We start from the raw sequence: 115343 nt of genomic DNA, 5'->3' as shown, positions 1-115343 counted from the left end.
GGGACACTTGTTTTCTTTCAACGCAAACTGGACCCAAAACCGTTTTGCCATGACCCATCGGCTGTATTCCAATAAATGGGGCCCATTGCCATGCAGCGCGCATATCCCTCCGCTGCTGGATAGCCTCCTGTTCCCCGGCGCCCTGCACCAGGTGGTGGCCACTGCCGGCAGCCATTGCTTTTTTCTTTTCCAGGAGCTGGTGGAAGGGGATATCAGGGTGCGCTTTGGCCATTTTTACTCCCGGGAGCAGGAAACTTTCCTATGGCTGGACGAGCCGGGCATTATCTTCCGCTTTGCGCTGGCCCGTTCCCACCAGTTGTACCTGTCCCAGGCCGGCCGGCTGCTGTTCCACGAAAGGAGTTTTAACCTCCTGCATATCCCGTACTTTTCCGCGGAGCTGCAGATCGGCCAGCAGGAGCTTTATGCCTTTGCGGATATCATGCTCCCGCCCGCTTATCTCCAGCGCTTTGCTGCCGGCTCCCCACTGCTTACATCTTTCCTGCAACGCGTGGAGAGAGGCCTGCCCGCTCGCTTAGGGCTGTACAACGGGATGGCCGACATCACCCTGTTGCGTTGGCTGGACGCCCTCCGCGAGGGGCAGCCCGGCAGCGCGCAGCAACTGGTACGGGCGGGCCTGCAGACCTTACAGGAAAAGCCGGTGCATGCGGCCGTCCGGCTCAACTGGCAGGAGATCGGGGTGCTCTACCAAGTAGCGGACCTGTTGCAGCAAACCGGCAAGGAGTGGGAGCTGCGGGAGCTGGTCCGCCGCTTTGGCATCAGTGCCTATAAGCTCAACAAAGGCTTCCGGCAACTCTACGGGCATTCGGTGGTGCAGCACCGGCAAGAGGAAAAAATGCGCCTGGCTTTGCGGCTGGTGCATGACAAGCAATATCCCGTGAAGCAGGTCGCCGCCATGCTGGGCTATCGCTCGCAGAACTTTATACGGGCATTCCGGCGCCGTTTTGGTTATACGCCGGGCCGCCATGCCCTTCAACTATCTTAACCCTGTCTTATGCTACAAGCGCACAAACGATATCTCTGGATAGCGCTGGCCGGCGGCCTGCTGCAGTTCATCATCTTCAAGATACTGTATCCCTTCCCGGATTTTATTTCCGACTCTTACAGCTACATGGATACCAACCTGTATCATATGACGGTGAACCTGTGGCCCATCGGGTATTCCAGGTTCATTGCCCTGGTGCGCCTGTTCACCCCCTCGCATACTGTACTGGTATTATTGCAATATATGATACTGGAGGCGGCGCTGCTGTATTTTTTCTTTTCCCTGCTGCGGTTGTATGGCTTACCCCGCTGGGGGCAACGGGTGCTGTTCATTTTCCTGTTCTTTAACCCGCTGTTCCTGTACCTGGCCAACTGTGTGCTCAGCGATGCGCTTTTCTGCGCTGTCAGCCTGGTGATACTCACGCTGTACCTGCGGATGTTCCGGCAACCCCGGATATCTCATATCGTGGTCACCACCTTGCTCATCGGCCTGGCTTTTACCATCCGCTACACGGCTATCTATTATCCCCTTACAGGAATCGTGGCGTTGCTGCTGGCGGCTTACCGCTGGCCGCTGAAAATAGCCGGCATTGTGGCGCCCTGGGCGCTGATCGTGCCGTTTATTCTCTATACGCAGCAGCAAACAAAAGCGGCTACCGGTACGGCGGAATTCTCCGTGTTTGGCGGCTGGCAGATCGCCAATAACGCGTTGTATATGTATGAGCATATTGAGGTGGATACCACGCAACTGCCGCCCGGTACCCTGGAACTGGACCGGATGGCCCGGCGCTATTTCCGGGAGGTGCCGCCGGAGCAGCGGGTGCTGGCGGACATCGAGGGTACTTTTTTTATAAAGATGCCCAATGCGATACTCAAACCGTATATGCTGGCACGTTATCATAATTTTGTAGACGCGCCTACCCATTTCAGGGCATGGGGAGCCGTATCGCCTGTCTATAAAGCCTATGGCACGCATTTGATCAAACAGCATCCCTTTGCTTTTGCACGCTACTACCTCTGGCCGAATACCAAAAACTATTTCCTGCCTTACCTGGAAAAGTTCGGCTTTTACAATATCGGCATGCGCCGCATGTTCGGCGCGGCGGTGGTATGGTTCCAACTGGACAGCGATGAAGTGCGGCTGCTGCCATCCATCTACTTCCAGGGCTACGTGTTTGCTTTGTACCCGCTTTTCTTCATGGTGATGAATGTTTACTTTGCCGGCTGCTTCCTTTTTTTCTGCCTCGGGGGGAAATGGAGGAATAACAGCCGGCTATTCAACGCTGCGGTGCTGTTAACAGCGGCTTTCCTGTTCCTGAACTTTTGTTTCAGCGTGTTTGCTACGCCGGTGGTGCTGCGCTACCAGGTGGTGCCGATGGTGTTGCTGGTGGGATTTTCATTGCTGCTTACCGTAAGAATACTGTTGCCGGCAGCGGAGCCGCAAACACATGTTTCCCCGGGCCAGCCTCCTTACCGGTCTGTCCCGGCACATACACCATAGCCCTGGCGCCGGGCGGTATCTCCACCCGCATATGCAGCCGGCCGCGCTGTATCCGCCATTCAGACACGATGTCCCCATACGGGCAGCGGTATCGCGCTTTTGCCCAGGTGAGCCGGCCGCCTGGCTGTGGCCGGATAATGATCCGCTGGTATCCCGGGCTGGCGGCGTCAATACCGGCCACTACCCGGTACAGCCAGTCGCCTATGGCCCCGTAGGCGTAGTGGTTATAGGAGGTGGCTTGCACGCTGCTGTCCGGCCGGATGGCGTCCCATTTTTCCCAGATGGTAGTAGCGCCCATTTTCACGGGGTACAGCCAGGAAGGGTAGGTGTCCTGGTGCAGCAGCGTATAGGCCACATCGGTATAGCCGTGCCGGCTCAGCACGTGCAGCAGGTAGGGGGTGCCCAGGAAACCGGTGCTTAAGTGGTTATCGTTCGCGCGGATCAGCGCCGCCAGCCGGGCGGCGGCTTTGCCCTGCAGGCTGTCCGGCAGCAGGTCAAACTGTAAGGCCAGTACGTAGGAAGTTTGCGTGTTGGGCATGGTTTTGCCCCCTGGCGCCATATAGTGCTGCAGGAAGGCAGCTTTAACCCTTTGCAGCATGGCGCTATAGTATTGCACATCTTCCTGCCGGTCCAGCACGGTAGCCGTACGCACCAGCAATTGCGTGGACCAGGCCCAGTAGCACTGGTCTATAAAGGGCAGGGAAGTGGAGTCGCCCGGCGCCAGCCAGTCGCCATAGCCGTTCACCGTCCACAGGTCGTTTTTGCTCATGCTTTGTATATGATCTACCCAGGCCTTCATGCTGGCATATTGCGCCCGCAGGATGGCCGTATCATTATACACCCAATACTGCGTCCAGGGAATGATCACGGCGGCATCGCCCCAGCCGGCCACGCCGTTTTTCCCGGCTCCCGGCAGGTTGCGGTAAAGGTTGGGAATAATGTTGGGCACAGCGCCGTTGGCGCGCTGGTCTGCCTGCAGGTCCTGCAGCCATTTGGCAAAGAAGCGCTGCACGTTGCGGTTGAAGCTGGCCGTTCGGTAAAAGATGTGCGCATCGCCGGTCCAGCCCAGGCGCTCGCTGCGCTGGGGGCAGTCGGTGGGAATGTCCAGGAAATTGCTGTTCAGGCTCCATTCAATGTTATGCTGTAACTGGTTGATGAGCGGGTCGGAGCAACTGAAGGCGCCGGTCCGTTCCAGTGCGGAATACAAGGCTATCGCCCGCCAATCCGCCGCTTTTGCATCGCAGCCTTCCACTTTTACATAGCGGAAGCCGTGCCAGCTAAAATGCGGCTCAAATATCTCCGGCCCGTTCCCTCTTAGTATATACGTATCCGTAGCCCTGGCCTGCCGGAGGTTGCCGGTATAAAAGTTCCCTGCTTTGTCCAGCACTTCGGCATGGGAGAGCCGGATGGTATCACCGGGTTTGCCTTTCACCCGGATGCGTACCCAGCCGGCCAGGTTCTGCCCGAAGTCGATCACCTGCTCCCCGGCAGGGGTGGTAAATATTTTTACCGGGCGGAAGCTTTCCTGTTTGGTAACGGGCTCGCTCAGGGTAGGCACCAGCGCCGCTGCCGGGGCCTGCGCCGGGATCACTCCCCGCCAGTTGCCGGTAGCGACGCGGGCATCAAGTATTTCCCCGCCGTAGATATCCGAATGTAGTATCGGCCCGGTGCCGCACTGCCAGCCGGTATCCGATACGATCGCTGCGCTGCTGCCGTCGGTATAGGTGACGTCCAGTTCCAACAGCAGGGCCGCCTCCTTCCCGTAGTTATCCCGCTGCATCAGCCCGCCGAATGCGCCGCGGTACCAGCCTTCTCCAATGGTGACCCGCAGCTCGTTGTCACCCGCTTGCAGCAGTTTGGTGACGTCGTATGCCTGGTATTGCAGGCGTTTATCATAGCTGGTCCAGCCGGGGGTAAAGTAAGCATCGCCTGCCCGCTGTCCGTTCACTTCCGCTTCATACAGGCCCAGTGCGGTGATGTAGAGCATAGCGCTGCGAATGTTGCGGGGGGCATGGTATATTTTCCGGAAGATGGGGCAGGGGCGTAGTACGCTGTCCTCTATATAACCGGGGCGGATCCAGGTGGCCTGCGCGCTCCAGGCATGGATTTGTGCGTGCAGCGCGGCAGCCGGCAGCAAGAGTAAAAGGCAAGCCGGGATAAAAATGCTCCGTATCATAAAAATATTTTGTGTTTTTGCGAAAAGCGGATACAACAAAAAGGGGTTATTACAACCCTGCCACCTGCGCCGGGTGTAACTTTAAGTAACAGAACCCTCAAAATCGCCTTATGCTCAACGGTCATAAAATAGTGGTGGTGCTGCCCGCCTATAATGCGGCTAAAACGCTGCAACGCACCTACGAGGAGATCAACCGCGAACTGGTAGATGAGGTGATCCTGGTGGATGACGCCAGCCGGGACAATACCGTAGCGGTGGCCAGGGGGATCGGTATCGCGCATATTGTTTGCCATGAGAAGAACAAGGGGTACGGGGGCAACCAGAAAACCTGCTACCACAAGGCCCTGGAGCTGGGGGCGGACATTATCGTGATGCTGCACCCGGATTACCAGTACACGCCGGCATTGATCGCCCCGATGGTATCGCTGATCGCCAGCGGCGTATACCCGGTAGTGTTAGGCTCACGTATATTGGGCCGGGGAGCCATCAAGGGCGGCATGCCGCGTTATAAATATTGCTTCAACCGGTTGTTGACGGTCATCCAGAATATCCTGATGCGCCAGAAGCTGTCAGAATACCATACCGGTTACCGTGCCTATCATAAAGATGTGCTCCTGTCTGTGCCATTCCAGCATAATTCCGATGATTTCGTGTTCGACAACGAGCTGCTGGCCCAGATTTTCTATAAAGGGTATGAAATAGCGGAGATCACCTGTCCCACCAACTATTTCCAGGAGGCTTCCTCCATCAACTTTACCCGGAGCCTGGTGTACGGAACCGGCGTGCTGCGCGTCAGCCTGCAATACCTGTTGCAAAAGCTGGGCGTACGCCGGTTCCGTATTTTCCGGGAGATCGTTCCCTGCCGCCCGGCCAGGCGCAGGAGCGGTTCCCTGCCTGTCCGGAAGGAGACCCTGGTGTAAGGGATGGGGACTCCGTTATTTCATCATATCGTCATGCACTGCCTTCAGCTTTTCCACCGGTACTTTTATCACTTCCCGGTCATAGGTCATCAGGCCGTTCACTTCCATTTCCACGTCAGTGGTCTGCGTATATACGGCGGCGGACAGTCCTGCTTTGATCAGGTCCTTCATCCGCTCGCAGTAGCGGCTGTACACTTTAAAGAGGTCGTCCGCATTTTTGAAACTCCGGTAGCCCCAGTTATCTTTCTGCTGCCAGGTATGGCCTTCCAGGGGCAGGCCCAATCCGCCAAACTCGCCCAGCACCAGCGCCTGTTGTTTACCAAAGAGGTCGGCTCTCGGCATGGCCGGGTCCGGGTAGCTGTGCAGGTCTATCATATGGCCTACAGGGTAGAAGTTGCCGCCGCTGGCACTGTTCACCAGGCGGGAGGGGTCATAATCCTCCGTCCATTTGGTGATCTCTTCCGTTTTGAACTGTCCCCAGGCTTCATTGAAGGGCACCCACACCACGATCGACGGGAAGGGGTAGAGGGCGTCCATAATGGCCTTCCACTCCGTGCGGTAGATCTGTTCTGACTCCGCGGTGCGGTCCTTATCCGTAGCGCGTCCCAGCACACCGGGACGATTTTCCCAGCCGTTGCCCAGGTCGCCGCTGGGCATATCCTGCCATACCAGCATGCCCAGTTGATCGCAGTAATAGTACCAGCGGGCCGGCTCTACCTTTACGTGCTTGCGGATCATGTTAAAGCCCATGGCTTTGGTCTTTTCTATATCGAATTTCAGCGCTTCGTCGGTAGGGGCGGTGTACAGTCCGTCCGGCCACCAGCCCTGGTCCAGGGGACCGTACTGGAACACGAATTTGTTGTTCAGCAGCATGCGCTGTACGCCTTTTTCATCCGGTTCCATGGAGATCTTGCGCATGGCGAAATAGCTTTTCACTTCATCTATCACCTTGCCTTTACGTACAACGGCCACGCTCAGGTCGTACAGGAAAGGGGAGGAGGGGGACCATAATTTCGGGCTGGGGATATTCAGTGTAGCCGCCGCCGTAGCGTTCTGCAGGGTTTCTTCCGCTACGGTTTGATCGCCATCCCGTGCCTTGATCTTTACCTGGTCGCCCGGCTGCAGGTTTTCTACCCGGGCCTGGAGGGAGAGCGTCTTGTTATCAATATCCGGCGTAGGTTTCAGGGAGGCGATATAAGTCGCCGCCACCGGTTCCAGCCATACGGTTTGCCAGATGCCGGTAACGGGCGTATACCAGATGCCTTGCGGATTGGTCACCTGTTTGCCGCGGGGCTGGGGGCCTTGATCCGTAGGGTCCCATACCTTGATGGTGATCTCCTGCGCGCCGCGCTTTTTCAGCAGGGGGGTAATGTTGAAGGAGAAGGGATCGTAGCCGCCTTTGTGCGTGCCGGCATGCTGGCCGTTGATGTATACATCCGTTTGCCAGTCCACCGCGCCGAAGTGCAGGATCACTTGTTTGTTTTTATAGGATGAAGGGATATTAAATGTTCGCTTGTACCAGAGCACACTATCCTTGCCTACGGTCTTCTGCACGCCGGACAGCGCGGATTCTACGGGATATGGCACCAGTATATCCCCCGCGAAAGCTGCCGGTTGTGCCTGTGCTTTGGGCAGGATGGCGTATTGCCAGGTACCGTTCAGGCTGGTCCAGGCGCTGCGGCTGAGCTGCGGGCGTGGATATTCCGGCAGCACGTTATCCGGTGTTACGTTTTTGGCCCAGCGGGTCTTGATGGTGGCGGGCTGTGATTGTGCCGCCGTGTGCGTGGTAAAACTTGTTTGAATGAGCAGTGAGCAACAAATGATGACGATCAGTTTTCTATTTAACATGTGTTCTGGGTTTTTAGACTCCAATCATGCCATGCTTAAGAGATAATACGGCATAGCGATGCACAATGTACTATCGGGGGATGATTTTTCAAAGTGGAAAATTGAGCGGATTGTCTACCGGAATTGGTCTGAATGGACAATGAGGGTTGGGAGAATAGGCGGAATTTTGCAGGGTAAACCCTTTTTGAGAAATTAAAGTTTAGCTTTTTGAAGGAAAAAAGCGAATCCTATTATGAAAACTTCCAGGACAATGCTTTTGGTTACACTTCTATCCGGTATTGCCGCAGCTATTGCAGCAAAGACAATTGTTAGCGAACGGAATGTAAATGTAAACCTGTTGCCGGTAGAGGGTGGCGCCTGTATTACGGTTACAGCAGTTGTGCCATCCGGCTGCAAAACATCTCATACCGGGGACATATGTACGACAAAGTATAATGATGAATGGTATTATGTATATGAGCTGAATTCTAATTGTTTGACATTTCCATACAGGAAGTCAATTCCTTGATGGATTGTTCTCAGTATTTGTTTTTTGTGCACCTTTGTTGCCGCCGGGTTTAATGAAGTAAGAAAGGCTGAGTAGGAAGAAACGTTGTAATACCCTGGACTGTGTATCCTCAATATAGTTCGCACCTACATGGCGCCGGATACCCATATTCCGGTTTAGCAGGTCAAATCCCTGCAGCGTGATCTTCCCCCTTTGCTTCATTACACTTTTGGACAGGGAGCCGTTTAACAGCAGCCCATCCCGGTTATAGCCGGCCGCGCGGCTGGTGTTAAGCCAGTAATCTAACGTCCCGCCTATCTTGAACCCCTGGGGCAGGTTAACTTCCCCATCAAAAGAAACCGTATAGCTGAAATAATGAATATTATTAGTTGGCTGCAGGGAATAGTGCATCGAATTATATTCCATGCCGCCTTCCACAGCCGCATCAAACAGTTCCTGGTGTGTATAGCTGAAGCTGATGTTCTGGCTGGCAGTAAAATTCCCGGTATATCCTTTTAGCCCATTTACAAATCCTGCCTCCCGGTTATATTGAAAGGCAGTATTGGTATTGATGAAGGTATGTAATTGCTTAATTGGAATGGCGTTGCTCATGTTGACATTCACTTTGTGGGCGCCGTTCATGTTAACAGGCTGGCTTACCTGCCTTCCCAGGGAATCGAACCAACTGGCGTTCACGATCTTGTTGATCGTGAATGCTGCACGCGTCTCTATATTAAAGCTCCGCATGGTACCTGGATTTAGCGCTTTATATCCCAGCCCCAGGCTATGCACATACGCAGGCTGCAGGTCGGGGTTGCCCAGTTGAATATGCAGGGGGTTGCTGTTATCCGGTACCGGCTGCAATTGGGCAACATTGGGAGCCTCCACATTCCCGTAGTAGGAGTACCGGAGTTGTTTATGATCGGTAAACATGTAGTTAAACCGGATGCCGGGCAGCAAATGAATAGATCGTAACCGGAACTGGTACTGTTTATCCAGGTTATAGCTGTTGAGCTGTATGTGTTGAAGGTACCCGCCTACGCTATAGTCATACCTGCGTCCCTGTTTCTCCAGGGAGAGCATGAACAGTTGCCGGGAAACGGTATTCCTGAAAGCGTTACTCAGGCTATCGTTCAGCAGGTCATAGGCGCCTTTGCCGGCATCATAATCATAGGTCTGTTTGTTGGAGTGGTTATTATCCTGTATGTATCCATAGGTGAAATTCAGAAGATGCCCTCGCAGGACAGGTTCAGTATAGTTCAGGTACAGGGTTATCTGCTGATTCCTGTTGCGGGTACTGTTTTGCTGGTCCAGGGTATCCGCATCGGTATCGCCGCCAGGTTGTTTGAATAGGTTAAAGGAATGGTTGGACTGCTGCCCGTTGTGAAGCTGGTGCTCCGTAGCCAGTTCTCCGCCTATTGAACGTCCTGCCTTCCTGAGTTTTTTGCGGAAGGAGATGGCTGTGGATAGTTTAGGTGTACTGTTGGTATTATACAGGCGCGTGCTGCCGCTATTCAATAGCTGTTGCTGCCCGTTCAGCGATGTATACCTTTGCACCTGCAGATCATTACCGGAATTGTGACCCAGCCGGACAGCAGCAATCAGTGTATGGAGGGTATCCGGTTTATAGTCAGCGCGCAGGAACAGTTGTTGTGCAGTGCTATTTCCCTCGGTCTGGTCCTGCCGGTTATAATACCAGGTGGTATCCGGTAGCAGGTATTGGCGGGCGCTGTTGCGTTGATTGACAATGCGGCTGTTGTTTACGGTATAACTGCTCATGATCCGCAAGCCCTGCCCCAGGTTGCTATGGTAATTGCCGCATGCCTGCCAGCTCCGGGTAATACCCTGGCTGTTGCTGGCTATGCTGTTGGCACTGCCCTCATGGGGATAGCCATGTGTATTGTTACCGTTCCCCAGGAGGGAAAGGCCTTGCCCATCGCCAAAACGGTGGAGATGACCATTTACAGCAAAGCGCTGATCCGTGCCATAGCCAACGTTTACCCTGCCGGTAAAAGCCCGCCGGTATTTTTGCTTGATAGTGATATTGATCACTTTTTCTGTTTGCCCATTAGCAGCTCCGGAGAAGCTTACCAGCTCCGGCTTCGCATCAATAAGCTGCACTTTGTCTATCAGCATGGCGGCCAGGTTCCGGGTCACTGTTTTGGGGTCGTCTCCCAAAAAGGGTTCGCCATCTATCAGTATGCGTTGTACAGTTTCCCCCTGTATGGTGATGCTGCCGTCCCTTCCCACCTGCAGGCCCGGCAGCTTTTTTAGCAGCTCTTCCAGGAGTGCATTTTCTCTTGTATGGAAGTAGTCGGCATTAAATTCAAGCGTATCTTTCTTCATAACCATAGCTGGCCTGTTCTCTATGATCTCAACTTCCAGCAGGGTAAGGCCGGTTTTCTGCATTTGTAAGTTGGCGAGATCAGTTATTTTACCGTCAGTGACCGCTACAGTAAGCAACAAAGGCTGGTATCCCAGGTAAGAGGCATACAAAAGGTAACTGCCTTCCTGTATACTGTCTAATCTGAAGTTCCCAAGGCTGTCTGTGAATATCATCGTGACCCGGGAGCTGTCCTTGCTGCGTAATAGCTGCACAGTGGCTGCCGTCATTGGCTGCCGGGTAGCTGCATCTATCAACCGGCCTTTGATGCCGGCTATTGGTGCTTGTCGACACCAGGCGTGGGTGGAGGGAAGGAGGATAACAACCAGTAGCAGTGTAAACACTTGCTTCATTTTTGAGGGATTAAAGTGTTGGCAGTGTAAGATTAAGGTCCAGGTTTCACTTACAATACTACAACAGCCAGGTGGGAATATTTGCTGCGTAAAAAGATTGACCCGATTTTCTACCCGGATTGACCTGTTTGTCTACCATAGTTTTCTGTTATTCATCGCAACTTTACAGCATAACGATCAGCCGGTCCTTTCCAATAGGCCGCTGCCGGAAATTATCCTTATTCATGTAACCCACTCCTAAACTGTCTGATATGTTGCCACAAAAAGAGATGGATACTGCACAAGACAGAAGAACGGCCCTGAAATCTTCCCTGCAAGGCATAACGGATTATGCTGCGTTGCTGGACAGTTATGGGCTTTCCTGGAAAGCATCCGGTCATTACTTGCAGGTGGGAGAGATTACGCAGGTGCAGGGCTGGATATTACATATTTCAGTGGTCCGCATGCAGGCGCCGGATCTTTTTGAAGTACTGATCCCTGTACTACAGGCCGCGGATATACCTTTCAAGATACCTGTAGACAAAAACACTTGTGATGGCTTATTGGGAGGCGCGTGCGGCTATAACAACCTGGCAAAGGTCGTATGCATTTACCCGGATTGTGACAGCAAAGCCCTGCGCATTGCCATGGACCTGATCCTGCTCACAAAGCCCTTTAAAGGGCCTGAGATCCCGACGGACATCCACCTGGGTGGGCAGGTATATACACGGTACGGGGGCTTTAACCCGGTATGGAAACCGGGTGAGGACGGCAATATGCACAAGTTTATTTATGACCAGCAGGGCCGGCTGGTAGAGGATACTTGCCCTGTGCCTTTTATCTTGCCCCCAGGCCTTACCTGGCCCTTTACGGCTATTTGCGGTCCCACTGCGCCGCCGCGTAAAAAGTTCCTGAATGACAGGATTGCCCCCCTGGCTGTGATAAAGGCTGACGTGAAAGGCAATGTGATCAAGGGCCGGTACATGCAAAGCTGGTTCCGTGCAAAGCTTTGCGTGGTAAAAGAGGGAAAGCGCTGCATGTTCATGGATGAATGGGGGCGCGATATGTATGACCGCTTGCACTGGCAGGCACAACTGCATAAGGAGCTGGGAACGGCGTTACCCGTGCCCCGCATATTGGATTGCTTCGAGGAAAACGGGGGCCTGTACCTGGCCACGGAAATGATCGACGGCATTTCACTGGATATTAAAATATACTCCCTGTATGAAGGCCATAGCTGGATAGACCTGCCTGTAGAAAGGCGGCTGCAGTTGCTGGACTACCTGCTTGGGGTGACGCAGATCCTGCAGGGGTTCCATGACAGGGGATATGTGTTCCGGGATATTTCCCCTCATAATTTTTTAATCGACAGGAAGGACCGGATGTACATTATAGACTTGGAACTGGCCTATTCCTTCGCCATGCAGAAGCCCGATCCATTCTTCACCGGGGGATCGGAGGGATATATGTCCCCGGAACAAATACAGAACCACACGCCTGCAGTAAAGCAGGATATCTATGGCCTGGGCGCCCTGATGCTGTTGTTCTTCACCAATTTGTCACCCATGAAGTTTGAGACGGGTGATCAGTCCGCGCTCCAACAGCAGCTATCGTATTTTGTTCCGGAAAGCAGCATCTTGCAACTGGTGACGGATTGTATGCATCCGAACGCAGCACTTAGGCCGGAGCTGCCCATCATACAAAAAGAAATTAGCCAATACCGGGACCACTTGCGGCATGGAACCCAACCAGTCCATTTATCCCAATCTGGCAATAATGAAACGGAATCAACAGATGCGGTATACAGCGCTTTAAAAGGGCTTTGCAGTTCCCGGATGACCTATAATTACCTGTGGTTTTCAAAGACGGTGCAGCAGCCAGATATTACCAATCAGCAACATTCCGTTTCCCTGTATCCTGGTTTGTATGAAGGCATAGGCGGTGTGCTGTGGATGCTGGCTATGTTGGAAAGCAGCGGGTTCCCGGTAGCAGCCCAGGTAAAAGAATACTACAGGCAAAACATGGCCTACTTGCAGCAAACCTTCCTGCCGGGCGTGCAAACGCTGCCGGGTTGTTTATATAACGGTAGCGCCGGTATGGCGGTTACGCTGGCTGCAGGTATACGGGCCGGTTGGCTCGAAGACTCGGAGGCGCAGCGTGCCGCTGTGCTGGATTGCCTGCAACAGGCACCTATTGGCCTGGATGTGGCGAATGGAGCGGCAGGGCAGGGGATGGCCCTATTGCAATGCAGAGCATACCTCCCGGAGCAGTTTGTACAAAGCCGCTTACAGGAGCTGGCTAATCTTCTACTGGTCAGCCAGCAAAAGGATGGCGCCTGGATAGTGGTCCCTGCCGGCTCGCAAAAAGGTGTAAAAATAACCGGCTGGGCAACAGGTGTCAGCGGCATTGCCTGCTTTTTATTGCAACTGGCAACTGCATGCCAGGTTGCACCTGCTAAAGCTGCCGCGGTAAAAGCGCTGCACTGGCTGCAACAGCAGGGTAGTAAGCATGGGCATGCTTATACCTGGCCCGTGCATGCCGGCAGCAGCCAGGTCTCGCCCGGTGTGCACAAAGGCGGTGGTGGTATTGCGCTTGCCTTTATCAAGGCATATGAGTATTTACAGGACCCTGTATATAAGCACATGGCAGAGGGCGCGTTGAACAGCTATCCGCCGCATGTATGTTCCCGTGATCTGAGTCAGGCCCATGGACTGGCCGGGCTGGGAGAGGTATACCTGGAGGCCTGGCGGGTATTAGGCAACGAGGAATGGAAGGATCGCGCCGGCTGGATCGCCAATACCTTGTTGCAGTTACGGAAGCAAACAGTGGATGGAGGTAGCTATTGGCTCCCGGATGCGATCTGTTCCCCGCCCACTGCGGACCTCATGACAGGCAACAGCGGGATTGTTCATTTCCTGGCAAGATATCTAAGCTCACAAATATTACATTACCCCTTGTTATAAAAACCGATCCCTCAAAAATAACCGGTATGAGCAAAAAGGCGATTATCATTGGAGCGGGGCCGGCTGGCCTTACGGCAGCCTACGAGCTGTTGCAACGGACAGATATTATCCCGGTTGTATTGGAAAAATCCGGGGATATTGGCGGTATTTCTAAAACTGTGAACTATAAAGGCAACCGGATAGACATTGGCGGGCACCGTTTCTTTTCCAAATCGGACCGGGTCATGAACTGGTGGCTCAATATATTGCCGGTGCAGGCCGCAGACGACAGCCGTTTCACGATCACTTACCAGCACAAGTCCCGTACTGTGGATGCAGCAGTGCGGGAAGGCAATGGGGAAGCCAAAGACCCGGACCAAGTGATGCTGGTACGCAAGCGCTTGTCCAGGATCTATTTCCTGCGCAAGTTCTTCACGTATCCCATCCAGTTATCACTGGATACCTTGCGCAAGCTGGGACCGCTTACTACCATTGCCATCCTCTTTTCCTATCTATGGTCACAACTGTTTCCCTGCAAGCCGGAAAGGAACCTGGAGGATTTTATGATCAACCGTTTTGGCCGTACCCTGTACCGGCTTTTCTTCAAAGACTACACGGAAAAGGTTTGGGGTATTCCCTGTCATGCTATTTCAGCGGAATGGGGCGCGCAGCGCATCAAGGGCGTGTCTGTCAGTAAGGCCATTCAGCATGCGGTACAAACCGCTATGAAACGCCAGAAGGCCGGTAAGGATATTGCGCAAAAGGATACGGAAACCAGCCTCATAGAGCAGTTTCTGTATCCCAAATACGGGCCGGGGCAGCTATGGGAGGAGGTGGCGCGGCAGGTGGAGGCCAGGGGCGGGAAGATATTGCTGCACCAGGATGTAAAGCGGATCTATACCTCCGCTGGCCGGCCGGGGATCACCGCAGTTGCGGTCAGCCATTCCCTGACTGGAGAAGTCAGTTACCTGGAAGGAGACTATTTCTTTTCTACCATGCCTGTGCAGGAGCTGATAGCAGGTATGGACGGCGTGATACCTGAAGAGGTGAAGACCGTGGCCGCCGGTCTCCAGTACCGGGATTTTATCACCGTGGGCGTACTTCTGAAACGGCTGTCCTTCCTGGATAAGAGGACGGGCGAGTGGAAGCCGCTGGAGCTAAAGGACACCTGGATATACATACAGGAAAGGGATGTAAAGGTGGGCCGCCTGCAACTGTTCAATAACTGGAGCCCTTACATGGTAAAGGACCCGGACACTACATGGGTGGGTATGGAGTTCTTCTGTAACCAGGGGGATGATTTTTGGCAGCTCCCAGATGCGGAGATACGGGAGCGGGCCATCCGGGAACTGGAAAAGATAGGGCTGGCTTCCGCGGCCAATGTGCTGGATGCCACCGTACTGCGCATGGAAAAAACGTATCCCGCTTATTTCGGTACCTACGAGCATTTTGATGTAATTAGGGAATACGTGGATCGTTTCGAAAACCTTTTCCTGGTGGGCCGCAACGGCATGCACAAGTATAATAATTCCGATCATTCCATGCTCACGGCCATGGTAGCGGTGGACAACATCTGTGCCGGTGAGACCGGCAAGGTGAACATATGGGCCATCAATACCGAGCAGGAATATCATGAAGAAAAACAGGCAACAGAAAGCGCTGCTGCAGATAAGCCGGCTGCTACTACACCAGCTTTCTGGCAATACATATTTCGCAACCCGTCCTATAAATGGTTCATCAGGGGCGGCATAGCGGCTATATTGATCCAGTTCATTGCCTTTAAATTCCTGTACCCCTTTGCCAGCTTTATTAACGGGGATTCTTATGTATACCTGGAAACAGCCTATCATAATTTTGACATCAATACCTATCCCATAGGCTATTCCCGTTTCCTGCGCTTGTTCAGTGTGTTTACGCATTCCGATACCGCGCTGGCGGGATTTCAGTATGCTTTACTGCAAGCCAGTGTAGGAGCTTTCCTGTTCACGGTATTTTATTTTTTCCAACCGGGAAAGGTGGTAAAGGTCTTTCTGTTCTGCTTTATGGTAGGCAACCCGGTATTCCTGTACCTGGCCAACTATGTATCCAGCGATGCCCTGTTCCTTTCACTCAGTTTGATATGGTTTACGCTGTTGCTATGGATCATCCACCGGCCAACTCCGCGGCTGTTGATATGGCAGGGCATTGTGCTGTTCCTGGCGTTTACGGTGAGGTATAATGCTCTGTATTACCCCCTTGTAGCCGGTATTGCTTTCCTGCTTTCCCGGCAACCGTTCTGGCGGAAGGCGGCAGGTTGGGCTTTCGGTGTGGTGCTGATAGGGTTGTTTATGGGATATACCAGCCGGCAATATTATGAGCTGTCCGGCAAGCGCCAGTTTTCGCCTTTCTCCGGCTGGCAACTAGCCAATAATGCCATGTATGCCTACCGCTATGTGGATAGTGCGGAGCGAAAGCCAGTACCGCCCCGGTTCCGTCAGTTGGACCAGATGGTGCGTACTTACTTTGATACTACCAGGGATGCTAAAAAATTTCCCTACGAAATGATCAAGGCCAGCACAGTGTATATGTGGGATTCCCGATCTCCCTTGCAGCACTATAAAGAGAAGCAGTTTACCAGGGACTCCACAGCGGGGAAAGTTAAACGCTGGGCTACCGTAGCGCCATTATACGCGGATTATGGGGGCTTCCTGGTTCGCCAATACCCCCTGACGTTTGCACAGCATTACCTGTGGCCGAATTTTTTGAAATATTATGCTCCACCCGTTGAATTTCTGGCAGAATACAGTACCGGGAAGGATAGTGTGCCACGCATAGCGCAACAGTGGTTTGACTATAAGAGCAACAAGCTAAAGACTAGGATGAAGGATTTGAAGGTAAGTACGCTGGATTTTTACCCGGTGCTGACGGGCATGATCAATGTGGTGTTCTTGTTGGGTCTGTGCTGCTTTATATGGTTGAAGGGATACCAGTCGCACAGAATGTTGGGTAGCGCGGTGCTGCTGGTAAGCGGGCTTTGGGTTGTAAATCTGGGTTTTAGTGTGTTTGCCTCGCCCATTGCCTTGCGCTTCCAGTTGTTTCCCATCCTGGTATTGCTATCATTCGCCTGTTTGCTGATGGAATGCCTGGTAAAGGAAGCTGGTGGAAAGGAACAGGTGGACGCACCTGTAAGCGTAGCGCACGATCAACCGCTGCAGCGAACAGCATCCCCTGCAGCGCGTCATAATGAACAAGTATGAATGTAATCAGCTTAATTGATGAGCCATGAAAAATATCACGATCCTCTTATTACTGGCAGCCTTGTGCGGCTGTTACGCCAGGGATCCCTTAAAGACCGGTAGGGAAGGAAAGCTGCTACCTGATTTTGACATGTTGCTCTCCGACAGCACCACCTACCTGCACAGCAAAAACATACCTGGCGGCCGGCCTATTGTCTTTTTTTATTTCGGGCCGCATTGCCCTTATTCCAGGGAACAGATGAAGGAGATCATTGAAGATATGGAAAAACTGCAGCACATACGTTTTTACCTGCTGACCGATGCATCTTATGCGGAGATGAAAGCCTTTTGCAAAGTTTATACCCTGGATAAATACCCGAATATAACGGTAGGCAGGGACTATACCGGCTTCTTCAAGGATTATTTTGAGGTGGCCGGGGTGCCTTATGTGGCGGTTTACGGCAAGGACCGGCATTTACGGGAAGCGTTTATGGGTAAGGTGTATGGTGGGCAGCTTAAACGGAGCACAGATGAGTAACAACTCCTGATTAGTTCTCATAATAAATCATATAGTTATGAAAAAAGCAAAGATCATGTTAATGGTAGTCGGTTTATAGACTGTTGTAGGTGGTGTGCTGGCATTTGGGATAGATAGGGCGAGTGGAACGCTTTTCTGTTCTGCAACTACTACTTATACTTGTCCAATAATAGCTACGACAAATTCAGCCCAGCCTTAACTATGGCGCTATGTAATACATTCAGCTCCCTATGGATGTTACACTCGCCGTTAGGGTAAGGGACTAGCAGAATAGGTTTTACCAGCGATATTGCTGGTCGGTATGTTTCTAATTATGCCGACTCAGGTATATTTTATCCGGATACTTCACAAGGGGTAGATGCTTGCCACCTTCTTGCTAGAAGTTATGAGTAAGTGCGGGCATATTTCACAATTAAAGTTTAGCTTTTTGAATAAAAAAGCACAATGACTATGAAAAAAGCAAAAATCATGTTAACGGCTGTAGGTTTACTGGCAGTTGTGGGTGGCGCACTGGCATTTAAGGCACATAGGGCAAGTGGAACATATTTCTGTTCTACAACTACTAGCAATGCTTGCCCAATAATAGCAACGACAAATACAGTGGGAGGACCTTTAACTACAACATTGTATTGTACTCAGGTTCCTAGCCAACCCTGTACAACTACTGTTTTCGTAAGAACAACTGAGTGATCAACAGAATACTGGTTGCCAGTATAAATGAATCTTGAATTTAGCAAAGAAACCTTCTTTCATATTTCAAAAGAAGGTAATTTTAGGCTGGCAGTTTTCTGCCAGCCTTTATTTGCTCTACAAAAAGGCCTCCTCTTGGCCGCCAAAGTATTTGAGGATATCATTAGTTTTTGTTAATTTTTTTAGTTGGATCCCTGAGCAGCCCATTGATCGGCGGCAGAGATAGGCTGTCCAGCGCTAGCCCGGTGTCAATGCCTTTTAAGCGGGCCGGTATGCCCTTGGTCATCCATACAGGAGCAGCCGTTCCTTTCAGGTAATGATCAAAGAATTGGGTCATGCGCAGCACATAGTCTATATACGCCTGGCCACGCAACCCATGATAAGCGTTGTCATATTGCAGCATCCATACCTGTTTGCCCAGGCGTCGTAAAGCGGTAAATAGCTCCACGCTTTGCATGAATGGTACATTATGGTCCAGTTTATTGGCTACCAATAATAGGGGCGTTGTTACCTTATCTGCGCGGAGAATAGGAGAGTTCTCTCTATACAATTCCGGTTTTTCCCATAAAGTACCGCCCATCCGATACTGAGACCTTTCTATATAAGACTGGTGGATATTGCCGCCGAGTAGGCAAGCGCCATATGAGCTAATAAGATCGGAAGTACCTGAAGAGGACACGGCCGCTGCAAAAAAACCGGTATGAGCAATGATAAAATTGGTTTCAAAACCGCCAAAACTGTGTCCCTGTATGCCCATCCTTTTTGTGTCCACCCAAGAGAAGGTTGACAGGTACCGAGCTGCGCCGGCGACAGCATTTAGCGCGCTTTGTCCGGGGCGTCCAATCGTATAGTGGATGTCTGGTGTAAAAACCAGGTACCCATGACTTACAAACCAGGCAATGTCCAGATTGCCGTTAGGGCCGGCTGGAACATGGTATTGATGCAGCTCCTGCGATTTTTCCTCATAGTAATGGATTAGCAAAGGGTATCGACGGGCTGGATTAAAATTCTGAGGCTTGTAAAGGATGCCTTGCTCATGCTTGCCATCTAGGGTGGTAAAGGTTTTGAGTTCGGCAGTCATCCAGTTGTATGTTTTTTCAGGAAATACGTCGCTGATGGGAGTAAAGTGTTTAAAATCCTTTGTCCAGAAATAATTGGGTGACTGGGCAGTGCAGCCGCGCTTAACTAGATAGATATTTGTGCCCTTCGCCTTTATGGTAGAAGTCCCCCCATCCTCGTACACGTAAGGCCCCATAGTTAATAATTGAGGCGCTGTTTGGCCGCTTAACTCCCCCCAGTAGAATCCACTGTTCTTATTGGTTTTGTTGAAGGCTGTGAGAAGTATTTTTCCCTCGTCAGCAGCTATTTCACCATTATATATCTCTGAAAGCTGGAATCTGATATTGTTCCGTCTGCCATAAGCATGGGTGATATTGACGGGCTGCTTTTTAGCTTCAGGGTCCAGTAACCATATATCAAAATCGTCATATGCCAGGATACCTTTTTCATTTGTCAACCAAGCCGCAAATTGAAGACCTCTATATTTACCATAGAGGAGGGGAAGTCCCCTCATTGGAGGGATTGGAAGAGTGTCAGTAAGGTTATAGCAGAGGCCTGTTGCGATTTCATAGCTATATAAATTCTCCCAACTGTATTCCAGACCCGTAACATACTTATTCAAAGGGGACAGATCGGGGAATCTGATATCAGTTCCCAGGAGTCTTCGTTTTCCGTTTGCTGTAGATACTATGTAGGGGGTCCGCTGGGCCGTAGTATTCCAGTGATCTTCAGATGCTTCACCTTGCTGATGAACCACACATAGTGCTTGGTTGGTTTTCCATCGTACAATTTCGTTTTCCTGCTGTAAACGAATAATACGGTGGTCTTTGATGTGCAGGACGGCCGCATAGCTTTTGGGAGTGAGACTTGCTAATTGTTGAGATTGTAATACAGGATCAGTATAACTCCAGATATCTACCATAACAGCATTCGGTGGTGAGTCTTGAGGGGCTTTTTCCTTCAAGGAAATAAATAGATACATACCATCATTGCTAAACTCGGAAATTTCCGCTAGTTGCAGTGTATTGTCAATGCCCTGGGAGTTGTTGTCAGCCAATAATACCGCTTTATTCATGCCTGCTTTATAATACCAGAAGGACTTTTCTTTTGAAGCCACTGTAGTGTCCGTTACAACAAAAGATAGTTGCTCTCCTGCCTTATCCAGTGTCAGTTTGCCTGTACAAGGATGGATGTCAATACAAGAAGGCGCTCCGTCGGGTAGTTTTACCCAATATAAAGACGAAGGGGCAGCTTTCCCCTTACCGTTTAAGGATTTGTATATCAGCGTATTCCCGTTTTGGCTAACCAGATATGCACTGATATTGGGAAATATTCGCTGTTTGTTAGTCTGCAGATTGTGCAATACTAGATGTTGATCGGGAAGATTCGTCAGGTATGTCAAATATTCATAAGGCCCATGTTTATAAAGTTGAAAGTTACTGACATGAGGTATATATTCGACAACATTGGTACCCAGCGACAATATTGCCAGGCTATCCTGACCTTTCACAAATATTGCTCTGCGGCTATCCTGGGTAAAGACAGGAGAACGGACATCAGGGATTGCCTGCTTCCAGCCGCCGCTTATTGAATGGATCATCAATGTCTTCGGTGGATTGTGGTAGATGTTTTTTGAAATGGTATATAAAACATAACTTCCATCGTTCGTGATGACGCCTTCATTTACCTGAGGCCAATTGTTCAATGTGCCAATATCAAGCGGAGGCTTCTGGGCAAAAGGACATGTAGCATATAGTTGCAGGAGCGTTAACAATATAATTAGTTTCATTGCGAGTGTGGGTTTTTTAAAGTGGTTAAACATTTGGCAGCCTGAAAAACAATGTTGTTTGGGGTGGTGTTGAGAAGGCTTCTAATGCGTAAATAAGATACAAAAAAAAGAGGAATAACAGTTGTTGGTTTTAGCGAATTTATTGTATAAACGCTAACCAATAGTCTGTTATTCCAATGCGGTTATTTAGTAGGCCAGGTAGGTACTCCTTTTTTCATCTTGTCTATAGTAGTAACAAACTCATCCCAGAAGGGCCCCTTTGTTCTTCCTTCTTTTTCTGCAATCTTCTCGGAAAGCCGTATTGCTTTTTGTTCTTGTGCAATGGCCTCTTTTACTCGTCCTAGTTTGTATAAAAGATTAGCACGAGTGTCCAATTCTTGTAGTATTTCATCCGGCTGTTTTAACTGGATGGAAAGATCGCTCCATTCCAGGGCTTTTGTCAATACAGAGCTGTCGTTGCAGTGCAGGAAAGCATTCCAGGCCGGAATATTTAATTGGAAAAAGCTTTGCATACCCCCCTCCGGTGGGTTAGCGTTTATTTTTTGGTCCATGTATAAAGCCCATTGCGTCCAGTCTTTTAATTCGTAATAATATTCTACCTGGTAGTCCTGCACCAGTTTATCGATGTCTATCCGTTCATATTTGCTGCCGATAGCCGTTCTTATTTCGTTCCAATCTGGATGGGAGATAATTGGCTTGCCTTTTTGCCGTAATTTACTATCGATTTCTTCCCTCGTAATGGTTTGGTTAACAAGGGCATTGGCCCAGCCGTTGCGCTGTTTTATTTGATTGGCTTTTTCCGGTGTATAATAACAGAGACGAAAGAACGGGTCCCCGGAACAAACAAGGTCCGGAAATATTCCTATGAAATCAAGGAGCGTCTTTTTACTGATACTGTCAACAGGTTGCTTGTCCAGATAGGTTTTATAATCTCTGGCAATCGTATAACCGGTTGTTGTATCGTTCATCATGGTCTTTACAAAAACCGCTAGTTCTCCCATAGTAGTATAATCTTTAAGGTCTTTTTTATAAGCCTCCAGTTGGGCGTAAAACAGAGGCTTCTGTGGGTCGAGGGCTAGTTCTGTAAGTTTTATAAAATCCCGGACATTTCGATATCCAACATCCTTGTGTAGAAGGCGCCCATCCGGCGCAAAGAAAAGAAAGCAGGGTAGTCCGGTAATATGATAAGTCTCCTTTATTTTACGGGCATCTGCATACCATTGACGTACAGTTTCGTTATCTTGCGACGTTTCATCGGTCTGCATTCTTACAGCAATGAATTTTTCGTTAATGGCCCTGCCGGCAGCCGGATGAGGATATACCTCCCTGTCCATCATTTTACAGGGGATGCACCAGGTAGCATAAGCATCTAGAAAAATATACTTGTTCTCGGACCTGGCCTTTTCCTGGACCTGCGCCCAACTTAAACCAGCTATAAATTGAATGCCTTTTTCGCTTTGTGCTTTCAACATTAAAGGCATCCAGACTATTAATATCAGGAATTTCTTCATATTTTAAGGTCTATTTTTAAGCGCCTTTATCCGACTTTAGTAACCAGCATTTTGGGTAAGGTTAAGATCTTTTTGCAGCTCTGTTTGTGGAATAGGATACAATTGAGCGGTATTTCGCCAAGCGCCTCCTTTTTGGGGGGCCACAATATCCATCACAGCATTCACCATCTGACTTCTTTTTAGGTCGAGCCAGCGATGTCCCCATTCTGTAAAGAGTTCTGCTTTCCTTTCTTGCAGGATAGCCTTCAGAAGGTCGGGTGCAGTAATGGCAGGAGTATTGGGCAGTCCGGCTCTGTGGCGGATGCTATTTAAATCCGCAACTGCGCCCGTAAGATTGCCTGAATGTGCCCTTGCTTCTGCTCGGATAAGATATTGTTCACCCAATCTGAGTACTACTACATATTCAGCGGTTGGAACATCTTCCCAGCCGATCTTGTATTTAGAAGCGTAATGGTAAGTGTTGCCGTTAGCCATTACACTGTCTATCCATTGGACGCGCCGTTGGTCCCCGGCCTCAAAGCTATCAACCAGGTGATCGCTTAGGTAAACTGGATAATTGCGATTGTCTGGTCCTGTATCTGGTAACACGAACAGTTTGCCTTCTCCGGTGTTGCGGTCCTTTTGGATACCCACAGGTTGTAACTGCCAGATAGCTTCTGTGCTGTTTTTTAGAAATGCTGCATCCAGGTTAGGCAGGCTGTAAAGGGAACCGTGGTTGATAACGTCAGATGCCTGCTTCTCTGCATTGAGATAGTCACCTCTATACAGGTACGCCCGTGCCAATAAGGCGGCAGCAGCCCAACTGGTGGGCCTTACACGCTCATTCGTTGGAGATAGGGCGTCTGCCGCAACATATTCATCCCGCAATAACTGTCTGGCTTCCAGGAGGTCTAATATGATCTGATCATACGCTTTGGTTTTCTCTGCGCGAGGTAGGCCGGCATTTATTTGATAATTAGTACTAAGGGGCAACGGTATGTCACCATATAAATTCACCAGATAAAAAAAGCAGAAGGCGCGCATAAACCTGGCCTCTCCCATTAATTGTCGCCTGACTGCAGGAGTCAGGGCATCCGTGTTGCTCAATCCTTCAATCGCAGCATTAGTCACAAAAATAACCGGGTAAGCAGCTTCCCAAAGATTCGGTATGGTGAAGCTCGTTAGATCATTGATGTAATACGACAGTAATGCGTTATTATTTAGATTGTAAAGCGTAAGCTCATCAGCAGATAACGAGGCAAGTAAAGATAAGCCAGGAAGCCCCGTACCTAGATATAAACTGGAATTTTGCGCACTTAAGTTTGCATAAATATCCGTTAAAACGGCAGTAGCAGTACCATCATTGGTGTAGACATTCTCAGAACTAATGCTGGTGGAAGGGGCGTCTACTGTAATCAGTTTTTTGCAGGAAGCAAGACCAAAGGTTAACAGGACAATTAGCAGTATAGACCTGTAACACATTAGGGTATGGTGATATGTTATATGTTCAGATTTCATAATAGTATTTTTTCATTTGATAATTTCAAGGGCGGGTTTTATATCTTGCATTTTGTTTCTTCCCTCATAACGTTATTTGTGCCCCCAAGGTTAAAACACGCAAAGGGGGTAATGTAGTAGCGCTTTTTGTCTCCGGATCCAGGCCCTGATAATTAGTGATGGTCAGTAAATTCTGCCCTTGCAGGTATACACGGGCATTTTGCAGTCCGATTGAGCGTCTCCAGTGAGCCGGCAATTGCCAAGATAAGGCAAGGTTTTTCAGTCGTATATAGGACGCATTTGTATAACTAAGGGCAGAAGAACTGGCGCTGAAGTAAGATATCAAAGCTTGCAAAGGATATATAGTGCCATATTTTTGTACTGTACTTATATCTCCCTGTTGTTGCCAGCGGTTCTGTACATAAACAGGCTGGTTGGCCCAGCGAGTGCCGTTAGCATCACTCAGGAAACGGCCGGGCTGATCTCCAAGGAAGTAGTTATAGGCTGATTGACGAACAAATTGGAATAATACATCTAGGTTGAACCCTTTGTAACTAAAGCTGTTTTGGAAACCGCCGTAGAAAACAGGTGCGGTGTTAATGAATTCTGTTCTGTCTGTGCTGAAATCCGGAGAAGAAGTTATTTTACCATCTTTATCAAAATATTGATACAGACCGGTAGCCGGATTTACTCCGGCAAACTGGTAGAGTTTCACAATGGTGACCGGTTGACCTATAATATAGTTATTCGAAACGGTGGAAGTAGCTAAGTCCCTGTAATCCACTAGCTTGTTTTTGGGAACAGTAAAATTTATAGCGGCAGTCCAGGATACACGGTTACTTTGCAGGTTAATGGTGTTTAGTGTGAACTCCCAACCAGAATTCTGTACGGTAGCTGGGAAATTTTGGGCAATACCGTCAAAACCGGTGATAAGTGGTAGTGCGTAGTTCTGCAATTGATTAGAAGAGCGGTTACGGTAATAGTTGGCGTATAATAGTACTCGGTCTGTTAAAAAGCCCAAGTCCAGTCCCACCTGGAGTTTTCGGGTCTCCTCCCACTGCAGGTAGGGATTAGGCAGCCGGGTTGGAGCCAGGCCAGTGGCGCCCTGATATGGTGTATTGCGGGTCCGGGTATTGTACAGGGTCATAAACGCGTAGTCTCCGATCTGATCATTTCCCGTAGTGCCATAGCTGACCCGCAATTTCCCGAAACTGAGAAAAGAAAGATGTTTTTTTATAAATCCTTCATTGGAAAATAGCCATGCTCCTGCTACGGACCAGAAATTATGAAAGAGGTTTTCAGAGCCAAAACGAGAACTGCCGTCCCGCCGGGCGGTCAAATTGAGTATATATTTTTGTTGCCTGTTATAATTGATACGTCCGAAAAGGCCATTGTAGCGATATGTAGATGCAGGACTGCTTCTTGCAGTCAAATTACTGGCAGCGCTGATGTCTTCCACTATGAGGTCGCTATTGAACCCGTAAGCACTAAACCTTTGTTGATGAACGTTGTTTTGCTGTATGCTGGTTCCCACTAAAGTCTCCAATATGCCTTCTCCCGTACTGTGTTTAAATGTTATCTGCGGTTCTATAATCCAGGAACGTATATGGCCATTTGAAAACTGGGAAAATCTGGACGCAAGAGGTCTGAACTCAGGAGCTACGGATGCCGCAGCACCAGCATTTGCTTCATCAATCTGTAGGTTTGTATAGCCGAAGCTGCTCTTCAGGTCCAACCCTGGGAGAATTTGATAGCTCATCACGGCATTGCCTACCAGGTTATTGGCAGTATTCTTGTACTTGCCAAAAGTGGTAGCGAGTGGATTATACCAGGTAGAGTTCCCGTTAGTGTTCGGTGCCCAGTTAAGTGTGCCATCTGCATTGTACAATGCTGGTGCGTTAGGTGCAAGCGTGATAGCCTGCCGGGTAAAGTCAGTACCTATTAATCGGTTGTTGTCGGCCATATAGCTGCCGGTAAGTTGTATGCGAAACCGCCCATTGGGAGAGGTATTACTGATATTGAAATGTACAGAAGCCTTTTGATCTGCATTGTCACCCGGGAATACCGTGGTTTCCCGGTGAAAGCCGGCGCCTATTAAAAATTGCGTATTCGTATTGCCTCCTGATACGGAGCCTTGTAGATCCGTATAATGTGCGGTGCCGCCAATTAGTATCTTCTGCCAGTCCGTATAGCGGGTAGTGTCCCAGGTGCCGTTGATATCATAATCGGCGGCGTTAATCGGCGCATTATCATTCCTTTTAGCTTCATGTCGCATCTCCAGGTATTGCTGGGTATTAAGCAAAGGCAGCTTCCGCGTTACCTTGCCCCAGCCTTGTTGCAAGTTGATGTTGATGCTGGTTTTACCGGCCTTGCCTTTCTTGGTAGTAATAAGAACGGCCCCGTTGGCAGCTCGGGACCCGTAAATGGCCGTAGCATCTGCATCCTTTAGTATATCAATGCTTTCAATATCTGCCGGGTTGATGAAGCTGAAAGGGTTGCCATTCCCGCCCCCTCCGGAGCGGCCCAGTATCTCGCTAACACCCGGTAGTAATTGTGAAGTATAAGGTACGCCGTCAATCACGAACAAAGGTTCGTTTCCCTGGCTGATACTATTCTGCCCCTGTATCCTTACCGTCACCCCCGTACCCGGCAAACCATTCGCCTGCTCAATAAATATCCCCGGCGCTCTCCCTTGCAACGCGAGCAAAGGATTATTCACCGGGCTCTTCTCTATATCCTTCGCCTTTACACTCGCTATATTCCCCGTACTCAATCGTTGCGTCGTCGTCCCATACGCTATCACCACCGTCTCATCCAGTTTATTCACATCTATATTCAACTGCGCCAGCACACTCCTCCCGTTCACCACCAACTCCCTTTTCTCATATCCCACAGAGCTGATCAATAACGTTTCCCCGTTCCCCACCTTCGCCAGCGAAAACTTTCCATCCTCATCCGTAGTGGTCCCCTGGCTACCCCCTTTTACCTGTACCGTGGCGCCAATCAGCGGCTGCCCCGCGGCATCCGTTACCTTGCCGGTGAGTAAAGCCGGCGTCACCGTGCTATCCATGATTTTTTTTACCGGCGGCGTTTCCTTTTTCCGGATCAGCAGCACATCATCATTATAGCTCCACTCCAGGTTCTTGCCCCGGAAAATAAAAGCCAGCACCTCGTCCAGCGGGGTGGCCGTAAAATGTACCGATACTTTCTCTTCCTGGTTGATCATGGTTAAATTGGTATTGTACATCACCGCAAAACCCGTTTGCTTTTTAATAGCTTTGAATACCGCCTTCAACGGAATACCGTTGCCGCTCAGGGTCACCCGGTGCTCATTCGCCTGGGCCTTCGATGAAAAAAAGGTAAGGAATAGGAATAGCGCTGTCAGCAAGCTGTACCGGGTACAGCTACGATGTAGCATTGTTGGTCGCATATGGGGCGGATTTGATTGAAAAAATGGCAGCCAGGGGCCGTGCCGGGATTTTGGACGTTAAGCTATCGGAATACTTTTTTGGGGTGTCTGCAACGGACAAAAGAAGTCACGAACTTTGTACAAAGGAATATGTTTAAGGACTATACTTTTATCTTTTCTATATGGCTGCTACTTTGCCCGGAATGGCTACCGGAGAGGGATTGGCATTGCATCCTGTCTGCTGGATCATCATCTGCCTGTAACCATAATACCGTGATCTTTCCTGACTTGTACTAATCTTTTCCTCCCATTAACTTCACATTAACTAAAATTCCCCAAAACCTTGATCTATGTCAAGACGAGCATATGCATATCCTCCCTAATTTGCGCACGCAAACTTCCTCTCACTTTAGTAATCTCAAGATCATTTATTTAAAAACCTTATCAGAACATTGCATGTGTCATGAATTACATCACCCATCTCAATGCTTTCTTTGCAAAGCTCCAAACGGAAACCCGCCTTCGCCCGCACCACATCAGCCTCTACATGGCCCTCTTCGCCTGCTGGAACCAGTACCGCTTCTGCACCGCATTCTTCCTGTCCCGGCAGCGGCTCATGCGCACCAGCGGCATCGGCAGCAAAACCACTTATTTCAAATGCCTGAAAGAGCTGCACCATTACGGCTACATCATCTACCGCCCTGCATTGCACAGGCACCACGGCGCTAAAGTGAGCATGATCACCTGGGGCCCCGGCGCAGCACCGGTACCCGTGCCGCCAGCGCCCGGTCCGGAACCGGACCAGCCACAGGCAGGTATTGTACCGCCCGCAGTCCCGGGAATGGGACAACTACAGCTCAGGATCGGGATGCTGCCCGGTCCGGAACCGGGACAGCATAATAAACAGGATATAAACAAGGGAAACAGGGAGTGTAAAACACCCGCGCATCATCCTCCTGTTTCATCCAGGCAGGAAGCAATGCCCGTATGTACCCCGCCGGACCTGCAGGCCGTACAGGATTTCTTCTGCGCGGCCGGTTTCCCACCGGAAGAAGCGCCGCTCTTCTTCCACCACTACCAGGCCAACGGCTGGAAACAGGCGGGCAAAACGCCCATCACCAACTGGCAGGCCGCGGCCCATAAATGGATCGCTTATACAAAGCACACTAATACAAACCCATATGGACACCACCCAACCAACACGGATATCAACGTACGCCCCGGCAAGAACTATGGAGACCCCTTATGACTACCCCCGCCTGCTCAAAATGGTCGTCCGCCGCGGCCGGCAATTGTATGGCCCGGCCTTTCACATCGCGGAAGAAGACAGCCCCGTGCTGCGCCGGCTGCTCTGCTGGTTCCTGCAGGACGAAGCCGTGGCGAAAGGAGAGGGGATCTGCCTCCATAAAGGCATCCTGCTGGCTGGCCCCGTCGGCTGCGGCAAAAGCGCTATCATGCGCGTGTTTCAAAGCCTTTGCGATAAAGCCCTGCAGTTCGCTATCAAACCCTGCACGGCGGTAGAGCTGGAATTCGCGGCAGAAGGCTACGATGTCATCCACCGCTACGCTCACCGTTCTCTTTACCGCTACGGCTGCCCCCGCGCCGTATGCTTCGATGACCTGGGCTTCGAAAGCAACGTGAATTATTTCGGCAATAACTATAACGTCATGCTCAAAATACTGGCGCACCGCTACGAGCTGCTTGTGGAGCAGGGGCTGGTCACCCACGCTACCACCAACCTGGACAGCGCGGAAATGGAGGCCCGCTATGGCAGCCGCCTCCGCAGCCGCATGCGCCAGATGTTCAACCTCGTAGCCTTTCCCCATACCAGCCGCGATAAAAGGATATAAAAAAAGCCCCTTCATAAAAATGAAGAGGCATCGCTTATCCAACATTGCATGGTATGGGGTTACACAGGTAATGGATTACTCGGCGGCCGCCGGCTGGTCTATTTTTACCAGGGCGGAAGCATTGTACTGGTCAGCGTACAACTGGTAGAACTTCCCGTTCACCTCCTGGTAAAACTTGATGCCCAGCACCAGGAACAGCGGATGTGCGCTGTTGGCCGGCAGGCCCAGGCTCAGGTTGATGGCGGCCTGCTCATCCGCGCCGTATACCAGTTCCGCCGTCTGCGTGTAGTCAGAAACGTAGGTGCGTGCAGCCAGGTCCAGTTCCGAAGCGGCGGCCACCAGTTGGAAATGCGTGGCGCTCAGCGGCGGCGCGATCATCACTACCGGTACAAAGGCCGCAATGTCCACCTGGCACACACCGGTAGCACGGTCAATGCTGGCGGTGTGAGGCGCCAGGAAAGTGGCGCTCAGCGCGGCGTCCTTGTTGAACTCGAAGCCTTGCAACAGTTGCAGGTCGCCCCCCGTCACGGTCCGCTTGCCGCGGTCGTTCACCGTGTCGGATTTGATCACCCTGGACAGCGCGCCGCTCAGGCGGCCGGACATCCGGGCATCCTGGGCGTATTTGAGCAGCGCCCGCAGCGAGTCACGCAGCAACTTGCCCGCCTTGCCGGCCTGGCTGAACTCTTCCATGTTCTCCCGGGTACGCGCATAGCTGGGGTCTGTGAGTATGCGCTTGCTTAATGCCGTGTTTTTTTCTTTTGCCATAAAACAGTTTTTTAAAATGAAAGATGAAATACCAATGGCCGGATCCGGTACTGCAATACTACCAACCGCCGTGACACCCAAAAAATCACACGGCCGTTTTGAGCGCATTTGATCGCTTTTTGTCAGCATTGAGCTAAACTGTATCACATGAAGAAAAACTTACCCAAACGCATGGTCATTTATGCAAAGGATATTGAGAACCTCACGGGTAGAAGCCCGCAGTCCGCCCGCCGCCTCCTGCAACAGGTGCGCCGCTGGTACGGCAAAAAACAGAAAGGATTTATCTCCATCGCAGAATTTTGTGAATATACCGGCCTGCCCGAAGCGGAAGTATCGGAGCACCTGAACGCTTAGCGTGTTTTCCCGGCGTTTTCCCCCCGGCAACCGGGAAGATCTCCCGGTGAGGTCCTGGTAAGATGCCGGTGAATGCCGGATTTACTATATTCGCATCCTTTTATGTAACCCAAATTATCATATCATGCCCCAAGCGATCATTAACTTTTTGGAAACCATTCACCCCCTTCCTGGTGAACTGAAACAAGCTCTCATGGAAAGCATCATTATTGAAAAATTCCCGAAACACCATAAGCTGATAAGGCCGGGACACACCTGCGAGCACGTGTACTTTGTCATCAAAGGCATCCTGAGAGGGTACTGGATGCAGCGCCGCAAAGAGGTTACCGTATGTTTCATCCGCGAGAATGAGACGGCCACCTCCGTAGCCGGCATGTTCAACCAGGCTCCCGGGAAGGGATATGTGGATGTGGTGGAAACCGCCGAACTGGGATACATCCGCCTGGACACGATGTGGGAGCTGAGCCGCCGCTTCCCGGAATTCGGCCAGGTGGTGGAGTATTTTGTGCGGAGGTATAACCGGCAGGTACTGCGCCGTTTCCGGCTCACGGTCATGCGGCCCGCAAAGGAACGCTTCCAGTCCTTCCTGAAAAATTACCCGGGCCTGGTCCACCGGGTGCCTCTCAAATACGTGGCATCCAGCCTGGCGCTCACCCCCGAAACATTGAGCCGCATAAAAGCGGCGTTGCCGCCGCATACCTCCCATTAACATGGGATTCACACGCCTGTTAACGAGTAATTCACATTTCATGCGCCGCAATCAGCCTAATTTTAGGTCGCCTCTGAAACCCTGTTGAGAGGAAGGATTTTCCATGCATCAACCAACTACCACCATGTCAGTGATCAAACAGGACAGCATATTACTCGAGCAGTTGAAAGCCGGTTGCGAACAGGCCTTTGCGGAGTTTTACGCCAAGTACCGGAAATACCTCATGGTAGTGGCCGTTTCCCTGTTGAACGATGAAATGGAAGCACAGGACCTCGTGCAGGACTTTTTTATCGACTTCTGGCAGAAACAATTGTTCAACAGGATCGATCCCGCTTACCACAAGGGAGAAGGGGAGCTCATGAAAAACTACATCCACCGCATCGTCTACAACCGCTGCATGGACCGCATCAGCCAGCGCAGGTCACAGCAGCAGAAAATAGACGATATGCCCGCTCCGGATATCAGTTGCCCGCCGGAAAACCGCATGGAGGCCATGGAATGGCAGCGCCAGCTCAGCTATACGCTGCAGGCGGCCATCGCCAAAGTGCCGCCGCTCTCCGCACGGGTGTTCGAGCTTTCCTACATCCACCGCAAAAGCCGCCACGAGATCGCCGCACAAATGGGCGTAAGCCCGCACACCGTAAAGAACCAGCTCGTAAGGGCCGTCAGGATACTGCGCGCCCAGCTTAAAAAAGGATAAAGCTGCCCTCCCGGTAGTACACGCCACCACGGAAACCAGTATTACACAATGATGAAGCGTGACCCGCGTCATATACACGAATTAATGACCTCCTGGCTCACCGGCCATATCAGTCAGGCAGAAGCCGATCGCCTCAAACAACTGATAACCGAAGACCCGGCCGTCAAAGCAGCCTGGAAAGATTTCCTGGCGCAGTTCCCGCATGAAGATGTGCAAACGGCCTTCAGCCGTTATGACCACCTGGGCTGGCGGCCCGCGGAAGACATTACCCGGGGGCTGCCGGCACGCCCCAGCCGCTATATAGGATGGAAGCGTACCGCCATAGCCGCTGTCCTCCTGGGCTGCATAGCCGCAGGCTGGTATTTATTCAGCCGCCAAAGCGCGCCCGCTCCGGGTCAACCCATGCAGGCCGCCGGCGATCAGCTCGTCAATGAAAAGAATATCGCCCTGCAACTGGCCAACGGGCAGCTCATCAACCTGTCACAACCAAAGGACAGCATCCTCCTGGAAAATGCCCGGTTGAAGAACGCCAACAGATCCTTGTCCTACACCCTCGCCGGCGAAACCGCTTCCGCTGCGGAAGCCACGGCCCTCAACAGTCTCCGGGTGCCCATCGGTAAGGATTACCGGGTCACCTTGTCAGACGGTACGGAAGTATGGCTCAACTCCGCCACGACCTTGCAGTTCCCCTTCAGGTTCACCGGAAAGGCCCGCGAGATCACTATCACCGGCGAAGCCTACCTCAAAGTGGCCCCGCATGCCGCGCAGCCTTTCCTGGTGCATACCGCCCATGGTACCGTACGGGTGCTGGGCACTGCCTTTAATATCAACGCCTACTATGCGGGCACCGTTAAAGTGGCCCTGGTGGAAGGCGCCGTGCGCTTTACGGCCGGTGGGGGCAATGTGACGATAGAACCGGGCAAACAGGCGGTGTACCAGGTAGATAAGGGCATTCGGTTGCAGCCCTATGATGCGGACGAAGTGCTGGCCTGGCGCCAGGGCAAATATTATTTCTCCGATGCCTCCCTGGATGAGATCATGAGCGTGCTGCCCCGCTGGTACGGCATCACCGTGGTGATAGACAATCCCCGCCTGGGCGGCGAGCGCTTTGCAGGCGTCATGGACCGCAACAAGCCCGTGACCGTGTTCCTGGATAACCTGGTCCAGACCATGAAGATCTCCTACTATTTTGATAAAGAAGAAGTGCTGCATTTACGCTAGCATGTTTATCGATTTATTTTTCACCAATAAATGTGTTCTCGTAGGTCGTTGTCCAACGGCCTTTTTTTTTATGTCCCGGCTGACGATAATGATGTTAATATGATCTTCCCGGAAAAAAATTGATACCCGGTAGTACATGACGCGCAATTGCGCCGTATAAGGAATGAATTTATGTAGGTAGCACACATCTCCCCGCATTACTATCCATTATCCTTTTTGGAATCCCTATTACAGGAAAAACACCAAAAATGATCTTATGAAATTAGACCTGGACGAGTTTTTAATACTCCTGCTCCGGCAATTGGAAGGTTATACCAACTGGACGGAAGACAGGCACATAGAACGGATTTTACGCGCCCATCCTGAAGCCTGCAGGCTTCAGGAAGATATGCTGGAAACGTTCCCTCAGCAACCATTTTCGGACAACAGGCAGGCCGCTTCGCCCCGGCCTGCCCTTGGGCCGGCCCGGGTACGGCGCCTGCGCAACATCGCCGCGGCATTACTGGTATTTGTGATCACCGGCGCAAGCCTCTTCTTTTTCTCCTCCCGCGGGGAGCAACTGTACGCCAGCACGGCCCCCGCCCCGGAGGTGACCCTGCAAATAGCCGGTGGCGAGGCCATTCGCCTGGGTGATACCAACCGCACCATCCCCGTAAAAGACGCCCTGCTCAGCACCCACAGCGAGATGCTCCGCTTTACGGCGAAAACAGCAGGTGATCCGGCACGCTACAATACCCTGCTGGTACCGGCCACCCGCCTGTACAGCATCACCCTGGCAGACGGTACGGTGGTGCACATGAATGCCGGCTCCGCACTGCGCTTTCCCTTTGCCTTCAATAGCCGCCGCCGGGAAGTGTACGTGGAAGGGGAGGCCTTCTTTTCCGTAGCGCCCGATGCCGGGCGGCCCTTCATCGTGCACACCCCGCAGGGGGATGTCACCGTACTGGGCACCGCTTTTAACATCAGCACCTATGGGAACCGTTTCATGCTTTCCCTGGTGTCCGGCTCCGTGGCCATCGCCGGCCGCAAGGGCGCCCAGGCAGTACTGAAGCCCTGCAGGGCGGCCATCATGGACAGCGGCGGCCTGCTGCGCGAAACGGATTTTGAAAGCGAACAGGTGCTGGGCTGGCTCCGCGGCCAATACCGCTTCCGCCAGCAATCCCTCCGCGAAGTATGCAACGTGGCCGAGCGCTGGTACGGCGTTGCCATCCGCCTGGACAATAAAGAGCTGGGACAACTGAAATACTCCGGTATCCTCAGCAAAAAGGAGCCGCTTGACATCTTCCTGGATAAGCTCCGGAGTAACGGTGAAGTATATGGTTATTATTACGATACGGATGGCGCGATTGTCCTGAAGACGCACCGGTAGCACTTCCGCACATTAGTTATATTTGCGTAGCGCTGCTTGCATGGAAAAAGAACAGACTACGCCACTTCGCAAGATCATCCACATCGATATGGATGCCTTTTACGCTTCCATAGAGCAAAGGGACCACCCGGAGTACCGGGGCAGGCCCATCGTGGTGGGCGGTGGTCCCGAAGGACGCGGCGGGGTAGTGGCTACGGCCAGCTATGAGGCCCGCAAATTCGGTATCCGTTCCGCCATGCCTTCCAAAAGAGCGCAGCAGCTCTGCCCGGACGCCATCTTTATCCGCCCCCGCTTTGACGCCTACCGCGAAGCCTCCCGTAAGATCCGCGAAATATTCCGCCGCTATACAGACCTTATTGAGCCGCTCTCCCTCGATGAAGCCTACCTGGATGTGACGACGGATAAACAAAACATCGGCTCCGCCATTGAGATCGCCAAACTGATCAAGCAGGCTATCCGTGACGAGCTGCAGCTCACCGCCTCCGCCGGCGTGTCCGTCAACAAGTTTGTGGCCAAGATCGCTTCGGACATGCAGAAACCGGACGGCCTTACCTTTATCGGCCCCTCCGCCGTGGAGTCTTTCATGGAAAAGCTGCCCGTGGAAAAGTTCTTTGGCGTGGGCAAGGTCACCGCAGACAAGATGAAGCGCATGGGGCTCTTCACCGGCGCCGATCTCAAGAAGCTGTCGGAGGCAGACCTGGTGCAGCATTTCGGCAAAACCGGCCGCTTCTACTACCGGATCGTGCGCGGCATAGATGAGCGCCCCGTGGAGCCGCACCGCGAAACCAAATCCCTCAGCGCGGAAGATACCTTTCCCTACGACCTCACCACCCTGGAGGAAATGAACGGGGAACTGGACAAGATCAGCCAGGTAGTGCACGAGCGCCTGCTCAAATACGGCCTGAAAGGACGCACCATCACCCTCAAAATCAAGTACAGCGATTTCCGGCAGATCACGCGCAACCAGTCCTTTCCCTACCCGCTCAACGACCTGCCCACTATCCGGGCCACCGCCAAACAGCTACTGGCCGCCACGGACCCGGAAGATAAAAAGATTCGCCTGCTGGGCGTGGGCCTCTCCAATTTCCATGACCCGCCCCCGCCGCCGCCGGGACACGCAGCGCAACTGGAGCTGTTTTAAATACGGACGGGCCCTGTACCGAAAGTTGATCACGCTGTTAACGGTCAGCTACCAGGCGCTGAAAGCATCCGTCATGAACCCGGTGAAAAGCCTGAAAACGGAATGATGTGCGTTAGGCATACATGCCGGCTATCACGCTGCCATACTTGCGCTCGATCTCCTTTCTTTTAAGGCTCAGCTTTGGCGTCAGCTCCCCGCTGTCTACGCCCCATTCCTGCGGCAGCAGCGCAAATTTTTTTACCTGTTCCACGTGGTTGAACAGGGTATTGCATTCGTCCACCAGCTCCTTGTACAGGGCCTGCACCTCCGGCTGCTCCAGCAGCGCCGCCCGGTCGCCGGTTGCAAGGCCCTGTTTTTGCGCCCAGCCCAGCAGCGCCTTAAAGGCCGGTACGATCAGGGCGCTGGCGAATTTCCGTTCCGCGCCCGTTACCATCGCCTGTTCTATAAAAGGGGACTCCCTGAGCTTGTTCTCAATCGGCAGGGGCGCCACGTATTTGCCGCCGCTGGTTTTAAATATCTCCTTTTTACGGTCGGTGATTTTCAGGTATTTGCCGTCTACCATCGTGCCGATATCGCCCGTATGGTACCAGCCTTCTTCCGTGATCACTTCCGCTGTCAGGTCCGGGCGCTTGTAATAGCCCATCATAATGTTGGGGCCTTTGCACAGGATCTCGCCATCCGCTGCAATGCGCACCTGCACATCCTTCACCAGCGGCCCTACGGTGCCGAACATACGATCCTGTACCTCGTACCGGTTTACGCTGATCACCGGCGAGGTTTCCGTAAGCCCGTAGCCTTCCATAATGGGAATGCCGGCAGCCGTAAATATCCGGATCAGGCGCACCTGGCAGGCGGCTCCGCCGGTCACGATGCACTTTACGCGGTTACCTAGTCCCTGTCGCCATTTGCGGAACACCAGCGCATTGGCCAGTGCGAGTTGCAGCCGGTAGCCCGGTGACAGCGGCCGGTTGATCTCGTAGCGCATGGCCAGCCCATGCGCCCAGAAGAATAGTTGTCGCTTCAGCCCCCGCTGTTCCGCACCCTTTTCCATAATGCGCTCATACACCTTTTCCAGCAGGCGCGGCACCGTGGTGAACAGGTGCGGCCGTACTTCTTTCAGGTTGGCGCCGATGCTGTCCAGGCTTTCTGCATAGTATACGGGAATGCCCCGGAACAGGTACAGGTAGGTCACCATCCGCTCAAAGATGTGGTTCAGCGGCAGGAAGCTCAGCGCCCGCAGCGGTTTGCCCGGCGGGAAACAGGGCAGGCAGGACTGTATGTTGCACAGGATGTTGTAATGCGACAGCATCACGCCTTTAGGCGTGCCCGTAGTGCCGGAAGTATAGATGATGGTAACCAGGTCCTCCTGCCGGATGCCGGCGGCCACCGCATCGGCAGCGGCAATGGCGGCATCGTCCGCTTCGGAAAGCAGTTGCCCCCAGTGTGGCAGGCCCGGCACAAGGTCAAAGGTGTACACGGCCTGCAGGTCAGGCAGCTCCGCCCGGATGCTTTGCACTTTTTCGTACAGCTCCCCGTCATGCACAAACACCAGCTTTACCCGCGCATCCTGCAGGATAAAGGCCAGCTCCTGCAGGTGGATGTTGGGATATACCGGCACCAGCACCGCGCCGCTCCGCTGTACCGCCAGGTCCAGGATGATCCATTCCGGCCGGTTTTTGCAAAGGATGGCGATCTTGTCGCGGCCCTCCGGCGTGCCGTCGCCGCCGCCGATGCCCCGCTGCAGCAGTCCCGCGCTCAGGTGCGCTGTCATGTCTTTTACTTCCTGCGTGGAGTAGCTGCGCCATGCGCCCTGTTCTTTAGCGGCCAGCATGTCCGGCAATGGGGCTCGTGCAAGATGATAGGGGATACAGTCAAAGAGTCGTTTGGGATCAGTCATAATGCGTGGAATGGGTCAGCTACAAGTTATTTAATTTTTCTGAGTAATTTACCGGCACATGAACACTTTCACATACATCAACAACACATTCGTTCCCGCCGCAGCCGCGGCCCTGCAGGTCTCCGACCTGGCCCTGCAGCGCGGTTACGGCATCTTCGACTTTTTCAAGACCCTGGAGGGGCGGCCGGTATTCCTGGAAGAGCACCTGGACCGCTTCTGCACTTCCGCCGCACAGATGCGCCTGCCCCTGCAAAAGAGCCGGGAAGAGCTGAAAGGTATTATAAGGGAACTGCTTCAACGTAATCATTTACCGGCGTCGGGTATACGCCTGACGCTTACCGGCGGTTATTCCCCGGACGGCTACAGCATTACAGCGCCCAACCTGGTCATTACCCAGCAACCCCTGCGCCTGCCCGCCGCGGATGCTTTTGAGCAAGGGCTGCGCCTGCTCAGCTACCCGCACCGCCGCCAGTTGCCGGAAGTAAAGTCCCTCGATTACCTCATGGCTATCTGGCTGCAGCCGCATATCAGGGAGCACCAGGCAGACGATGTGCTGTACCGCCAGCATGGCCTGGTTACCGAATGCCCCCGCGCCAATTTCTTCATCGTCACCGGGGATGATACCGTGATGACGCCCGCCCGCGATACCCTCAAAGGCATTATCCGCAACAAGGTGCTGCAACTTGCCCGCAAACGTTATAAAACGGAGGAGGGCGATGTGACCCTGGCTGCCGCGCAAAAGGCCAAAGAAGCCTTTATTACCAGCACTACCCGGCACATCCTGCCCGTGCTGGCACTGGATGGCCGGCCGGTAGGCGAGGGGAGGCCAGGCCCCGTTACCACCGCTTTGAGCAAAGCCCTGGAGGAGCTGGTAACCGCACACATCCGTGGTTGAATTTATTATTTGGAACAATCGTTCCGGAATTATACCTTTGTATTGTTATGGCACGTAATAAAGCATTTGATCCGGGAGAAAGATTGGAAAAGGCCCGTAACCTGTTCTGGGAAAAAGGGTATCATGCCACCTCCATGCAGGACCTGGTAGAGGCCATGCAGTTGAACCGCGCCAGCATTTACGACACCTACGGCGACAAGCACGCCCTTTTCCTGCAGTGCCTGGCCAATTACGCCACGGACAAGCTGAATGATTATAAAAGGGTTGCTGCCGGCGCCGCATCGCCCATACAGGCGGTGGAATGCGTTATTCGCCGCGCCATGGAAAGGACCCTGCAGGAAGGCATGGCCTGCATGGTGGTAAAGTCCTCCTTTGAGTTGGCGGAAACCGATAAAAAAGTGCATGCCTTCCTGAAAAAGGATGGCGGCCGACTGCAGCGCGTATTTGAGGAGCTGCTGGTAAAGGCGCAGGCGGCCGGGGAGATCAACCCGGACCGGGACCCGGTTATGCTGGCCAACTTTATCGTGTCCAGCTTCAGCGGCCTCTGGCAAACGAACATGATCTCCGGTAATAAAAAACTGGTAAGGCAAATGACGGATTTCCTCATAGAAGCGATCAGGATCTAGCGCTTCTCTTTTTTTATCTTATTCTGGAATGATCATTCCGTAATTACCTACGGAACGGGATCGTTTTTGCTAAAAACGAACCGCCATTACCCAACCGCTAATTTTAAACCCACAATAAATATGAACCGTTTATCAAACAAAGTAGCCCTGGTAACGGGCGGCAGCCGCGGTATCGGCGCGGCCATTGTAAAACGCCTCGCAGCAGAAGGGGCCAGCGTAGCATTCACTTACGTCAGCTCCGCGGACAAAGCACAGGCTGTAGCCCGGGAGGTGGCAGCCGCCGGCGGACGCGCCCTGCCCATTGCGGCAGACAACGCCAACCCGGCCGCCATAGCCGCCGCCGTGGAAAATACCGTCGCCTCCCTGGGCCGTATAGACATACTCGTGAACAGCGCCGGCATCTTCGACGCCAAACCTTTCGATACCCATTCGCTGGAAGAGTATGACCGCATGATGGATGTGAACGTAAAGGCCGTGTTCGTAGCATCACAGGCCGCCGTGCGCCACCTGCCGGAAGGCGGCCGCATTATCACTATCGGCAGCAACCTGGCAGACCGGGTGCCTGGTCCCGGCATGGCCCTCTATTCCATGAGCAAATCCGCCCTCATCGGTCTCACCAAAGGCATGGCCCGCGACCTGGGGGCAAAGCGTATTACCGTGAACCTGGTGCAGCCCGGCTCCACCGATACGGATATGAACCCGGCCGGCGGCGAGCATGCAGACTGGCAGCGCAGCCTGATGGCGATCCCGCAGTTCGGCAGCGCAGACAACATCGCCGCCATGGTGGCCCTGCTGGCCAGCGAGGAAGGCCGTTCCATTACGGGCGCCGCACTCACCATTGATGGAGGAACAAACATATAACAGCGCATGACAAAATACATCGCCGCCTTCGGCATATTCGGCATTATCACCACGGAATTTGGCGTTATCGGGATACTGCCGCAACTGGCCCGTTATTATCATATCAGCATAGAGGCCGCCGGCATGCTCATCAGCATCTTTGCGCTGATCATCGCGCTCTGCGGCCCCTGGGTCACCCTGTTGCTGTCCGGTTTTGACCGCAAAAAGCTCATGCTGCTCACCCTCGCGGTGTTCATTCTTTCCAATGCGCTGTCGGCCGTAGCAGGGGCGTTTCCCCTGCAATTGCTGGCGCGGGCCTTGCCCGCTTTCCTGCACCCGGTGTATTTCGCTACCGCCATAGGCGTGGCCGTTAGTACCGCGGCAAAAGGGGAGGAGCACAGGGCGGTGGCCGTGATCTTTGGCGGGGTAAGCCTGGCTACCGTCATCGGCGTGCCCTTTGCCACCTGGATGGCCAGCCTGTATGGCTGGCAGGCTTCCTTTATCGTCGCGGGCATTGTTAATGTGCTGGCCCTGCTCAGCGTGTGGACAGGCGTACCGCCCATGCCGGTAACGGAAAAGGTATCCTACGGGCAGCAACTGCGTATCTTGACACGGCCTTCTTTCCTGCTCGCCGCACTGTCCGTGGTGCTGCTGCTGGCGGCGATGTTTGCCATGTACAGCTATTTCGCGGATTATATGGAAAAAGTATATGGCCTCAGTGGCGCAGAGGTCAGCACCATGCTGATGCTCTTCGGTGTGGCCGGCGTGGCGGGCAACTGGCTGGCCGGCCGCCTGCTGGGCAAAAGCGTATGGCGGACCCTGCAGGGCTGCCTGCTGGCCCTGGCCCTGGTCTATATACTGCTTTATTTATCTGGCAGCTATTCCGCTTACACCATCGCGCTCATCGCGGTGTGGGGCCTGGTGCACACCGCCTGCTTCGTGGTGTCGCAAACCTGGATACGGGAGGCGGCGCCCGGCGCGGAAGATTTTGCCAACAGCCTGGGCGTGTCCTTCGGCAACCTGGGGCTTACCATCGGCACTACTCTTAGCGGATGGGTGATTGCGCAGGCGGGCATTGCGCAAACGCCCTGGGCCAGCATGGCGTTGGTGCTGGCCGCTTTGTTGGTAGGATGTAGGAAGTAGGAAGTAAGAAATATGACAGCCGTTCATCAAATAAAAGTGCGCGCAGGGAAATAAAATGCTAATTTTCTAAGCGTTTCTATGCATAATCAATGGTGTGATTAGCTAACCTTTCTTAGTAGCAATATTATGGCTGTCTTTAATTTAACCATCAACAACGAGGACTACAAAGTGGATGTAGACCCTCAGATGCCGCTGTTGTGGGTGATCCGCGATTTTGCAGGCCTTACGGGAACCAAGTACGGATGCGGTATTGCGCAATGCGGCGCCTGTACCGTGCACCTGGATGGGAATGCTGTGCGCTCCTGCTCCATACCGGTATCATCCGTAGCGGACCAGAAAGTAGTAACGATCGAAGGCCTCTCAAAGAAAGGGGACCATCCCCTGCAAAAGGCCTGGGAAGAGGCAGACGTGCCGCAATGCGGCTACTGCCAGTCCGGCCAGATCATGAGCGCGGCCGCCCTGCTGAAAGACAAACCGCAGCCCACGGACCAGGACATTGACAACCTGATGTCCGGCAACATCTGCCGCTGCGGCACTTATAACAGGATCAAAAAAGCCATTCACCTGGCAGCAAAAGGAGGTAAGTCATGAGCACATCCACCATCAACAGGAGACATTTCCTCAAGATCGGCATTACCGCCGGCGGAGGACTGGTGCTGGGGCTGGAATGGCTCAGCGCCTGCAATACCGGCGGCAGCAGCGCTACCGAAGCCGTGCTGCACGACCTGAACGCATTCATTAAGATCGGGACCGATGGCCTGGTCACCATTATGTCGCCCAACCCTGAAATAGGACAGGGCGTGAAAACTTCCCTGCCCATGATCGTAGCCGAGGAGCTGGACGTGGACTGGAAGAACGTCAGCATAGAGCAGGCCTGGCTGGATACCGAAAAATATACCCGCCAGGTGGCCGGCGGCAGCGGCTCCGTGCGCAGCAGTTGGGACTCCTTCCGCCAGGCAGGAGCGGCCGGCCGGCAAATGCTGGTGAATGCCGCCGCCGAACAATGGCAGGTAGATCCCGCTACCTGCACTACCGAAGCCGGTATGGTGCACCACAAGGCAAGCGGTAAAAAGATCGGCTATGGCGAGCTGGTGGAAAAAGCAGCCACCATGCCCGCGCCTGCGGAAGTGAAGCTGAAGGAGCCTGCCGCCTTTAAGATCATCGGTACCCGTGTGCCCAACTGCGATACCAAAGCGATTGTCACCGGCAAACAGAAATTCGGCATCGATACCAAACGCGAAGGCATGCTGTATGCCTCCATGGTGCGCCCGCCAGCTTTCGGGCAAAAGCTGAAAAGCTTTGACGATGCGGCCGCCCGCAAGATGCCCGGCGTCAGCAACGTGATCAGCTTCGACAATAAAATAGCCGTGCTGGGCCGCAGCACCTGGGAGGTGATGCACGCTGCCCGTGCTATTAACGCTACCTGGGAAGACGACGGCAACCTGGAAAGTACGGAGGACTATAAAAAGAATTTCGCCAAAGCGCTGACCCGGCAACCCAAAGAGCCCCAGCGCAAGGACGGTAATATCAAAAAGGCTTTTGCCTCCGCAGCCAAAACATTCGAGGCTACTTTTGAATGCCCGTTCATTCCCCATAACACCATGGAGCCGATGAACTTCTTCGCGGATGTGAAAGCGGACAGCGTGGAGCTGTACGGCCCCATTCAATTGCCGGACAGGGCCCGCACCGCCATCGCGGAAAAACTGGGCATTCCCAGGGAAAAGATAAAGGTCGGCATGACCCGTATGGGCGGCGGTTTTGGCCGGCGGCTGATGGTAGACTTCATCGAAGAAGCCGTTACCGTGTCCCAAATGGCCAAAGCGCCCGTGAACGTCATCTGGAGAAGGGAGGACGATATGGGCGGCGGCTACTACCGGCCTATGGCCCTGTACAAATACCGGGCGGCCGTAGATGCCAACAACAAGCTCATTGCCTGGCACCACCACTCCGTAGGTGTGGGCAGAACGGCGCGGGAGAACAACTTCCCCGCCGGGGCGGTGCCCAACCTGCAGGTGGATACGCACGAATACGAATCGCCGGTCACTACCGGTCCCTGGCGGGCGCCCGTGCACAATTTTATTGCCTACGCGGAAGAGTCCTTCCTGGATGATATCGCGCACAACCTGGGCAAAGACCCCGTAGCTTTCCGCCTGGAGCTGCTGGAGCAGGCCAGGAGCCAGCCCGCCGGCAAGGTAGACTACAACCCGGACCGCTATGCTGCCGTGATCAAAAAGGTAGCGGAAATGGCCGGCTGGGGCCAGCCTAAAGCGGCCGGCATCTACCAGGGCATCGGCGCGCATTTTTCCTTCAGCACCTATGTAGCGCAGATCGTGGAGCTGCAGAACGTAAATGGCCAGTTAAAGATCAACAGGATCTACTGCGCCGTGGACTGCGGCACCGTGGTGAACAGGAGCGGGGCGGAAACACAAATAGAAGGCGCTATGATAGATGGGCTGGGCCATGCCATGTACGGGGAACTGACGCTCACCAGGGGCAAGCCGGACCAGGTGAATTATGACCACTACCGCCTGATCCGCATGCAGGAAGCCCCCGAAATAACAATAGCATTTATTGAGAATAATGAAAAGCCCACCGGCCTGGGCGAACCGGGCCTGCCGCCCGTGGCGGCCGCACTGGCCAATGCGGTATTTGCCGCTACCGGCCATCGCTTAAGAGCGCAGCCTTTCGTGAAAAGCGGCGCCGCTTTCTCAATGGAAAGAAAGAGTGAAGTATAAATGAATAATTACTAATCCCGCAGGATGAAAGAGATCAAGGATATCGTGGCCGCATTCGACCGGGCGCAGCAGCAGGGGCAGCAAACCGCGCTGGCGACCGTGGTGGGAGTGGAAGGCTCCGCCTACCGCAGGCCGGGCGCCCGCATGCTGATCACGGAAGACGGCAGCCTCACCGGCGCCATCAGCGGTGGTTGCCTGGAAGGCGATGCCCTGCGCAAAGCGCAGCAGGTAATGTTCCGGCAGCAGTCCATGCTGGTCACCTATGACACAACAGACGAAGACGACGCTAAACTGGGCGTGGGACTGGGCTGTAATGGCATTATTCACATACTGATAGAGCCCATCGTGCCCGGCGCGCCCCATCATCCCATACAGTTGCTGAAGGACTGGCTGCAGCAGCGGCAATCCGCCGTACTGGCCACCCTCTTTTCCCTGGACGACAGGAGAGGCCCGCAACCCGGCACGGCCCTGTTACTGACGGCAAACGGCGCGCGCAGGCACGCCTTTTTTGATAGTGCCGGCTGGCACCAGGCGCTCATTGACGATACGGAGGAAGCCCTCCGTACCGGTATGCCGCTTACCCGGCAGTACGCGCAGTATACGGCTTTTATTGAAGTGCTGCAGGCGCCGGTATCACTGCTGGTCTTCGGCGCGGGCAACGATGCCATTCCTCTCACGGCGCTGGCAGGCGTACTGGGCTGGGAAGCCACTGTGATAGACGGCCGTCCCAACTACGCCAGCCTACAGCGCTTCCCCCTGGCTCACCGGGTACTGGTGGCCAAACCGGAACAGGCCCTGCAGCACCTGCTCATAGACCAGCGCACCGCGGCCGTGCTCATGACGCACAACTATAATTATGACCTGGCCATGCTGCGGCAGTTGCTGCCGTTGCAGTTGCCTTACATCGGGTCATTAGGCCCTAAAAAGAAGCTGGAGCGCATGCTGGAAGAGCTGCGCAGCGAGGGCCCGGATATACCCGCAGAACAGTTGCAGAAAGTGTACGGCCCTACCGGCCTGGACATAGGTGCGGAGGGCGCAGAAGAAATAGCGCTGTCCATTACCGCGGAGATACAGACCGTGCTCACCGCCAGCAGCGGCGCACCCCTGAGGAATAAGAAGGCGCCTATTCACGAAAGCAGGAGGTTGGAAGTAGGAAGTGAGAAATAGCCCGCATTCCTCCTACATCATACATCATACAATATGACAGGCTTGATCTTACTGGCAGCGGGCGCATCCACCCGGCTGGGCGCTCCCAAACAGGATTTGTTATACCAGGGTAAAACCCTGCTGCAGCACGCCATACAGGTGGCGCTCAGCACTAACTGTACTCCCGTGATCGTGGTACAGGGCGCACACGCCCTGGTGATCTCCCCGGAGATCCCGCAGGAACGAGTGACCATTGTAGAGAACCCGGAATGGCAGGAAGGCATGGCCTCTTCCATCCGGGTGGGTGTAACTGCCCTGGAGCAGCGCGCGCCCCTGGCCACCGGTGTAATACTGATGCTCTGTGATCAGCCCCTGGTAGACGCGGAGCACCTCAACAACCTGGTGCAGAAAAAGCTGGAAACCGGTAAAAGCATCGTAGCCAGCTATTACAACAATACCCTGGGGGTGCCCGTGTTATTTGATCAGTCTTTCTTCCCTCATTTACAGGCCTTAAAAGGACAGGAGGGCGCCAAAAAGCTGCTCTACCAGTATGAGCAGGAGGTAGCCGCCGTGCCCTTCCCCCAGGGTAGTGTGGATATTGATACCATGACGGATTACCAGCAACTGGACTGACACCTGCACTACTGCTTCACCACTTTCTCCGTTTTCGCTATGCCATTGTGCACCACCCGCAGCATATAGGCGCCGGGCGGAATATTGCCCGCTTCCAGTGTCCGGGTATAACGGCCGGGCTGCAGCCGCTCCCGCAGTTGCCGGGTCACCAACTTGCCGGACATGTCATACAGTCCCAGGGTGGTAATGCCGGCTGTTTTCAGCGTAAAGGCCACCCGCAGGCTGCCCGGGAAGGGGTTGGGGTATACCTGCAGCACCAGTTCCTCCTGCGCTGCTTTGGCGTTGCCAGTCAATACTGCGGCAGGGGAGGGCGCGCCGCTGCCGGTGCTTACCTGCACTTCCGTAAAGCTGTTCCAGTCATTCACGGAATTGCCATGCCCTACAATGCGCACATACCTGCCGCTGCGGGGTGTAAAATGGAAACTTTGCAGGGCCAGGGTGCTGCCGCTGCTTTGCAGGTTGCCGGCGGCCGTGGTCCAGGCGCTGCCGTCGGTGCTGGTCAGCACGTCAAAGGTGGCCGTGCGCGTATTGCCCTGGTAAAAGGCGATGTTCACGCCGCTGATGCTGGCTGTATTGTTCAGGCAGAACTGTATCCATTGCCCGTCGCCCAGGGCAGACCAGCGGGTGTTCAGGTCATTGTCCAGCACATTGGCCGGCACGTTGCCGTCATCCGCGCTGGCGCTTACCGGGAGGCAGGTGGGTGTGCCGCCGGGAAAATCATCGGCCGGGCTCAGTATGCGTTCCCGTATCCAGGCGCCTGCAGGTTTCAGGCGGCTGGTGGTCCAGGGGCCGCCGGAGCAGGTACCCGTGGTCCATACCGCGCCGGAACGGAAGTCGTCCGAATAGTTCCAGTTGGTCCAACTGATCTTCTTCTGCCGCATCAGGTCAATGTACTGCTGCGACATGTTGAAATTATTCGGCCCGTCGCCGGTATACTCCTGCGTGCCGAACTCTGTAACGAACACGGGTAAACGGTCGGAGGCCCAGTCCAGCATATTGTAGTAGGCCGACTGGTGGGAGGCGGCATAGAAGTGGAACGTGTACATGATGTTCGGGAAGTTCACCGGGTTGTTCAGGATGTCCTGTGCGGTACGCCCGTCAGATACCCCGAAGGAAGACCAGCCATGCGTCCCGATAAGGATCACCGCATCGTTGTCAATGGCGCGGATCACGGGAATGAGCTGGTCCGCGTAGGACTTGATGGAGTTCCAGCTTACCCCGTTGGGCTCGTTGCAGATGTCGTAGATCACGTTGTTCTTGTTCTTGTGGGCATTGGCCACCGCGGTAAAGAAAGTGGTGGCCCGGCCCAGGTTGTAGTTGGGATCGCCGGGGCTGAGCTGGTGCCAGTCTATCAGCGCGTACATGCCGCGCTCCGTGGCCTCTTCCACCAGCCGGTTCACCTGCGCGGTAAAGCCCGCGGGATCAGTCTCGTAGCCGCCTTCCTGCACGTACAGGGATATACGCAGGATGTCTGCGCCCCAGTCGTATGCCAGCGCGTCCAGGGAAGCTTCGGTAAGGCAACTGCCCCAGCCGTACCACTGGATGCCGTGCGTGCTCATGCCCCGCAGTTGAATGGGATTACCATACTGGTTGCATAGTTTCAGGCCGATCACCTGCAGTTGCCCGTTCCGGGCTACGGGTGTTTGTGCAAACGTGGCGCCGGCCGTCAGCAGCAGGCCTAAAAGGATCGTGAGTTTGTGGATGTGTTGCATATAGGTATATTTTGATGAGACGTGGATAGCGGGAGCGTTGATATGGGTACTGATAGCTACCAACGTATAGCCGCAGGCGGTATACACGCAGGATACGATGCGTGGATCATAAGGTTTTTCATGGCAATGCCAGCTTATGTTAAACGGGATTTGCTATACTGCAGATAAAGGCTTCAATATGCGATATTGGCAATGTTTTAGTTTCAGTGTCCGGGCGCTGCAGGGTTTATCAAAACAGTACAATACGAATATATGCAATCGTTTGCAACTAGCCAATAATTTTACCGGGTAATTTCTCTGTAAAACCCCCATTTGTCCGTTTTAGCACCTATTCTTCCCACTTCCTACCTCATACTTCTTACTTCTTACCTCCTACATCCTGCTTCCCTTCTGCGCGCGCACCATTTCCGGGAAGCCCTGCTTCCTGCCCAGCGCTACCACGGCCTGGGTTATACGCTTTTCCCGGGTGGGCTGCGTTTTGGCGCTGTTGATCCATTGCATGAAATAGTTGCGGTGCCCTTTGGTCAGGCTGTTAAAGAAGGAGAGCGCATCCGGGTCGTCGGCCAGGCATTCCATCAGCTCCGGGCAGCTTACCGGTTCGGGGTTGTCGTCTACCGCCAATTGTACCTGCAGCATGGCGCCCTGCCGTTTGCCGATGGCCTTGCGCATGGTGGCGTTCAGCGGCATGATAAAGCTGCCGCCGCCCATAGGCATTAGCGCCACCGCCTGGATGGGATGCTTGTCCAGCTTGCCTTTTACGCGGAAAGATTGTTTGTTGCCCGGCTTCAGCTCCTGTGCCAGGTCGGCCGGTATTTCAATGTAGGTCCAGCCGGTCTTTTCTCCCTGGCTGTCAAACTTGTGTATGGTAGTAGTGAATTTGACCATGACGGCATAAAAATAATAAAATTACCAATGGCCGGATACCGCGCGTTTTTGTCCTTCCGCGCCAGGCGGCAGCAGCCTACCTTTGGGTATCAAAAAACAACAACATATGGAAAAAGGCTTACAGGGCCGGCCGGCCCTACTGCTGGTAGACATGCAAAAAGGTTTTGAAGAAAAGGACTACTATGGGGGAGAGCGCAACAATCCCCGGGCAGAGCAGCAGGCTCAAAAGCTGCTGGCGCACTGGCGCAGCCGGGGGCTGCCGCTGTTCCACATACAGTACAGCTCCCATAACCCCGGTTCTCCTTTGCGGCCGGACCTGCCGGGTTTTGCCTTTAAGGATGAAGTAGCCCCGCTGCCCGGGGAGCCGGTGCTGGTGCGCAGCGTGAACAGCGCGTTCATCGGCACCGACCTGCAGGCCCGCCTGGATGCGCAGGGCATTGACACGGTGGTGGTGACCGGCCTTGCCACGGAGCACTGCGTATCCACCACCACGCGTATGGCGGCCAACCTGGGCTACCGCACCTTTATTATCGCGGATGCCACGGCGGCCTTTAACAAGACCGGCATCAACGGGGAGCATATGAGCGCGGAGCTGGTGCACCAGGTATCCCTGGCTACGCTGCAGGGAGAATTTGCTACGGTGCTGACGACGCAGGAACTTTTAAGCCGGTTGGAGGCGCCGGTACCGGCGCCTGGTAATTGACCAGGTATTGCACCTGCCGGACCCACTTTAGCTGCTGCCTGAATTGATCCATGTCACATACCAGCGCCTTGCGGCTCAGGGTTGCCAGCTCCGCCAGGCTGTTCACGCCGCGGGTGGTTTCCCTTAGTTGCTCCAGGGCCATGCGGCCCATGGCATGCAGGGCATGAATGGTAATGCTGTACGTCTCCTTCCGCCGTTTGAGAAAAGGCAGCCTAGCCAGGAAGTGGTTGAACTGCGCCACGTCCTGCATAAAATGCTGCAGCAGCCGGTCAAAGTTCCGGTACAGGTTCGGCACCGTGTAAATGCCGCTGTGCACATCCTTGTACACGTCAAAAGCATCGTTGGTCAGTTGCAGTAGCCCCGCCATGGGATACAGCATTTCCAGCATGGCCGGGCCGGGATAATGGTCCAGTATGGAGTAAAATAAAAGAATGGAATAGTAGCTTTTCTGGTAGGTCACTTCGTACAGCCTGGCCTCGCTGATGTCCGGCGACAACTGTTGCAGGGAAGCTTTCTGCCAGGTGAACACGCAGTGCAGGTGCGAGATCACCCTTTCGCGGTCCGGGACCAGCTCCAGCAGTTGCAGGTAGGCCTGCCTGGCCGCATGCTCCTCGAAGGTGGCCGGTATATGCTTTTCCGGCGCCAGTGTAAAGGCTTCTATCTGATCCTCGCTCAACAGCTTGTCGTCAAACAGGTCGTCATACAGCGGCCCGAAAACGCTGAGCAGGAGAATGCGGTACTGTTCCTCCCCGCTAAGCTGCCGGCCGCAGAGCTTGTAAAGGCTGTTGCAGATCACGTTCAGCGACAGTTGCCAGTATTTGGTAATGCGCCTGATGCCGCCTTCTGAAAATGATTCCGGCTGCCCGGCCGAAAGCTCGGCCAGCAAAGGCGGCAGGTGTGTCCGGATGTATCGTTCCTGTTTTTTCAGTTGCCATCGCAGCATACCCAGGCAGCGGATGGTCTTGGATAAACCAACAGTAACAGTAGTAGTGCTCATAAAAAAAAGAATGTTGATGTGCAGGTGCGCACACTATCTCAACGCTTCTATCCCCGCCGCCGTTTTGTACAACGGTTTTCCCAGCAGGCGGCTGCCGTTTTCCGTGATCAGGAAATCCTCTTCTATGCGGATACCGCCGAAGTTTTTAAAAGCCTGTACCTTGTCGTAGTTTATAAAATCCGTGAACTTCCCGGCGGCCTGCCATTCATCTATCAGCTCGGGAATGAAGTATAATCCCGGCTCCACGGTCAGCACAAAGCCCGGTTCCAGCGCGCGCCCCAGCCGCAGGGATTTGAGGCCGAACGCGGTGCTTTTCTGCAGGTCCTCCGTATAGCCTACATAGGCTTCGCCCAGGTCTTCCATATCATGCACATCCAGCCCCATCATGTGCCCCAGCCCGCACTGGAAGAACAGGGCATGCGCTCCCTGGGCTACCGCTTCCTTTACATCTCCTTTCATCAGGCCGATGTCGCGCAGGCCTTCCGCCAGTTGCTCGCAGGCCAGCAGGTGCACGTCCCGGAACAGGATGCCCGGGCGCAGGGCGTCGATGGCCCGTTGCTGCGCGGCCGCCACAATTTCGTACACGGTCTTTTGCAGGGGGGTAAAGGCGCCGTCCACCGGGAAGGTGCGCGTGAGGTCGCCGGCATAATGCATATCCGTTTCCGCGCCGCAGTCGCAAAGCACCATCTGCCCGGACTGCAATACGGTTTGCTGGTAATGGTTGTGCAGTATCTGCCCGTTCACCGTCAGGATGATCGGGAAAGAAAGGTTGCCGCCGGCGCTGACCGCCACGCCCTGTACCCGGCCGGCGATCTCCGTTTCCGTCATGCCTTCCCGTGCGCTGCGGATCGCCTCCAGTTGCATGTCCACGGTAATGCCTACTGCTTTTTCTATCTCCGCCACTTCCAGGTCGGACTTGATGGAGCGCTGCGCTACAATGGCTTTGATCAGCGGCACGGAGGCGCGGCTTTTCAGCGCGGCGTAGGGAATGTCCAGCCAGTCGCTCAGCTTTTGCGCATTGTCCGCCCGGTAGGGAGGCAGGAAATGAATGGTTTGCCCGGCCGCGCGCGCCTGTTGCAACAGGGTGTCCAGGTCAGACAGGGGCTGTACGGTGTGAATGCCGCTTTTGGCCGCCTGCTCGCGGATGGTTTCCCGGGGACCGGTCCAGATAATGTCGTCCATCGTCAGCTCGTTGCCGAACACGATCTCCCGGTCTTTGTCAATATCGATTACCGCCGCCAGCGAGGGCCGGTCAATACCGATGAAATATAAAAAGGAGCTGTCCTGCCGGAAGTGATACAGGTTGTCCTTGTAGTTCATGCTGCTCTCTTCGTTGGCGAGTAATAAGATAAGGCCTTGTTTTACAGCAGCCTTGAGTTGTTGTCTCCTGGCCGCATAGATTTCCTGGTTGAACATAGTGGGGGTGAAGCTAAGAAAAATCCGGGAGATGCGCTAACTTCACCCCCTATGGAATCAGCACAACCCGACCCGGCGATATTACAGCAACTGGTAAACATGAAGATGCCTTTCGGCAAGTACAAGGATGTGCTGCTGTGCGACCTGCCGGTGTCCTACCTGGAATGGTTCCAGCGCAGCGGCTTTCCCAAAGGCAAGCTGGGTATGCTGCTGGAAACCATGTACGTGATCCGGATCAACGGGTTGACACAATTGCTGGAACCATTGAAAAAATAGGAGGTAGGATACATCCTACTTCAACCTTGCACATATGAACTGGTATTACATTGTTCTGATTATCGTATGGCTGGCTGCCTGCAAAACGGCGCCCGTAAAAACCATCGGCTCCATTGAGCCTGCAGGGGAAGCGTTGCAGGCCCTCATCCACGAAGACGCTGAAATAGAAGTGATCGCGGAAGGTTTTGACTGGTCCGAAGGCCCCCTCTGGGTGCCGGCGGAGAATATGCTGCTCTTTTCCGATGTACCCAAAAATGTAGTGCATAAATGGACCCCTGAAAAGGGCCTGGAAACCTACCTCCGGCCTTCCGGTTACACCGGCGCCACACCGCGCGGGGAGGAACTGGGTTCCAACGGCCTGCTGCTGGACCGGGAAGGGAGGCTGATCCTCTGCCAGCACGGGGACCGCCGCCTGGCGCGTATGGATGCCCCCCTGCAGCAGCCCGCGCCTGTTTTTGTTACACTGGCAGGGCAGTACCAGGGGAAGCAATTCAACAGTCCCAACGATGCCGTGATGCGCAGCAACGGGGATCTCTTCTTTACCGATCCGCCCTATGGCATGGTGCAGCGGGAAAAAGACCCGGCCCGGGAGCTGCCTTTCCACGGCGTGTTCAGGGTAGATCACCAAAGCGGCGAAGTGACCCTGCTCACGGACACCATTACCCGCCCTAACGGTATCGCCCTTACGCCGGATGAAAGAACGCTGATCATAGCCAACTCCGATCCTGCCAAAGCAGTATGGTACCTGTATGATATAGCGCCCAATGACTCGCTGGTAAATCCCCGTATACTGCGCGACGTTACGGCGGACGCCCGCAATGCGCCCGGCCTGCCGGATGGACTGAAGGTAGACCGGCAGGGCAACATTTTTGCCAGCGGCCCCGGCGGTATCTGGATATTCAACAGCGGCGGCGCAATGCTGGGGAAGATAAAATTGCCCGTTTCCGCGGCCAACTGCGCCCTGGCGGACAACGACAGGGTGCTGTACATCACCGCGGACAATTATGTGCTGCGCGTGAAGATGCGGTAATGCGCATACACTCATTAATTTAATAGTAAGCCTGGCTGCAGTTGCCCGTTCCTTTTTTTATACTTTGGCTGATCTAAATTCCATCCGAATGAAGCGTTTATTGTTCTTATTGGTACTCCTGTCATTTCAGTTAAGCGTGCTGGCGCAGTCACCCCTGCAGGTGGCCCTGGCCGGCATGAACCACGATCATGTGCACCTGGTGCTGAACAGCTATAAGAAGGGCGAAGTAAAGATCATCGGTATTGCAGAAGCGGATCAGCCTCTGATAGCGCGCATGAAAAAGCGTTACCAGCTCCCGGACAATATTTTTTATAAAGACGTGCCCTCCATGCTGGCGCACATTAAACCCGACGCCGTGCTGGCCTACAATCCCATTTCGGAGCACCTGGCCGTAGTGGAAGCCTGCGCGCCCAAAGGCATTCCCGTAATGGTGGAAAAACCGCTGGCCACCACCGTACAGCAGGCGGAGCGTATCGCCGCCCTGGCGGAACAATATCATATACCCGTGCTCACCAACTATGAGACCACCTGGTACAACAGCAACCAGCAATTGTATGACCTGGTCAGCAGGCAGCAGGATATAGGCCCCATCCGCAAGATGATCGTGCACGACGGGCATGAAGGCCCAAAAGAAATTGGCTGCAGCGAGGATTTCCTCCGCTGGCTTACGGACCCGGAAAAGAACGGCGCCGGCGCTTTAACGGATTTCGGTTGCTACGGCGCCAACCTCATGACCTGGCTCATGAACGGTAAGGCGCCCATTGCCGTACAGGCCGTTACCCACCAGATCAAGCCGGATATTTACCCGAAGGTGGATGATGATGCTACCATCCTCCTGGAGTACCCGGACGCCACCGGCATTATAGAAGCTTCCTGGAACTGGCCCTTCAGCATCAAGGACCTGGAAGTATTCGGGAAGACCGGCTACCTGCATGCCCTCAATGCCAACCAGTTGCAGGGCCGCAAACGCGACAGCGCTTATACCGTGCCGGTAAGGCCCGCACCGTTCCGGGATCACCTCAGCTACCTGCAGGCCGTGCTCAAGGGCGGGCTGCAGCCGGGCAACGACCTTTCCTCGCTGCAGAACAACCTCATCGTAGTGCGTATACTGGAAGCGGCGCGCCGTTCCGCCCGAGAAGGAAAGCGCATCGTATTGTGATTGTGGCTTTTTTTTATTTTATTAGCAAAAAACAGTACGGCTTATGACCAGATGGCTCACCGGCATGGCATTGCTATGCAGCTTTTCAGGCTTTGCGCAGCAGTCCTGCGATGTATTGATCCGCAACGGGAAGATCGTTGACGGCACCGGCAACTCCTGGTTTTACGGGGATGTGGCCGTAAAGGACGGTAAGATCATGGCCGTGGGAAAATTGCCGGAGTATAACGCCGCCAGGGTGATAGACGCACAGAAGATGATCGTGGCGCCCGGCTTTATTGACGTGCACGGCCACGTGGAAAGCGGTATCTTCAGCCAGCCCACGGCGGACAACTACATCTATGACGGGGTCACCACCATTGTCACCGGCAACTGCGGCAGCTCTGCGGCGGACCTGCACCGTTTCTTTGAGCGGGTGGACAGCCTGCGCCCCGGCATTAACGTGGCTTCCCTCATTGGTCATAATACCGTGCGCCGGGAAGTGATGCAGCGGGATAACCGCACGCCCACGCCCGCAGAGCAGCAGCAGATGGAAGCCCTGGTGGCCAAAGCCATGGAAGATGGCGCCGTAGGGATCTCTACGGGGCTGATCTACATCCCGGGCGCTTATTCCAAAACAGATGAAGTGGTAGGACTGGCCAAAGCGGCCGCAAAGTATAACGGCGTATATGCGTCACATATACGTAACGAAGGCAACCAGGTGGTGGCGGCCATCAATGAAGCCATCGATATCGGCAAGGCGGCCAACATGCCCGTGGAGATCTCCCATTTCAAGGTGAGCGGTAAGGCCAACTGGGGCAAATCCCTCCGCACACTGGCCCTGGTGCAGGTGGCCCGCAAAGAGGGTTGGGACGTGACCATCGACCAGTATCCCTACACGGCCAGCAGCACCAACCTGGGCGTGTGCCTGCCCGACTGGGCGCTGGCCGGCGGACAGGACTCCATCAGCGCCCGCCTGCACAACCCCGCTATCCGCGCACAGATCAAAAAGGAGATGCTGGCGCAACTGAAGGAGCATAAGTACCGGAACTACAGTTATGCAGTGGTGGCCAACTATTCCGCGGACACCAGCTACAACGGCAAAAGCATTACGGAGATCAACCGCCTCCTGGGCCGCAGGGGCAAGGCAAAGCACGAAGCGGAGACCATTATGGACATGGTGGACAAAGGCGGCGCCCAGATGGTGTACCATAGCATGAACGAGGACGACGTGCGTTATATCATGAAATACCCCTTCTGCATGGTGGGAGCCGATGCGGGCGTGCCCACGCCCGGCAAAGGGATGCCGCATCCCCGGGCATATGGCACCAATGCCCGTATCCTGGGCAGGTATGTAAGGAACAGGCATGTAATGCCCCTGGAGGAAGCTATTCGCCGCATGACCTCACTGGCAGCGCAGAAGTTCCAGTTGAAGGACCGCGGCCTGATCCGGGAAGGCATGGCGGCCGATATCGTGATCTTTGATGCGCAGGAAGTAATTGACCGGGCTACTTTTGAAGCCCCGCACCAGTATTCCACCGGCTTTAAATATGTGCTGGTAAACGGCCAACCGGAGCTGGCGAACGGGCAGCACACCGGCGCAAGGAACGGACGGCCGCTGTACGGGCCGGGGAAACAGCATAACGCTAAACACTAAACGCATAACGCCAAAGGTGTTCAGCGTTATGCGTTTAGCATTCAGCATTCAACATCTTAGTATAAATAATCCAGCGCTACCACATCATTGCTGTTAAAGGTGCGGTTGCCGCCATCGGAGCAGGCCAACATCCAGGATGCGCGGTCCGGGCCGGTGGGGGTGCCGGGGATGTGCACTGCACCTACATTCCCGGCGCCTTCATTGCCGCCGCTGCCGCAACTGAAAGCACGGTTCATATAATCCGTATGGCGGAAGCCGATGCAGTGCCCCATTTCATGTTGTATCACGGAGGCTACATACAGCACATCAGGATTGGCGCCATAGGCGTCCGGGTGCGTGTTCATGGATATTTTCCGGTAGGGGCTGCCGTTCTTGCTGGGGAAGCCGGCCGATCCCAGGGTAATAAAGCCGCCGCTGGGGCCCTCGTAAAATCCTTCAATGGTGATGTCTGCCTTGCGGGCCGTGGTCCGCTGGAATTTCAGTTGCAGGTTCAATGCGTTGTAACGGGCAATGGCTTCATCCGTGCCCTGTACATAGGCATCCGGCAGGTTGGATACCCTTACGGTAATGGTGCGGGGCAGTTTGCTCACCAGGTTGTAGGTGCGGTACTGCTCCACTTCGGCAATACGCAGGTTGGGGGAGGCTGGCGTGCTGGCCAGGTCCTGTTCTTCCAGCAGGATGTCGCCTTCCACCAGGTAACCGCCTTCCACTTTTCTTACGCCGGCGGTGCTGAAGCCGCGGGCGCTGATCTGGCCCAGTACTTCGGGGGATACTTCGGTAGCGGCGGGCGCATCCTGCTCAGCGCTCTCTTTCTGGCAGGAAACGAACAGTGCTCCTGCAGTCAGGCAGGCAGCAAGCATGTAGGTGATCTGTTTGCTCATGTGAGGTGATTTTGGTTTAAAGTGAATGATATGGTGACTGTAATGGCATAACAGTGGCATACGTTATGGATGGCGCATAACATCGGCTGATTATAGTTGTGAACCGGTAAAATGATTTGCTCTCTATACGTTTTGCGGTATCCTGCTCTGGTTTAGATATTGGTTGTTGTGTTGTATTGACTCTCTTTTCAATATTACGACTTTTGCCGTATTTAAAAAAATCAATGTTGGCTTCGTAGCTGTTGACTATCAACTACGAAGCCAACGGTAATAGCTACGCAGGTATCCCCAGGTTCTCCAGGTACTTGTACCCCGAGCCGGTGTTCAGCAGCAGGATATCCTCATCCGGCTGTATCACGCCTTCCTGCAGTAGTTTAGGCAATGCGGCCACCAGCGCTGCGCCTTCGGGCGCCGCCAGCATCCCTTCTTTCCGCGCCAGCAATTGCATGTATTGTTTGATCTCCGTTTCGCTGACAGCCATGCAATGCCCGTGCGATTGTGTGAGCACGTCCAGCATCAGCGGTTCGGCAAAAGGCCGTGGCACCGCCAGGCCGTTGGCAATGGAAGGGCGGCCGTTATATTCCCGGGCATTGGGTTGCAGCCCGTTCCACGTAGCCACTACGGGCTGGCAGTTTTCTGCCTGTACGGCGATCATCCGGGGCATTTTATCCGGTATCCATCCCAGCGCCAGCATTTCCCGGAAAGCTTTCCAGAGGCCGATCAGGCCGGTGCCGCCGCCGGTGGGGTAGAGGATCACGTCCGGCAGGGTCCACTGGAGCTGCTCCGCTATTTCGTAGCCCATGGTTTTTTTGCCTTCCAGCCGGTACGGCTCTTTAAAGGTAGACACGTCAAAGCAGTGGCGCGCTTCCCGGATGCGGGCCGCTTCCGCTGCGCAGTCGTTGATCAGGCCATCCACCAGCACCAGCTCCGCACCGTACATCCAGCACTCTTCCTTGAATATCTTTGGCGTATGCCGGGGCATCACCACCACGGCAGGTATGCCGGCTGCTGCGCAGTAGGCGCTGAGCGCGCCGCCCGCATTGCCGGCTGTTGGCACAATACAGCTTTCCACGCCAAATTCCTTTGCTTTGGAAACGGCGGCGCTGAGGCCCCTGGCTTTGAATGAGCCGGTAGGGTTCAGGGATTCGTCTTTCCAGTAAAGCCGGTCAAAGCCCAGCATGCCGGGCAGGTGGCGCAGGGTTTGCAGCGGCGTCATGCCTTCTCCAAGCGTTACAATATTATGCACGTCAAATACCGGCAGCATTTCCAGGTACCGCCACATATTATCGGAATGGGCGGGCAGCACTTCCGTGGAAAGCGGAAATACGTCCGCCGTATCGTATTGCGCTACTAAAGGGGCCTGGCAGCATACGGAGGTCTGCTGCAGGCGGAAAGGATCGTGATGCCGGCCGCAGCGGCTGCATTGCAGGGAATGCAGCAATGATAGTGTTTCAAGCGTCTTCATAAATGCAATATCTGAAGTATGGAATAGGATACTTCCTGCTTCAAATTTACATCCGTCCCCTGTTCATAAGTTATACTAAATAGGCATATACTATTACCTGGGGTTATACTGTTTTCTCGCCAGTTTAATGAAAATATTATTGATCTGGTCGTTGCTGGTGCCCTGCCTTTGCATGAAGAAAAAGGAGCGCTGTATTTTTAGTCCCGGGATATCAATGCGCACCAGTTGCCCGTTCTGGATCAGGTGCTCCACGGAGCGCAGCGGCAGGAAGCCCAGGCAGGTATCGCTCAGCAGGAAATTCTTCAGCGCTTCCGTGCCGCCCAGTATAATACGGTTGTGAATGTCCTGTATGGAAATGCCGAAACGGGCCAGCGCTTCCGCCACCGCGTCGCGGGTGCCGCTGCCCCTTTCCCGCAGCGCCACCGGTATGTCTTTCAGCTCTTCCACGGTCACCCGTTTCTTTTTGGCCAGCGGGCTGTTGCGGTGGCAAACCGGTATGACCTCATCTTTCATAAAGAAACGGTACTGCACCGTGGTATGCTTGTTCCTGCTTTCGGTAATGCCCAGGTCTATTTCCTGCTCCAGCAGCGCCCGCAGGATGTTCTCCGAATTGCTGTTGAGCAGGCGCAACTGGATGTGCGGGTATTGCTGGTGAAAGCTGGACAGGATGCCCGGTATTACGTACAGCGCTACCGTAGTGCTGGCGCCCACCACCAGCGACCCCTTGGCCTGCTGCCTGCCGGACAGGCTGCTGAGGTTGAACTGCATGTTGCGCTGCAGCTCCTTGGCCTGCTTTACATGATCAAACAGTATCTTCCCGGCAGGCGTTAGTTGTATGGTGCTGCCTTTCCGTTCAAAAAAGCTCAGGTTAAATTCATTTTCCAGCAGGCGGATATGCTTGCTCACGGAGGGTTGGGTCATATACAGCACCTCCGCAGCTTTTGAAAAGCTGAGGAGGCGCGCGGTCTCGTAAAAGGCTTCATAGCTGATGGTAAGCATACGCGGCGTATTTACAGCAAAAGTACGCTCTACATCCTATTGCTTGCTTCCTGTTTTCGCTAACAGCGCCTCACTTTCCGTTTTACCCCAGTGCGGTTCCACGCCACCGGCTTTTTGTGCCGCCAGCTTTTGCAGGGCGCTTTCCAGCAGGGTTTTGGCTTTGTCCTTGTCGCCGCCCCACATTTTGGGGGTGTAGTATTTCACCCAGGCCTGCACGTACAGGGCGCGCGGGTTATCCGGATCCAGCTCCAGCGCCTTGTCCAGGTACTGCTGGGATGTAGGGCCATATTTGCGGCCATAGGTCATGGGATTGATGAACACCCTGGTGCGGTAGATCATGCTCATGACGGTGTACAGTTCCGCCAGGTCCTTTTTATTGCCGCCGGCCCTGAGCAGCTCCCGCGCCTGTTTGGCGTTGCTTTCGCCTTCATTGCTGAAGGGTTCTATGCGCTCGCCGTCGTCCTGTAGCAGGAAACCGATCTTCGCATTGCAGAGCGCCGCGTAATAATAGGGCAGCCAGTTGGTCTGCTGTGCGTTGCCGGCCTGCGTAAAGCGGGCGGACAGGTCCTGGTAATCCTTTACGGTCTGCGCCTTGTCCAGCAGGGCTACGGCGTTTTCGAGCTGCGTATCCTGCGCCTGTACGGCCAGGATCATAAACAATAAGGCGGTGAATAACAATGTTGCTTTTTTCATGACAGTGATGTTGGAATGGTGAATGGATATATGACGATTGGTTAAATGGCTCCTTACAGGTTGTCGTTCAGGAAATCCTCCGTGCGGTCCGTACCAAAGCTCATGAAGATGCCGATATAGTAGGAGCGCGTGGCGGGCGGCAGCATAGCCGCTTTGTGTAACCCGTCATGGCTGTAACGGTAGCCGTATACCTGCCGGGTGCCGAATATATTGTTCACGCCAAAGCCGATACCGGAAAAATCCTTGTGCTTCCACTTTTTGAAAAGGGAGAACAGGTAGGCCCCGCTTAGGTTCACATTGTGATAGCTGCGGGTAGTGCCCTGGTCGTGCACCTGCGGTTTCCCGTCCCCACCTGCCAGGCGGATGTCGTAATAAGGCCGGCCGGTGGCAAAGGTGTAGGCCATGTTCAGGTTCAGGTTAATGTCCTGGAAGAACCGTTTCACCACCAGTGATACGGTGTGCGGCGTGCTGAAGGACGGCTGCAGCGCATAGGGATAGTTACCGTAATCCCGCTGCGTGTGCAGGTAGGTGTAGGTCACCCAGTAGTCCAGTTGCGGAATGCTCTTTTTGTCGCGCCAGAACAGTTCCACGCCCCTGGCATCTCCGCTGCCGGCGTTGCTGATGGCGGGGTAGTATTTAGGCAGGCGGTGATACTTTTTGTAATAGGCTTCCAGCCTTAGCAGCCGGTTGCCGGCTTTTTTCGTATAGTTCACAATGTAATGGTCGGCCCGGGAAAAGTCCATGTCCCGTTGCCGGAACAGGTATTCATTTTCCGGTTGCTGGTAGAACATGCCGTAGGCCAGGTTCAGTTGCCCGCCGTCGCGGAAGCGGTAGGCCAGGCTGGCGCGCGGCGCAATCGTGGAGCGCCCCAGGAGACTGGAATGTTCAAAGCGCAGGCCTGCACGGACCATCAGCCCGGCCGCCAGGTAAATATCGCCTTCCGCAAAAGCGGCCGTCAGTTGATTGGTCAGCGGGTACAGGCTGTCATGGCTGCGATACCGGTCTGCCGTGTAAAAATGTTCCGCGCCAAGGTGCAGGGCCTGGTTGCGCGGGAAGAGCCGCGACAGCACCATGCGGCCCTGGGCAAAATTGGTTTGGGTACGGGTGTGCCGCTGCTTGCCGTCAAACACTTCCCCGGGAAGCTGCAATGGCTCGTTGCCGCTGTTCAGCAGGTCCAGGGAAATATCGTCCTGGTTGTAGCTGTAGGCGCTGGCGAGCCGTAGCTGCCAGTCTTCCCCCAGCATGCTGCGGTAGCTCACATTGGCGTAAAGGTTCCTGTTTCGGAGGCGGAAGGAGTTTTTCAGGTGGCTGCTGTCAATGTCAGGCTGGCGCAGGCCGATATTGCTGAATGTAGCGGCGGCGTATATTTTCAGCATACCGGTCTTGCCTGTCTTTACGCGGTAGTTGGCTTGTCCGCGCCCATACTCGGGGCCCAGGAAATAGTCCGGCCGCTGCGGCACAATATCGTTGTATAAGGAGAGGTGGCCGTAGTCCACGTTAATGCCATAGCTGCTCTTTTTGTTTTTGGCCAGTTGCTGCAGCCCTGCGCCCACGTTCACGGGAAAGATGTGCAGGGAGGCAGACGACTCGTCCGGCAGGTCGATGCTTTCCAGTATCAGCGCGCTGCTCATGGCTTGCCCGTATTGGGCGGAGTAGCCGCCTGTGCTGAACAGGATGCCTTTGAACAGGAAAGGATTGATACGGGCCGGTTGTATCACGCCGGGCACGCTGGAGAAGTTGGGGTTTTTCAGCCAGGTGCCGTCCACGAACTGCTTAGTCTCCTCCCCGGTGCCGCCGCGCACGAACAGGCCTTCCCGTTCGCCTACCTGCTGCGCACCGGGCAGGGACCGTAATGCATTGGCAAGGTCGCCGCCGTTGCCGGCCACCGTCACCGCGTCTATCGGCGTCAGCGACGCGCCCTTGGCTTTGTCGCTGGCCTCAAATGCGCCCGCGGAGATCACCACTTCTCCCAGCGTTTTATGGTCTTTGTGAAGGGTAACGTTCACGGTTATACTGTCATTAACCAGCACTACCGGTTTTTCGGTTGTTTTATACCCGATGGAGGAAATGCTGAGCACCTGCCGTCCTTTTTGCAGGGTGGTGAACCGGAAATGTCCGGTGCTGTCCGTAGTGGCGCCCTGGGCCGTACCCTGCAGGACTACGCTGGTGCCGGGTATGGCGGCCTGTTGTTTACCGGTAATGTAGCCGGATATCTTTACCTGGCCATGAGCCGGGTAACACAGGCACCATCCGCAAAGCATCAGCACAAGGATTGTAAGTGTACGAGCTGCCATAGTATGTTGTTTTTATGAGCACAAAACTAGCGGGCATCCCGGCGCGGTTCCGGCGCAATATATTTGTGAGAGAGTTGTGGAGACGAAAGGGGGAATTGAATAGACTTTCTGCGATGGTGTATTTTATAATACAAAAGGTTACTAAATCATTTTTGAAATATAGAAAAATTATTCTATCATTGTTACGTTATAGGATGATTACCCAACTTCTTATATCATTATTGCTGTAGGCCCAGGCAATAAGGTACTATGTTTGTTTTGGTGAGTGTGTGGAGATGATTATTTGATGAGATACTCTATTGTTTAATAAATACTAGACTAACCTGTACATAATTGGAATTTATGAGAGGCAACTTGACGTTTGCCCCGTGTATCCTGCTTTTGCTTGGAATTCTAACAGCTACTTCTTGCCAAAAAGAAATGAAAACAGACAATATTTCCCCGGAAGTGCAAGCTAAAGAATCATTTTTTAAATTTTCTGACGACGTTAATCCCCCAATAAAGAGTTTTGCATTAGAGATTGAAAGGCAAAGCAAACGACGTAACTTCTTAGATTATTTTATCCGTTTTAATGGGCAACCACTTTGGGATAAAGGTATAGTGCAACAGTATTCCGGAGGTATATATGGCGTTAATTCCTCTGACATTGGATAAGCAATCTATTAATGGCTATGTGCTGGCTCAGAGATTTCAAAACGGTAAATACAGGTTTCGCGTGTTTCGTAAGGATTTATTGGCGATTTACGGATTTGACCACCAAGGTACCCAAAATGCATTCAAAGTGCAGGCTACGATCAATTTTTTTGATCAGTCCATCTACGAGAAAAATACATATAACATTACTGATCTCAGGCAAGTAGGTAAAGACGCGGGTAATGTAGCAACCGAGGGTTGTATGACCATTACTGATGAGGTTGAGATTTGGTTTGATCCGGATGGAGATGCAGATCCTTGTGATTGTAGTGGGAATGAATATTATGTACGAACTGAAACAACAACTTACACTTTTTGCTGGACCACCGGTGGCGATGGTGGCGGATCGGGAGGCGGTGGCTCAGGGGATGGTGGAGCCGGAGGTGGAGGCTCAGGAGATGGTGGAGATGGATCAGATACAGAAGACAATCATTGGGAATATGCAGATTATGTACCAGGTAGCGGCATTGTAGCAAGTGAGGCTAACCCTAATCTAGAAGATGATGATCCGGACATGGCATACTGGTACTATGAATATGAACCAGGCACTTTCCCGCCTCAGGTAAGACCATCGTATGCTGCCATGTATGCAGCATATCCTAAGGATGCTTCCGGCAACGATATGCCAGGGCCAGAGGTATATCAACTGGTCGGGGGAACTCCACTTGCATTTTATAATGCGGATCCTGAACATTACAATAACGCCTGCGCCTTAAGGGTATCCCGGGCTTTGAACTATTGTAATGTGAAGATTCCAAGAATTCAAGGAGAAACTTTTCAAGGTAACGATGGAAAGTTCTATTTCTTAAGCGCAGCTAAATTATATGCGTGGCTAAAGGCCACCTTTGGTACACCTAATATGGAGCTTACTAATGGAGGAACAGATGGCCAGAATTTCAGAACAGGCCTGACCGGTAAAAAAGGGATTTATCTTATGCAACCGAACTATCCGAAGTTGTTTGGGGCTACCGGTCACGCCTCGCTTTGGGATGGCTCAAAGGCTATTGGCAATCATGATTACTTTGATGCTGAAGGTGGTACAGCCAAGGTTGCTTTATGGATTTTAAATTAAATGATTTATGAGGATAACAAAAGTATTATTATCATTGGCTTGCTGCTTCGCATTCATATCACAGGCCGCGGCACAGCGGAAAGACCTTGCCCGCTTTAAAGACTCTGTGCAGCAGGCAAGCCGCCAGTATCTTAAAGAAATGGCCTTTTGTGGGTGCCTGAAAGGCGCATTGGGAACGAAAGTGCTTTTCGAGGATGATATTAGCGGGTCCATTTATTTCGATCTTGCCGGCTATCCACCGGATGTGGTAATGGCGGTTGACAGCTTGTCAAAGGAGGTTGGCCGTGCCATTAAACCTACCCAAATTGCTGATTACGGGGATAAAAAGCCCATTACGTTTCGGTGTTTTGAATGGTACAAGTCATCAGCGCTTGACTCTCTCGTAAAGCGTTATGATGATAAAGTCTTTTACCCCGAATGGTAACAGCTCTTTTTCTTATCTTCGGCCAGCAAAACGACTCCCCGGATCATTAAAATGCAAGGTATGAACGATACTAGCCATCACGACGACCGTATTGCAAAAATGACGTTCGCCTCGGTATACCCGCACTATCTCGCAAAAGTGGAGAAGAAGGGCAGAACGAAAGATGAATTACACCGGGTAATTGAGTGGCTGACCGGCTATAATGAAGAAAAGCTGCAGGCGCTCATGGAAGCAAAAGTAACGTTTGAAAAATTCTTTCAGCACGCCACGTTAAACCCGAATGCCCACCTCATCACCGGCGTGATCTGCGGCTACCGGGTGGAAGAAATTACCAATCCCTTAACGCAAAAGGCAAGGTACCTCGATAAGCTGGTGGATGAATTGGCAAAAGGGCGCAAGCTGGAGAAGATTATGCGGGTTGCGTAGCGCGGCCGGCCTCAGCTTCTGCGGATCACCCTATCCAGGTTCCCCTTGTAAAACTCGCTCAGCGGCAGCTCCAGCTCACCTATGCAAACCAGGTCCCTTTTGATGGAAGTGATCCTGCCGGTGGAAATAATAAAAGATTTATGCGTGCGCACAAACCCGGAGGAGGGCAGCTTTTCTTCAATGGCTTTCATGCTCATGCGGGTGACCACCGGTTTTTTGGAGGATGCAACGTGTATCTTGATATAATCCTTCAGTCCCTCTACGTACAGGATATCGGACAGCAGCACTTTCACCAGCGTGTATTCTACGTTAACAAAGAAATGGTCGGCGGCGGCTTCCTGCTCGGGGTGGGGTTGCTGCTGCCAGCGGAACCGTTCCTGCGCCTTGTTGCAGGCTTTCAGGAAGCGCTCAAAGGACACGGGCTTCAGCAGGTAGTCCACCACGTTCAGGTTGTAGCCTTCCAGCGCATACTGTTCATAAGCCGTCACCAGGATGGTCATGGGCGGCTGGGGCAGCGTTTGCAGGAACTGCAGGCCGCTCAGCCCCGGCATCTGTATGTCCAGGAAAAGCAGGTCAACGGGCGTGCTTTGCAGCACGGCTGTTGCTTCCATTGCGTTGCGGCAGGCTTTTACCAGGTGCAGGAAAGGCACCTGCCGGATGTTGTCCTCCAGGAGGTCCAGCACCAGTTTTTCATCGTCTATAGCCAGGCATTGCATTGTCGTCATCGTAGCTGTAAAGTTAATACGGTGGAAAATATACCGGCATTTTGCTGCACCGCCAGGATATGCTGGTCCGGGTACAGTAGTTTCAGGCGGGTGCCCACATTGGCCAGGCCAATGCCGGAGCTGCTGTCCTTGCTGTCCGACCCGTTGACGGTGTATTTGTTCTTTACCGTAAAGGTCAGCCGGTTCTCCGCTACCACCAGCCGGATAGAGATCCAGGGATCCGTGATCCAGCCGATGCCGTGCTTGAACGCATTCTCCACGAACGGGATCAGCAGCATGGGCTCTATGCTGAGCTGCTCCTGGTCCGGCGCCACCTCTATCAGGGTCTCAATGGGCGTCTCGTCGCCAAAGCGCAGCTTTTGCAGTGCGATATAGCTTTTCAGGTAAGCCACTTCTTTTTCCAGCGGCACCTTCCTGATCTCGGAATCGTACAGCATGTAGCGCATCAGGTCCGACAGCATGATCAGCGAAGGTTCCATCAGGTCCGACTTCTTGCGCGCCAGCGATACCAGGTTGGTCAGCACGTTAAAAAGGAAGTGCGGGCTGATCTGCGAGCGAAGGAACTTCAGCTCCATGGCCAGTTGCGCCGCCTGTCTTTCCTTTTGCTCTTTTTCATAATGCACTTTGTCCACCACCAGCCGGTATATGATGCTGGCCACCAGGAAGAGGAGGGCCGGGAAAAAGATCACCGGGAAGGAGGCGCTGCTGCCGGATACGCCGGGGAAGAAAACCGCCAGTATGCCCCGCTTGATGTAATAGGTGACGGCCGCCAGCAGGGCCAGGCTAAGCACATACAGCCACCAGTATCTTTTATTCAGCCAGCGGGGGTACAGCACATAGGCGTTCAGGTAAAACAGGCCGATATGTATAAAGCTGCTCACCAGCCAGAAGCTGCCCGGCAGCATACCCGGCGCAGGCTGTTGCCCGGCTGTCAGCAAATGCGGCAGCGCCAGCAGCGCTCCCCAGATCAGAACATGCAGTGCTACAATACTATATATGGCGTTGGTCCGCTTCATCATCTCATCACTATAAGTTAGCAAATTTATTTATAGCCGCCACGTCAGCAGGGGAATAGTAGATAAGGCAGGCGTTTTTGTAGACAAGCGGTGGAATTTTGCAGTTTGCAGTGGGCAGTCAGTTGAATAGTCGCTCCAGTAACTGCCCACTGCCCACTGCAAACTGGTTAAAATGGCCCCAAACTTGCGGCCCGTTCTGTAAACGTTTTTCATGACCGCACAAACCATTGATATCAATTTCCAGGGCCGGCAGCATACCCTGCACGTGGAGCAGGATGCCTATAATGGCTACCCGGCCTATTACATTGTAGACGAGAACCTGTCCTCGGAGTTCAACTGCGATCTGCCGGACAACCTGGTGCTGTTTGAAACAGACGCGGGGATGGAATGCTCTCCCCGCGTTGTTTCGCTGGAATGCCGCCGGATAACGGAAGAAATATGGAAGGCGATCAAAGCGCATGAAGCTGATACCCCGCAGCCCTTCGGGCCGGGCTTAGGATAATGTGGCCGGGCCTTTCTGTATGGCCAGGGCCATGGCGATCACGTCATGGTCGCCCAATCCCTGCGCCAGGGACTGTTGCAGGAGCTCCTGCAGCTTTTGCCCCAGCGGCATCTGCGCCTCTACGCTTTGCGCCTGCTGCATCACCAGGTTGGCGTCCTTTAATCCCATCTGCAGGCTGAAGCCTGCCGGCAGGTAGGCCTCTTTCAGCAGGGCTGCGCTGTAGATATGGTAGAAGGGCGCGTTGAACAGCGTCTGCGTCAGCATCTGCATCCACTGGTGGGGATCAATGCCGCTCCGCTGCGCCATGTTGATGCCCTCCGCCATGGCCGCCACACCGGAAAGGATCAGGTAGTTGCTGCACAGTTTGGCGGTATTGGCCGCGCCCGCTTCCGCGCCAAACTCCCAGGTGTTTACGGCGCCGGCATCCTGCAGCAGAGGCTTGATCGTTTCAATAACATCGCTTTGCCCCGATACCAGGAAGTTCAGCTTCCGCGCCCGGGCGGCTTCAGGCCGGCCCATCACGGGAGCGGCGATATAATGATTGTTGTGCTTGTGGTGCAGGGCGGCCAGGGCTGTACTGGTAGCCGGCAGGATGGTGCTCATGGAAATATGTACGCCGCCGGCTTTCAGGTGGGCGGCAATACCGTCGGGGCCTTCGGTAATATGGTGCAGGGCCGCATCGTCAGACACGATGCTGAATACCACGTCGCAGAGGCCGGCCAGCTCTTTTACAGATGTGCAGATCACGGCGCCTTTTTCCAGCAGGGGCTGTGCTTTGGCGGCGGTCCGGTTGTACACGTACACCGGCTGGTGCTGCATTAATAAATTTTCCGCTATGGGCGTTCCTAAATGTCCTAATCCAATAAATCCTATTTTCATCGTTGTCAAATTTTGAGGGAAGTTACAGCATATGAGAAAATATATACCCTTGTTACCCCCTAAATAATATCTTTACGCCTTATGACTTCGTGCTTAAACCCTTATCCTGCAATTGTGAAAGGAGGGATGACACTGGCATTGCTGTTGTCCGCCCTGCACGGTCAATCGCAGGGACCGGTGCGCATTGCAACGGATAATCCTTTGAAAACCCGGATGGATACGCTTGTTCAGGGGGCTGCTGCTACTTTTATGCAGGACCCTGTCCGTGTAGGACTTTCCATCGGGATCATCAGGAACGGAGAAATATATACCTATAATTACGGCGCGGCAGAAAAGGGAAAGGACGTACTACCGGACAGCAACACGATCTACGAAATAGGATCCATTTCAAAAACCTTTACAGGCCTGCTGCTGGCCGGGGCATTGGCAGATGGGAAAATAAAGCTGGAAGATGATATCCGGCGTTACCTGCCCGGCAGTTATCCCAACCTGGCATGCCAGAGGCAGCCGGTAAGGATCGTGCATCTTGCCAATCACACTGCAGGGCTGCCGCCTTTTTTACCGGACAGGCCGGATATATTCCGGCAGCCGGCGGACTCCATCCCTTTCCATCTGGCCCGCCTTCATAATCATTATACAAAAGAACAGTTGCTGAAGGACCTGCATGCGGTAAAAATCGATACTGTCCCGGGCATTCATTACCGCTATTCCAATGCTGGTGCGCAACTTATCGGGTTTATCCTGGAAAGGGTGTATCATCAAACATTTGACGCATTGATACGCAGGTATATTACCGGCCCCCTCGCCATGCGGCAAACAGGGGTGGTGATCCCGGCAGACACAATAACACTGGCCAAAGGTTACGATGCCAAAGGAAGCAGGATGCCCTATATACCCGCGATTATGAAATATTCCGGCGGAATGTATGCTTCCGTATCGGACATGCTGCGATACATCCGTTTCCAGTTGAATGAAAAAAACGATATCGTCCGGCTCTCACATTCGCCAACCCAGCGGTATACGGACAGTTCGGGCATTGGCTTGTACTGGAGATTGAATGAAACATCAGGAAAAGGCAGGAAAATCTGGCATACGGGGGGAACATTCGGCTTTTCAAGCTATTGCGTGCTCTACCCTGAAATAAATACCGGGATCGTGCTGTTATCAAACGAATTTGATCCCGCATCACAGGGCTCGCTCATCGCAATAGCCGAAAAAATATGGCAGGGCCTGGAAAGAAATACCTTTACGGGTTCAGCTTATCCAGTATCTCCTGCCAGATGAGGCGGGCTATCTGCTCGCTTTCCACGGTACGCAGCCGTTCATCGAACTTCACATGCCCGTTGGCCCGGAACTCCAGGTTTTCGGGAATGATACCCTCCAGTTCGTTCTCATCTGCGCCGGGCGCTACCCGGTAAGTGATCTCTTCCTCCAGGTGGTCGATGGAGATGAGCAACTGGTACGGCTTGTCGTTGAGCACGATGGTAATAATATGCTTTTCCATGTGGAAAGCGCCACAATACCCATGCCACACCCTCAGCTCTGGCTGCTCACCTCCACCAGCAAGCCGCCCGGTGCATGACAGTAGAAGGTAACGGAGGAAAACCCGCCCCGCCGCAGCTCTTCCATATCGCCGGTGCGGATGCCGGCGGCGTTCAGGGCGGCATACTGGGCGCGCACCTGCTCCGGCGTATCCACGAAAAAGCCGATGTGGAAGTTACGGGGATAGCCGCTTTCCTCCGGGCTTTCTTTCGCCTGCATCAGGTTCAGGATGAAGCCGGCATCGTCCCGCAGCACCACGAATTTATCGGGGGCGGGAGCAGCCAGCACGGTAAAGTGGAAATACTGTACAAAAAAGTCGCGCAGCGCCGGCACGTCTGGTACCGGGAGGTTGGCATGATTGAGTTTCAAGGAATTGTTGTTTTAAAAGTTAAAAAGAAGTTCAGGGCCGCAGGGCTTTGATCACCAACTGGAAAGCCTGTTTCAGCTTCTGCTCGCTCAGGGAAAAGGGTTTGCCGCCCATCCCGCTTTGCTGCAGGTGAAACTGCACCAGTATGTAAAAGGGGCCGTAGGCAGCGGCCCAGAACACTTCGGCCGGCAGTTCGGCCACCTCCTTCCGCTGCACCGCGTTGCGCACAAACTGCTGCATGGCGCTGCGGAAAGCAGGAGTGTGCAGGTCCTGCTGCCGGATCAGGGGAGAGTTACGGAACTGCTCCGAAAAATGGAAGTACAGCGGGTGCTTCAGGATATAGCGGTAACGGTTCTTCCATTGCAGCCACAGGCCGTCTTCGAAGGGCATGGCCGGGTCAAAATGCCGGAGCGCTTCTCTGGCGAAGACCTCATCCACCGCCAGGTACAACTGGCGCAGCAGGTCCTCCCTGTTCTTAAAATAAATATAGATGGTGGAGGCGGAAAGACCGGCCGCTTTGGCCAGCTTTTGCATGCTGAACCCGTCAAAGCCTTCCTGTACGATCATCTCGATGGCTTTTTCCCGGATGGTAGCTTCCTTCTGTTCGTCCCTTGGTCGCATAATGGTGCAAAGATAAACGAATGTTCGTTCTTTTAAAACATTTTATAACAGGAATGATATTAAATTTCCATAAAATACTGTTTCTTTGATCCCAGACAGTGAACATTGCAGTACTTCGCAAACTTTTTTTTCTGATGTTGTATAAGAAATTCTATTGCTTGCTGGCCGTTGTTGTAATAACGGGCAGCGCCATGGCGCAGCAGCCTTTGTTCCGGAACCCGCAGGCGCCCGTGGAGGCGCGGGTAAAGGACCTGTTGCAAAAGCTGACGCTGGATGAAAAGATATCCCTGCTGGGATACCGCAACCCGGCCATTGAGCGCCTGGACATTCCTACCTATAACTGGTGGAACGAAGCCCTGCACGGCATTGCCCGCGCCGGCGAAGCTACCGTATATCCCCAGGCCATCGGTATGGCGGCTACCTTCAATGATGCGCTGGTGCAGGAAGTGGCGGCTACCATCTCCACCGAAGCCCGTGCCAAGTACAACCTGTCCGTGGCCATGAACCGCCGCCTCTGGTACATGGGCCTCAACTTCTGGACGCCCAATATCAACCTGTTCCGCGATCCCCGCTGGGGCAGGGGCCAGGAAACCTACGGGGAAGATCCCTATCTCACGGCCGTAATGGGCGCCGCATTTGTGTCCGGGCTGCAGGGCGATGATCCTGCCCACCTGAAAACCGCCGCCTGCGCCAAGCATTTTGCCGTGCACAGCGGACCGGAAGCAGAACGCCATACCTTCAATGCCGTGGTAGATGAAAAGGACCTGCGGGAAACCTATCTCTTTGCTTTCAAACACCTGGTGGATGCCGGCGTGGAATCCATCATGTGCGCCTATAACCGTGTGAACGGGGAACCGTGCTGCACCGGCCAGACCCTGCTGCAGCACATCCTCCGCGATGAGTGGCATTTTACCGGGCAGTCCGTAACGGATTGCGGCGCCCTGGACGATATCTACCTCCGCCACAAGGCCATTCCCACGAAAGTGGAAACGGCCGCAGCGGCCGTAAAAGCGGGCATCAACCTGGAATGCGGCAGCATCCTGCAGGATGATGTGAAGAAAGCCATCGAACAGGGACTGCTGACGCCCGTGGAAATAGACAGCGTATTAAGCTACAACCTCCGCACCCAGATGAAGCTGGGCCTCTTTGACGAACAGGGCCTGGCGCCGTATAACCGTTACGGGGCAGACAGCGTACACAATGCGTATCATATTGAAATGGCGCGTAAAGCAGCGCAACAAAGCATGGTGTTGCTGAAGAACAACGGCGTGCTGCCCCTGCAGAAAGAAAAATACTCCTCCATGATGGTGCTGGGCTCCAATGCCGCCGCGCCGGATGCCTTGCTGGCCAATTACCATGGCATTAACGGCAACCTGGTGACCTTTGCGGAGGGTATCGCCGCTGCAGCCGGTCCCGCTACCGCCGTGCAGTACGATATGGGAAGCGATTACAAGGATACCGTGCATTTCGGCGGCATATGGGCAGCGGAGAACAGCGATGTGACCATCGCCGTGATCGGCCTTACGCCGGTGCTGGAAGGAGAGGAAGGGGATGCGTTCCTGTCCGCTTCCGGCGGTGACAAAGCTACCCTTAGCCTCCCGGCATCGCAACTGGCTTTCATGAGAAAGCTGCGGGCTGCGCATAAGAAACCCATCATTGCGGTGATCACCGCGGGCAGCGCCGTGGATGTATCGGCCATTGAGCCTTATGCAGACGCCGTCATACTGGCCTGGTATCCCGGTGAGCAGGGCGGCCGCGCGCTGGCGGATATCGTGTTTGGCGACGTGTCGCCCGCGGGCCGTCTGCCGGTGACGTTCTACCGCTCCTTCAACGACCTGCCTCCCTATGATGATTACAGCCTCAAAGGCCGCACCTACCGTTACTTTGAAGGTGAGGTAGCCTATCCCTTCGGCTTTGGCCTGAGCTATACTACGTTTAACTACGCCTGGGAACAGCAGCCCCGCAATACCTACGCCCTGCGCGATACCATTCACCTGGCCGTGCAGGTGCAGAATACCGGCGGCTATGACGGGGACGAAGTGGTGCAGGCCTACATTGAATATCCCGGCCTGGAAAGAATGCCGCTCCGGGAACTGAAAGCGTTCAGGCGGGTGCACGTCGCCAAAGACGGCCGGCAAACGGTGACGCTCAGCATTCCCGTCAGCGGCTTGCAGAAATGGGACCTGGCGGCGCACCGCTGGAAACTGTACAAAGGACAGTACACGGTAGCTGTAGGCAAAAGCTCGGCAGACCTGCTGCTGAAAAAAACGTTTACGGTGAAATAAGACGCCGGCGTAGACATTTTGTAGATACCGGCTCCCGGTATTGGTAGTCAATATGTAGTAAGGGGTATGCAATGCCTGGCCGGCATGTCGCCTATTTTTGCCGAAATACTTATTATATGCAGATAAACAGGTGGCTAACAGGGTTGGCGTTGTTGTGCGCATGCAATTTCAGCGCCGGCGTAAAAAAGGACCTCCGGACAGGACTAAGCATCCGTAATGACCATCTGCATTACAGCGATTATACCTTGCTGCGGAATGGCGAGCCATTGAAAAACAGGACCATCCAGTATGGTGATAAAATAACGCTGCGCCTGGACGGCGTAGGCGGCTTTACGCGGGAAATGGGATATGTGTATCCCGACCTGAGCGTAATCATCAGGAAGAAGAACGGGCAACCGGTAGAAGAAAACAAAGACCTGCTGGAGAATAAGCCATACACTCCACAGCAGGTGAGCCTGGTGGAAACCTACTATGTACCGGCCCCCGGTGCGCTGAAGGCTGGCATTGCGTACGAGCTGGAGTTTCGCATAAAAGATAAAAAAGGAAAGGGCGCCATTACCGCCACACTCCCCGTTACCGTTAAAATGAATAAAGTAAACAGGCTGACCCTTAAGCAGGAGGGATTAAACGGAGAGGCGATGATCTATGCCGATGCGGGGCCTGTTATTAATAACATCGTGCCGCTGAAAGGCCGGGCGGGTATGATCTGCTGGGGGCTGAAAGGATTCCGGGAAGAACAGGGCCGGGTGTTTCCCGGGGGCCGCATTAGCCTCCTGGACCCGGCTACCGGGAAGGTCAAAATGGAGACGGCCGATCTTTTTGCAGGTCGCACCGATGGCATGAGCCTGGAACAGGTAGCAAGCGGGCTTACCATGTTCCTGAACCTGCAGAACCCTTCTCTGCAGGGGGACAAAAGTATCTGGCAGTTTGAACTCTGGGATAAAAAAGGCCCCGGCCGTATGCAGGCCAGGGTCCTGCTGCAATTGGAATAGTTACGGTATCGTACGTCATGACGAGGTCCTGCTCCCACGCGCGCATCCACGCCTGGTTGCCTACCGCATGAGCGCTCTTTTCTTTTTCCAGGTGCGGATTCCGGATATCAGTCCCACGATGCCCAGCAGGCAGAAAGCCGACAGGTTCAGCCATTTACCGCCCATTTTGTACAGCAGCCACTCCAGGGTATGCATCTTCATCTGTCCGCCGGTAGCCTCCCACTGGCCTGTTTGCCGCCACCTGAATATGGCGAAGCCGGTGAGCAGTATGAATACGGCAATACCCATGGCCAGGGAAGGCCAGGCGCGTCCGGAATACTTGTTTACATATTCGTAATCCGCGTTGGGATTCGGTCCCCAGGTGGCTTTTTTACGGGGTGTTTCCTGTGATGACATAAGCTTGGTATTTTTTGATGATAACAGTTTTCGATGTTCAGTACCTGCTGATCAGCGCTCCGTCCCGCTTCATGCCCCATAAGGTCATTGTGTTGCGCAGGTTATTGATCTGCACCATATACTGCTCGTCCTGGAATGATTTGCGGGAAAGCGGTATTTCCGTAGCGCCAAAAGCATCGGGGCTATCGGTATCCAGCCCTTCCCATTTTTGTTCCGGCGGATTTACCTTGTTCAGCAGGTTCACAAAAAAGGTATCGCCGGATATCCTGGCATACCGGGCGTAGGTATGGTAAAGCTGGCCGTCCTTGCCGGGAAGGAGCACCTGGTACACATCGCCCGGTTGCGGATGGGCCACGTATTCCTTTATGCTGGCCTCCTGTTGCCGCTGACGGCTGGTGCTCCGGAAATGCAGCACGGTTGTCCCGATAATTAAAGCGCCGATCAGCAGCGGGAATACCAGCGCGCCCCTCCATAAACGGGCCGGCGCTTTCAGTCCGGCTTTCTCCGTTTTGTAGGTTTGCACCAGCGCCGCCGGCCATTTCACATTGGGAATACCCTGGCCGCAATGATCGCAGCCGGCCAGGCCATATTTGGCGCCGGGAAAAACAGGCCCCAGGAACCATACATAACGCTGGTAAATAGCCAGGGAAACGCCGCCTGGCTGCCGGCACAAGGGGCAGGTCACCCCCGGGCAGGCCAGGGTTTTGTGGTGATGGTGCCTGATCTGGTAGAATATGATCATCGTATAAAAATTGTTTGTGCAGGTTAGCGGCAAAAATAAGCGCGCTGCCTTTCAGATGCGGCGCCGGCAATACTACATAGCGACTACAGCGCCTGCCTGCCGGTGTCTACATTATGTCTACAATTGCATTTTTCCACCGGCATCCAATAAAAAACCGCCGCGCTGCGTTAGAGAGAAAGAGTCATTTTAAACCAGGCACTGATGTGTTCCTTCCCCAAGACAGTAACCATATCACTGGGTATCCTGCTGGTGTACAGCAGTTGTTCCCATAGCGTTTTCCAACGCAACCGCGTGTACCAGGCGCCCCGGATGGGGGCCGAAAGCCGCTTTGATGAAGGCTTGCGCCGCGAGAAGCATCCGCAGCACCTCTTCAGCAAAAAGGAACGCAGGGACATGGAAAAAATGGGCACCCTGTCCCAGGAAAAGCGCGCCGCTCCCAACACCCGGATATCCGCTGCCCGGGCGGACAGCATCGCGAACGGGCTCGCACCGGCCGACAGCACGCAAACAACCGCAGACAGTACCCGGCTCCCTATGGACAGCGCCCAGGCGCCGCCTCCTGATACCGCTCGCTAACTGCTAACAGCTATCTCTTGCATATGCGGGCTTTTTGCCGTATCATTAACAACATGAGACCTGTCAAACTAACCATGGCCGCTTTTGCGCTGAGCCTGTATTTACCCGCAGTAGCCAGGCAACACCAGGCCGGTCAGCCAAAATCACCCGCCTCGCAGTTGGAAACCCGCTTTGACCAGCAATTGAGCCCGGCGCATGTAGGCGCTACCATCAAAGAGCTGGCTGCCCAACCGCATCACCTGGGCAGCGCCCGGGGTAAAGCCGTGGCCGAGGCCATACTCGCAAAATTTAAGGACTATGGCTGGGATGCCCGCATAGCAACCTACCAGGTGCTGTTCCCCACGCCCAAAACACGGGTGCTGGAAATGACCGCGCCCACCAGGTACAAAGCGTTGCTGAAGGAGCCGGCCCTGAAGGAAGACGCCAGCTCCGGGCAGGAAGGCCAGTTGCCTACCTACAATGCCTGGGGCGGCGACGGCGATGTGACCGGGCAACTGGTATATGTGAACTTTGGCCTGCCAGAAGACTATGAAACGCTGGAGCGTTTGGGCATTGACGTGAAAGGAAAGATCGTGATCGCCCGTTACGGCCGCTCCTGGAGAGGCATAAAACCCAAAGTGGCAGCAGAGCATGGCGCTATCGGCTGCATCATCTACTCCGATCCCCGGGAGGATGGCTACTTTGAAGGGGACGTGTACCCCAAGGGCGCTTTCAAGAATGAATACGGCGTGCAGCGCGGCGCCGTAATGGATATGGTGATCTATCCCGGCGATCCGCTCACACCCGGCGTTGGGGCAACGGAAAATGCCAAACGCCTGGAGCGCAGCGCTGCACCTACCATCCTGAAGATACCCGTGTTGCCCATCAGCTACCATGATGCGCAGCCCTTGCTGGCAGCCCTGGAAGGGCCGGTAGTACCGGCTGACTGGCGGGGCGCGCTGCCCATAACCTACCACACCGGTCCCGGTAAGGCTACCGTGCATTTGCAGGTGGCTTGCAACTGGGACCTGGTGCCGGTGTACGACGTGATCGCCACCATCAAAGGGGCGCAGTACCCGGATGAGTGGGTGGTGCGGGGCAATCACCACGATGCCTGGGTCAATGGCGCTTCCGATCCTATCAGCGGCATAGCCGCCCTGCTGGAAGAGGCCAAAGCCATTGGCGCACTGGTAAAGAGCGGTTACCGGCCCAAACGTACCCTGGTGTACTGCGCCTGGGACGGGGAGGAGCCGGGCCTGATCGGCTCCACGGAATGGGTGGAAGACCACGCGGAAGAACTGCAGCAAAAAGCGGTGGCCTATATCAATACGGATGGCAACGGCCGCGGCTTCCTGGGCGCAGGCGGCTCGCATGCGCTCACACAGTTGATGGACGGCATTGCCAAAGACGTGACCGATCCGCAAACCAAGGTAAGCGTATACGAAAGAAGGAAAGCGCTGAACCTGGTGCGCGCCGCGCCGGCTAAACGAAAAGAGCTGCTGGACAATAAAACCTTAAGCCTGTCCGCCCTTGGCTCCGGGTCCGACTATTCGCCCTTTTTCCAGCACCTGGGCGTGCCTTCCCTCAACCTCGGCTTTGGCGGTGAGGATGACGGCGGCGAATATCACTCCATCTACGATTCCTACGATCATTATTCCCGTTTTAAAGACCCTGAATTCCATTACGGGGTGGCGCTGGCGCAGGTGGCTGGCCGCGCGGTGCTGCGCCTGGCAGACGCGGAGGTGCTGCCTTTTGATTTCACGGACCTGTACCGGACCATCAGCGGCTACGTAAATGAGCTGACCGCACAGGCAACGCAGATGCGGGAAAGCACGGAAATGGAGAACCGGTTGATAGCTGCGCATACCTACCAATTGGCGGCAGATCCCACGCAACCATTTGTAGCCCCGGCGCCCAAAGCGGAGGTGCCTTACCTGGATTTCTCCCCGCTGCAGAACGCGCTGGTAATGCTGGAGAAGTCCAGCACAAAGCTGCGTGACACGCTGTCTGCCGCCGCTGTGCCGCCGGCTGTACGGCAACGGCTCAACGAAGCCCTGTACCGCGCTGAGCAAAGCCTGCTCACCGGCAATGGCCTGCCGCGCCGCTCCTGGTTCAAACACACCATTTACGCGCCCGGCTTTTATACCGGTTATGGCGTAAAGACCCTGCCCGGCATCCGCGAAGCCATGGAGCAGCGCAACTGGAAAGAAGCCCGGGAGCAGGTACGGGTAGTGGCGGAGGCGGTGCAGCGGTTGAGCAGGAAGCTGGAGGAGTGCGCATCACTCATACCGTAACGCCTCTATCGGGTCCAGCCGCGATGCCTTTACGGCCGGGTAATACCCGAAGAACACGCCGGTAATGGTGCATACCAGGAAAGACAGCACAATGGAGCTTTCCGATACCAGCGTGGGCCAGGAAAGGAATACCGTGATCAGCCTGGAGGCGGTAATGCCCAGCGCTATGCCGATCAGGCCGCCGGTAATACTGATCAGGATCGCTTCTATGAGGAACTGCAGCAGGATATCAACGCCTCTCGCTCCAATGGACATACGTAACCCGATCTCCTTGGTGCGCTCGGTCACGGACACGTACATAATGTTCATAATACCGATGCCGCCCACGATCAGCGAGATACCGGCAATGGCCGCTAACAGGATGGTAAGCAACTGGCTGGTGGAGCTGAAGGTGTTGATCAGCTCTGCCTGTGTTCTTACCATGAAATCGTCTTCCTGGCCGGTTTTCAGCTTGTGGGTGGCGCGCAGTACCTGTGTTACTTCCCCGGTAGCCAGCTCCGAGCTGCTTTCGTCAATAGCCGATGCAAAGATGTTCTGTATGTAGGTGATGGCCAGGATACGCTTCTGCACCGTAGTATAGGGCGCCAGTATAATATCGTCCTGGTCCTGGCCGAATGCGTTCTCTCCCTTTTCTTCCAGCACGCCGATCACCTTAAAAGGGATCTTGTTAAAGCGGATAGTTTTGCCTACCGGGCTTTCGCCGGAGCTGAACAGGTTTTCTACTACCGTTTGCCCGATGAGGCACACTTTGGCGGCGGCCTTTACATCGCTTTCACTGAAGGGGATACCGTCTTTCAGCGACCAGTCCCGTATGTCCAGGTAGGCGGGGCTTACGCCCTGTACGCTGGTGGGCCAGTTGAGCGCGCCGTTAATGGCCTGCCCGCTGCCGCTCACCTGCGGGGAAACAGCGCTGATATACTGCGCCTTTTGCGCGATGGCGGTCACGTCTTCCAGTTTCAGGGTCTGCAGGCTGGATGCGTTCAGCCGGGCGCCGCCCATGGGCTCGTTGCTGTAGGGGCGGATGGTGATCATGTTGGAGCCCATGCTGGAAAGCTGGTCCTGTATGCTTTGCTTGGAGCCCTGCCCGATAGCCACCATGGCAATAACGGCGCCCACGCCAATGATAATGCCCAGCATGGTCAGGAACGCCCGCAGCTTGTTGCGCTGCAATGCGCGGAGGGCTATACGAATGAGGTTGAAAAAATTCATGTCTTTTATACTTATACACGTCCTTAATATGTTTACGGAAGTATGAAGTAAGATGTAGGATGATCAACGCATCTTTTCTCCTCCTGCCTCGTACCTCATACTTCTTACTTCAATAATCATCTGCAACCGGCAGCTCGCTTAACATTTGCCGGGCCGATCTGATATTTTCATTCCGCTGGTCCCGGATCACCCTGCCGTCCCGCAGCATGATGGTGCGGCTGCTGAAGGCGGCAATGTCCGGTTCATGCGTTACAAACACGATGGTCTTGCCGGCCTGGTGCAGCTCCTGCAGCAGGGCCATGATCTCGTAGGAGGTACGCGTATCCAGGTTGCCGGTGGCCTCATCGGCCAGTATCATCACCGGCTCGTTCACCAGCGCCCGTGCAATGGCCACCCGCTGCTGCTGCCCGCCGGAAAGCTGGTTGGGCAGGTGGTCCAGCCGTTCCGCCAGCTTCACTGCCTCCAGTGCTTTTACGGCTTTCTCTTTCCGGTCCGTAGCCGTAAGTGAGGGGTTGTAGAACAGCGGCAGCTCTACGTTCTCCAGCGCGCTGGTGCGCGCCAGCAGGTTGTAGGACTGGAACACGAACCCTATTTTCCGGTTGCGCAGCCGGGCCAGCTCGTCCCGCGACAGGCGGCTGATGTCCACGCCGTCCAGCAGGTAGGTGCCGGCGGTAGGTTTGTCCAGGCAACCCAGTATGTTCAGCAGGGTGGTTTTGCCGCTGCCGCTGCTGCCCATGATGGTCACAAATTCCCCGGCCATCACCTCAAATGAAACGCCTTTCAGCGCACGCACCGTTTCCGTGCCCATCCTGAATTCCCGTTTCAGCTCCTGTATCTCCAATATCTTTTTATCGTTCTCCATCTTTTCTTTTTTTATCATCAACCCCTTCTTCTTCCGCCCGGCCTGGAAGGCATAAAGGGGCTTTTGGTAGCCTGTTCGCCGGTCTTTGACCCGCTGCTGGCCCGCCGTACATCATTGATCACGTTGTCCGATGTGTCCAGTCCGCGCAGCACCTGTACGCTGGTCTCGTCGTTCAGGCCGGTCAGTATGCGGCGGCGCACAATGCTGTCGCCTTCCCTGATCCATACGGCCGCCGGGCGGGCTGCTTCGTCCGGGGCCGTGAGTGCTTTAGTGGTGTCCGTTTCCGTTTTGAGCGTGTCCGGGCGCCTGGTGCGGTAAAACGCGGCCCCGGTGTCTGCCGGTCCTGCCTCCCGCCGGCCCACGATGGTGTAGCCTTCCAGCAGGGAGGAGTCGGGTCTGAACTGCAGGGCCTTGGCGCTGATCAGCAGCGTATTGGCGGCCTCTTTGGTGTAAATGGTCACATTGGCCGTCATGCCGGGCTTCAGTCGCAGGTTATTATTCGGTGCGTCTATGATCGTTACATAGGTCACCACGTTGGAGGAGGTGGCAGGCTGCAGGCGTACTTCCTGCACGGTGCCGTTAAACACATCGTCCGGGAAGGCGTCCACGGTAAAGGTTACACGCTGCCCCTTTTCCACGCTGCCGATATCCGCTTCGTCTACACTGGCCTGTACCTGCATCTTGGTCAGGTCTTTGGCAATGATGAACAGGGTAGGGGTGCTGAAGCTGGCGGCCACGGTTTGCCCGATGTTCACGTTCCGGTTCAGCACTACCCCGTCTATCGGTGAATAGATATTGGCGTAGGACAGGTTCTGGTTGGCGGATTGCAATTGCGCTTTAATGGCCGACACATTGGCTTTGGCGCTATTGTACTGGTACAGGGCGGTTTCATAGTCCGCCCGGCTGACGGCGCCAACATTGTATAGCTGCGATTGCCGGTTAAAGTTGCTTTGCTGGTACACCAGTTGGTCCTGCGCCGCGTTCAGGTTGGCCTGTATCTGGCTCACCTGCGCCTGCAGCAGTGATTTGTCCAGCTCCGCTACCAACTGCCCTTTCTTTACCCGGGTGTTGAAATCGGCATAGATATATTTGATGGTGCCGGATACCTGTGTGCCCACGGATACGGTGTCTACCGGCTGTATGGTGCCTGTAGCGGTAATGGCGTTGGCAATGAAGCCATAGGCCGGCTTTTCCGTGGTGATGGCCACCGGCGCTTCCCGGGGCCTGAATTTCCAGAACCATATGGCTGCTGTCAGTAGCAGGGCCGCTCCAATAATGATCCATTTATATCTTTTCATTCGTAAGTGTTTGTCTTTCAAAAATCTCATGGAACCTTGCGGTTTCATTCGTAAGTGTTTTATTCATTCGTTACCGGTTCTCCCGTATAAAATGCGTATATCTTCCTGTTGAGAATATTGCTGTACTTGGCCTGTATGTATGCCTGCAATGACTGCACATACAGGTTCTTCTGCACCTGCAGGTCCACCATGTTCACCGCGCCCAGTTTTAGCTGCTCTACGGTGATGCGGTAGCTTTCCCCGTTGGCATCCAGTTGTTTTTCGGCGGCCCTGTACTGCTCCTGGGTGTTCACCAGGTTCAGGTAAGCCTGCTCTACGGTTTGCGACAGCGCGGTCCGGGTATCCTGCAGGGACAGTTTGGCCTGGCTGATGGCAATTTTTGCCTTGGCCTCGTTGGTCTTGTTGGCCCGGTTGCTGAAAATGGGAATGCCCAGCGTAATGCCGGCGCGCTGGTAGAAGTTATTGTCCAGTTGTTGCCAGTAACTGTAGGACTGGTTATCGGAAAAACCGGTAGCCAGGCTGGCGCCGAAACTGAGGGTGGGTTTGTAACCGGCTTTGGCCTTGGCCAGGCCAACTTCCGCAATGGCTACATTCAGTTCCCCGCTCTTTACTTCCGGCCGGGTTTGCAGGGCCAGTTGCTGCGCAGTGGCGAGGCCTGGCACGGGCTTTTCCGCCGCCAGCGTATCCGGCTGCGCAATGCTGAAATCAAAGGAAGTGGGCAACTGCAGCAATTGCTTCAGGGTCAGCAGGTTTTGCCGGTAGCTGTTTTCCGCCGCTACCAGCGAGTACTGGTCCGTGGCCAGTTGCGCTTCCAGTTGCACCAGGTCCTTCCGGGCAATGCTGCCCGCGTCAAACTGCTGCTGCCCCTGCTGCAGTTGCGCCCGGGAGGTTTGCACCAGGTCCCCGGCGTACACAATGTTCTCGCTGGCCAGCAATATGTTGAGGTATGCCTGCGTGATCTGCAGGGTAATGTCGTTCTCCGATTGCAGCACATCCAGGTTGGCCGTTTGCAGCAGCAGGTTCTTTTCGCGCACGTCGTTCTTCAGGTAGCCGCCCTGGTAAAGCGTCCAGTTGGAACTAACGGAATAGTTGCTGGCCATGGAGGATTGTGTCTGGAAGCCGCCCACTACGGGGTCTGCATTCCTGGCATGGGTGTAGTACTGGGAGGCGCTGCCCGAAACGCCCGGCAGGCGGGCCGCCTTTGCCAGTAGCAGGTCTTCCCGGCTGGACTGCCGGCTTAAGCGCAGGTTATTCAGTTGTATGTTATGCTGTTTCGCATAATCAATGCATTGCTGCAAGGTCCATTTGTCTGGTAATGCCGTGGTGTCGGCGGGTTGCGCCTTTAACAGGGAGGCGCCGGTTAGCAGCAGTATCGCAGTAATAACGATCATTCTGTTCATTGTAATCCTGTTCTTGGTGCTTCAAACATTCCGATAGCGGAAAGCATAAGCGGTTCACTACTGCCTGCAAATAACCGGCACTTTTCAATGCGGCCCGTATTTTGTTAGGAGTATTTAACAATGCTTAACACTCCTTAACAGAATTCCAATTCATTTACTTACATTTACAGAAAATTTATAATAACCGTTCCTGCGAAAAAACAAAACAGATGAAGAAAATCCTTTTTACCATCACCGGCATGCTGCTCGTCCTCTGCTTTACCAGCAGCGCTACCCAGGCGCAACTGAAGCGATTCAGCATCGGCCCTTTTATTGAAGCCGGCTTCCCGGTAGGTAGCATGGCGGACAATTACAAAACGGGCTATGGCGCCGGCGTGGGCGCAGACATTAAGCTGATAGCCGGCCTGGGTGTAACCGGTTCCGTTAGCTACATGCGTTTCCCCGGTCAAACGGTAACTGATGACGGGGGCAATACCTACAAAGTAGACGCCCTGTCTGCCGTACCTGTCCGCCTGGGGCTGAAGTACAAGTTCATACCTTTGCTGTATGTAAAGGTGGAAGGTGGGGTGGCCAACCTTACCGGTGATTATGACGGCGGCGCGGCCATCTTTTCTCCCGGTCTGGGCCTGCGGGTGCTGGGCTTTGATTTCCAGGCCAAGTACGAAGCCTGGTTCAAGGATGGCACCAATGGTTTCTGGGGGCTGAAAGCAGGCTGGAATTTCTAGGTAAAAAAGAAAAAGTAAAAAAGAAAAAATTAAACGCTTCCGTCAATTTTTCTTTTTTACTTTTTCCTTTTTATTTTTTATTTATTACTTCCCTTTCGATTTCACCCCGCATCCCACCGCTTTGGTGAAGGTGATCTCCGGTTGTTCACCGGCCAGCAGGGAGTGCACGGCCTGCTGCACATAGTTGATCTGCTCGCTTTTTTCGTTCTCCGGGTCATTGTCAATAGCCCCTATGTAGGCCACCCTGTTTCCCTTGTCCGTTTTCTGCAATACAAACACGTGCGGTGTGCGCAGCGCGCCGAACTGCCGCGTTACCACCTGTCCCGGGTCTTCCAGGTAAGGAAAGGTCAGCTTGCTTTTTTGGGCGTGTAGCTGCATATCCTCGAAGGTTTCGCCTTGTTGTGCCTCCGGGTCATTGGGATTGATCATGATCACCGGGTAGCCTTTGGAGGCAAATTTTTCCTGCAGCGCCACCATTCTTTGCTCGTACCCCCGTGACACCGGGCAGGTATTGCAGCCAAAGATCACGATGTAACCTTTGGCATCGGGGTAGCTGGAAAGAGAAAGGTTTTTATTATCTATGTTCTTCAGGTTGAAATCGGTTACCACATCGCCTACCTGGTAACCTGCCTGCTGTGCCCTGGCCAGTAGCCCCAGGAGCAGCAACGAGAGTGTGAGTAAGCTTCGCATAACGGTATTATTTTAATGAACGATAGGTTGTTACCAATTGGTCATAGGTAAACTCTTTTTCCTGGAGGCGGCGCAATTGTTTGCCCGTGTTTACAAAAAGCGTGGCGGGCAGGCTGCCGGACCAGTCCGGGCTGACACGGTCTATATATACCTGCTGGTCTGTTTCATTCAGCAGCAGTACCTCGCTGTGCAGTTGTTCTTTCTTTACAAAGGGCACTACTTTGCTGCGCAGCCTGGACCGTGCGTCCACACTTACCAGCAGCACCTTTACCGGCTCCCCGCGGTGAGCTTCCCCGAACTTTTCAAAATGCGGCAGCTCCGCTACGCAGGGGCTGCACCAGGTAGCCCAGAAATTAACGATGTAGGTGGTGTCCCCGCCGCCGGCAAAACGCGCTTCCAGTTGATCTACCGTAGCAAGTGCTACCTGCTGGGCTGTCGCTGGCAGCAGCAGGGCGTTCAATAAAGCGGTATATACAACCAGTTTTGTGAGCATATGGTACGCGAGATTTCAGGCCGGTGCTCATAAGTTACAAAGAAGCCGGCAAAGCGCCTTTTAAATTTGATGAATGGCGCCGCTATGGCAAAGCCTGCCAGGCGCTCAGCACAGCCGTTTGGCCCGCATATTCCTTAAAGTATTGCAGCGGCGTTTTGCCGGTAATAGCCTTGAACTGCCGGTTGAAATTGGCCAGGTTGTTAAAGCCGCTGGAATAGCATACCTGCGCAATGCTTATTTCATTTTCCAGTATCAGCCTGCAGGCGTAGCCAATGCGCAGCTCGCTCAGGAACCGGGAATAGGTTTTAGAGGTACGGGTCTTGAAATACCGGCAAAAGGAGTGGGGGCTGATGTGCACTGCTTGTGCAACAGTAGCGATCTGTATAGGACTGGTGAAGTTATTGAACGTGTAGTGGTAGATCTCGTTGATCTTGTCCGTGCGCTGCAGGCTGTATTCCTGCACAAACCCCAGGCTGCTGAGCAGGCTTTTTTCTGTAGTGGCGGCTATGGCCGTCAGCAGCGCTATCAGGCCGGTGATCTTCTGCGGCCCGCTGGCCTGCAGCATCTGCTCCATTTGCCGCGACAGCCGTTTGGCGGCGCTGCCGCTGATCCGGATGCCCCTGCGCGCCTGTTGCAGCAGCAGCCGTACCGGCTCCATTTCCGGCAGTTGTAAAAAAGCATCTCCCCAATAGTTTTCGTGGAAGTGAATGGCCACGGCTTCCACATGGAGCTGGCTGCCCGGCTGGAAGTAGTCCGCATCGTTGCGCCACATATGCGGCAGGTTAGGCCCCAGCAGTACCAGGTCTCCGTCTGCAAAGCGTTCCATATGGTCGCCCACCAGGCGGGTGCCCCGGCCTTTGCGGATCAGTGTCAGTTCCGCCTCCGGGTGGTAATGCCAGTGGTTGTACAGGTAGGGCAGGATATCCTCCCGCACGCTGAAAGAGTGCCCGCCATGCACGGATACTTTCCTGAGTATCGGTTTCATCTGTTCAGGCTATTTTTGATCTGAAAAAAGCCGTTATGGGCCGTTGTAAGCCCCGTAAATGCCAATATAGTATATTTTTTGGCTTGGAATTGATAATGCCGTCCCCCAAAAAACACACAACTTGCAGTATGCTGAAATTCCACGTTTTCCCGGATACCCTGTTGTGCTGTCATCCATCCATTTATTCCAGCCTATATGGAAGATGGCGGAAATGTAGTAATATTAAGCATGCGGAAATGATGCCACGCTAAAATCATCAACAGATGCGATACCCGATACTTTGTTGCACGCTGGCGCTGGGCAGCCTTTTCGCCTGCCGGCCCGGCGGTAAAAAAGCTGCTGATACCACAATGACTGACACCGCTACTTTTGAGCAGGATGTAAATTTCCTGCGGCAGCACCTGGATAATGTAGTGCTGCTGCAAAGCGCTGCAGACAGCAGCATGGTGCTGGTAACCGGCGATTACCAGGCCCGCGTGATGACCAGCTCCGCCCGTGGCATGAATGGTAAAAGCTACGGATGGATCAACTACCCGCTGATCGCCTCCGGCGAATACCAGCCGCATATCAATGCATATGGCGGGGAGGAGCGCTGCTGGCTGGGACCGGAAGGCGGGCAGTATGGATTGTTCTTTCCGCCGGGCAAGCCTTTTGAATTTGAGCACTGGCAAACGCCCGGTCTCATAGATACCGCTGCCTTCACCATGGTAAGCCAAAGCGATACGGAAGTGGTATACACGAAGGAAGGCGCCCTGCAGAACTATGCCGGTACTGTTTTCAAGGTGGGCATAGAGCGGAAGGTGCAACTGCTGGACAAAGCGGAAGCGGCCCGGCAGATGGGGGTACAGTTGCCGGACGGGCTGTCCGTAGTGGCCTACCGCACGGAGAACAAGCTCACCAACACCGGCACGGAAGCCTGGCAGGAGCGAAGCGGCCTGCCGTCCATCTGGCTGCTGGGCATGTTCACCCCTTCTGATAAAACGGTGATCGTAGTGCCTTTCCGGCAGCAGGACAATGCCCGCGAATTTATCCATGATGATTATTTCGGGAAGATACCGCCGGAACGTTTACAGGTGCGTGATGGCCTGGTGCTGATGAAAGCGGACGGCCGCGCCCGTGGAAAAATAGGACTGGAGCCCGCCATCGCAAAGCCCATGGCCGGCAGCGTGGATACGGAAAGCGGCGCCATTACGCTCATCCTGTTCTCCATCAGTCCAGCCGGCAGGTACGTGAATTCCAGGTGGGAGCAGCAGGCAGCGCCTTACAAGGGAGATGTGGTGAATTGTTACAACGACGGCCCGCTGGCAGACGGCTCCCAGATGGGCCCTTTCTATGAGCTGGAATCCTCGTCAGACGCGCGCCCCCTGCTGCCCGGCGACTCCATGACCTACCGGCAGACCACCGTGCACCTGGAAGGGAGCCGTACCGCGCTGGATGCGCTGGCGCAGGAGCTGTGGCAGCTATCCATTGCGGACATTGCCGCCGTTTTTAACAAACAATAATAATAAACCAACAGTTATGAAATATATCCGTTTATACAATACCGTGAATGGCATTTTTGCGTACCATCAGGAACGTTATTACCGTATGGAGCAGGACTGGGATGCGCTGGTAAACAGTCCCCGTTTGTTCACCAGCCTGCAGGAAGCGATCGAAGAGCTGGAGCCCGCCGCCGATGCAGCAGCGGCTATACAGCATTACCTGCTGCCGCCCATCGGCTCACAGGAAATATGGGCGGCCGGCGTTACTTACCTCCGCAGCATGGTAGCCCGCAAAGAGGAATCCGAAATAGCCGGCGGCGCTACTTTTTATGACAAGGTATATGAGGCCGAAAGGCCGGAACTGTTCTTTAAATCCCTGGCTCACCGCGCCGTGGGCCACGGGCAGGCCGTATACATCCGGAAGGACTCCACCTGGAACGTGCCCGAGCCGGAGCTGACCCTGTTCCTGAACAGCGCCGGTGAAATACAGGGATACACGGTCGGCAACGACATGAGCTCCCGCAGCATAGAAGGGGAGAACCCCCTGTACCTGCCCCAGGCCAAGGTGTATGAGAAAAGCGCTGCCATCGGGCCCTGCCTGCTGGTGCCCGAGCAGCCCCTCCCCGTCACCACGCAGATCCATATGCAGATATTACGCCAGGGGCAGCCGCAGTACAACGAAGCAGTGCCCATCAGCCAGATGAAACGCGGCCACCAGGAGCTGGCCGCCTACCTCTTCCGCGAATGCGATTTCCCCTTTGGCTGTTATCTCATGACAGGCACCTGCCTGGTGCCGGACAGCAGCTTTACCCTGCAGGAGAACGATGTAGTGGAGATCACCATTGAGCCGGTTGGCACCCTGGTAAATATTGTGGAAATAAAAAAATAGTTGTATTTTTTCCCAGGTAGGAAACCGTCAGCCAGGCACAACCATATCGCTTAGCTCATATTTGTCGCCCCCTATGGTCATTTACCCTCAATACCGTCTTTATGAGAAAAATCTACTATTGCCTGCTTTTGCTCCTGGCAGGCCATGCCGCCTATGCCCAGAATCCTTTGCTGACCAGGATTTTGACCGTGCCGGACAGCACCCTTATCATGGACTATGGGTACAACAAAGTGTTCCTGTCCAAAGAAGGGGATTCCATCTATCATATCATGGATGTATCCACCGGGGCGGCTACCCTGATCCCTTTTAACCGGCGTCTAAGCGATGGTTATCCTGCTCCTTATGTGAAGCTGACGCCTTACGGCGCTGTTTTTACTGCTAATAGTAATACCGGTCCGATCTTTCCTTACAGTGAGCCGGTACTTGTCTACGAATGGCACGAGGGAACGTTGTCATTACTGGACAGCATCGCCTACAACATGCAGGCGGCGGGCAATTATGCGATATGGCTGCATTATGATACGGCTGCCCATTTTAAGCTCTTCCTGAGAGACCTGGCTTCCGGGCAGCAGGCAGTATTGGATAGTAACGTAAGGGAGGCTGTTGTAGCCGGGAACGGGTTGGTGGTATACACGAAGTACCAGGCCGTTTATAAATACAGGAATGGCGTAAAAACCCTGGTAACCGATACAAATACACCCGGTATAGATTTCTTTTATCCCCGCACGGATGGGGAGCATATCGCCTATGTGAGCAACCTGGAGGGAGAGATCGCCTCGCTGGTATTGGATGACGGAACAGCACCAGCCGATACCATTGACCTGGTGGTGTCTGTTTCCAATGGTGAATACACGGTGTCTGATGCGGCTCCCAAAATGAGGAATGGGTATATGGCGGGTGTACGGCCGGTGTTTCCCTGGTATCCCAATCCCGAGTTCTGGATCTGGTCCAGGGACCGGCAGGGCATGCGGCGGGACCTGGCTTATGTAAAAGGCGCTACCAGCCCTTTTGGCGCCGCCGGCATAGCAGCGCTGGATACGGCAGGCAACATGGCGGTGAGCGCCAAAGCGCGGGATACCCTGGGTTTTTACTATTTCTCCCGGAACGGGTCCGTGATCAAAAGGATCTTTGACGACAGCTACAACAGGGTGAGGTCACATATGTATGCTGCAGATGGCGGCTGGGTCATTACATCCAGCGGTGAGCATGCCGTTTATAAAGTAAATATTGATAGCACTTTCGATCATCATATACTTCCCTTTGAGCTGAAGACGCTGCCGCAAACACGGGTGCGCTTTACCGAAGAAGACTTCATACAGCATTATACCGGACCCGATACCGGTAAAGGGCAGTTGCTTATGATATATTTTACCGAACTGCCCAGGCACGGCGTGCTGGTGGCCAAAGACAACCGGGTGATCAATGCCGGTAGTAATTACCGTATTCCCCGGGCCGACCTGGACAGCCTGCAGTACAGCCCCTACGGCGGCTTTACCGGCCGGGACACCATAGCATGGCGGGCTTACGACGGCCTTTCCTGGACCAATGACACCATAATCTACATACAGGTGAGCCCTGCGCCGCCTATGGACAGCATCCGGCCTTTTGATAAAAATACGCTGGCCGGTACGCCCATTCATTTTACCGCAGATGATTTTGTGCAGCATTACAGCGGCCGGTTACAGCGGGTCAGCATTACCGCCCTGCCGCCTTACGGCAAGCTGACCGTAGGCGGGAAGGCCGTTTTTTATGAGAGAAGCCGCGAGCTTACACTGGCGGAGCTGGACAGCCTGGTGTACACGCCGAAAGCCGGCATTGCAGGAGTGGATACCTTCCAGTGGAAAGCATTTAACGGCAGCGCCTGGACAAATTACGATACCGCGGCGGTCCTGCACATATACCCGGTGCTGGATGCGCCCCCCGCTGTCAGAACGCTGCAGCCGCTCTACCTCAGTAACGCCGCTCCGTCCCGCATATGGATCGTGAACTACCCGCCGGACCGCTGGCACACGACGGTGCGCGTACAGGTGGATAACGCCGCTCCGCTACCCGTAGCGGCGGACCATACCTTTTTGCTGGACCCTGCGGCTTATGCTCCGGGTGCGCACACGCTCCGCGTTACCTTCACCCACCCGCTGGATACTGTCAGTCTTTCCCGGTATTTCGCCATTGTGCCCTGGCCGCCTTTCCAGCTCAATGCACAGGGGAAGCTCCTTTCCGCCACTACGGAGAGGGAGGAGGGGCCGGCAGCGCTCCGCACCTGGCCCAACCCGTTTGACCAGCAGTTTACGCTGTCGGGCCTGGAGCCTTCGTCCACGTATATCCTGGAGTTGTTTGACCAGCAGGGAAAACTGGTCATGAGCAGGCGGATAACCGGTAGCGGCAGGGAGCTCATTACTACCAGCGGCATACCCGGCAAAGGATTGTACCTGCTGCAGGTCCGGGATGAAAACCGGAAAATAACGGCCGGCACCTTCAAGCTGCTGCGTTTATGATACGGCTATTCTTAACACAGCGTTAATGCAGTATCTCATATAGTTAAAATCCTATTATATTAGTTTTGTTGCATAAAGTACCTTTAGTGAAGCAGCACTAAAAGGGGAAAGGGAACAATGCGAACTTATCACGTTACCATTTTAAGAGCAGTTATGTTAATGTAAATCGTCAGTTTTTCAAAGAATGCAGCGCTGGCATTTTTTATAGTCGTATAGCTAAATCGTTTTATTACCATTCATCTTTCCACCATGCAGAAAATTTACTTTTGGAAGCCTGGCTTCCTCGCGCTATTGCTATGCCTGTGCGTGAGCACCGTGCTGGCCCAACGTGTGATCACCGGTAAGGTGACCAGTACAGCAGACAGCACCGGGCTGCCGGGGGTGACCATCACCATGCAGGGCGCCCAGGGCGGTACTGTAACGGACGGCAACGGCCGTTTCTCCCTGCAGGTGCCTGCCGGCGTGCAGGCCCTTAGCTTTTCCTACCTCGGCTACCGGCCACAGACCTTCACCATCGGGCAGCAGTCCAACATTACCGTGGCCCTGGAAGCTGCCAGCAAGGGGCTGAACGAAGTATTGGTAGTAGGTTACGGTACCCAGACCCGCCGCGACGTAACCGGCACCATTTCTTCCATTAAAGGCGCCGATATCCAGAACCTGCCCGTGAGCGATGCGGCCCAGGCCCTGCAGGGACGGGCCAGCGGCGTGGACATCGTACGTTCCAATGCGTCGCCGGGCAGTACGCCGAGCATCCGCATACGCGGCACCGGTACGATCAACAACGCGGAGCCGCTGGTAGTGATCGACGGGGTGCCCGCCGGCAGCATCAACGATGTGAATCCCAATGATATCGCCTCCATGGAGATACTGAAAGACGCCTCCTCCTCCGCCATCTACGGTACGCGGGCGGCCAACGGCGTGATCCTGATCACCACCAAGAAAGGCAACTATAACGAAAAGCTGCGCGCCTCCGTGAATGTTTACCACGGCGTGTCCAACGCCATCCGCCATATCCCGCTGCTCACCGCGCCGGACCTGGTGATGCTGAAACAGGAGCGCTATACCAACGACGGCGTGGCCATTGATCCCATCTGGCAGGACCCTTACTATGCCGTACAGCGCACGGACTGGCAGAAAGCCATCCTCCGCTCCGGGCAGGTTACCAATGCAGACGTAAGCCTGCGGGGCGGTAACGCCACCTCCAACTACATGTTCAGCGCCGGCTATTATGATGAAAAAGGCATCGTGGAGAACAGCTATTTCAAAAGATATTCCGTGCGCATCAACTCCGAGCACAAGCTGGGCAAGCGCTTCAAGGTAGGGGAGAACATACAGCTCACCTACAAGGAAAGCTGGGGCTTTGATACTTACTCCACCCAGACCGGCCTGCTCTTCAGCGCCCTGCGTTTTAACCCGGCCATTCCCGTGCATAACGAGGACGGCAGCTATGGCTCCTCCAAAGCCAGCAATGAGCTGGGCGATATCAACAACCCGGTGTTCACCTCCGAAACCAGCGACGGTTGGGACAAGAACTACCGCCTGTTAGGTAACGTGTATGCGGAGCTGGAGATCATGGAAGGCCTGACCCTCCGCGGCAACTACGGTTTTGACGGCAGCATCTTTAACCAGTACAGCTTTGTGCCCCGGGTGCTGGACCAGACCCGTACCCGCGCCCAGGCCCAGCTATGGAACCGCAGCGAGAGCAACAGCTCCCAGTTGGGAGAGGTGTTTCTTACCTACAACAAGCTGCTGGCCGGCAAGCACCGTATAACCGCTACCGGTGGTTACTCCGTGCAAACCCAGAATGGTTACTTCTTCAGGGCCGAAAGCTGGGGGCTGAACGACGAGTCTGCAGACCAGCGCGTGCTGGATAACGGTAACGACTATCGTGCCATCAATGGCAACTATAACCCGGAAAGCGCCCTGGCCTCCGGCTTTGTGCGCGGCTTTTACGGCTATAAGGATAAATACCTGCTCACCGCCACCTTCCGCGCAGACGGATCTTCCCGTTTCCCCGAAGGCAAGCGCTGGGGGTATTTCCCGGCTTTCTCCCTGGGTTGGCGTGTGTCAGACGAAACCTTCTTTAAGGAAAACGTGCCTTTTGTCAGCAACCTGAAAGTGACCGGCGGCTGGGGACAACTGGGTAACCAGAACGTGGACGATTTCCAGTACCTGGCGCCCATTACCCGCAACCGGCAATACTCCTTTGGCGGAGAGCCCTACACCGGCATCTGGAACTCCAGCCTGGCCAACCCGGATATTACCTGGGAAAAGGCGGAAATGACCAATATCAGCATGGAGCTGGGCTTCCTGGAAAACAGGCTGAACGCCACCATCACCTGGTTTAATAAGAATACCCGCGACATGCTGGTGCCGGCGCCCGCGCTGGACCTGCACGGCACCTCCGGTATACCGGACCGCAACATCGGCCAGATGAGCAACCGCGGCCTGGAGCTGGAGCTGAGCTACCAGGGCGGCAACAAGGATTTCACCTACAATATCGCCGCCAACGCTTCCTTCATTAAGAACAAGGTGACCCGGCTGTACGAGGAAGGCACTTTTATCGGCTCCACGGAATACGGCCGCCAGGGCGCGGAAATTTCCCGCACCTATGAAGGACAGCCCATCGCTTCTTTCTATGGCTGGAAAACAGGCGGCGTATACCAGACGCAGGAGCAGATCAACCGGGACCCCAACATCGCCAACGACGACCGTAGGGGCAGCATCCGTCCCGGCGACATGATCTTCCTGGACGTGAACGGCGACGGGATGGTGAATGAGAACGACCGCGTATACCTGGGCGACCCGAACCCTGATGTTACCTACGGCATACAGGCCGGGGCCAGCTACAAAGGATTTGACCTCAGCCTGTCCTTTACCGGCGTAGCAGGCGTGGAGCTGTACAATGCAGACCGCATGCAGGGTACCGACCCTACCTACCCGTATAACATGTACGCCGAAATGCTGGACCGCTGGCATGGCGAAGGCACCAGCAACACCGTGCCGCTGATGACGCTGGACAGCGACAACCAGAATAACCGGGTGTCTGACCGCTTTGTGGAGAACGGCAGCTACTTCTCGCTGCGGAACGCTTCGCTGGGCTACACCATACCAGCCAAACTCTGGGGACGTTCAGGCATTTCCGATATACGCGTGTACGTAGCCGCGCAGAACCTGTTTATCCTGACGGATTATACCGGCCTGTCGCCCATACTGGGATATCCCAATAACAATGACGGCAACCGGCAGCGCGGTGTGGACGTAGCGGCCTACCCGCAGGCCAGGAGCTTTACCTTCGGCGCAACGCTTAACTTCTAACCCGTTAAACTGAATACTATGCAACCTAAGAAATATATATCCTTGCTATGCAGCGCCGCGCTACTGCTGATGGGCGCCTGCAACGTGCTGGACGTGGAGCCCAAAGGCAATTACACTACCGGCAACTACTGGCGCAACCAGAGCGATGCGCTGGACGGCATCACCGGCATCTACAACGTATTGCTGGAAGAGGAGTATACCGGCTTCCGGGAATTCGTGTTCGACAACTGCTCCGACGACCAGGTGCGGGGCGGGGACCACGGCTATGACCAGGCCATAGAGGATTTTACCTATGATCCTTCCACGCCTTCCGTAAGAACGGGCTGGAGATGGAAGTATGAGCAGATCAGCCGCGCCAACAATGCCCTGATCTACATCCCGGACATTACCGATATTGATCCCGCCATCAAGGACCGCTGCCTGGGCGAAGCGCATTTCCTGCGCGCCTTTGCCTACTGGCGCCTGATGGTGTTGTATGGCGAAGTGCCCATTATCACGGAAGAGGATGTGCTGAATGACAACTACAACAAGCCCAAAGTGAACATCGATACGCTGCGGCAGTATATAGAAGCCGACCTGCTGCAGGCCGCAAACCTGCTGCCGGAGACCTACGAAGCCGGCGACAAGGGGCGCGTAAGCAAAGGCTCCGCCTGGGGCCTGCTCTGCAAGCTGTACATGTACTGGGAAAAGCTGGACAATGCCATTGAATATGGCAGCATGGTGGTGAACAATGCCAACTATGCGCTGGCGCCCAACTACGTGGACAATTTCAACGCCGCCACCGGCAATAACTCCGAAGTGCTGTTTGCCGTACAGTCCGAAAACGGTTGGGGCTATACGGACTTTGTGACCTACCATGCGCCGCGCGCCTGGGGCGGATGGAGCTTCTTTTATCCCACCAAAGGGCTGGTGGATGAATTTGAGCCCGGCGATCCCCGCAAGGAGGTGAGCATCATGCAGGCCGGCGACCAGGTGGACATTGGCACGGAAATAGTTACCTACGATCCTTCCCTGTCCGGTACCGGCTACCACTACCGCAAGTTCTGCCGCTGGCTGAAATCCGGCGGCCTGGATTATTCCATGAAAACACCGTTGCTGCGCGCAGCAGACGTGTACCTGCTGGTAGCGGAAGCAAAGATCCGCACCTTGGGCCCGGGCGCAGGGGATGCAGAGATCAATGCCGTGCGCCGGCGCGCTTCCACGGCCCTGCCTGCAGTGAGCGGCGCCGGTATGACGGAGCTGATGCACGAGCGCCGCGTGGAGCTGAGCGGCGAGAACCAGCGCCACCAGGACCTGATGCGCTGGGACAAAGCGCAGTTGATAGACATTACCACCTACTACAATAAGCCCAAGCTTACCTATAATGGTACGCAGGAGCCGATAGGCGGTGCGCCGCGCACCTTTGTGCGCCCCAAGCATTACTATTTCCCGTTGCCGCAGCAGGAAATAGACCGCAGCAAAGGCGTGCTGATACAGAACCCGAACTACGTGAACTAAAAAAAGGTGAGGTGTTGATAAAAGGAGCCCTGTACCGGTTTACCCGGGCAGGGCTTTTTAAAAAAATTCCAAAAACCAAATTCCAAATCCCAAATTCCAAATCCCAAACCAGTCTGCCAGGGCCCCAATAAATAGCAGTTTTAAATGGTTGCTGAGTCCTTGTAGTTATTTTGATTTTTGGAATTTGGTTTTTGGAATTTTAAATTAAGTGTCATTTGTACAATAAAAAGAATAGTTGTACCTTTCGGCTACATGCCAAACAAAACGCAACCAAAATGACACGTTATAAAGAACTGCTGGCCACCGTTGCCATTACCACCACCTTTTTTACCGCTACCTATGCGCAGGCGCCGCAACAGCTTACCGTACAGGTCAACAAGCCCGGCGCAGCCATACAGCCCACCATGTGGGGCGTTTTCTTTGAGGACATCAATTTTGCGGCAGACGGCGGCCTGTATGCGGAGCTGGTTAAGAACCGTTCCTTTGAATTTGACGTGCCCCGGATGGGCTGGGAGGAAGTGAAGCAGGACAGCGCCGGCGGCAGTATCCTGATCATTAACCGCAGGGAAGATAACGCCAACAATCCCCGTTACGCCCGCATTACCGTAAAAGCGCCGGCCGGCGCTTATGGCCTGGCGAATGAAGGCTTCCGCGGCATAGGCATTGAAAAGGGAAAGCAATACCATTTTTCCATGCTGGCCGCCGCGCCCGCCGGCGCCGGTCTTAAAGCGCGGCTGGTGCTGCTGAACGAGAAAGGGGAAAACATAGGAGAAGCGGCATTAAGCGGCTTTGGCGGCAACTGGCGGCAGCACAAAGCGGTGCTCACCGCTACCGCTACGGCTGCCAAAGGCAAGCTGCAGGTACTGTTCAGCGGGGAAGGGGAAATAGACGTCGATATGGTATCCCTGTTCCCGGCGGATACCTGGAAGCAGCGGCCCGGCGGCTTGCGGGCGGACCTGGTGCAGATGCTGGCCGATCTGAAGCCCGGCTTCGTGCGCTTTCCCGGGGGCTGCATTGTGGAGGGAAGAGATTTGCTCAACCGTTATCAATGGAAGAAAACCGTCGGCAGCCCGGAAGAGCGCAAGCTGATCATCAACCGCTGGAACACCGAGTTCAGGCACCGTTCCACACCGGACTATTTCCAGAGCTTCGGGCTGGGCTTCTTTGAATATTTCCAACTGGCAGAAGACCTGGGCGCCGCGCCGTTGCCCATCCTCAACTGCGGGATGGCCTGCCAGTACAACACTGGCGAAGTAGTGGCCATGAACGAGCTGGACCCTTATGTGCAGGATGCGCTGGACCTCATCGAGTTTGCCAATGGCGATACCAATACCAAATGGGGGAAACTGCGTGCAGACATGGGGCATCCCGCACCTTTCCATCTCACCATGCTGGGCGTGGGCAATGAGCAGTGGGATGCACAGTACGTGGAGCGCTACAGGGTATTTGAGCAGGCCATCCTGTCAAAATACCCGGATATAAAGCTCATCGCCAGTGCCGGTCCCGCTTCCAAAGGCCCCAGGTTCGATTACCTCTGGAAGGAGCTGAAAGGCAGCCGTGCCGGCTTTATTGATGAACATTACTATATGCCTCCCGAATGGTTCCTGGCCAATGCCGGCCGCTATGATCATTATGACCGCAAAGGGCCTAAGATTTTTGCCGGGGAATATGCCGCCCATACCAGGGAAGGGAAGGAGGCGGAAAGCCGCAATACCTGGGGCAGCGCCCTGGCGGAAGCTGCTTTTATGACCGGCCTGGAGCGTAATGCCGATATGGTGCACATGGCTTCCTATGCACCCTTATTTGCCCATGTGGATGCCTGGCAATGGCGCCCGGACCTCATCTGGTTCGACAACCTGCGGGTAGTTGGCACGCCTAACTACTACGTGCAGCAACTGTTCTCCGCCAACAAAGGCACGCAGGTGGTGCCGGTGCTGCGCAATGGCGCGGTGCTGGCCGGTGAGGACAGCCTTTACGCCAGCGCGGTGATAGACGCTCCTGCCAAAAAGATACTGCTCAGGATCGTCAATGTTTCTTCCAGACCTGTATCCTTCAACGTGATGCTGGAAGGCGCGGTAGCGGCCGGCCAGGCCCCGGTGCAGCAGGTGCTGACCGCTCCCAATACCGGGGACATCAATACCCTGGACACGCCGCGCCAAATCATGCCTGCGGAGCAAACACTCAGCGCCAGCCGCAACCGCATCCGGGTTACTGCCGGCCCCGCTTCCCTGAACGTAGTGGCGGTGCCGTATAAGTAATAGTGAAAGGTGAACTTTTCACCATTCACTTTATTTAGTATTTTGTGATATGGAACAATTCAACCTGGATTTCGATCTGCAGGGCCGGAACTATGTCATACCCGTTACCTTGCATCACGAACATGGCGCCACATTTTACAGGGCCCTTGTCGGAGAAGACCATGCCATCGATTATTACCGGCAGGAGAATGGTGTACTGAAACCTGAAGTAGTCACATCGGAAGACCCGCAACTGGTAAATGCCATCGCTACCAGGATACTGGCGCACCTGCACCGGCCGGATAACAACAGCCACCCGTCTGTGCCATAAGCGGCGCATAACGGGCTGGCGATAGCCAATGATAGCCAACGTAATAATTAACCATGCCTTACTGTAACCATATCCTCCTGGAAACAGGCGCTCGCTGTTTTAACAGGTTATTTTTGTCCGTATTAGTAAAAGTATCAATCATTTACATCTTATTAACAATTAACCGGCGTAAATTGCAGAACTTGCAGCAGGGCCGGTTGCCCGCCTTTTAACCAATACATACGTGGTGAAAATGATGGAGAATAATGGATTGAAAAGCTATCTCTTCTTATTGGAACTGGTACGTGAAGAGGACATTGACACGCTGGAGTATTTGTACCGGGGGGTGCAGGAACGTTATGAACAACATGCTGAAAACACGCCCGGCGACCTTGAAAAGTACCTGCGGTACTATCCCGCCAGGCTGAAAAGCGCGCAACAACTGGCGGCGCAGTGGCTGGAACGTTACCCGCAATCCTATGCCGCGCACATCATCCTCGCCCATGCCGTACTGGCGGATGCCTATGCCAGGAGAGGCGCACTACCGGTGCAGCACGCCTCCGTATACAGTCTCAAAAGTCTTAAAGCCGGCATGGATCATGCCGCCGCTTTGCTGGAAGCTGCGGTAGCGCTTTCTACCCGGCCTTTTCATGCCTGGCTGTACCTGGGGCATATGTACGCCGTGGACGCGCGCTATGGCGATGAAAAGGAATTTTTACCGGAAGATATCGGCGTAGTGTACCAGTTGCCGCTTTGGTATAAGAGAGCGGAGCAACTGGAGCCCGGCGCTGTCAGCTCGCGTATAGCCATGCTCGATGCCCTGCGCCGCGGGCACCCCGCTACGTGGGACGACAGTATGCAGGCCTACGCCTACCTGCTCTACAACGGCCTGTCTGCCCCCGCGCGCAATGAAGTGCGGGCGGCATTTCGCGGGCATTATGCGCAGTATTGCTGGCAGCACAGGCTGCACCCCGCCACCGCGGCGCAACACTTCCACATCATGCACCGCCTTAGCCCGTCTATGGGCGCGCCGGCGCTGGCCCGCTTCTACTGGCGCACCGGCGAGCCGGGAAAGGCGAAGCAGTATTTTACCGAAGCCCTCACGCTGCATCCCGAAGATGCCGCGCTGCTGTATGACTATGCCGATTGCCTGGCCGCTGCCGATCCCGCAGCGCCCCAGGCCGTGATCTATTTCAGAAGGGCCGCCCGTTATGGCTATCCCGCCGCCTGGCAACGCCTTGGCGACATATACCGCCAGGGGCTGCACGGGCAGGAAAAGCATATCCGCAAAGCCGTCAGCTATTATCATATCGCCTGGCGCGAAGGCTGCCTGGAAGCAGGGGAGCGGCTGGTGCATATTTTCTGGAAAGGCCATGCAGACACCGGCGCTTTCCGCAACCGCGACAAAGCCGTCCGCCTGCTGAAAGTGCTGGCGCAGGATGGCAGCGGCTGGGCCTGCGCCCGGCTGGCAGAGCTGGAGCTGGAAGCCCGTACCCGCGATCATGACTACAGTATGGCCACCTACTATATTAACCTGGGTATCCATTACGGTAGCATGCACTGTTACTACCTGGTGGGCAAGCGTATTTACGAAGGCCGCCTGCTGTGGAGAGGTGTGCATATAGTGCCCGGCAACTTCTTCAAGCCCAACCGCGCCGACCGGAAAATGGCCATCGATTACCTGCAGAAAAGCGCCGCCCTGGGTTATGTAAAAGCAATGGCCTGCCTGGCCCGTTATTTTGACCGGGGCTATGAAGAGGACCGGAGCCCCGCCGCCGCGGCAGACTGGTACTGCAAGACCGCCGACCTGGACCCCCAGGACAGGGAGAGCTGCTGCTATGCCGCTTTCAGGGCCGTTTTTTACGGGGAGCATAAAGGCAGGAACCTGAAGGCCGCCGCCCGCTACCTGCACCAGGGCGCCGCAGTGAATGGCTCCGAATGCCAGTACCGCCTGGCCTATGAGCTGCTCAATGGTGGCTTTGCCTATGACCGCTCCGGCGTGCTGCAGCCCCACCTGGGGCCTGCAGATGCGCGCAATGTGCGCATGGCCCTGCAACTATATGAAAAGGCCGCCGATGCCGGGCATGTAGAAGCCATGTACTACCTGGCGGCGTTCTACGAAAGGCATGCCGCCAGCAAGGCCGATCACCTCAAGGCATTCCTGTATTTCCTGCTGGCCGCGGAAGCCGGCAAAACCATCGCACAAAAAGAAGTAGGCTGCTATTATCTCAATGGCCTGGCCGTAGAGAAAAATGAGACCCATGCGCTTTTCTGGCTGAACATGGCGGCCGACAGCGGCGAACCGGCCGCCCGCGAGCTGCTGGAAAAAGTAGGCCGGCAGCAGTGAAACCTTTGCCGGATAATTCTCCGCCCATAATCCGTAGCTCACTCCTTCCTTCTCCTTGCCGCTACCTCAAGGTTTGTTATCGTCGTTCCCCATAACGATTGAAAATCACCGCAATGCATATCGCCCCCATACTAACTGTCAGGCCAGTGCAATCATATCGCGGCGCTTGCTTTTATTCTTGTCGATTTTAGCTATATTTTATTGCACTAAATATCAAGCTATGGGACCCTTTTGCACATAAGAGGATATTACTCTCTATGCCTTAATAATCTAAACCGTCATGTTTAACAGCACTGATAACAGCAGCCCGGCTGGCTGCACGGACCGTCGTATAAATGATGCTCTTCGGCCTTTCTGTAAGGGAAGTTTTTTCTCATCTCAAAATGATATATTATGAAACACACAATCAACATCCCAAAGCTCTATTGTCCATTTCCCTCCCGTATTAGCCCATTGGTGGAAAAGGTGGATCAACACACATTTCGTTGGTTACATAAGTTCAATTTGCTGCAGTCCGACGAAATGTACGAGAAGTTCCGGCGCTATAAATTTGCCTGGATGACAGCCAGGACTTACCCTTACGCGGATTATGAATTTCTCTGTATCGCCAACAACCTCTACACCTGGCTCTTTGTCCTGGATGATCAGTTGGATAACATCAAGCCTGAAACAGACAGCGTAAGGGAGCGGCCATTTCTGCAAAAAATAATTGCAGACTTCATGAACATACTCAGGTATGATAAAGTGATAACACCGGCAGAAGGAGGCGATATACTGGCAGCCTTATCTGATTTCTGGTCGCATATTCTGAAAATGAGCAGCACTTCCTGGCAGAGCCAGTTCATGTTAAGCTTTAAGGCCACTTTTGAAGCGGCAGTATGGGAAGCCGTTAATGCAAAAAGGAAACAACACCCGGATGTTACTCAGTACATGAATTTGCGGACTTTCTTTAGCGGCGCTAATTTAGGAACCGATATGATTGAAGTGGCATCAAAAGTTTGCTTGCCGGTTTACATATTACAGAACGAGCAATTTCAGAAACTGGTTGACCTGGGACGCCGGGTCGTATGTTGGGCAAATGACTTGTTTTCTCTTTCCAAAGAGCTGGAACACGGAGACCAGCACAACCTTGTTGTGGTGCTTATGAACCAGCACAACATGTCATTGGAAGAGGCAATCGCAGAAGCCGCAAAAATTCACAATAAGGAAGTAAGGCAGTTTATTGAATTAAAGTACAAGCTACCTTCATTTGGAAGCTGGAAAGTTGATGATGATGTCAGGAGATATATTGATGCGCTGGAAATTATGGTCAGGGGATTCTTTGACTGGTCTGTTTATGATACGGACCGTTATCACTTCACTTACGCGGAAGATCGTAAAAAGAAATCTCTTGTGAGGGCGGCTTAAACCGCAGTAGAACCAATGGTATTGTCACTCACAGAAGAAATTGCCAGGTGTTTATGCATAGCATTGTTCAGCAGCTTGAAGGAAATGGGCTTGAGTATATAATCATTGGCACCTGCCTGTAGTAATTGTTCAATCTCTTCATGGGCGCTGTCACCTGAGATCGCGATGATAGGCAAATGTTTGAGCCTGGGGTGCTTTCTAATATATTCAATTGTTTCCCTGCCACTCATTTTGGGCATATGGGAATCGATAAGTATAAGGTCAAGCTGCTCTTTCAGCGCTATTTCAATGCCCTCAATACCATTGTTGGCAAGAAAGGGTCTACATCCGGACCTTTCGAGAAATTTGAGAAGATAAAGCTGGCTCATGGAGTTGTCTTCACAAATCAGCACTTTCTTGCCTTTACATATACTTTGCTCAGAATTGGAGACAGATGAAGGTTCGCTTTCTTCTTTTCCGATTCTGAGCGGTATATTAACCGTAAAAGTGGTGCCGTTACTATTGCTGGTAACAGCAATAGTGCCTTTTAGCAATTGTACAAAATGCTTAGTAATATAAAGCCCCAGCCCGGTGCCTTCAATAAGTGCATTTTTTTCCGTCTCGAACGGTTCAAAAATGCGGTCTGTCTTTCCCGCATCTATGCCCTTACCCTGGTCCTGTACGCTAATATATAACAGTTTGTCGCCTTTGTATGCTTTTATGCTAACGGTGGTTTTATCCCTGGTAAATTTTATAGCATTTATCAGCAGGTTACTTATGACCTTTGTCAGCTTCCCTTTATCGCTGATAATAGAAACCGGCAAATTCTCCCGGAGCTCTGTTAGTATTTCAACACCTTTCGTATTAGCGGAATATTGATATACTTTAGCAAGGTTAGTAAGAAACTGGTTTATGTTAACGGGTTCTTCCGCTACCTCATTTATTCTGCCCGCCTCAATCTGCGACATGTCCAGTACGTTATTGACCTGCTGCACGGCATTGTTGCTGGCCGCATACAGATCTTCCGCCAGCCGCTTAATGTCCTCAGGAGAATAGTTATTATTCTCCGCATACATTAACAGGGTCTGGCTGATCTCATGAATCGCATTTAACGGTGCTCTTTGTTCATGATTCGTTACCCGGATGAAAAAGTTCTTGGCCATATTGGCGGCTTCCAGTTCCATGGTTCGCTTTAGATTAAGTAGCGAGGTGTCATAATCCTTTTTGTAGAACCAGATCACCAATGCATCCAGGAAAATAATTCCCGGCATTGCCAGCCAGCGAACCAGGAATTCATTTTCCCGGGTTGTTAAGATGGGCGGTACAAGCTGGTAGTAGAAATTGATCTCGCATAGCACTAATGTAAGTGCGGCTATGATAACACTAATCGTACGATGTCCTGAAGAAGGTTTAAACAATAAAAAGGTTACTCCAAACAGGAATATAAAAGCCAGGTGCACCTCTACAATTGCCCCGAAAATAGCGCTGAAATATACTAAAGAGGCATTAACCGTTAATACAACGCCATAGCTTGCGGCAGTATTCTTCTTAAATCCGTTTAACAATATAACAGCCACAAAGATCATTGCCTCTATGAACGCAGGTATTAATACGCCAAGGTTACCAGTAATCAAATAAAAGGAGATTCCGAAGAGGAAGCAAAAGGAGAGGGCAACTAAGCTAAAGCAATTGACAAGGAATATTGGGTTCTTAGATAATGTTTCTGTATCCTCAACGCCTGCAGCAGCTATTTTTTTAAGTGTAAGCATCAGTGCCATAAGGGGGTAGTTAGTAAAATTACTGGGATTCACACCTGCATAACATTCGCAAAACAGCTAAATGGCCGTTCTGCATAGAAGGAAAGAATCCCCTGGTTCTTTTAAGGTTTAACGATATAATATGGTTCTCTAATGGTTATCAATCTTTCTATCTTTTCCAGGCATAATAAAAACCGTAGTGCACCCAAAATAAGAAAAATTTCACTAAATCTCAAAATTAGTGCTACGCCGGCAATTTACAAATAATCCGCTGAAGCTGCATCCGGCAGGAGCCGCTTCAGCAGGCCGCACAACAGTTTAAAGTCAACCGGTTTGATGAGGCAGCCGCTGGCTCCTGCCTGCAGCACGTCCTCCCTCACCGCCGTATCTGCAGAAGTAATGATCACCGGGATGTGCCGCAGGAATGGGCTGCTTTTGAGCTGCGTCAGCAAAGCCTTCCCATCCATCCCCGGCAGCCCGATATCCGAGATAATAACGTCGTAGGGCACACAGCCGGCGCGGTACAGCCCTTCCTGCCCGCTTTCCGCCAGGGCTACGGTAAAACCGATCCCTGCCAGGTAGCGGTGCAGGTACTGCCGGCTCATCGGGTCGTCCTCCACCAGCAGCACCTTTTTGTCCCTGAAGGATACGTGATCCGCCGTGTCCTGACCGGTAGCTGTCAGGGCATCGCCCTCCGGGGTATGCAGGGGAAGGCTGATAGTGAAGGTGGCGCCCTGCCCGGGCAGGCTGCTCACCTGTATATCTCCCTGCAGCAGGTTCGCCAGCTTGCGGGCAATGTGCAGGCCCAGGCCGGTGCCTTCCGCAAAATTGATGCGCTCACGGGTAAACTCGTCAAACAGGGCTGGCATTCTATCCTGGCTAATGCCGGCGCCCTGGTCCTTTACGGAAATATGCCACAGCGTATCCTGTTGTTGCACGCGCACGGTAACGGTTGTATTTTTTTTCGTGAACTTGATAGCGTTCCCGATAATATTGCTGGTGATCTTGGTCAGGATCGTTTTGTCTTCCCATATCACCGCAGGCAGGTTTTCAGCGGTTTCCACCCGGATGCGCACCTCCCTGGTATCTGCAAAGTACCGGTAGATATGAGCGATCTCCTGTATCCATTCCCGTGGATCAATGCTTTCGCGTTTGATGTCGTCCGGGTGGCCGGCCTCTATCTTGCTTTTGTCCTGTACATTGTTGATGATGCTGAGCACGTGGTGGCAGGCAAAGTGCAGGTGCTGATCGGTAATACGCTCCGTGTCCGTCTTGGCTTCTATCAGCTTCAGTTGTGAAATGCTGTAGATAGCGTTCAGGGGAGTGCGTATCTCGTGGGTCAGCTCCCGCAGGAACACCTTCAGGGAGCGGTTCGCTTTTTCCAGCTCCTGCGTATGCGCCTTTACTTTGTTTACCAGCGAGGTGTTGTGCTGCATGTAGTGTAGCAGGGTCAGCACCGTTAAAAAAAGGATCACGCCAATGGCGGAATAATGCACCACCAGTTGCACTACGGGTGTGAAAGGGAATGGCGCTACAAAAGCGTGGAATTTATTGGCCTCTATCACGCCCAGCAAAATGCCGCTACCCGCCAGGCTCACACGCACGGCCGTTCTGTTCTGCAGGAAGAGCAGCGAAGTCACGATCAGGAACAGCGCCAGCCAGAGCCCGTCTATAGCCTTTCCCAGCAAGAGGCCAAAGTACAGGATGGCTGCATGTAGCACCACCAGCAGGCCGGTGGTAGCCAGTTGGTGCCGCCCGAAATGGTTCAGGGCGATCACCGCCACAAACAGCGCGCTTTCAATGGAAGTAGCGATCAGCACAATAAGATGGCCGGAAATGAAATAGAAGAGCAGGCCAAAGCCAAGGCTCAGCAGGATCAATGAGCAGGCAATACCATTTACTTTGCAGATCAGCAGTTTTTCATGGCCGTCCGCGACATGCCGGGTGCCGATATGCAGCAGGGTTGAGAGGGTTTTGATAGCAGACATAACAGTGTAGTTGCGTTATCGCATTGGATAAGGTTATTTTGAGTAATTGATCTTAGGGGCCCTGAACTGCTATATAAAGGTAATTAAATAATCGAAACGTTATATGAGCATTAATTCGTATGTAAAATCCTTTTATGTGTAAGGTTGGTTTGTTTTACCGGAAAAAATAACTTGTTTTGTAATGTGAAGCTATACCTGAGAAAGTTATGTTGTTGCCCGTAAAAGATAACCCGTACTTTCTGTAGCCGTTTTTAATTCAACATCGTATGAGAATGCCGTTGCTGGTGTAAACTAAACATTGTTGCAGTCCTGTAAAAAGAGTACAATGCCCTGCCGTGAAAATTCGTTGCTGACAAGTCCTGCCCGGCCCTGTTGCCTGTTGGCCATCCTGTTCCTGTTCTTCCTGCATACTACCGCTGCGCAGACGCCAGACAGCACTGCTGCCGCCATTAGCCGCCTGCCTGAAAAGTACCTGTCGCAGGTGAGCGGCAAGTCCCGTCATTTTGAAAAGCAGGTGAGCAAGCGCTCGGAAAAAGCTCTGAACAAACTGGCCCGCCAGGAAAAGAAAATGCAGGCCAGGCTGGCAAAGATCGACTCCGTGGCGGCTAAGAATATCTTTACCCGCTCCATTGATTCCCTGGGCAATTTGAAGAGCAGGCTCCATCAGAAAACAGCCGGTCTGCAGGCCTCCGCCGGCAGCTACTCCGGCTACCTGGACACGTTGCAAAGCTCCCTTTCTTTTCTTAAGGATGCCAAAAACCTGGGCGAACAATCCAAAGCCCTGCAGGAAAAGCTGAGTGGCTCGCTGAAAAATGTCCAAGCGCTGCAATCCAGGTTGCAACAGGCGGAGCAGATCAAGGCCTATATCCGGGAACGTAAGCAGCAGTTGAAGGAGCAGTTGGCTCAATATACCGGTTTTAGCAAGGACCTGCAAAAGATCAACAAAGAGGCCTATTACTACGGGCAGCAATTGCGTGAGTACAAGGAACTGCTGAAAGATAAAAAGAAGGCGGAAGCGAAAGCTATGGCGCTGTTGAAACAGGTGCCAGCCTATAACAGCTTTTTGCAAAAGCATTCCCAACTGGCCAGCTTGTTCAACTTGTCCGCCGCCGGCAATACCGCACAGAACCTGGAAGGCTTGCAGACCCGTGCTCAGGTGGAGCAGTTGATCCAGCAAAGACTGGGTGGCGGTGGCCCCAATGCGCAGGCAGCGGTGAGCCAGCAGCTCTCGCAGGCGCGGGAGCGCTTCAATGAGCTGAAGGACAAATTCCCCAATGTGGATAATGCCGCCGACATGCCGGACTTCAAACCCAACGAGATGAAGAGCAAAAGTTTTTTGCAGCGGCTGGAGTTTGGCGGCAACCTGCAGTTCCAGCGTTCCTCCCAATACTTTCCCACCACCAGCGACATCGCCGGGCAAGTAGCTTACCAATTCCACAAGAACGGCAGCGCGGGCATCGGCGCCGCATACAAGCTGGGCATGGGCACCGGTTTTAACAACATCCGATTTTCCCACCAGGGGGTAGGACTGCGCTCTTTCCTGGACTGGAAGCTGAAAGGCACTTTTTACATCAACGGCGGTTTTGAACAGAACTACAACAGCCAGTTGCTGAACGAGGAGCAGTTGCGGAATTTCGACAACTGGCAGGGGAGCGCCCTGATCGGGATCAGCAAGAAGTACAAGGTGAGCAGCAAGCTGAAAGGGAATATTATCCTGCTGTATGATTTTTTGCATAACCAGCATGTGCCCAGGACGGACCCGGTGAAGCTGAGGTTGGGGTATAATTTCTGATCAGTACTGTAACATTAAATAAACCCTATACAAATGCGTAAAGAAAATCTCATGAATAAAATTTGGATAATAACTATTTGCTGTTCTTTGGCTACAATAAGGCTTGCCGCTCAAAATTCACTAACCTTCGCAGATACCAGGAATGTTCCTACGAACCCGGCAAGTTATAATAGATCATTTGCGGTTAGTTTTAAATATGCTGATTCCATACAGTTATCGGGTAGTGGAGGTAATTTTGTTGCCCTGCTGGGAATGCGTGCTTGGACAGATAATACCGGCGGAAAATCTCATGAGCTGGCCTTTTCACAGAATAGCAACATTTACGTGAGGTCCGGGTTTGCCCCAACCTGGGAAAAATGGCGGAGATTAATATCGGAAGACGTTAATGGCAATGTCGGCATAGGCACTACTAATCCCGGCACTTACAAGCTTGCCGTAGAAGGCACCATCGGCGCTCGCAAAGTAAAAGTCACCCAATCCGGCTGGGCCGATTTCGTCTTTCATCCTGATTACCAACTCCCATCCCTCTATGAAATAGAAAAATACATTACAACCAACCGCCACCTGCCGGATATCCCTGCCGCTGCGGAAGTAGAGCAGGAAGGGCTTGACCTGGGAGAGATGGATAAAAAGCTGCTGCAGAAGATCGAGGAGCTGACGCTGTATATCATCCGGTTAAATAAAAAGAATGAAGCGTTGGAACAACGGGTGGCGGAGCTGGAACAGCAATCGTGCATCAATAAACCGTAACTCCTATACCTTCTTTGCAAATGATCCTTTTTATGAAGAAAATTTTACTCTTTTGCTGCTGCCTGCTGGCGCTGATGCAAACCTATGCCCAGACTAAGGTGCTGGATTATGATGTAACGTCGTTTAATTTCGATGGCACACTGGTAAATGGTGCTAAGATCAAGACCAACCTGCCATTCACCGATGGAAGCCAGATGCCCACTATTATTATCGAGGGATATGCCTACGGTTCATCCAGCCCAATTGGGTTGATACTTACCTACTATATATATGGAGGTGTCTTTTACCAGCCATTGGTGTCCTCATTTGGTGCGGTTACTCCTCCCATCTACCTGGCCAATGAAGGAGGAAAAGTGGTGATCTTTATCGAGCGAAAGGAGTTCCATTTAAGATTTAATGTACGCGCCTTTGCACAGGGGCGTGTGGGAGACGTGCAGGCTAACTATGACGGTTGGGCGGTTGTCGACGAGTCCATATCCGCCAGTGCCACCGGAAAGGTACTGGTGCCCTATAGAAACCGGTTTGCAGGGGATGTTTTCCTGACGGGTGGTGTATGGAATAAGGATAGTAAGGTCGGGATCGGTACCACTTCCCCGAGTGCACAATTGAATGTGCAGGGCGGCGCTATCCGTCTGAGTAATCCCGGTGGTTATCCCTATGGAATGAATATAGATGTAGACTACCCCTCGGGGTGGGCCCGGGAGTTCAGTATTTCCCACGGAAGCACAGGCAAAATGTTTTCGGTGGGGGCATTCGGCAGTGGCAATACGCTTACCTATGGATATATAGGAGGCAATACTACTGCCGATGCCGCCCAGGATGCTCCCTGGATGGTCTTTAAACCGGATGGTAACGTTGGTATTGGCACAGTTACTCCCGGAGCGTACAAACTCGCCGTAAAAGGAACCATTGGCGCTCAGAAGGTAAAAGTCACCCAACAAGGTTGGGCCGATTTTGTATTTCAACCTGGTTACCAACTGCCTTCCCTGTATGAAATAGAAAAATACATTAAAGCCAACCGGCATTTGCCGGGTATTCCTACTGCTGCGGAGGTGGAAAAGGAGGGGCTGGACCTGGGAGAGATGGATAAGAAGTTGTTGCAGAAGATAGAAGAGCAAACCCTTTACCTAATAGAACTAAACAAAAAGATTGATGCCCTGCAACAAAAGAACGCCCTGCTACAGGGTCAGGTTGATAGTTTAAGCAATAAGTAAAAAAGTAATGTAATGGAATCTATGAAGAGAAAATTGGTAAAACCCCTGCTTGCTTTTATGAGCATAGCAATTTTAATGATCTTCCCAATTGGACAAGCATTTTCCCAGCAAACGAGTCCTAACATACTGTCCAAGCTGGTTGTTCCTGCACCTACCTCAGCAGAAATAGCAAAGTACACCGATATTCCGGTAAGCCTGTATACGGGAACTCCCGGTATATCTGTTCCGCTGTATGAGATCAATACAGGTTTTTTAACGCTTCCGCTTACTTTAAGCTACCATGCATCCGGTATAAGGGTAAACGAAAATGCCAGTAGTGTCGGTCTAGGCTGGACTATAAATGCGGGTGGGGCTATTACAAGATCGGTATTAGGCATGCCCGATGATGGTAGCTACCAGGATATTGGAGGACTAGATTGGATAGGCGGCGGATTCGATTTGAATGACCCGGATGATTATCGCTTGCTCCCTACCTTGTATGAGAATACGATTGACGGTGTACCGGATCTTTATATGTATAATTTTAATGGATACAATGGCCGGTTTATTGAGGCAGACCAGATAAGACAGTTACCCCAAACAAATGTAAGCATCACCAAAGGAATGGGGAACCAGGAGTGGACAATTGTTACAGAGAATGGAACTATATATACTTTTGCCGCACGTGAAATAAGCCAGAATAAGAGTGGTACCAGCGCATCTTCCAGTACTTCCGCCTGGTATCTTACGAAAATACTGGCGCCTAACAGGAACGACTCCATTGTATTCACTTATATAAGTGCTTCTTATGAAGTAGAAATAGGCACCAATTTTTCAATGGATCTATGGCAGACTGGTGCTGGTTATATTGAACATGGTGGATCTTCCCGGACAACGTATGTGTCAAGAGTAATAGAAGGGAAACAACTCACCAGGATTGAATTCAATGGAGGAAGCGTGGATTTCGACGTTACGCTGAACGTCAGGCAGGACCTGGGCGCTCCATTAGTGCGAGGGATGACGGTGACTAATAAAGAGGGGAAAATCATAAAGTCAATATCATTCCAACATGATTATTTTAATAGTGATAAGACAGATGCCAAAAGTAAACGGCTTAAGTTAACAGATGTACTCATCTATCCTGCAGGGACAACAGACGCAACAAGAGCGGAAAAGTACTCCTTCTCATATAACACTACTCCGCTTCCCTCAAGAGGCTCGTTTTCACAGGATCATTGGGGATACTATAACAATGCAAATAATAGTACGCTGATACCCACATGGACAAATTGCCATGATAATTTCGAGAGTTGTTTGCTCTGTGCTACAAGGCCATATACCTATACCTTCAAGGGAGCAAATAGAGAGCCCAAGGCTCAATATGTGAAAGCAGGAATATTGGAGAAAATAACCTATCCAACAGGCGGATACACCACATTTGAATATGAAGCACATGATGCGCCCCCGGTTACTCCAACATCTACAGTTGTAAATGATGTTTGGGCTGAGGCTTTTGCATATAACTCAGGGTCGAGCAGTACTTTTGCGAAAGACTCATCCGATGAGTATACTATTCCTGCAGGATCCGGTAATGTTTGCGCAGTACTTTATGGAGCCCAGGGAGTTGCTCTTGAACATGATGACGATGCGGCACAAATTAACCATGCGGCCACTAAAGTAATTTTAAAGAAAAAAGGGAGTACGACCTCCGTCGTGAGCCTTACATTTCCCTATTCAAGTACCGGTGATTACGACAAGGTCGCTACCGCAGAATTGGAGGCAGGACAAACTTACTATGTATATGTTGAAACCAGGGGGCCCAATTTTACAGTATCGGGAAATCTTAACATGAAGTTTCCGGAGACAATCGCCAATGGTAACAGGCTGATTGGTGGATGCCGCATAAAAAAAATGGTATTTCATGATCCTGTGACAGGTAAGGACCAGGTTACTAAGTATGAATACAGGCAACCTGATAATCCGGATTATTCCAGCGGAAACATTTCCGGCGATCCGGAATATACCATGACAATATTCAGGTTTGTAGACAGGTCGCCAACGCCATGCGATCAAAAGTATGAATTAGGAACCAGGTTGATGTCAAACAGTATCTTTAATCTGGGAGCAGGAAGTCATGTAGGATATTCCTATGTAAAAGAGATCCACGGAGAAAATGGAGAAAATGGCTCGACCCTTTATAAATTTACGAATGATTGGACTGGGTTGTTTGGTGAGTTTGATGCGAGCTGGAGAAGGGGGCAGTTGCTTGCTCAAACTGATTATAATAGCGCGGGGAAAATACTCAAAACAATAACGAATCATTACAAGTTTGACAACAGGAACTACGCTATTTTTGAAGGCCGGCAAATAACTTCCTATGCAGCACACGTATGTGCCAGTACCACAGCATACAACCCTGCCTATCCTGTATTCACAAATCTAAAAACGTCTACCTTCCCTTCTGAATGGATGTACAAGGACATTACGGAAGAAAAGATATATACATCCGGATCAGGTACGGAGTCTCTGAGTAATACACAAACATTCTACTATGATAATCCCCAGCATAAAGCGCTGACAAGAGTAGTGTCCACTTTGTCTGATGGCACTGAAACGACGCAAAACTTTAAATATACCGCAGATTTTTCCATTCCCACAGGAACCCTTCCGGCAGATTTGACCGCAATAAAAGACATGCAGGATAAACATATGTATGATGTTGTAGAGCAATACACTCAGCAAATCGCTCCGGGCACCACAACATCCACTACAGTTGCAGGTGTCTATAATCAATACATAAGCAGTGCCAGTAGTTGGGGCAAGGTTACGCTACTTGATAAACAATATAGAATGGAAACGGCTGTGCCGGTCAATAATTTTGTACCGGCATACTTGTCTGGTTCTAACCTGGTCAAAGATAGCCGTTATGTGCCGGAAACAAGCATTAGTAAGTACGATGGCAGGTACAATATATCCGAGGCAGAGCAAAGAGGTAATCAGTCCGCCTATCTATGGGATGTTAATAGACAATACATAATGGCCAGGGTAGCGAATGCAGGACAGTCTGACATTGCCTATTGCGGCTTTGAGGCCGATGGAAAAGGAAATTGGTCCTTTACAGGGACGTCCACTGCAGATGCTACTTCTCCAACTGGCAGGAAGTGCTACAATCTAGGCCAGTCCGGTGGTAACATTAGCAGAGCAGGGCTGATCAGCAGCAAAACCTATATCGTTTCTTATTGGACCAGGAATACATCGCCATATACACTGGCAGGTACAAAAGTGGGGTATCCTGTTAAAGGAAGAACTGTTAACGGTTGGACTTACTTTGAACATAAGATATCCGGTCAAAGTACGATTACAATAAGCGGCGCCGGTTTTATTGATGAGTTAAGGCTATACCCCGAAACTGCGCAAATGGAAACTTACACATATTCCCCATTGGTTGGGGTCACTAGTCAATGTGATACGAAGAATCGGGTCAGTTATTATGAATATGATGACTTCAACCGCCTCAAACTCATCAAAGACCAGCACGGCAAGATCCTCAAGCAATACGATTACCAGTATCAAAAACCCATCACCCAATAATTCCTGAACCTTTGAAAACAGATAGTATGCTTAATATTTTATCCTATATCAAACGCAGCAGTTGGGTTTTGTTGTTATTGGGAATAGTGAATGAAGCTGCCGCACAAACCCCCAGCACCAGCACCCGCCCTGCGGCTACGGCTATCACCCCTCCCGGCGCCTATACAAATACCACTATCAACTACATCCGCACCTGGGAGCCCAGCATGCCCACTTCCGATCCGGCAGTGGTCACAGCCACCACACGTACGGTGCAGGAAGTAAAACAGGCCACCCAGTACTTTGATGGCCTGGGCCGGCCTTTGCAAACGGTAAGCAAAGCCATTACACCCGGCGGCAAGGACCTGGTAGCGCCCGTAGTATACGATGCCTATGGGAGAGAGCAGTACCAGTACCTGCCTTATGCCCCGCAAACTGCAGGTGACGGAAAATTCAAGACCGATCCTTTCAATGCGCAAAAGTCCTTTTACCTGGATGGCACACTGGCTCCCGGCGCTGCGGGCGAGTCCATTTATTATAGTCAGGCCGAATACGAAGCCTCCCCGCTGAACCGCGTGCTGAAGACCTATGCCCCCGGCAATACCTGGGCAAAGAATGATCCTGACGGCGTAGAAAAAGGCGGTAATAAGTTTATCGAACAGCAATACCTGGTCAATACCGCCGCAGACGGCGTCCGCATCTGGAATATGCCTGCCAGTAGCTCCATCCCTACCAGCACCAGTGCCTATGCTGCCGGGCAGTTGTACAAGAACGTCACCAAAGACGAGCGCGGCCTGCGGGTAGTGGAGTTTAAGGACAAGGAAAACCGGGTGGTGCTCAAGCAGGTAGAACTGACCGGCGGAGCCGCTGACGGTCATACCGGCTGGCTCTGCACCTATTATGTGTATGATGACCTGGGCAACCTGCGCTTTGTGATCCCACCCAAAGCAGTAGAGCTGATCAGATCTAACTGGGTGATCAGCTCCACCATTGCCGGTGAACTGTGTTTCCAGTACCAGTATGATGGCCGCAACCGGATGATCGTCAAGAAAGTGCCCGGCGCCGCCGTTGTAGAAATGGTTTACGATGTGCGGGACCGGCTGGTGTTTACCCGGGACGGTAACCTGCTGGCGAAGAACCAGTGGCTGGTCACTTTCTACGACGGCCTGAACCGTCCCACCATGACCGCCCTGTATAACTCCACGGCTACCCGTGCTACCCTGCAGTCCGGCATGAACACCGCCATCTCCAATACCCAGCCCATCACCCATACCTATCCCGGTGTGGCAGACCTGGTAGTGGCTGCTCATGACAACCGGTCTGTCTACCAGGCCTCCAACAGCATCACCTTTGAAGATGGTTTTGATTCCGGTACCGGGGAGATGCTGGCGGAGATCAATCCCTCGGCCATCCAGCATACGCTGAGCATTACCGCCACCAATCCCTTGCCCAATATCCCGGCCAGCGCCCTCACCCCGCTGACCTATACTTTTTATGACGATTATAGCTATACTGGCAAGCATAATGCCGTTACCGGCGATTTTACCCTGCCGCAATACACTGGCAGCTCTTATGCAGAAGTAGTAAATGCTGCCAGCAACATGACCAAAGGACTGGTGACCGGTACCCGGGTGCGGGTGCTGGGCACGGACCAGTGGCTGACCACTACCACCTATTACACGGATAAAGGCCGGGTGTTGCAGACCATTTCCGACAATACCAGTGGCGGCAAGGATGTGCTGACCAGCCTGTATGATTTCAGCGGCAAGCTGCTGAGCACCTACCACCGGCACAACAACCTGCGCAGCAGCGCTGTTCCGCATGCGGAGGTGATGACGCAAATGTTGTATGATGCCGCCGGGCGTGTAACGGACGTGTTCAAACAAGTAAATGGCGGCACCAAACAGGCCATTGCCAAAAATATTTATGATGAACTGGGACAGCTCAAGACCAAACGCCTGCACATCAACGGCAGTAGTCAACTGGAAACGCTCGATTATGAGTACAACATCCGGGGCTGGCTGCAGGGTATCAACAAGAATTATGTAAATGATGGTAGGAGCGCATCTACGGCCAGGTGGTTTGGCCAGGTGCTGAACTATGACTATGGCTTCAGTGCCAACCAGTATAACGGTAACATTGCCGGGATCAAATGGAGAGGGCGCAATGACAATATCCCCCGTGTCTACGGTTACAGCTATGACAATGCCAACCGCCTTACGAAAGCCGATTTCCGGCGTCGGACTGGCAGCGACTGGACCGTTACCAGCAATGCCACGGAAGACTTCTCTGTCAGCAACCTGACCTACGATCCCAATGGCAACATTAAAACCATGACCCAGAAGGGGATGATAGGCACGGCTATCTCGACTATTGACCAGTTGAGCTATGGTTATAAAGAGACCAGCGAAGCCAGCAACAAGTTGCGGGTGGTAGGTGATGGCGGTGTTAACACCTCCACTGCCAAACTGGGCGACTTCATCAACGGTACGAACACCGGCGATGATTACGATTATGACGCCAACGGGAACCTTACTAAAGATTTGAACAAGAACATTACGGCCATCACCTACAACCACCTGAACCTGCCGGAGCAGATCACCATCAGCGGCAAGGGCAGTATCAGGTACCAGTACGATGCTGCCGGCAATAAGCTGAAAAAGACGGTTACCGATAATACCGGCAGCACTCCGAAGATCACCACTACGGACTACATGGGCAGCTTTGTATACAGCAATGACCAACTGGAGCTGATCAGCCACGAAGAGGGCCGTATCCGGCCGGTATTCAACAACGGGCAGTTACAACAATATGTTTACGACTACTTCCTGAAAGACCACCTGGGCAATGTACGCACCGTGCTGACCACGCAGACCAGCTTTGACATGTACACCGCTACTATGGAAACAGAGAGCGCTGCTACAGAAGCCGCCCTGTTCAGCAACGTGGAGGAGACCCGTACCGCCAGGCCGGTAGGCTACCCGCAGGATGAGACTACCCCCAAGAACGAATTTGTGGCCAAACTGAACGCCCAAAGCGGTGGCAGGAAGATCGGCCCATCCCTGGTGCTCAGGGTCATGGCTGGCGATACGATCCAGGTAGGGGCCAGGGCTTTCTATAAATCCACCGGTCCAAAGGATAACAAATCCGTTACCCCGGAGGACATGGTAGCCAGCCTGTTACAGGCATTTGGGGGTGAAAACAGCGGTAATGCGTCCCATGCTGCCCGCCAGGTGGAGCAGCTATCTCCCTTCCGGAACCTTTCCGGCAATGATTATCAACGCCTGAAGGAGAAGGACCCGGACAACAAAGGCCCGCAGGATAAACCGCGTGCCTACCTGAATTTTGTTTTATTCGATGACCAGTTTAACTTAGTGGAGGAGAACAGTGGCGTACGGCAGGTGAAAGCCACACCGGATGAGCTGCAGACCCTGGCGGTAGAGAAGATGCCGGTGGCCAAGAGTGGTTTCCTGTACGTATACACGAGCAATGAGACCCAACAGGATGTGTTTTTTGATAATGTAGTGGTAAATACCATCCAGGGGCCTTTGCTGGAGGAGACGCATTATTATCCGTTTGGCCTCACAATGGCAGGGATTAGTACGAATGCTTTGGTGGGGACGAATTATCCGGAAAATAGGTTGAAGTATAATGGGAAGGAATTGCAGAGTAAGGAGTTTGGGGATGGTAGTGGA

At 53.5% G+C, this 115343-nt stretch carries 87 protein-coding genes; 52 read left to right on the top strand and 35 right to left on the bottom strand.

Features of this window, described 5'->3' with window-relative positions; all coding sequences use genetic code 11:
• Positions 1-49: 49 nt before the first annotated feature.
• Together LX66_RS19555 and LX66_RS19550 are read left to right on the top strand one after the other, a co-directional pair.
• Complete coding sequence (locus LX66_RS19555; RefSeq protein ID WP_145716686.1) at positions 50-1003, top strand: helix-turn-helix transcriptional regulator; 954 nt, start codon at positions 50-52, stop codon at positions 1001-1003.
• Between the two features lie 9 nt (positions 1004-1012).
• Entirely contained in the window at positions 1013-2503 is a 1491-nt protein-coding gene (locus tag LX66_RS19550) for a hypothetical protein (RefSeq protein ID WP_145716684.1), read from the top strand.
• On the opposite strand, the gene LX66_RS19545 is transcribed toward LX66_RS19550, so the two are convergent.
• On the bottom strand, positions 2409-4679 hold the full coding sequence (locus LX66_RS19545; protein WP_145716682.1) for a family 78 glycoside hydrolase catalytic domain: 2271 nt from the start codon (positions 4677-4679) through the stop codon (positions 2409-2411). The genes LX66_RS19550 and LX66_RS19545 overlap by 95 nt on opposite strands.
• Before the next feature lie 110 nt (positions 4680-4789).
• Between LX66_RS19545 and LX66_RS19540 the strand changes: the two genes are divergently transcribed.
• Positions 4790-5599 (top strand): glycosyltransferase family 2 protein, encoded by an 810-nt coding sequence (locus LX66_RS19540; protein WP_145716679.1) that lies wholly within the window; start codon positions 4790-4792, stop codon positions 5597-5599.
• A gap of 15 nt (positions 5600-5614) precedes the next feature.
• Here the strand turns inward: LX66_RS19540 and LX66_RS19535 are convergent, their stop codons facing one another.
• Complete coding sequence (locus LX66_RS19535) at positions 5615-7447, bottom strand: glycoside hydrolase family 2 protein (protein ID WP_145716677.1); 1833 nt, start codon at positions 7445-7447, stop codon at positions 5615-5617.
• A gap of 496 nt (positions 7448-7943) precedes the next feature.
• A complete protein-coding gene (locus LX66_RS19530; protein ID WP_145716675.1) occupies positions 7944-10670 on the bottom strand; it encodes an outer membrane beta-barrel protein in 2727 nt (908 codons plus the stop codon).
• A 251-nt stretch (positions 10671-10921) separates the two neighbouring features.
• Here LX66_RS19530 and LX66_RS19525 point away from each other — a divergent pair, with 251 nt between their 5' ends.
• Genes LX66_RS19525 through LX66_RS19515 form a run of 3 tightly spaced genes read left to right on the top strand, consistent with a single transcriptional unit; the run spans position 10922 to position 17344 of the window.
• On the top strand, positions 10922-13612 hold the full coding sequence (locus tag LX66_RS19525; RefSeq protein WP_145716673.1) for a class III lanthionine synthetase LanKC N-terminal domain-containing protein: 2691 nt from the start codon (positions 10922-10924) through the stop codon (positions 13610-13612).
• A gap of 26 nt (positions 13613-13638) precedes the next feature.
• Positions 13639-16827 carry an NAD(P)/FAD-dependent oxidoreductase gene (locus tag LX66_RS19520; protein ID WP_145716672.1) on the top strand — a complete coding sequence of 1063 codons (3189 nt, stop codon included), beginning with the start codon at positions 13639-13641 and terminating at the stop codon, positions 16825-16827.
• A 25-nt stretch (positions 16828-16852) separates the two neighbouring features.
• Positions 16853-17344 (top strand): TlpA family protein disulfide reductase, encoded by a 492-nt coding sequence (locus LX66_RS19515; protein ID WP_145716670.1) that lies wholly within the window; start codon positions 16853-16855, stop codon positions 17342-17344.
• A gap of 853 nt (positions 17345-18197) precedes the next feature.
• On the opposite strand, the gene LX66_RS19510 is transcribed toward LX66_RS19515, so the two are convergent.
• The 4 genes from LX66_RS19510 to LX66_RS19495 all read right to left on the bottom strand — a co-directional run bounded on the left by LX66_RS19510 (position 18198) and on the right by LX66_RS19495 (position 27299).
• Positions 18198-20882, bottom strand: coding sequence for an alpha/beta hydrolase family protein (locus LX66_RS19510; RefSeq protein WP_158642684.1), 2685 nt, complete (start codon positions 20880-20882; stop codon positions 18198-18200).
• A 182-nt stretch (positions 20883-21064) separates the two neighbouring features.
• Positions 21065-22393, bottom strand: a complete 1329-nt coding sequence (locus LX66_RS19505) for a thioredoxin family protein (protein WP_145716668.1) — start codon at positions 22391-22393, stop codon at positions 21065-21067.
• Positions 22394-22429: 36 nt separating this feature from the next.
• A complete protein-coding gene (locus tag LX66_RS19500) occupies positions 22430-23890 on the bottom strand; it encodes a RagB/SusD family nutrient uptake outer membrane protein (protein ID WP_145716666.1) in 1461 nt (486 codons plus the stop codon).
• Positions 23891-23954: 64 nt separating this feature from the next.
• Positions 23955-27299, bottom strand: a complete 3345-nt coding sequence (locus tag LX66_RS19495; RefSeq protein ID WP_145716664.1) for a SusC/RagA family TonB-linked outer membrane protein — start codon at positions 27297-27299, stop codon at positions 23955-23957.
• 442 nt (positions 27300-27741) lie between these two features.
• Here LX66_RS19495 and LX66_RS19490 point away from each other — a divergent pair, with 442 nt between their 5' ends.
• Positions 27742-28527 carry a hypothetical protein gene (locus tag LX66_RS19490; protein ID WP_145716662.1) on the top strand — a complete coding sequence of 262 codons (786 nt, stop codon included), beginning with the start codon at positions 27742-27744 and terminating at the stop codon, positions 28525-28527.
• Positions 28511-29128, top strand: a complete 618-nt coding sequence (locus LX66_RS19485) for a nucleoside/nucleotide kinase family protein (protein ID WP_145716660.1) — start codon at positions 28511-28513, stop codon at positions 29126-29128. The genes LX66_RS19490 and LX66_RS19485 overlap by 17 nt, the downstream gene beginning before the upstream one ends.
• Positions 29129-29203: 75 nt before the next feature.
• Here LX66_RS19485 and LX66_RS19480 read toward each other — a convergent pair whose 3' ends face one another.
• Positions 29204-29893, bottom strand: coding sequence for a hypothetical protein (locus LX66_RS19480; RefSeq protein WP_145716658.1), 690 nt, complete (start codon positions 29891-29893; stop codon positions 29204-29206).
• Between the two features lie 147 nt (positions 29894-30040).
• Between LX66_RS19480 and LX66_RS19475 the strand changes: the two genes are divergently transcribed.
• The 6 genes from LX66_RS19475 (at position 30041) to dinB (ending at position 35387) form a co-directional block, all read left to right on the top strand.
• A complete protein-coding gene (locus LX66_RS19475) occupies positions 30041-30247 on the top strand; it encodes a hypothetical protein (protein ID WP_145716656.1) in 207 nt (68 codons plus the stop codon).
• Positions 30248-30440: 193 nt separating this feature from the next.
• Positions 30441-30956, top strand: a complete 516-nt coding sequence (locus LX66_RS19470; protein WP_158642683.1) for a Crp/Fnr family transcriptional regulator — start codon at positions 30441-30443, stop codon at positions 30954-30956.
• A gap of 124 nt (positions 30957-31080) precedes the next feature.
• A complete protein-coding gene (locus LX66_RS19465; RefSeq protein ID WP_158642682.1) occupies positions 31081-31656 on the top strand; it encodes an RNA polymerase sigma factor in 576 nt (191 codons plus the stop codon).
• 48 nt (positions 31657-31704) lie between these two features.
• Positions 31705-32877, top strand: a complete 1173-nt coding sequence (locus tag LX66_RS19460) for a FecR domain-containing protein (RefSeq protein ID WP_145716650.1) — start codon at positions 31705-31707, stop codon at positions 32875-32877.
• Positions 32878-33133: 256 nt separating this feature from the next.
• Complete coding sequence (locus tag LX66_RS19455; RefSeq protein WP_145716648.1) at positions 33134-34246, top strand: FecR family protein; 1113 nt, start codon at positions 33134-33136, stop codon at positions 34244-34246.
• A gap of 40 nt (positions 34247-34286) precedes the next feature.
• The gene (gene dinB, locus LX66_RS19450; protein WP_145716646.1) at positions 34287-35387 is read left to right on the top strand and encodes a DNA polymerase IV; all 1101 of its coding nucleotides are present in this window, start codon (positions 34287-34289) and stop codon (positions 35385-35387) included.
• Between the two features lie 112 nt (positions 35388-35499).
• Here dinB and LX66_RS19445 read toward each other — a convergent pair whose 3' ends face one another.
• Positions 35500-37284: an AMP-dependent synthetase/ligase gene (locus LX66_RS19445; RefSeq protein ID WP_145716644.1), complete on the bottom strand. Its 1785-nt coding sequence runs from the start codon at positions 37282-37284 to the stop codon at positions 35500-35502.
• Positions 37285-37342: 58 nt separating this feature from the next.
• Between LX66_RS19445 and LX66_RS19440 the strand changes: the two genes are divergently transcribed.
• The 8 genes from LX66_RS19440 (at position 37343) to LX66_RS19405 (ending at position 45302) form a co-directional block, all read left to right on the top strand.
• On the top strand, positions 37343-38179 hold the full coding sequence (locus tag LX66_RS19440; RefSeq protein WP_145716642.1) for an aminotransferase class IV: 837 nt from the start codon (positions 37343-37345) through the stop codon (positions 38177-38179).
• A gap of 47 nt (positions 38180-38226) precedes the next feature.
• On the top strand, positions 38227-38805 hold the full coding sequence (locus LX66_RS19435) for a TetR/AcrR family transcriptional regulator (protein WP_145716640.1): 579 nt from the start codon (positions 38227-38229) through the stop codon (positions 38803-38805).
• A 120-nt stretch (positions 38806-38925) separates the two neighbouring features.
• Positions 38926-39666 (top strand): SDR family NAD(P)-dependent oxidoreductase, encoded by a 741-nt coding sequence (locus LX66_RS19430; protein WP_145716638.1) that lies wholly within the window; start codon positions 38926-38928, stop codon positions 39664-39666.
• Positions 39667-39672: 6 nt separating this feature from the next.
• On the top strand, positions 39673-40788 hold the full coding sequence (locus LX66_RS19425) for an MFS transporter (RefSeq protein WP_145716636.1): 1116 nt from the start codon (positions 39673-39675) through the stop codon (positions 40786-40788).
• Between the two features lie 126 nt (positions 40789-40914).
• Complete coding sequence (locus tag LX66_RS19420; RefSeq protein ID WP_145716635.1) at positions 40915-41379, top strand: (2Fe-2S)-binding protein; 465 nt, start codon at positions 40915-40917, stop codon at positions 41377-41379.
• Positions 41376-43523, top strand: coding sequence for a xanthine dehydrogenase family protein molybdopterin-binding subunit (locus LX66_RS19415; RefSeq protein ID WP_145716633.1), 2148 nt, complete (start codon positions 41376-41378; stop codon positions 43521-43523). The genes LX66_RS19420 and LX66_RS19415 overlap by 4 nt, the downstream gene beginning before the upstream one ends.
• 24 nt (positions 43524-43547) lie before the next feature.
• The gene (locus LX66_RS19410; RefSeq protein ID WP_145716631.1) at positions 43548-44690 is read left to right on the top strand and encodes an XdhC family protein; all 1143 of its coding nucleotides are present in this window, start codon (positions 43548-43550) and stop codon (positions 44688-44690) included.
• A 33-nt stretch (positions 44691-44723) separates the two neighbouring features.
• Positions 44724-45302 carry a nucleotidyltransferase family protein gene (locus LX66_RS19405; RefSeq protein WP_145716629.1) on the top strand — a complete coding sequence of 193 codons (579 nt, stop codon included), beginning with the start codon at positions 44724-44726 and terminating at the stop codon, positions 45300-45302.
• 8 nt (positions 45303-45310) lie between these two features.
• Here LX66_RS19405 and LX66_RS19400 read toward each other — a convergent pair whose 3' ends face one another.
• Positions 45311-47014 (bottom strand): cellulase family glycosylhydrolase, encoded by a 1704-nt coding sequence (locus LX66_RS19400; RefSeq protein ID WP_145716627.1) that lies wholly within the window; start codon positions 47012-47014, stop codon positions 45311-45313.
• A gap of 372 nt (positions 47015-47386) precedes the next feature.
• The gene (locus LX66_RS19395; RefSeq protein ID WP_145716625.1) at positions 47387-47899 is read right to left on the bottom strand and encodes a YdeI/OmpD-associated family protein; all 513 of its coding nucleotides are present in this window, start codon (positions 47897-47899) and stop codon (positions 47387-47389) included.
• 106 nt (positions 47900-48005) lie between these two features.
• Between LX66_RS19395 and LX66_RS19390 the strand changes: the two genes are divergently transcribed.
• Positions 48006-48602: a cysteine hydrolase family protein gene (locus LX66_RS19390; protein ID WP_145716623.1), complete on the top strand. Its 597-nt coding sequence runs from the start codon at positions 48006-48008 to the stop codon at positions 48600-48602.
• On the opposite strand, the gene LX66_RS19385 is transcribed toward LX66_RS19390, so the two are convergent.
• Positions 48535-49599, bottom strand: a complete 1065-nt coding sequence (locus LX66_RS19385; RefSeq protein WP_145716621.1) for a hypothetical protein — start codon at positions 49597-49599, stop codon at positions 48535-48537. The genes LX66_RS19390 and LX66_RS19385 overlap by 68 nt on opposite strands.
• A gap of 33 nt (positions 49600-49632) precedes the next feature.
• Positions 49633-51015 (bottom strand): aminopeptidase P family protein, encoded by a 1383-nt coding sequence (locus LX66_RS19380; RefSeq protein ID WP_145716619.1) that lies wholly within the window; start codon positions 51013-51015, stop codon positions 49633-49635.
• A gap of 51 nt (positions 51016-51066) precedes the next feature.
• Between LX66_RS19380 and LX66_RS19375 the strand changes: the two genes are divergently transcribed.
• From LX66_RS19375 to LX66_RS19360, 4 genes are all read left to right on the top strand, one after another.
• Positions 51067-51291 carry a DUF3820 family protein gene (locus LX66_RS19375; RefSeq protein ID WP_145716617.1) on the top strand — a complete coding sequence of 75 codons (225 nt, stop codon included), beginning with the start codon at positions 51067-51069 and terminating at the stop codon, positions 51289-51291.
• 34 nt (positions 51292-51325) lie between these two features.
• Positions 51326-52321 (top strand): SMP-30/gluconolactonase/LRE family protein, encoded by a 996-nt coding sequence (locus LX66_RS19370; RefSeq protein ID WP_145716615.1) that lies wholly within the window; start codon positions 51326-51328, stop codon positions 52319-52321.
• Positions 52322-52409: 88 nt separating this feature from the next.
• On the top strand, positions 52410-53480 hold the full coding sequence (locus LX66_RS19365) for a Gfo/Idh/MocA family protein (RefSeq protein ID WP_145716613.1): 1071 nt from the start codon (positions 52410-52412) through the stop codon (positions 53478-53480).
• A gap of 43 nt (positions 53481-53523) precedes the next feature.
• Positions 53524-55113: an N-acyl-D-amino-acid deacylase family protein gene (locus tag LX66_RS19360; RefSeq protein WP_145716611.1), complete on the top strand. Its 1590-nt coding sequence runs from the start codon at positions 53524-53526 to the stop codon at positions 55111-55113.
• Positions 55114-55169: 56 nt separating this feature from the next.
• Here LX66_RS19360 and LX66_RS19355 read toward each other — a convergent pair whose 3' ends face one another.
• From LX66_RS19355 to LX66_RS19335, 5 genes are all read right to left on the bottom strand, one after another.
• Positions 55170-55994, bottom strand: coding sequence for a M57 family metalloprotease (locus tag LX66_RS19355; protein ID WP_145716609.1), 825 nt, complete (start codon positions 55992-55994; stop codon positions 55170-55172).
• 274 nt (positions 55995-56268) lie between these two features.
• Positions 56269-57459 carry a threonine synthase gene (locus LX66_RS19350; protein WP_145716607.1) on the bottom strand — a complete coding sequence of 397 codons (1191 nt, stop codon included), beginning with the start codon at positions 57457-57459 and terminating at the stop codon, positions 56269-56271.
• 93 nt (positions 57460-57552) lie between these two features.
• A complete protein-coding gene (locus tag LX66_RS19345; protein WP_145716605.1) occupies positions 57553-58458 on the bottom strand; it encodes a LysR family transcriptional regulator in 906 nt (301 codons plus the stop codon).
• Positions 58459-58494: 36 nt separating this feature from the next.
• Positions 58495-59151 (bottom strand): hypothetical protein, encoded by a 657-nt coding sequence (locus LX66_RS19340; RefSeq protein ID WP_145716603.1) that lies wholly within the window; start codon positions 59149-59151, stop codon positions 58495-58497.
• A 53-nt stretch (positions 59152-59204) separates the two neighbouring features.
• On the bottom strand, positions 59205-61445 hold the full coding sequence (locus tag LX66_RS19335; protein ID WP_145716601.1) for a TonB-dependent receptor: 2241 nt from the start codon (positions 61443-61445) through the stop codon (positions 59205-59207).
• A 342-nt stretch (positions 61446-61787) separates the two neighbouring features.
• Between LX66_RS19335 and LX66_RS19330 the strand changes: the two genes are divergently transcribed.
• From LX66_RS19330 to LX66_RS19315, 4 genes are read left to right on the top strand one after another with little or no spacing between them, the layout of a single operon-like run.
• Positions 61788-62099, top strand: a complete 312-nt coding sequence (locus LX66_RS19330) for a hypothetical protein (protein ID WP_145716599.1) — start codon at positions 61788-61790, stop codon at positions 62097-62099.
• Positions 62092-63210 (top strand): T6SS effector amidase Tae4 family protein, encoded by a 1119-nt coding sequence (locus LX66_RS19325; RefSeq protein WP_145716598.1) that lies wholly within the window; start codon positions 62092-62094, stop codon positions 63208-63210. The genes LX66_RS19330 and LX66_RS19325 overlap by 8 nt, the downstream gene beginning before the upstream one ends.
• Positions 63211-63217: 7 nt before the next feature.
• Positions 63218-63634, top strand: coding sequence for a hypothetical protein (locus LX66_RS19320; RefSeq protein WP_145716596.1), 417 nt, complete (start codon positions 63218-63220; stop codon positions 63632-63634).
• Positions 63635-63694: 60 nt separating this feature from the next.
• Positions 63695-64060 carry a DUF2200 domain-containing protein gene (locus LX66_RS19315; protein ID WP_145716594.1) on the top strand — a complete coding sequence of 122 codons (366 nt, stop codon included), beginning with the start codon at positions 63695-63697 and terminating at the stop codon, positions 64058-64060.
• An 11-nt stretch (positions 64061-64071) separates the two neighbouring features.
• On the opposite strand, the gene LX66_RS19310 is transcribed toward LX66_RS19315, so the two are convergent.
• Both LX66_RS19310 and LX66_RS19305 read right to left on the bottom strand, forming a co-directional pair.
• On the bottom strand, positions 64072-64785 hold the full coding sequence (locus LX66_RS19310) for a LytR/AlgR family response regulator transcription factor (RefSeq protein ID WP_244620461.1): 714 nt from the start codon (positions 64783-64785) through the stop codon (positions 64072-64074).
• On the bottom strand, positions 64782-65804 hold the full coding sequence (locus LX66_RS19305) for a sensor histidine kinase (protein ID WP_145716592.1): 1023 nt from the start codon (positions 65802-65804) through the stop codon (positions 64782-64784). The genes LX66_RS19310 and LX66_RS19305 overlap by 4 nt, the downstream gene beginning before the upstream one ends.
• A 208-nt stretch (positions 65805-66012) precedes the next feature.
• On the opposite strand from LX66_RS19305, the gene LX66_RS19300 reads away from it, so the two are divergent.
• A complete protein-coding gene (locus LX66_RS19300; RefSeq protein WP_145716590.1) occupies positions 66013-66303 on the top strand; it encodes a hypothetical protein in 291 nt (96 codons plus the stop codon).
• Here LX66_RS19300 and LX66_RS19295 read toward each other — a convergent pair.
• Positions 66295-67191 (bottom strand): NAD(P)-dependent oxidoreductase, encoded by an 897-nt coding sequence (locus LX66_RS19295; RefSeq protein WP_262713216.1) that lies wholly within the window; start codon positions 67189-67191, stop codon positions 66295-66297. The genes LX66_RS19300 and LX66_RS19295 overlap by 9 nt on opposite strands.
• Before the next feature lie 72 nt (positions 67192-67263).
• On the opposite strand from LX66_RS19295, the gene LX66_RS19290 reads away from it, so the two are divergent.
• Positions 67264-68466: a serine hydrolase domain-containing protein gene (locus LX66_RS19290; protein WP_145716587.1), complete on the top strand. Its 1203-nt coding sequence runs from the start codon at positions 67264-67266 to the stop codon at positions 68464-68466.
• On the opposite strand, the gene LX66_RS19285 is transcribed toward LX66_RS19290, so the two are convergent.
• The 3 genes from LX66_RS19285 to LX66_RS19275 are packed head-to-tail and all read right to left on the bottom strand — an operon-like array spanning position 68429 to position 69712.
• Positions 68429-68686 (bottom strand): hypothetical protein, encoded by a 258-nt coding sequence (locus LX66_RS19285; protein ID WP_145716585.1) that lies wholly within the window; start codon positions 68684-68686, stop codon positions 68429-68431. The two genes, LX66_RS19290 and LX66_RS19285, sit on opposite strands and share 38 nt — an antisense overlap.
• A 32-nt stretch (positions 68687-68718) precedes the next feature.
• Entirely contained in the window at positions 68719-69093 is a 375-nt protein-coding gene (locus tag LX66_RS19280) for a VOC family protein (RefSeq protein WP_145716584.1), read from the bottom strand.
• Between the two features lie 31 nt (positions 69094-69124).
• Positions 69125-69712 carry a TetR/AcrR family transcriptional regulator gene (locus tag LX66_RS19275; RefSeq protein ID WP_145716582.1) on the bottom strand — a complete coding sequence of 196 codons (588 nt, stop codon included), beginning with the start codon at positions 69710-69712 and terminating at the stop codon, positions 69125-69127.
• A gap of 134 nt (positions 69713-69846) precedes the next feature.
• On the opposite strand from LX66_RS19275, the gene LX66_RS19270 reads away from it, so the two are divergent.
• Both LX66_RS19270 and LX66_RS19265 read left to right on the top strand, forming a co-directional pair.
• Positions 69847-71997, top strand: a complete 2151-nt coding sequence (locus LX66_RS19270; protein ID WP_145716581.1) for a glycoside hydrolase family 3 N-terminal domain-containing protein — start codon at positions 69847-69849, stop codon at positions 71995-71997.
• Positions 71998-72113: 116 nt separating this feature from the next.
• The gene (locus tag LX66_RS19265) at positions 72114-72989 is read left to right on the top strand and encodes a hypothetical protein (protein ID WP_145716579.1); all 876 of its coding nucleotides are present in this window, start codon (positions 72114-72116) and stop codon (positions 72987-72989) included.
• A 60-nt stretch (positions 72990-73049) separates the two neighbouring features.
• Here the strand turns inward: LX66_RS19265 and LX66_RS19260 are convergent, their stop codons facing one another.
• Both LX66_RS19260 and LX66_RS19255 read right to left on the bottom strand, forming a co-directional pair.
• The gene (locus LX66_RS19260; protein ID WP_145716578.1) at positions 73050-73385 is read right to left on the bottom strand and encodes a hypothetical protein; all 336 of its coding nucleotides are present in this window, start codon (positions 73383-73385) and stop codon (positions 73050-73052) included.
• Between the two features lie 37 nt (positions 73386-73422).
• Positions 73423-74127 (bottom strand): hypothetical protein, encoded by a 705-nt coding sequence (locus tag LX66_RS19255; RefSeq protein ID WP_145716576.1) that lies wholly within the window; start codon positions 74125-74127, stop codon positions 73423-73425.
• A 201-nt stretch (positions 74128-74328) separates the two neighbouring features.
• On the opposite strand from LX66_RS19255, the gene LX66_RS19250 reads away from it, so the two are divergent.
• Together LX66_RS19250 and LX66_RS19245 are read left to right on the top strand one after the other, a co-directional pair.
• A complete protein-coding gene (locus LX66_RS19250) occupies positions 74329-74703 on the top strand; it encodes a hypothetical protein (protein WP_145716575.1) in 375 nt (124 codons plus the stop codon).
• A 53-nt stretch (positions 74704-74756) separates the two neighbouring features.
• Positions 74757-76976 carry a M28 family metallopeptidase gene (locus tag LX66_RS19245; protein WP_211366384.1) on the top strand — a complete coding sequence of 740 codons (2220 nt, stop codon included), beginning with the start codon at positions 74757-74759 and terminating at the stop codon, positions 76974-76976.
• On the opposite strand, the gene LX66_RS19240 is transcribed toward LX66_RS19245, so the two are convergent.
• The 4 genes from LX66_RS19240 to LX66_RS19225 all read right to left on the bottom strand — a co-directional run bounded on the left by LX66_RS19240 (position 76962) and on the right by LX66_RS19225 (position 81745).
• Positions 76962-78185, bottom strand: coding sequence for an ABC transporter permease (locus LX66_RS19240; RefSeq protein WP_145716573.1), 1224 nt, complete (start codon positions 78183-78185; stop codon positions 76962-76964). The genes LX66_RS19245 and LX66_RS19240 overlap by 15 nt on opposite strands.
• A gap of 109 nt (positions 78186-78294) precedes the next feature.
• Positions 78295-79047, bottom strand: a complete 753-nt coding sequence (locus tag LX66_RS19235; protein WP_145716572.1) for an ABC transporter ATP-binding protein — start codon at positions 79045-79047, stop codon at positions 78295-78297.
• Positions 79048-79064: 17 nt separating this feature from the next.
• Positions 79065-80345, bottom strand: coding sequence for an efflux RND transporter periplasmic adaptor subunit (locus LX66_RS19230; RefSeq protein WP_145716570.1), 1281 nt, complete (start codon positions 80343-80345; stop codon positions 79065-79067).
• Positions 80346-80404: 59 nt separating this feature from the next.
• A complete protein-coding gene (locus LX66_RS19225; RefSeq protein ID WP_145716568.1) occupies positions 80405-81745 on the bottom strand; it encodes a TolC family protein in 1341 nt (446 codons plus the stop codon).
• 209 nt (positions 81746-81954) lie between these two features.
• Here LX66_RS19225 and LX66_RS19220 point away from each other — a divergent pair, with 209 nt between their 5' ends.
• Positions 81955-82470: an outer membrane beta-barrel protein gene (locus LX66_RS19220; protein WP_244620460.1), complete on the top strand. Its 516-nt coding sequence runs from the start codon at positions 81955-81957 to the stop codon at positions 82468-82470.
• 84 nt (positions 82471-82554) lie between these two features.
• Here LX66_RS19220 and LX66_RS19215 read toward each other — a convergent pair whose 3' ends face one another.
• The 3 genes from LX66_RS19215 to LX66_RS19205 form a co-directional block, all read right to left on the bottom strand.
• On the bottom strand, positions 82555-83160 hold the full coding sequence (locus LX66_RS19215; protein WP_145716566.1) for a thioredoxin family protein: 606 nt from the start codon (positions 83158-83160) through the stop codon (positions 82555-82557).
• 7 nt (positions 83161-83167) lie between these two features.
• Positions 83168-83653 carry a TlpA disulfide reductase family protein gene (locus LX66_RS19210; protein ID WP_145716564.1) on the bottom strand — a complete coding sequence of 162 codons (486 nt, stop codon included), beginning with the start codon at positions 83651-83653 and terminating at the stop codon, positions 83168-83170.
• A gap of 82 nt (positions 83654-83735) precedes the next feature.
• On the bottom strand, positions 83736-84638 hold the full coding sequence (locus LX66_RS19205) for an AraC family transcriptional regulator (protein ID WP_145716562.1): 903 nt from the start codon (positions 84636-84638) through the stop codon (positions 83736-83738).
• Positions 84639-84901: 263 nt separating this feature from the next.
• Here LX66_RS19205 and LX66_RS19200 point away from each other — a divergent pair, with 263 nt between their 5' ends.
• The 9 genes from LX66_RS19200 to LX66_RS19160 all read left to right on the top strand — a co-directional run bounded on the left by LX66_RS19200 (position 84902) and on the right by LX66_RS19160 (position 100619).
• Complete coding sequence (locus tag LX66_RS19200; RefSeq protein ID WP_145716560.1) at positions 84902-86140, top strand: DUF6786 family protein; 1239 nt, start codon at positions 84902-84904, stop codon at positions 86138-86140.
• A gap of 16 nt (positions 86141-86156) precedes the next feature.
• Positions 86157-87008, top strand: a complete 852-nt coding sequence (locus tag LX66_RS19195; RefSeq protein ID WP_244620459.1) for a fumarylacetoacetate hydrolase family protein — start codon at positions 86157-86159, stop codon at positions 87006-87008.
• A gap of 101 nt (positions 87009-87109) precedes the next feature.
• On the top strand, positions 87110-89503 hold the full coding sequence (locus LX66_RS19190; RefSeq protein WP_145716558.1) for a T9SS type A sorting domain-containing protein: 2394 nt from the start codon (positions 87110-87112) through the stop codon (positions 89501-89503).
• Between the two features lie 249 nt (positions 89504-89752).
• A complete protein-coding gene (locus tag LX66_RS19185; RefSeq protein WP_145716556.1) occupies positions 89753-92821 on the top strand; it encodes a SusC/RagA family TonB-linked outer membrane protein in 3069 nt (1022 codons plus the stop codon).
• An 18-nt stretch (positions 92822-92839) separates the two neighbouring features.
• Positions 92840-94318 carry a RagB/SusD family nutrient uptake outer membrane protein gene (locus LX66_RS19180; protein WP_145716554.1) on the top strand — a complete coding sequence of 493 codons (1479 nt, stop codon included), beginning with the start codon at positions 92840-92842 and terminating at the stop codon, positions 94316-94318.
• Between the two features lie 275 nt (positions 94319-94593).
• A complete protein-coding gene (locus LX66_RS19175; protein WP_145716552.1) occupies positions 94594-96576 on the top strand; it encodes an alpha-L-arabinofuranosidase C-terminal domain-containing protein in 1983 nt (660 codons plus the stop codon).
• 49 nt (positions 96577-96625) lie between these two features.
• A complete protein-coding gene (locus LX66_RS19170; protein ID WP_145716551.1) occupies positions 96626-96886 on the top strand; it encodes a hypothetical protein in 261 nt (86 codons plus the stop codon).
• Between the two features lie 232 nt (positions 96887-97118).
• Positions 97119-99212 carry a tetratricopeptide repeat protein gene (locus tag LX66_RS19165; RefSeq protein WP_145716549.1) on the top strand — a complete coding sequence of 698 codons (2094 nt, stop codon included), beginning with the start codon at positions 97119-97121 and terminating at the stop codon, positions 99210-99212.
• Between the two features lie 393 nt (positions 99213-99605).
• The gene (locus LX66_RS19160) at positions 99606-100619 is read left to right on the top strand and encodes a terpene synthase family protein (RefSeq protein ID WP_145716547.1); all 1014 of its coding nucleotides are present in this window, start codon (positions 99606-99608) and stop codon (positions 100617-100619) included.
• On the opposite strand, the gene LX66_RS19155 is transcribed toward LX66_RS19160, so the two are convergent.
• Both LX66_RS19155 and LX66_RS19150 read right to left on the bottom strand, forming a co-directional pair.
• Entirely contained in the window at positions 100616-102376 is a 1761-nt protein-coding gene (locus LX66_RS19155; RefSeq protein ID WP_145716545.1) for a hybrid sensor histidine kinase/response regulator, read from the bottom strand. The two genes, LX66_RS19160 and LX66_RS19155, sit on opposite strands and share 4 nt — an antisense overlap.
• A 236-nt stretch (positions 102377-102612) precedes the next feature.
• Complete coding sequence (locus LX66_RS19150; protein WP_145716543.1) at positions 102613-104343, bottom strand: ATP-binding response regulator; 1731 nt, start codon at positions 104341-104343, stop codon at positions 102613-102615.
• A gap of 325 nt (positions 104344-104668) precedes the next feature.
• On the opposite strand from LX66_RS19150, the gene LX66_RS19145 reads away from it, so the two are divergent.
• From LX66_RS19145 to LX66_RS28195, 5 genes are all read left to right on the top strand, one after another.
• A complete protein-coding gene (locus LX66_RS19145; RefSeq protein ID WP_145716541.1) occupies positions 104669-106135 on the top strand; it encodes a coiled-coil domain-containing protein in 1467 nt (488 codons plus the stop codon).
• 33 nt (positions 106136-106168) lie between these two features.
• On the top strand, positions 106169-106885 hold the full coding sequence (locus tag LX66_RS19140; protein WP_211366378.1) for a coiled-coil domain-containing protein: 717 nt from the start codon (positions 106169-106171) through the stop codon (positions 106883-106885).
• Positions 106886-106917: 32 nt separating this feature from the next.
• On the top strand, positions 106918-108099 hold the full coding sequence (locus tag LX66_RS19135) for a hypothetical protein (protein ID WP_145716539.1): 1182 nt from the start codon (positions 106918-106920) through the stop codon (positions 108097-108099).
• 12 nt (positions 108100-108111) lie between these two features.
• Complete coding sequence (locus LX66_RS19130) at positions 108112-111669, top strand: hypothetical protein (RefSeq protein ID WP_145716537.1); 3558 nt, start codon at positions 108112-108114, stop codon at positions 111667-111669.
• A 26-nt stretch (positions 111670-111695) separates the two neighbouring features.
• Positions 111696-115343, top strand: a 3648-nt coding sequence (locus LX66_RS28195) for a DUF6443 domain-containing protein (protein WP_158642681.1), incomplete at its 3' end; no start/stop codon positions are given.

It is taken from the genome of Chitinophaga japonensis (assembly GCF_007830125.1).
Taxonomy (GTDB): Bacteria; Bacteroidota; Bacteroidia; order Chitinophagales; family Chitinophagaceae; genus Chitinophaga; species Chitinophaga japonensis.
This window is presented reverse-complemented; position numbering and strand designations above follow the sequence as displayed.

What these genes read in the sequence shown, in the direction of transcription:
- LX66_RS19555 (WP_145716686.1), top strand. Translation starts at nt 50, where the DNA reads ATGACCCATCGGCTGTATTCCAATAAATGGGGCCCATTGCCATGCAGC.
- LX66_RS19550 (WP_145716684.1), top strand. Translation starts at nt 1,013, where the DNA reads ATGCTACAAGCGCACAAACGATATCTCTGGATAGCGCTGGCCGGCGGC.
- LX66_RS19545 (WP_145716682.1), bottom strand. Translation starts at nt 4,679, where the DNA reads ATGATACGGAGCATTTTTATCCCGGCTTGCCTTTTACTCTTGCTGCCG.
- LX66_RS19540 (WP_145716679.1), top strand. Translation starts at nt 4,790, where the DNA reads ATGCTCAACGGTCATAAAATAGTGGTGGTGCTGCCCGCCTATAATGCG.
- LX66_RS19535 (WP_145716677.1), bottom strand. Translation starts at nt 7,447, where the DNA reads ATGTTAAATAGAAAACTGATCGTCATCATTTGTTGCTCACTGCTCATT.
- LX66_RS19530 (WP_145716675.1), bottom strand. Translation starts at nt 10,670, where the DNA reads ATGAAGCAAGTGTTTACACTGCTACTGGTTGTTATCCTCCTTCCCTCC.
- LX66_RS19525 (WP_145716673.1), top strand. Translation starts at nt 10,922, where the DNA reads ATGTTGCCACAAAAAGAGATGGATACTGCACAAGACAGAAGAACGGCC.
- LX66_RS19520 (WP_145716672.1), top strand. Translation starts at nt 13,639, where the DNA reads ATGAGCAAAAAGGCGATTATCATTGGAGCGGGGCCGGCTGGCCTTACG.
- LX66_RS19515 (WP_145716670.1), top strand. Translation starts at nt 16,853, where the DNA reads ATGAAAAATATCACGATCCTCTTATTACTGGCAGCCTTGTGCGGCTGT.
- LX66_RS19510 (WP_158642684.1), bottom strand. Translation starts at nt 20,882, where the DNA reads ATGAAACTAATTATATTGTTAACGCTCCTGCAACTATATGCTACATGT.
- LX66_RS19505 (WP_145716668.1), bottom strand. Translation starts at nt 22,393, where the DNA reads ATGAAGAAATTCCTGATATTAATAGTCTGGATGCCTTTAATGTTGAAA.
- LX66_RS19500 (WP_145716666.1), bottom strand. Translation starts at nt 23,890, where the DNA reads ATGAAATCTGAACATATAACATATCACCATACCCTAATGTGTTACAGG.
- LX66_RS19495 (WP_145716664.1), bottom strand. Translation starts at nt 27,299, where the DNA reads ATGCGACCAACAATGCTACATCGTAGCTGTACCCGGTACAGCTTGCTG.
- LX66_RS19490 (WP_145716662.1), top strand. Translation starts at nt 27,742, where the DNA reads ATGAATTACATCACCCATCTCAATGCTTTCTTTGCAAAGCTCCAAACG.
- LX66_RS19485 (WP_145716660.1), top strand. Translation starts at nt 28,511, where the DNA reads ATGGAGACCCCTTATGACTACCCCCGCCTGCTCAAAATGGTCGTCCGC.
- LX66_RS19480 (WP_145716658.1), bottom strand. Translation starts at nt 29,893, where the DNA reads ATGGCAAAAGAAAAAAACACGGCATTAAGCAAGCGCATACTCACAGAC.
- LX66_RS19475 (WP_145716656.1), top strand. Translation starts at nt 30,041, where the DNA reads ATGAAGAAAAACTTACCCAAACGCATGGTCATTTATGCAAAGGATATT.
- LX66_RS19470 (WP_158642683.1), top strand. Translation starts at nt 30,441, where the DNA reads ATGGAAAGCATCATTATTGAAAAATTCCCGAAACACCATAAGCTGATA.
- LX66_RS19465 (WP_158642682.1), top strand. Translation starts at nt 31,081, where the DNA reads ATGTCAGTGATCAAACAGGACAGCATATTACTCGAGCAGTTGAAAGCC.
- LX66_RS19460 (WP_145716650.1), top strand. Translation starts at nt 31,705, where the DNA reads ATGATGAAGCGTGACCCGCGTCATATACACGAATTAATGACCTCCTGG.
- LX66_RS19455 (WP_145716648.1), top strand. Translation starts at nt 33,134, where the DNA reads ATGAAATTAGACCTGGACGAGTTTTTAATACTCCTGCTCCGGCAATTG.
- dinB (WP_145716646.1), top strand. Translation starts at nt 34,287, where the DNA reads ATGGAAAAAGAACAGACTACGCCACTTCGCAAGATCATCCACATCGAT.
- LX66_RS19445 (WP_145716644.1), bottom strand. Translation starts at nt 37,284, where the DNA reads ATGACTGATCCCAAACGACTCTTTGACTGTATCCCCTATCATCTTGCA.
- LX66_RS19440 (WP_145716642.1), top strand. Translation starts at nt 37,343, where the DNA reads ATGAACACTTTCACATACATCAACAACACATTCGTTCCCGCCGCAGCC.
- LX66_RS19435 (WP_145716640.1), top strand. Translation starts at nt 38,227, where the DNA reads ATGGCACGTAATAAAGCATTTGATCCGGGAGAAAGATTGGAAAAGGCC.
- LX66_RS19430 (WP_145716638.1), top strand. Translation starts at nt 38,926, where the DNA reads ATGAACCGTTTATCAAACAAAGTAGCCCTGGTAACGGGCGGCAGCCGC.
- LX66_RS19425 (WP_145716636.1), top strand. Translation starts at nt 39,673, where the DNA reads ATGACAAAATACATCGCCGCCTTCGGCATATTCGGCATTATCACCACG.
- LX66_RS19420 (WP_145716635.1), top strand. Translation starts at nt 40,915, where the DNA reads ATGGCTGTCTTTAATTTAACCATCAACAACGAGGACTACAAAGTGGAT.
- LX66_RS19415 (WP_145716633.1), top strand. Translation starts at nt 41,376, where the DNA reads ATGAGCACATCCACCATCAACAGGAGACATTTCCTCAAGATCGGCATT.
- LX66_RS19410 (WP_145716631.1), top strand. Translation starts at nt 43,548, where the DNA reads ATGAAAGAGATCAAGGATATCGTGGCCGCATTCGACCGGGCGCAGCAG.
- LX66_RS19405 (WP_145716629.1), top strand. Translation starts at nt 44,724, where the DNA reads ATGACAGGCTTGATCTTACTGGCAGCGGGCGCATCCACCCGGCTGGGC.
- LX66_RS19400 (WP_145716627.1), bottom strand. Translation starts at nt 47,014, where the DNA reads ATGCAACACATCCACAAACTCACGATCCTTTTAGGCCTGCTGCTGACG.
- LX66_RS19395 (WP_145716625.1), bottom strand. Translation starts at nt 47,899, where the DNA reads ATGGTCAAATTCACTACTACCATACACAAGTTTGACAGCCAGGGAGAA.
- LX66_RS19390 (WP_145716623.1), top strand. Translation starts at nt 48,006, where the DNA reads ATGGAAAAAGGCTTACAGGGCCGGCCGGCCCTACTGCTGGTAGACATG.
- LX66_RS19385 (WP_145716621.1), bottom strand. Translation starts at nt 49,599, where the DNA reads ATGAGCACTACTACTGTTACTGTTGGTTTATCCAAGACCATCCGCTGC.
- LX66_RS19380 (WP_145716619.1), bottom strand. Translation starts at nt 51,015, where the DNA reads ATGTTCAACCAGGAAATCTATGCGGCCAGGAGACAACAACTCAAGGCT.
- LX66_RS19375 (WP_145716617.1), top strand. Translation starts at nt 51,067, where the DNA reads ATGGAATCAGCACAACCCGACCCGGCGATATTACAGCAACTGGTAAAC.
- LX66_RS19370 (WP_145716615.1), top strand. Translation starts at nt 51,326, where the DNA reads ATGAACTGGTATTACATTGTTCTGATTATCGTATGGCTGGCTGCCTGC.
- LX66_RS19365 (WP_145716613.1), top strand. Translation starts at nt 52,410, where the DNA reads ATGAAGCGTTTATTGTTCTTATTGGTACTCCTGTCATTTCAGTTAAGC.
- LX66_RS19360 (WP_145716611.1), top strand. Translation starts at nt 53,524, where the DNA reads ATGACCAGATGGCTCACCGGCATGGCATTGCTATGCAGCTTTTCAGGC.
- LX66_RS19355 (WP_145716609.1), bottom strand. Translation starts at nt 55,994, where the DNA reads ATGAGCAAACAGATCACCTACATGCTTGCTGCCTGCCTGACTGCAGGA.
- LX66_RS19350 (WP_145716607.1), bottom strand. Translation starts at nt 57,459, where the DNA reads ATGAAGACGCTTGAAACACTATCATTGCTGCATTCCCTGCAATGCAGC.
- LX66_RS19345 (WP_145716605.1), bottom strand. Translation starts at nt 58,458, where the DNA reads ATGCTTACCATCAGCTATGAAGCCTTTTACGAGACCGCGCGCCTCCTC.
- LX66_RS19340 (WP_145716603.1), bottom strand. Translation starts at nt 59,151, where the DNA reads ATGAAAAAAGCAACATTGTTATTCACCGCCTTATTGTTTATGATCCTG.
- LX66_RS19335 (WP_145716601.1), bottom strand. Translation starts at nt 61,445, where the DNA reads ATGGCAGCTCGTACACTTACAATCCTTGTGCTGATGCTTTGCGGATGG.
- LX66_RS19330 (WP_145716599.1), top strand. Translation starts at nt 61,788, where the DNA reads ATGAGAGGCAACTTGACGTTTGCCCCGTGTATCCTGCTTTTGCTTGGA.
- LX66_RS19320 (WP_145716596.1), top strand. Translation starts at nt 63,218, where the DNA reads ATGAGGATAACAAAAGTATTATTATCATTGGCTTGCTGCTTCGCATTC.
- LX66_RS19315 (WP_145716594.1), top strand. Translation starts at nt 63,695, where the DNA reads ATGAACGATACTAGCCATCACGACGACCGTATTGCAAAAATGACGTTC.
- LX66_RS19310 (WP_244620461.1), bottom strand. Translation starts at nt 64,785, where the DNA reads ATGACGACAATGCAATGCCTGGCTATAGACGATGAAAAACTGGTGCTG.
- LX66_RS19305 (WP_145716592.1), bottom strand. Translation starts at nt 65,804, where the DNA reads ATGATGAAGCGGACCAACGCCATATATAGTATTGTAGCACTGCATGTT.
- LX66_RS19300 (WP_145716590.1), top strand. Translation starts at nt 66,013, where the DNA reads ATGACCGCACAAACCATTGATATCAATTTCCAGGGCCGGCAGCATACC.
- LX66_RS19290 (WP_145716587.1), top strand. Translation starts at nt 67,264, where the DNA reads ATGACTTCGTGCTTAAACCCTTATCCTGCAATTGTGAAAGGAGGGATG.
- LX66_RS19285 (WP_145716585.1), bottom strand. Translation starts at nt 68,686, where the DNA reads ATGGAAAAGCATATTATTACCATCGTGCTCAACGACAAGCCGTACCAG.
- LX66_RS19275 (WP_145716582.1), bottom strand. Translation starts at nt 69,712, where the DNA reads ATGCGACCAAGGGACGAACAGAAGGAAGCTACCATCCGGGAAAAAGCC.
- LX66_RS19270 (WP_145716581.1), top strand. Translation starts at nt 69,847, where the DNA reads ATGTTGTATAAGAAATTCTATTGCTTGCTGGCCGTTGTTGTAATAACG.
- LX66_RS19265 (WP_145716579.1), top strand. Translation starts at nt 72,114, where the DNA reads ATGCAGATAAACAGGTGGCTAACAGGGTTGGCGTTGTTGTGCGCATGC.
- LX66_RS19260 (WP_145716578.1), bottom strand. Translation starts at nt 73,385, where the DNA reads ATGTCATCACAGGAAACACCCCGTAAAAAAGCCACCTGGGGACCGAAT.
- LX66_RS19255 (WP_145716576.1), bottom strand. Translation starts at nt 74,127, where the DNA reads ATGATCATATTCTACCAGATCAGGCACCATCACCACAAAACCCTGGCC.
- LX66_RS19250 (WP_145716575.1), top strand. Translation starts at nt 74,329, where the DNA reads ATGTGTTCCTTCCCCAAGACAGTAACCATATCACTGGGTATCCTGCTG.
- LX66_RS19245 (WP_211366384.1), top strand. Translation starts at nt 74,757, where the DNA reads ATGAGACCTGTCAAACTAACCATGGCCGCTTTTGCGCTGAGCCTGTAT.
- LX66_RS19240 (WP_145716573.1), bottom strand. Translation starts at nt 78,185, where the DNA reads ATGAATTTTTTCAACCTCATTCGTATAGCCCTCCGCGCATTGCAGCGC.
- LX66_RS19235 (WP_145716572.1), bottom strand. Translation starts at nt 79,047, where the DNA reads ATGGAGAACGATAAAAAGATATTGGAGATACAGGAGCTGAAACGGGAA.
- LX66_RS19230 (WP_145716570.1), bottom strand. Translation starts at nt 80,345, where the DNA reads ATGAAAAGATATAAATGGATCATTATTGGAGCGGCCCTGCTACTGACA.
- LX66_RS19225 (WP_145716568.1), bottom strand. Translation starts at nt 81,745, where the DNA reads ATGAACAGAATGATCGTTATTACTGCGATACTGCTGCTAACCGGCGCC.
- LX66_RS19220 (WP_244620460.1), top strand. Translation starts at nt 81,955, where the DNA reads ATGAAGAAAATCCTTTTTACCATCACCGGCATGCTGCTCGTCCTCTGC.
- LX66_RS19215 (WP_145716566.1), bottom strand. Translation starts at nt 83,160, where the DNA reads ATGCGAAGCTTACTCACACTCTCGTTGCTGCTCCTGGGGCTACTGGCC.
- LX66_RS19210 (WP_145716564.1), bottom strand. Translation starts at nt 83,653, where the DNA reads ATGCTCACAAAACTGGTTGTATATACCGCTTTATTGAACGCCCTGCTG.
- LX66_RS19205 (WP_145716562.1), bottom strand. Translation starts at nt 84,638, where the DNA reads ATGAAACCGATACTCAGGAAAGTATCCGTGCATGGCGGGCACTCTTTC.
- LX66_RS19200 (WP_145716560.1), top strand. Translation starts at nt 84,902, where the DNA reads ATGCGATACCCGATACTTTGTTGCACGCTGGCGCTGGGCAGCCTTTTC.
- LX66_RS19195 (WP_244620459.1), top strand. Translation starts at nt 86,157, where the DNA reads ATGAAATATATCCGTTTATACAATACCGTGAATGGCATTTTTGCGTAC.
- LX66_RS19190 (WP_145716558.1), top strand. Translation starts at nt 87,110, where the DNA reads ATGAGAAAAATCTACTATTGCCTGCTTTTGCTCCTGGCAGGCCATGCC.
- LX66_RS19185 (WP_145716556.1), top strand. Translation starts at nt 89,753, where the DNA reads ATGCAGAAAATTTACTTTTGGAAGCCTGGCTTCCTCGCGCTATTGCTA.
- LX66_RS19180 (WP_145716554.1), top strand. Translation starts at nt 92,840, where the DNA reads ATGCAACCTAAGAAATATATATCCTTGCTATGCAGCGCCGCGCTACTG.
- LX66_RS19175 (WP_145716552.1), top strand. Translation starts at nt 94,594, where the DNA reads ATGACACGTTATAAAGAACTGCTGGCCACCGTTGCCATTACCACCACC.
- LX66_RS19170 (WP_145716551.1), top strand. Translation starts at nt 96,626, where the DNA reads ATGGAACAATTCAACCTGGATTTCGATCTGCAGGGCCGGAACTATGTC.
- LX66_RS19165 (WP_145716549.1), top strand. Translation starts at nt 97,119, where the DNA reads ATGATGGAGAATAATGGATTGAAAAGCTATCTCTTCTTATTGGAACTG.
- LX66_RS19160 (WP_145716547.1), top strand. Translation starts at nt 99,606, where the DNA reads ATGAAACACACAATCAACATCCCAAAGCTCTATTGTCCATTTCCCTCC.
- LX66_RS19155 (WP_145716545.1), bottom strand. Translation starts at nt 102,376, where the DNA reads ATGGCACTGATGCTTACACTTAAAAAAATAGCTGCTGCAGGCGTTGAG.
- LX66_RS19150 (WP_145716543.1), bottom strand. Translation starts at nt 104,343, where the DNA reads ATGTCTGCTATCAAAACCCTCTCAACCCTGCTGCATATCGGCACCCGG.
- LX66_RS19145 (WP_145716541.1), top strand. Translation starts at nt 104,669, where the DNA reads ATGCCCTGCCGTGAAAATTCGTTGCTGACAAGTCCTGCCCGGCCCTGT.
- LX66_RS19140 (WP_211366378.1), top strand. Translation starts at nt 106,169, where the DNA reads ATGCGTAAAGAAAATCTCATGAATAAAATTTGGATAATAACTATTTGC.
- LX66_RS19135 (WP_145716539.1), top strand. Translation starts at nt 106,918, where the DNA reads ATGAAGAAAATTTTACTCTTTTGCTGCTGCCTGCTGGCGCTGATGCAA.
- LX66_RS19130 (WP_145716537.1), top strand. Translation starts at nt 108,112, where the DNA reads ATGGAATCTATGAAGAGAAAATTGGTAAAACCCCTGCTTGCTTTTATG.